The organism is Pseudomonas sp. IT-P218 (assembly GCF_949767605.1).
Classification (GTDB): Bacteria; Pseudomonadota; Gammaproteobacteria; order Pseudomonadales; family Pseudomonadaceae; genus Aquipseudomonas; species Aquipseudomonas putida_AE.
This window is the reverse complement of record NZ_CATKQQ010000005.1, coordinates 1-112373: the sequence shown is the minus strand read 5'-3', so window position 1 is coordinate 112373 and position 112373 is coordinate 1. Positions and strand designations below refer to the sequence as shown.

At 61.7% G+C, this 112373-nt stretch carries 106 protein-coding genes and 8 tRNA genes (1 of these 114 running past the window's edge); 71 read left to right on the top strand and 43 right to left on the bottom strand.

Going from position 1 to position 112373, the window contains the following annotated elements:
- The 5 genes from ACM6I6_RS04255 to ACM6I6_RS04235 all read left to right on the top strand — a co-directional run.
- A protein-coding gene (locus tag ACM6I6_RS04255; protein WP_323606862.1) for a response regulator crosses the window boundary here: on the top strand, positions 1–492 show its 3' portion. It extends 216 nt beyond the left edge of the window; the window shows 492 of its 708 coding nt (coding positions 217–708); its start codon lies off the left edge, out of view; its stop codon occupies positions 490–492.
- Positions 489–1835, top strand: a complete 1347-nt coding sequence (locus ACM6I6_RS04250; protein WP_414919464.1) for an ATP-binding protein — start codon at positions 489–491, stop codon at positions 1833–1835. The genes ACM6I6_RS04255 and ACM6I6_RS04250 overlap by 4 nt, the downstream gene beginning before the upstream one ends.
- 96 nt (positions 1836–1931) lie before the next feature.
- Positions 1932–2432 (top strand): sigma-70 family RNA polymerase sigma factor, encoded by a 501-nt coding sequence (locus tag ACM6I6_RS04245; protein ID WP_323627179.1) that lies wholly within the window; start codon positions 1932–1934, stop codon positions 2430–2432.
- Positions 2433–2589: 157 nt separating this feature from the next.
- Positions 2590–3573, top strand: a complete 984-nt coding sequence (locus tag ACM6I6_RS04240; protein WP_414919463.1) for a FecR family protein — start codon at positions 2590–2592, stop codon at positions 3571–3573.
- Between the two features lie 98 nt (positions 3574–3671).
- A complete protein-coding gene (locus ACM6I6_RS04235; RefSeq protein ID WP_274075461.1) occupies positions 3672–6101 on the top strand; it encodes a TonB-dependent siderophore receptor in 2430 nt (809 codons plus the stop codon).
- A gap of 86 nt (positions 6102–6187) precedes the next feature.
- On the opposite strand, the gene ACM6I6_RS04230 is transcribed toward ACM6I6_RS04235, so the two are convergent.
- The gene (locus ACM6I6_RS04230) at positions 6188–7339 is read right to left on the bottom strand and encodes an MFS transporter (RefSeq protein ID WP_414919462.1); all 1152 of its coding nucleotides are present in this window, start codon (positions 7337–7339) and stop codon (positions 6188–6190) included.
- Between the two features lie 169 nt (positions 7340–7508).
- Here ACM6I6_RS04230 and ACM6I6_RS04225 point away from each other — a divergent pair, with 169 nt between their 5' ends.
- Positions 7509–8501, top strand: coding sequence for a diaminopimelate epimerase (locus ACM6I6_RS04225; RefSeq protein WP_414919461.1), 993 nt, complete (start codon positions 7509–7511; stop codon positions 8499–8501).
- Between the two features lie 109 nt (positions 8502–8610).
- Here the strand turns inward: ACM6I6_RS04225 and codA are convergent, their stop codons facing one another.
- The 5 genes from codA to ACM6I6_RS04200 all read right to left on the bottom strand — a co-directional run bounded on the left by codA (position 8611) and on the right by ACM6I6_RS04200 (position 13609).
- Positions 8611–9858: a cytosine deaminase gene (codA, locus tag ACM6I6_RS04220; protein WP_274075458.1), complete on the bottom strand. Its 1248-nt coding sequence runs from the start codon at positions 9856–9858 to the stop codon at positions 8611–8613.
- A 522-nt stretch (positions 9859–10380) separates the two neighbouring features.
- Positions 10381–11211: an alpha/beta fold hydrolase gene (locus ACM6I6_RS04215; protein WP_274075457.1), complete on the bottom strand. Its 831-nt coding sequence runs from the start codon at positions 11209–11211 to the stop codon at positions 10381–10383.
- A gap of 84 nt (positions 11212–11295) precedes the next feature.
- Positions 11296–11652 carry a 6-carboxytetrahydropterin synthase QueD gene (queD, locus tag ACM6I6_RS04210; protein WP_008056290.1) on the bottom strand — a complete coding sequence of 119 codons (357 nt, stop codon included), beginning with the start codon at positions 11650–11652 and terminating at the stop codon, positions 11296–11298.
- A 75-nt stretch (positions 11653–11727) separates the two neighbouring features.
- Positions 11728–12807: a patatin-like phospholipase family protein gene (locus tag ACM6I6_RS04205; RefSeq protein ID WP_414919460.1), complete on the bottom strand. Its 1080-nt coding sequence runs from the start codon at positions 12805–12807 to the stop codon at positions 11728–11730.
- A 103-nt stretch (positions 12808–12910) separates the two neighbouring features.
- Positions 12911–13609 (bottom strand): murein L,D-transpeptidase catalytic domain family protein, encoded by a 699-nt coding sequence (locus ACM6I6_RS04200; protein WP_274075455.1) that lies wholly within the window; start codon positions 13607–13609, stop codon positions 12911–12913.
- An 82-nt stretch (positions 13610–13691) separates the two neighbouring features.
- On the opposite strand from ACM6I6_RS04200, the gene ACM6I6_RS04195 reads away from it, so the two are divergent.
- From ACM6I6_RS04195 to ACM6I6_RS04185, 3 genes are all read left to right on the top strand, one after another.
- Positions 13692–15446 carry a murein L,D-transpeptidase gene (locus ACM6I6_RS04195; protein ID WP_408597790.1) on the top strand — a complete coding sequence of 585 codons (1755 nt, stop codon included), beginning with the start codon at positions 13692–13694 and terminating at the stop codon, positions 15444–15446.
- Between the two features lie 105 nt (positions 15447–15551).
- Positions 15552–16340: a lipopolysaccharide biosynthesis protein gene (locus ACM6I6_RS04190; RefSeq protein ID WP_274075453.1), complete on the top strand. Its 789-nt coding sequence runs from the start codon at positions 15552–15554 to the stop codon at positions 16338–16340.
- 122 nt (positions 16341–16462) lie between these two features.
- The gene (locus tag ACM6I6_RS04185) at positions 16463–17122 is read left to right on the top strand and encodes a ribonuclease T2 family protein (protein ID WP_414919459.1); all 660 of its coding nucleotides are present in this window, start codon (positions 16463–16465) and stop codon (positions 17120–17122) included.
- Here the strand turns inward: ACM6I6_RS04185 and ACM6I6_RS04180 are convergent, their stop codons facing one another.
- Complete coding sequence (locus ACM6I6_RS04180; RefSeq protein WP_414919458.1) at positions 17123–17590, bottom strand: hypothetical protein; 468 nt, start codon at positions 17588–17590, stop codon at positions 17123–17125.
- Between the two features lie 212 nt (positions 17591–17802).
- Here ACM6I6_RS04180 and ACM6I6_RS04175 point away from each other — a divergent pair, with 212 nt between their 5' ends.
- Positions 17803–19374, top strand: a complete 1572-nt coding sequence (locus tag ACM6I6_RS04175) for a GGDEF domain-containing protein (protein ID WP_274075450.1) — start codon at positions 17803–17805, stop codon at positions 19372–19374.
- A 116-nt stretch (positions 19375–19490) separates the two neighbouring features.
- Positions 19491–20897, top strand: a complete 1407-nt coding sequence (locus tag ACM6I6_RS04170) for a DUF1254 domain-containing protein (RefSeq protein ID WP_414919457.1) — start codon at positions 19491–19493, stop codon at positions 20895–20897.
- Positions 20898–20951: 54 nt separating this feature from the next.
- Here the strand turns inward: ACM6I6_RS04170 and ACM6I6_RS04165 are convergent, their stop codons facing one another.
- The gene (locus tag ACM6I6_RS04165; protein ID WP_274075448.1) at positions 20952–21251 is read right to left on the bottom strand and encodes a hypothetical protein; all 300 of its coding nucleotides are present in this window, start codon (positions 21249–21251) and stop codon (positions 20952–20954) included.
- A gap of 157 nt (positions 21252–21408) precedes the next feature.
- Between ACM6I6_RS04165 and ACM6I6_RS04160 the strand changes: the two genes are divergently transcribed.
- Complete coding sequence (locus ACM6I6_RS04160; RefSeq protein ID WP_274075447.1) at positions 21409–22203, top strand: exodeoxyribonuclease III; 795 nt, start codon at positions 21409–21411, stop codon at positions 22201–22203.
- A gap of 111 nt (positions 22204–22314) precedes the next feature.
- Positions 22315–23142 carry an arylamine N-acetyltransferase gene (locus tag ACM6I6_RS04155; RefSeq protein ID WP_406592452.1) on the top strand — a complete coding sequence of 276 codons (828 nt, stop codon included), beginning with the start codon at positions 22315–22317 and terminating at the stop codon, positions 23140–23142.
- A 59-nt stretch (positions 23143–23201) separates the two neighbouring features.
- Here ACM6I6_RS04155 and ACM6I6_RS04150 read toward each other — a convergent pair whose 3' ends face one another.
- Both ACM6I6_RS04150 and ACM6I6_RS04145 read right to left on the bottom strand, forming a co-directional pair.
- Positions 23202–23525, bottom strand: coding sequence for a BrnA antitoxin family protein (locus tag ACM6I6_RS04150; RefSeq protein ID WP_414919456.1), 324 nt, complete (start codon positions 23523–23525; stop codon positions 23202–23204).
- Positions 23526–23528: 3 nt separating this feature from the next.
- Positions 23529–23810 (bottom strand): BrnT family toxin, encoded by a 282-nt coding sequence (locus tag ACM6I6_RS04145; RefSeq protein ID WP_274075444.1) that lies wholly within the window; start codon positions 23808–23810, stop codon positions 23529–23531.
- Between the two features lie 255 nt (positions 23811–24065).
- Here ACM6I6_RS04145 and ACM6I6_RS04140 point away from each other — a divergent pair, with 255 nt between their 5' ends.
- Positions 24066–25583 carry a nucleobase:cation symporter-2 family protein gene (locus ACM6I6_RS04140; protein WP_274075443.1) on the top strand — a complete coding sequence of 506 codons (1518 nt, stop codon included), beginning with the start codon at positions 24066–24068 and terminating at the stop codon, positions 25581–25583.
- A 138-nt stretch (positions 25584–25721) separates the two neighbouring features.
- Here the strand turns inward: ACM6I6_RS04140 and ACM6I6_RS04135 are convergent.
- A tRNA-Asn gene (locus tag ACM6I6_RS04135) sits at positions 25722–25797 on the bottom strand.
- A 230-nt stretch (positions 25798–26027) separates the two neighbouring features.
- Here ACM6I6_RS04135 and ACM6I6_RS04130 point away from each other — a divergent pair.
- Positions 26028–26258, top strand: a complete 231-nt coding sequence (locus ACM6I6_RS04130) for a hypothetical protein (RefSeq protein WP_274075442.1) — start codon at positions 26028–26030, stop codon at positions 26256–26258.
- Here ACM6I6_RS04130 and ACM6I6_RS04125 read toward each other — a convergent pair.
- Complete coding sequence (locus tag ACM6I6_RS04125) at positions 26255–26458, bottom strand: hypothetical protein (RefSeq protein WP_111282164.1); 204 nt, start codon at positions 26456–26458, stop codon at positions 26255–26257. The two genes, ACM6I6_RS04130 and ACM6I6_RS04125, sit on opposite strands and share 4 nt — an antisense overlap.
- Before the next feature lie 235 nt (positions 26459–26693).
- The gene (locus tag ACM6I6_RS04120) at positions 26694–27890 is read right to left on the bottom strand and encodes an amino acid aminotransferase (protein ID WP_274075441.1); all 1197 of its coding nucleotides are present in this window, start codon (positions 27888–27890) and stop codon (positions 26694–26696) included.
- Positions 27891–28226: 336 nt separating this feature from the next.
- On the opposite strand from ACM6I6_RS04120, the gene uvrB reads away from it, so the two are divergent.
- On the top strand, positions 28227–30242 hold the full coding sequence (gene uvrB / locus ACM6I6_RS04115; RefSeq protein WP_414919455.1) for an excinuclease ABC subunit UvrB: 2016 nt from the start codon (positions 28227–28229) through the stop codon (positions 30240–30242).
- 108 nt (positions 30243–30350) lie between these two features.
- Here uvrB and ACM6I6_RS04110 read toward each other — a convergent pair whose 3' ends face one another.
- Positions 30351–31841 carry an MDR family MFS transporter gene (locus ACM6I6_RS04110; protein WP_414919473.1) on the bottom strand — a complete coding sequence of 497 codons (1491 nt, stop codon included), beginning with the start codon at positions 31839–31841 and terminating at the stop codon, positions 30351–30353.
- A 49-nt stretch (positions 31842–31890) separates the two neighbouring features.
- Positions 31891–32979 (bottom strand): HlyD family secretion protein, encoded by a 1089-nt coding sequence (locus ACM6I6_RS04105; RefSeq protein WP_323606849.1) that lies wholly within the window; start codon positions 32977–32979, stop codon positions 31891–31893.
- A gap of 221 nt (positions 32980–33200) precedes the next feature.
- On the opposite strand from ACM6I6_RS04105, the gene gltX reads away from it, so the two are divergent.
- The 10 genes from gltX to ACM6I6_RS04055 all read left to right on the top strand — a co-directional run bounded on the left by gltX (position 33201) and on the right by ACM6I6_RS04055 (position 39209).
- On the top strand, positions 33201–34682 hold the full coding sequence (gltX, locus tag ACM6I6_RS04100; RefSeq protein ID WP_323627166.1) for a glutamate--tRNA ligase: 1482 nt from the start codon (positions 33201–33203) through the stop codon (positions 34680–34682).
- Between the two features lie 263 nt (positions 34683–34945).
- Positions 34946–35021, top strand: a tRNA-Ala gene (locus tag ACM6I6_RS04095).
- A 79-nt stretch (positions 35022–35100) separates the two neighbouring features.
- Positions 35101–35176 (top strand) — tRNA-Glu (locus tag ACM6I6_RS04090).
- A 53-nt stretch (positions 35177–35229) separates the two neighbouring features.
- A tRNA-Ala gene (locus tag ACM6I6_RS04085) sits at positions 35230–35305 on the top strand.
- Positions 35306–35386: 81 nt separating this feature from the next.
- Positions 35387–35462, top strand: a tRNA-Glu gene (locus ACM6I6_RS04080).
- Positions 35463–35646: 184 nt separating this feature from the next.
- Positions 35647–36186, top strand: coding sequence for a TetR/AcrR family transcriptional regulator (locus ACM6I6_RS04075; RefSeq protein ID WP_274075437.1), 540 nt, complete (start codon positions 35647–35649; stop codon positions 36184–36186).
- Positions 36187–36215: 29 nt separating this feature from the next.
- Positions 36216–37049: an alpha/beta fold hydrolase gene (locus ACM6I6_RS04070; RefSeq protein WP_274075436.1), complete on the top strand. Its 834-nt coding sequence runs from the start codon at positions 36216–36218 to the stop codon at positions 37047–37049.
- A gap of 49 nt (positions 37050–37098) precedes the next feature.
- The gene (locus ACM6I6_RS04065) at positions 37099–37536 is read left to right on the top strand and encodes an acyl-CoA thioesterase (RefSeq protein ID WP_414919454.1); all 438 of its coding nucleotides are present in this window, start codon (positions 37099–37101) and stop codon (positions 37534–37536) included.
- A gap of 145 nt (positions 37537–37681) precedes the next feature.
- Positions 37682–38641: a tRNA dihydrouridine synthase gene (locus tag ACM6I6_RS04060; protein WP_274075434.1), complete on the top strand. Its 960-nt coding sequence runs from the start codon at positions 37682–37684 to the stop codon at positions 38639–38641.
- Between the two features lie 121 nt (positions 38642–38762).
- Positions 38763–39209, top strand: coding sequence for an Hsp20 family protein (locus tag ACM6I6_RS04055; RefSeq protein WP_046817890.1), 447 nt, complete (start codon positions 38763–38765; stop codon positions 39207–39209).
- Positions 39210–39268: 59 nt separating this feature from the next.
- On the opposite strand, the gene ACM6I6_RS04050 is transcribed toward ACM6I6_RS04055, so the two are convergent.
- From ACM6I6_RS04050 to ACM6I6_RS04005, 10 genes are all read right to left on the bottom strand, one after another.
- The gene (locus ACM6I6_RS04050; RefSeq protein ID WP_414919453.1) at positions 39269–40201 is read right to left on the bottom strand and encodes a phosphatidate cytidylyltransferase; all 933 of its coding nucleotides are present in this window, start codon (positions 40199–40201) and stop codon (positions 39269–39271) included.
- Position 40202: 1 nt separating this feature from the next.
- The gene (locus ACM6I6_RS04045) at positions 40203–40823 is read right to left on the bottom strand and encodes a lysophospholipid acyltransferase family protein (RefSeq protein WP_414919452.1); all 621 of its coding nucleotides are present in this window, start codon (positions 40821–40823) and stop codon (positions 40203–40205) included.
- A gap of 9 nt (positions 40824–40832) precedes the next feature.
- The gene (locus ACM6I6_RS04040; RefSeq protein ID WP_414919451.1) at positions 40833–41288 is read right to left on the bottom strand and encodes a hypothetical protein; all 456 of its coding nucleotides are present in this window, start codon (positions 41286–41288) and stop codon (positions 40833–40835) included.
- Positions 41278–42621 (bottom strand): phosphatase PAP2/dual specificity phosphatase family protein, encoded by a 1344-nt coding sequence (locus ACM6I6_RS04035; RefSeq protein WP_414919450.1) that lies wholly within the window; start codon positions 42619–42621, stop codon positions 41278–41280. Before ACM6I6_RS04035 ends, ACM6I6_RS04040 begins: the two co-directional genes overlap by 11 nt.
- Positions 42621–44375, bottom strand: a complete 1755-nt coding sequence (locus ACM6I6_RS04030; RefSeq protein ID WP_406592852.1) for a bifunctional alpha/beta hydrolase/class I SAM-dependent methyltransferase — start codon at positions 44373–44375, stop codon at positions 42621–42623. Before ACM6I6_RS04030 ends, ACM6I6_RS04035 begins: the two co-directional genes overlap by 1 nt.
- A gap of 10 nt (positions 44376–44385) precedes the next feature.
- On the bottom strand, positions 44386–45009 hold the full coding sequence (locus ACM6I6_RS04025) for a CDP-alcohol phosphatidyltransferase family protein (protein WP_323606841.1): 624 nt from the start codon (positions 45007–45009) through the stop codon (positions 44386–44388).
- A 127-nt stretch (positions 45010–45136) separates the two neighbouring features.
- Positions 45137–45754 (bottom strand): hypothetical protein, encoded by a 618-nt coding sequence (locus ACM6I6_RS04020; RefSeq protein ID WP_323606840.1) that lies wholly within the window; start codon positions 45752–45754, stop codon positions 45137–45139.
- A 202-nt stretch (positions 45755–45956) separates the two neighbouring features.
- Positions 45957–46694: a DUF2515 family protein gene (locus tag ACM6I6_RS04015; protein ID WP_414919449.1), complete on the bottom strand. Its 738-nt coding sequence runs from the start codon at positions 46692–46694 to the stop codon at positions 45957–45959.
- A 216-nt stretch (positions 46695–46910) separates the two neighbouring features.
- Positions 46911–50186: a PAS domain S-box protein gene (locus ACM6I6_RS04010; protein WP_274075425.1), complete on the bottom strand. Its 3276-nt coding sequence runs from the start codon at positions 50184–50186 to the stop codon at positions 46911–46913.
- Between the two features lie 66 nt (positions 50187–50252).
- Positions 50253–51143: a LysR family transcriptional regulator gene (locus ACM6I6_RS04005; RefSeq protein WP_414919448.1), complete on the bottom strand. Its 891-nt coding sequence runs from the start codon at positions 51141–51143 to the stop codon at positions 50253–50255.
- A 148-nt stretch (positions 51144–51291) separates the two neighbouring features.
- Here ACM6I6_RS04005 and leuC point away from each other — a divergent pair, with 148 nt between their 5' ends.
- From leuC to ACM6I6_RS03895, 22 genes are all read left to right on the top strand, one after another.
- Entirely contained in the window at positions 51292–52710 is a 1419-nt protein-coding gene (leuC, locus tag ACM6I6_RS04000; protein ID WP_274075423.1) for a 3-isopropylmalate dehydratase large subunit, read from the top strand.
- Between the two features lie 11 nt (positions 52711–52721).
- Positions 52722–53366, top strand: coding sequence for a 3-isopropylmalate dehydratase small subunit (gene leuD / locus ACM6I6_RS03995; protein WP_077185516.1), 645 nt, complete (start codon positions 52722–52724; stop codon positions 53364–53366).
- Between the two features lie 154 nt (positions 53367–53520).
- Entirely contained in the window at positions 53521–54288 is a 768-nt protein-coding gene (locus ACM6I6_RS03990) for a class I SAM-dependent methyltransferase (RefSeq protein ID WP_274075422.1), read from the top strand.
- A gap of 52 nt (positions 54289–54340) precedes the next feature.
- Positions 54341–55423: a 3-isopropylmalate dehydrogenase gene (gene leuB, locus ACM6I6_RS03985; protein WP_414919447.1), complete on the top strand. Its 1083-nt coding sequence runs from the start codon at positions 54341–54343 to the stop codon at positions 55421–55423.
- Between the two features lie 68 nt (positions 55424–55491).
- Positions 55492–56604, top strand: a complete 1113-nt coding sequence (gene asd / locus ACM6I6_RS03980) for an aspartate-semialdehyde dehydrogenase (protein ID WP_007975660.1) — start codon at positions 55492–55494, stop codon at positions 56602–56604.
- Positions 56605–56848: 244 nt separating this feature from the next.
- Entirely contained in the window at positions 56849–57859 is a 1011-nt protein-coding gene (locus ACM6I6_RS03975) for an aspartate-semialdehyde dehydrogenase (RefSeq protein ID WP_274075420.1), read from the top strand.
- Positions 57860–58036: 177 nt separating this feature from the next.
- Positions 58037–60715 carry a FimV/HubP family polar landmark protein gene (locus ACM6I6_RS03970; RefSeq protein ID WP_414919446.1) on the top strand — a complete coding sequence of 893 codons (2679 nt, stop codon included), beginning with the start codon at positions 58037–58039 and terminating at the stop codon, positions 60713–60715.
- A gap of 270 nt (positions 60716–60985) precedes the next feature.
- Positions 60986–61810: a tRNA pseudouridine(38-40) synthase TruA gene (gene truA, locus ACM6I6_RS03965; RefSeq protein WP_274075521.1), complete on the top strand. Its 825-nt coding sequence runs from the start codon at positions 60986–60988 to the stop codon at positions 61808–61810.
- Between the two features lie 63 nt (positions 61811–61873).
- On the top strand, positions 61874–62500 hold the full coding sequence (locus ACM6I6_RS03960) for a phosphoribosylanthranilate isomerase (protein WP_274075418.1): 627 nt from the start codon (positions 61874–61876) through the stop codon (positions 62498–62500).
- A gap of 185 nt (positions 62501–62685) precedes the next feature.
- Positions 62686–63606, top strand: a complete 921-nt coding sequence (gene accD / locus ACM6I6_RS03955; RefSeq protein ID WP_323606836.1) for an acetyl-CoA carboxylase, carboxyltransferase subunit beta — start codon at positions 62686–62688, stop codon at positions 63604–63606.
- Positions 63603–64910: a bifunctional tetrahydrofolate synthase/dihydrofolate synthase gene (folC, locus tag ACM6I6_RS03950; RefSeq protein WP_414919445.1), complete on the top strand. Its 1308-nt coding sequence runs from the start codon at positions 63603–63605 to the stop codon at positions 64908–64910. Before accD ends, folC begins: the two co-directional genes overlap by 4 nt.
- Entirely contained in the window at positions 64894–65562 is a 669-nt protein-coding gene (locus ACM6I6_RS03945; RefSeq protein WP_414919444.1) for an SPOR domain-containing protein, read from the top strand. The genes folC and ACM6I6_RS03945 overlap by 17 nt, the downstream gene beginning before the upstream one ends.
- A 98-nt stretch (positions 65563–65660) precedes the next feature.
- Complete coding sequence (locus ACM6I6_RS03940) at positions 65661–66221, top strand: CvpA family protein (RefSeq protein ID WP_274075414.1); 561 nt, start codon at positions 65661–65663, stop codon at positions 66219–66221.
- Positions 66222–66262: 41 nt separating this feature from the next.
- On the top strand, positions 66263–67768 hold the full coding sequence (gene purF / locus ACM6I6_RS03935) for an amidophosphoribosyltransferase (RefSeq protein ID WP_274075413.1): 1506 nt from the start codon (positions 66263–66265) through the stop codon (positions 67766–67768).
- Positions 67769–67899: 131 nt separating this feature from the next.
- Positions 67900–69111, top strand: coding sequence for an O-succinylhomoserine sulfhydrylase (locus tag ACM6I6_RS03930; RefSeq protein WP_323627237.1), 1212 nt, complete (start codon positions 67900–67902; stop codon positions 69109–69111).
- Positions 69108–69881, top strand: coding sequence for an SDR family oxidoreductase (locus ACM6I6_RS03925; RefSeq protein ID WP_323627238.1), 774 nt, complete (start codon positions 69108–69110; stop codon positions 69879–69881). The genes ACM6I6_RS03930 and ACM6I6_RS03925 overlap by 4 nt, the downstream gene beginning before the upstream one ends.
- A 252-nt stretch (positions 69882–70133) precedes the next feature.
- Positions 70134–70209: transfer RNA gene (locus tag ACM6I6_RS03920), tRNA-Val, on the top strand.
- Positions 70210–70262: 53 nt separating this feature from the next.
- Positions 70263–70339, top strand: a tRNA-Asp gene (locus tag ACM6I6_RS03915).
- Positions 70340–70431: 92 nt separating this feature from the next.
- Positions 70432–70508: transfer RNA gene (locus tag ACM6I6_RS03910), tRNA-Asp, on the top strand.
- Between the two features lie 247 nt (positions 70509–70755).
- The gene (locus ACM6I6_RS03905; RefSeq protein WP_274075410.1) at positions 70756–71265 is read left to right on the top strand and encodes a sigma-70 family RNA polymerase sigma factor; all 510 of its coding nucleotides are present in this window, start codon (positions 70756–70758) and stop codon (positions 71263–71265) included.
- On the top strand, positions 71262–72206 hold the full coding sequence (locus ACM6I6_RS03900; RefSeq protein WP_414919443.1) for a FecR domain-containing protein: 945 nt from the start codon (positions 71262–71264) through the stop codon (positions 72204–72206). Before ACM6I6_RS03905 ends, ACM6I6_RS03900 begins: the two co-directional genes overlap by 4 nt.
- Positions 72207–72272: 66 nt before the next feature.
- Positions 72273–74696 carry a TonB-dependent siderophore receptor gene (locus tag ACM6I6_RS03895; RefSeq protein WP_414919442.1) on the top strand — a complete coding sequence of 808 codons (2424 nt, stop codon included), beginning with the start codon at positions 72273–72275 and terminating at the stop codon, positions 74694–74696.
- Between the two features lie 130 nt (positions 74697–74826).
- Here the strand turns inward: ACM6I6_RS03895 and aldA are convergent, their stop codons facing one another.
- From aldA to ACM6I6_RS03875, 4 genes are read right to left on the bottom strand one after another with little or no spacing between them, the layout of a single operon-like run.
- Positions 74827–76260, bottom strand: a complete 1434-nt coding sequence (gene aldA / locus ACM6I6_RS03890) for an aldehyde dehydrogenase (RefSeq protein WP_414919441.1) — start codon at positions 76258–76260, stop codon at positions 74827–74829.
- 19 nt (positions 76261–76279) lie between these two features.
- Entirely contained in the window at positions 76280–77080 is an 801-nt protein-coding gene (locus ACM6I6_RS03885; protein ID WP_323627242.1) for an HpcH/HpaI aldolase/citrate lyase family protein, read from the bottom strand.
- Positions 77081–77094: 14 nt separating this feature from the next.
- A complete protein-coding gene (rhmD, locus tag ACM6I6_RS03880) occupies positions 77095–78279 on the bottom strand; it encodes an L-rhamnonate dehydratase (protein ID WP_414919440.1) in 1185 nt (394 codons plus the stop codon).
- Between the two features lie 32 nt (positions 78280–78311).
- A complete protein-coding gene (locus tag ACM6I6_RS03875) occupies positions 78312–79607 on the bottom strand; it encodes an MFS transporter (RefSeq protein ID WP_414919439.1) in 1296 nt (431 codons plus the stop codon).
- A 124-nt stretch (positions 79608–79731) separates the two neighbouring features.
- On the opposite strand from ACM6I6_RS03875, the gene ACM6I6_RS03870 reads away from it, so the two are divergent.
- From ACM6I6_RS03870 to ACM6I6_RS03845, 6 genes are all read left to right on the top strand, one after another.
- Positions 79732–80673, top strand: a complete 942-nt coding sequence (locus ACM6I6_RS03870; RefSeq protein WP_274075403.1) for a LysR family transcriptional regulator — start codon at positions 79732–79734, stop codon at positions 80671–80673.
- A gap of 175 nt (positions 80674–80848) precedes the next feature.
- Positions 80849–83680 (top strand): xanthine dehydrogenase family protein molybdopterin-binding subunit, encoded by a 2832-nt coding sequence (locus ACM6I6_RS03865; RefSeq protein ID WP_323627245.1) that lies wholly within the window; start codon positions 80849–80851, stop codon positions 83678–83680.
- Positions 83673–84212: a (2Fe-2S)-binding protein gene (locus ACM6I6_RS03860; RefSeq protein ID WP_046817930.1), complete on the top strand. Its 540-nt coding sequence runs from the start codon at positions 83673–83675 to the stop codon at positions 84210–84212. Before ACM6I6_RS03865 ends, ACM6I6_RS03860 begins: the two co-directional genes overlap by 8 nt.
- A 2-nt stretch (positions 84213–84214) precedes the next feature.
- On the top strand, positions 84215–85450 hold the full coding sequence (locus ACM6I6_RS03855; RefSeq protein WP_414919438.1) for a c-type cytochrome: 1236 nt from the start codon (positions 84215–84217) through the stop codon (positions 85448–85450).
- A gap of 1 nt (position 85451) precedes the next feature.
- The gene (locus ACM6I6_RS03850) at positions 85452–86423 is read left to right on the top strand and encodes an XdhC family protein (protein ID WP_323606822.1); all 972 of its coding nucleotides are present in this window, start codon (positions 85452–85454) and stop codon (positions 86421–86423) included.
- A 273-nt stretch (positions 86424–86696) separates the two neighbouring features.
- Positions 86697–87005 (top strand): class I SAM-dependent methyltransferase, encoded by a 309-nt coding sequence (locus ACM6I6_RS03845; RefSeq protein WP_274075399.1) that lies wholly within the window; start codon positions 86697–86699, stop codon positions 87003–87005.
- A 32-nt stretch (positions 87006–87037) separates the two neighbouring features.
- On the opposite strand, the gene greB is transcribed toward ACM6I6_RS03845, so the two are convergent.
- From greB to ACM6I6_RS03830, 3 genes are read right to left on the bottom strand one after another with little or no spacing between them, the layout of a single operon-like run.
- Positions 87038–87535 (bottom strand): transcription elongation factor GreB, encoded by a 498-nt coding sequence (greB, locus tag ACM6I6_RS03840; protein ID WP_274075398.1) that lies wholly within the window; start codon positions 87533–87535, stop codon positions 87038–87040.
- Positions 87536–87571: 36 nt separating this feature from the next.
- The gene (locus tag ACM6I6_RS03835) at positions 87572–90076 is read right to left on the bottom strand and encodes an ABC transporter permease (RefSeq protein WP_414919437.1); all 2505 of its coding nucleotides are present in this window, start codon (positions 90074–90076) and stop codon (positions 87572–87574) included.
- Positions 90076–90759 (bottom strand): ABC transporter ATP-binding protein, encoded by a 684-nt coding sequence (locus ACM6I6_RS03830; protein ID WP_274075396.1) that lies wholly within the window; start codon positions 90757–90759, stop codon positions 90076–90078. Before ACM6I6_RS03830 ends, ACM6I6_RS03835 begins: the two co-directional genes overlap by 1 nt.
- A gap of 10 nt (positions 90760–90769) precedes the next feature.
- Here ACM6I6_RS03830 and ACM6I6_RS03825 point away from each other — a divergent pair, with 10 nt between their 5' ends.
- From ACM6I6_RS03825 to ACM6I6_RS03815, 3 genes are all read left to right on the top strand, one after another.
- Positions 90770–91375, top strand: coding sequence for an arylesterase (locus ACM6I6_RS03825; protein ID WP_406592570.1), 606 nt, complete (start codon positions 90770–90772; stop codon positions 91373–91375).
- Positions 91376–91431: 56 nt separating this feature from the next.
- Positions 91432–91725, top strand: a complete 294-nt coding sequence (locus tag ACM6I6_RS03820; protein ID WP_008055299.1) for a hypothetical protein — start codon at positions 91432–91434, stop codon at positions 91723–91725.
- Between the two features lie 482 nt (positions 91726–92207).
- A complete protein-coding gene (locus tag ACM6I6_RS03815) occupies positions 92208–93179 on the top strand; it encodes a L,D-transpeptidase family protein (protein ID WP_274075394.1) in 972 nt (323 codons plus the stop codon).
- A 124-nt stretch (positions 93180–93303) separates the two neighbouring features.
- On the opposite strand, the gene oprI is transcribed toward ACM6I6_RS03815, so the two are convergent.
- Positions 93304–93555 (bottom strand): outer membrane lipoprotei OprI, encoded by a 252-nt coding sequence (gene oprI, locus ACM6I6_RS03810; protein WP_003183784.1) that lies wholly within the window; start codon positions 93553–93555, stop codon positions 93304–93306.
- A gap of 224 nt (positions 93556–93779) precedes the next feature.
- Between oprI and ACM6I6_RS03805 the strand changes: the two genes are divergently transcribed.
- Both ACM6I6_RS03805 and ACM6I6_RS03800 read left to right on the top strand, forming a co-directional pair.
- The gene (locus ACM6I6_RS03805; protein ID WP_274075393.1) at positions 93780–94091 is read left to right on the top strand and encodes a hypothetical protein; all 312 of its coding nucleotides are present in this window, start codon (positions 93780–93782) and stop codon (positions 94089–94091) included.
- Positions 94092–94194: 103 nt separating this feature from the next.
- Positions 94195–94482: a GNAT family N-acetyltransferase gene (locus ACM6I6_RS03800; protein ID WP_020800382.1), complete on the top strand. Its 288-nt coding sequence runs from the start codon at positions 94195–94197 to the stop codon at positions 94480–94482.
- Between the two features lie 72 nt (positions 94483–94554).
- On the opposite strand, the gene ACM6I6_RS03795 is transcribed toward ACM6I6_RS03800, so the two are convergent.
- Together ACM6I6_RS03795 and ACM6I6_RS03790 are read right to left on the bottom strand one after the other, a co-directional pair.
- Positions 94555–95631, bottom strand: a complete 1077-nt coding sequence (locus ACM6I6_RS03795; RefSeq protein ID WP_274075392.1) for a 3-deoxy-7-phosphoheptulonate synthase — start codon at positions 95629–95631, stop codon at positions 94555–94557.
- Positions 95632–95758: 127 nt separating this feature from the next.
- The gene (locus tag ACM6I6_RS03790) at positions 95759–96202 is read right to left on the bottom strand and encodes a PilZ domain-containing protein (RefSeq protein WP_274075391.1); all 444 of its coding nucleotides are present in this window, start codon (positions 96200–96202) and stop codon (positions 95759–95761) included.
- Here ACM6I6_RS03790 and ACM6I6_RS03785 point away from each other — a divergent pair.
- The 5 genes from ACM6I6_RS03785 to cysB all read left to right on the top strand — a co-directional run bounded on the left by ACM6I6_RS03785 (position 96201) and on the right by cysB (position 100156).
- Entirely contained in the window at positions 96201–96587 is a 387-nt protein-coding gene (locus ACM6I6_RS03785) for a thioredoxin family protein (RefSeq protein WP_323606808.1), read from the top strand. The two genes, ACM6I6_RS03790 and ACM6I6_RS03785, sit on opposite strands and share 2 nt — an antisense overlap.
- Positions 96584–97540, top strand: a complete 957-nt coding sequence (locus ACM6I6_RS03780; RefSeq protein ID WP_414919436.1) for a putative 2-dehydropantoate 2-reductase — start codon at positions 96584–96586, stop codon at positions 97538–97540. Before ACM6I6_RS03785 ends, ACM6I6_RS03780 begins: the two co-directional genes overlap by 4 nt.
- Before the next feature lie 25 nt (positions 97541–97565).
- The gene (locus ACM6I6_RS03775; protein ID WP_274075388.1) at positions 97566–98471 is read left to right on the top strand and encodes a 5'-nucleotidase; all 906 of its coding nucleotides are present in this window, start codon (positions 97566–97568) and stop codon (positions 98469–98471) included.
- A 94-nt stretch (positions 98472–98565) separates the two neighbouring features.
- Entirely contained in the window at positions 98566–99069 is a 504-nt protein-coding gene (locus ACM6I6_RS03770; protein WP_274075387.1) for a universal stress protein, read from the top strand.
- A gap of 112 nt (positions 99070–99181) precedes the next feature.
- Complete coding sequence (gene cysB / locus ACM6I6_RS03765) at positions 99182–100156, top strand: HTH-type transcriptional regulator CysB (protein WP_008049066.1); 975 nt, start codon at positions 99182–99184, stop codon at positions 100154–100156.
- A 33-nt stretch (positions 100157–100189) separates the two neighbouring features.
- On the opposite strand, the gene ACM6I6_RS03760 is transcribed toward cysB, so the two are convergent.
- Both ACM6I6_RS03760 and ACM6I6_RS03755 read right to left on the bottom strand, forming a co-directional pair.
- Entirely contained in the window at positions 100190–100672 is a 483-nt protein-coding gene (locus tag ACM6I6_RS03760) for a transcription elongation factor GreAB (protein ID WP_323606805.1), read from the bottom strand.
- A gap of 2 nt (positions 100673–100674) precedes the next feature.
- Entirely contained in the window at positions 100675–101085 is a 411-nt protein-coding gene (locus ACM6I6_RS03755; protein WP_274075385.1) for a hypothetical protein, read from the bottom strand.
- A gap of 123 nt (positions 101086–101208) precedes the next feature.
- On the opposite strand from ACM6I6_RS03755, the gene earP reads away from it, so the two are divergent.
- Entirely contained in the window at positions 101209–102351 is a 1143-nt protein-coding gene (gene earP / locus ACM6I6_RS03750) for an elongation factor P maturation arginine rhamnosyltransferase EarP (RefSeq protein ID WP_274075384.1), read from the top strand.
- A gap of 48 nt (positions 102352–102399) precedes the next feature.
- Complete coding sequence (locus tag ACM6I6_RS03745; protein WP_017125860.1) at positions 102400–102969, top strand: elongation factor P; 570 nt, start codon at positions 102400–102402, stop codon at positions 102967–102969.
- Between the two features lie 136 nt (positions 102970–103105).
- On the opposite strand, the gene ACM6I6_RS03740 is transcribed toward ACM6I6_RS03745, so the two are convergent.
- The 4 genes from ACM6I6_RS03740 to ACM6I6_RS03725 all read right to left on the bottom strand — a co-directional run bounded on the left by ACM6I6_RS03740 (position 103106) and on the right by ACM6I6_RS03725 (position 106235).
- Entirely contained in the window at positions 103106–104116 is a 1011-nt protein-coding gene (locus tag ACM6I6_RS03740) for an alpha/beta hydrolase (protein WP_406592990.1), read from the bottom strand.
- 34 nt (positions 104117–104150) lie between these two features.
- Positions 104151–104570 (bottom strand): organic hydroperoxide resistance protein, encoded by a 420-nt coding sequence (locus ACM6I6_RS03735; RefSeq protein ID WP_150772566.1) that lies wholly within the window; start codon positions 104568–104570, stop codon positions 104151–104153.
- 178 nt (positions 104571–104748) lie between these two features.
- The gene (locus ACM6I6_RS03730) at positions 104749–105210 is read right to left on the bottom strand and encodes a MarR family winged helix-turn-helix transcriptional regulator (protein WP_274075382.1); all 462 of its coding nucleotides are present in this window, start codon (positions 105208–105210) and stop codon (positions 104749–104751) included.
- Between the two features lie 68 nt (positions 105211–105278).
- Positions 105279–106235: a LysR family transcriptional regulator gene (locus ACM6I6_RS03725; protein ID WP_274075381.1), complete on the bottom strand. Its 957-nt coding sequence runs from the start codon at positions 106233–106235 to the stop codon at positions 105279–105281.
- A 111-nt stretch (positions 106236–106346) separates the two neighbouring features.
- Between ACM6I6_RS03725 and ACM6I6_RS03720 the strand changes: the two genes are divergently transcribed.
- Positions 106347–107096: a sulfite exporter TauE/SafE family protein gene (locus ACM6I6_RS03720; protein ID WP_414919435.1), complete on the top strand. Its 750-nt coding sequence runs from the start codon at positions 106347–106349 to the stop codon at positions 107094–107096.
- Here the strand turns inward: ACM6I6_RS03720 and ACM6I6_RS03715 are convergent.
- Complete coding sequence (locus ACM6I6_RS03715) at positions 107086–107940, bottom strand: LysR substrate-binding domain-containing protein (RefSeq protein ID WP_274075380.1); 855 nt, start codon at positions 107938–107940, stop codon at positions 107086–107088. The two genes, ACM6I6_RS03720 and ACM6I6_RS03715, sit on opposite strands and share 11 nt — an antisense overlap.
- A 95-nt stretch (positions 107941–108035) precedes the next feature.
- Here ACM6I6_RS03715 and ACM6I6_RS03710 point away from each other — a divergent pair, with 95 nt between their 5' ends.
- From ACM6I6_RS03710 to ACM6I6_RS03700, 3 genes are all read left to right on the top strand, one after another.
- Positions 108036–108257 carry a DUF1127 domain-containing protein gene (locus tag ACM6I6_RS03710; protein WP_274075379.1) on the top strand — a complete coding sequence of 74 codons (222 nt, stop codon included), beginning with the start codon at positions 108036–108038 and terminating at the stop codon, positions 108255–108257.
- Between the two features lie 161 nt (positions 108258–108418).
- The gene (locus ACM6I6_RS03705; protein WP_408597690.1) at positions 108419–108658 is read left to right on the top strand and encodes a DUF1127 domain-containing protein; all 240 of its coding nucleotides are present in this window, start codon (positions 108419–108421) and stop codon (positions 108656–108658) included.
- A gap of 67 nt (positions 108659–108725) precedes the next feature.
- Positions 108726–109952: a winged helix-turn-helix domain-containing protein gene (locus ACM6I6_RS03700; RefSeq protein ID WP_414919434.1), complete on the top strand. Its 1227-nt coding sequence runs from the start codon at positions 108726–108728 to the stop codon at positions 109950–109952.
- Positions 109953–110064: 112 nt separating this feature from the next.
- Here ACM6I6_RS03700 and ACM6I6_RS03695 read toward each other — a convergent pair whose 3' ends face one another.
- Entirely contained in the window at positions 110065–111411 is a 1347-nt protein-coding gene (locus ACM6I6_RS03695; RefSeq protein WP_414919433.1) for a class II 3-deoxy-7-phosphoheptulonate synthase, read from the bottom strand.
- A 160-nt stretch (positions 111412–111571) separates the two neighbouring features.
- On the opposite strand from ACM6I6_RS03695, the gene ACM6I6_RS03690 reads away from it, so the two are divergent.
- On the top strand, positions 111572–112327 hold the full coding sequence (locus ACM6I6_RS03690) for a spermidine synthase (protein WP_414919432.1): 756 nt from the start codon (positions 111572–111574) through the stop codon (positions 112325–112327).
- Positions 112328–112373 lie beyond the last annotated feature (46 nt).

The window sequence follows — 112373 nt, the reverse complement described above, 5'->3', positions numbered from 1 at the left end:
ATTGCAATCGTCATGCTGACCGCGATGGGTGAACTGAGCGACCGCATCGTCGGCCTGGAACTGGGCGCCGACGATTACCTGACCAAACCTTTCGACCCGCGGGAATTGCTCGCCCGACTGCGCGCCGTGCAGCGTCGCGCTGGCGAGAAAAGCCAGGGGCGCGAGCCGTCGCGGCCGATCATCACCTTTGCTGATTGGCACCTGGATATCACCTGCCGCGAATTGCGCTCGCCCGAGGGCGTGATGATTCCGTTGTCCGCTGGCGAGTTCGATCTGCTGTTGGTGTTTCTCGAGCATCCGCAGCGCATTCTCACCCGGGAACAGCTGATCGACCTGGCTCGCGGCCAGAACCACGAGGCCTATGACCGCAGCATCGATGTGCAGGTCAGTCGACTGCGCCGCAAGATCGAGCCCGACAGCAAGCGCCCGGACCTCATTCGCACGGTGCGTAATGGGGGCTATATGTTCTGCGCCAAGGTGACCCGCTCGTGATTCGGCGCCTCGATACCCTCAGGTCGCGGATTGCACTGACAATCGTCGCCGCCATGCTCGCTTCGCTGGCCCTCAATGGCCTGTTCGTGCAGCTGGCGGGCACCTGGGGGCGCCCGCCGATCGACCGCACCGGCCTGCTGGAGCAGATCGCCGCGAACGTCCGGGTGATCGAGGCGGCGCCCGTCCCGTTGCGCTCGTCATTGGCTACCGCCGCGAGCCATCCGACGCTTGAGGTGGTCTGGCACGAACGGCGGGGCGATTTCCATCTGCCCTCGAACGGTACGCAGGTGGGGACTGAACATTCGCCGCTGCAAGAGTTGCTCGGTGATGTCCCCCGGGACATCCAGGTCTTCAACCCCGGCGACTGGCCGGACCACAGCCCCCAGGCGCACTACGTGGCCCTGGTTCAGCTACGCGATGGCAGCTGGCTGTCGTTCACACCCCCGGAACGCAGCTGGGGGCTCGATTCCAATGTACGGATCCCGATCATCATCGCCTTGGGGCTGGTGGCAACCCTGCTGGTCGCCTGGATTGCCACGCGACAACTGGCCAACCCGCTGCAACGTTTTTCCAGCGCGGCACGGCGCTTTGGAGGTGACCTGCGCGCGCCGCCGATCAAGATCGAAGGCCCCCATGAGATACGCCAGGCAATCATTGCCTTCAACACCATGCAGGCACAGATCCGCCACTTTCTCGGCGAGCGCACACAGATGCTCGCGGCGATCTCCCACGACTTGCGCGCGCCCCTGACGCGGATGCGCCTGCGCAGCGAATTCATGGAAGACCTGGAACAGCAGCGCAAAATGGTCCGCGACATCGAAGAGATGCAGACGATGATCAACGCGGCGCTGGGTTTTTTCCGGGATGAAAGCCACGGGGAGCAGAGCACCGCATTCGACCTTTCGGAACTGCTGCAGACGATCGTCGACGACTTTCGCGACCAGGACATCGTCGTCGACTTCAGCGGTCCAGCCCATCTGGTGTACGAAGGCCGTCCGCTCGGGATCAAGCGGGTGATCGTCAACCTGCTGGAAAACGCCGTGAAATATGGCCAGAAACCGGCCATCGGGCTGACGGGGGATGGGCGCAGGGTCTGCATCGAAGTCAGCGACGAGGGCCCCGGTATCCCGGAGTCCGCCCTCGAACAGGTGTTCGATCCCTTTTACCGACTGGAGACTTCACGCAACCGGGATACCGGTGGCGTGGGGCTGGGACTGTCCGCCGCGCGGGCGATCGTGCGCGAGCAGGCGGGGGAGCTGACGCTGCGCAATCGCAGCGGCGCGGGGTTGGTGGCGCGTGTTGAACTGCCGGGCGCTCGCGGCGCAAAGGCTATCGAGCGTTAGTCGTTGATCGACCGTTAGTCCGCCCGGCCGCAAACCGTTGCCTTGGCTTAATAGGAAGCATTACTATTCACGCCCTCGCACCCACAGCACACTGCAATGACCCCCAAGCTGCCCCGCAGACACGGCTTTTTCGAGCACTACGAAGAGTTGGTTGGCACCTGGACCCGTCGCCTGAGAAACCGTCAACAGGCCGAGGACCTGGCCCACGATACCTTCGTGCGGGTGCTCGAGTCGGATTCGGCGGCGGTGCAGCAACCCCGGGCCTATCTGCACCAGACGGCGCGCAACATCGCGGTGGACGGTTATCGGCGTGAGGATCGGCGGGGCGCCATGGAGTCGGAGGCGATCGATCTCAGTGTGTCGTCATCCGGCGACCCGGAGCATTTCATGCAAGCGATCCAGTTGGCGGATTCCATCGAACGGGCGCTCACCGAGCTGCCGGTCAACTGCCGCAAGGTGTTTGTCTGGCAGAAAATCGAAGGCCTGACCCAGGCTGAAATCGCCGAACGCCTGGGACTGTCCAAGAACATGGTGGAAAAGTATATGATCCGCACGCTGCGGCATCTGCGTGACCGCCTGGATGAGTTGCAGTCATGATGTGCGGTGGCCTTGAAAATACCCGTAGGAGCTGCCGCAGGCTGCGATCTTTTGGCGGTCTTGAAGTGGCCGAAGATCAAAAGATCGCAGCCTTCGGCAGCTCCTACACCAACCGCATACCGCGTGATTTCTCATCCCCGGCCAAACAGGAACTTCCATGATGGATACTCGTGATTGTGCGTGCGGGCAAACAGCGGTTCGCGATGAAGCGGCGCGGTGGTTTGTGCGTTTTCAGGAACCCGCGGTCGATGTCGAGGCGTATCGCCAATTCGACAGCTGGCTGAACCAGCATCCTCAACACCGCAACGAATTCGAAGTGCTCCAGGGCCTGTGGAGCGCCGCCGACCTGCTGCCGACGGCGCGTCTGCAGGCGTTGTGCGAGGAAGCGCCGAATCGCAGCAAACGACGCCCGTTGCTGCGCTACGCGGTTGCGGCCAGTGTGTTGGCGGTGGCCGTCGGCTTGGGGCTATTCAACGTTTTGCAGCAACCTTCGCCCTACACCGCCGAGTTTTCCACGGCGCTGGGCGAGCGTCGCCAGGTCGCCTTGCCCGACGGCTCGACAGTCGATCTGGATAGCCGCAGCCGCATTCAGGTGCGTTTTGAAAAGGATCGTCGCGCCATTGAACTGAGCGATGGCGAAGCGCTGTTCAGCGTCGAACACGACAGCAACCGGCCCTTTGTGGTCGAGGCGGGTAGCGGCAAGGTCATCGTCACCGGCACGCGCTTCGATGTGCGCCGGGGCAGCAGCGACACTCGGGTGGTGGTGGAGCAGGGCACGGTCAAGGTGCAGGGACGCGACGCCGCCGCCGACGACTTCATCAGCCTGACTGCCGGCCTGGGCAGCCATGTCGATGCCGCGGGCAAGGTCGCGCCGGCCTACGCGGTCAATCCCGCCGAACTGACGGCCTGGCGCAGCGGCAAACTGGTGTTCAACAACGCCAGCCTGGCCGACGTTGCCGAGCAGGTCTCGCGCTATCGGGAAAAGCCGCTCAAGGTCGGCAATGCCGCCGTGGGCAATCTGCGCCTGACCAGCGTGTTCAAGTCCGACAATACCGACGCCTTGCTCAAGGCCTTGCCGAACATCCTGCCGGTGGCCGTGCGCACCCTCGACGACGGCAGCCAGGAAATAATTTCAAAATAAAATTCAGGTTTTTTTCGAGTTCATCGTCTTCCTGTTCAACTGCAACTGGTTTGCATTAACAAGCGCACACTCTTGCGATCTTCAGGATTACGTTCGACGTGAAAAAGACCACCGCTAAAAACAACAAATCCACTTGGTTGCCGCTGGCCCTTGCACTGGCGGTCAACCTGGCGCTGCCTCAGGCATTCGCTGCCGACGCTATCCACATTCCGGCGCAACCCCTGGGTCAGGCCCTGAGTCAGCTGGGTCAGCAAACCTCGCTGCAGGTATTTTTCAGTCCGGAATTGGTGGCCGGCAAACAGGCCCCGGCGGTGGAAGGCAATATCGCGCCGGAAGAAGCGCTGCGCCAGTTGCTGCAAGGCAGCGGCCTGCAGTACCAGATCGATGAAGGCTCGGTGACGCTGCTGCCAGCCGCGGCAGCGACCTCTGCGGCGAACGGCCCGCTGGAGCTCGGCGTGACCGACATCAAGGTGGTGGGCGACTGGCTCGGTGATGCCGATGCCGCGGTGGTACAGAACCACCCCGGTGCCCGTACCGTGATTCGCCGCGAGGCTATGGTCGAGCAGGGCGCAATGAATGTCGGCGACGTCTTGAAGCGTGTGCCGGGTGTGCAGGTGCAGGAGGCCAACGGCACCGGTGGTAGCGATATTTCGCTGAACGTCGGCGTGCGCGGATTGACCTCGCGCCTGTCGCCACGCTCGACTGTGTTGATCGATGGCGTACCGGCAGCCTTCGCCCCCTATGGCCAGCCGCAATTGTCCATGGCGCCGATTTCCTCCGGGAACCTCGACAGCATCGACGTGGTACGTGGCGCAGGCTCCGTGCGTTACGGGCCACAGAACGTCGGCGGGGTGATCAACTTCGTGACGCGAGCAATCCCTGAAACAGCCTCGGCGGAAATCGGCAGCACCCTGGAAACCTCCCAGCATGGTGGCTGGAAGCACATCGATACAGTTTTCGCCGGCGGCACCGCCGACAACGGCATGGGCGTGGCGCTGTTGTATTCCGCGGTGAACGGCAACGGTTACCGCAAAAGCAACAACGGCAATGACATCGACGACGTGATCCTCAAAACGCACTGGGCGCCGACCGATGTGGATGACTTCAGTCTCAATTTCCACTACTACGACGCCAGCGCCGACATGCCCGGCGGCCTGACCCAGGCCCAATATGACGCCGATCCGTTCCAGTCCGACCGCGACCACGACAACTTCAGCGGCCGGCGCAAGGATGTGTCGTTCAAGTGGATTCGGCAACTTGACGACCGCACCCAGGCCGAGGTGCTGACCTACTACACCGACAGTTTTCGTGGCAGCAACATCGCCGCTCGCGATCAGAAAACCCTCGGCTCGTTCCCGCGCACCTACTACACCTTCGGCATCGAACCACGGGTCTCCCATGTGTTCGATGTCGGCCCGAGCACCCAGGAAGTCAGCGTCGGTTATCGCTACCTGAAAGAAGCCATGCACGAAGAAGCCAGCCGCCTGGCGCTGGTCAACAACGAGCCGGTGGTGCGTCCGGGTTCGGACGGCCACGTCTATCAGGACCGTACCGGTGGCACTGAAGCCAACTCGGTGTACATCGACAACAAGATCGACGTCGGCAACTGGACCGTCACCCCGGGTATCCGTTTCGAACACATCAGCACCGATTGGCATGACCGCCCAGTGCTCGACACCGCTGGCAGGCCGGTGCCGGAGAAGAACCGCAGTATCGAAAGCAACGAGCCGCTGCCGGCCCTGAGCGTGATGTATCACATCTCCGATGCCTGGAAACTGTTCGCCAACTACGAGACTTCGTTCGGCAGCCTGCAGTACTTCCAGCTGGGCCAGGGCGGCACGGGTGACGAGACCGCCAATGGCCTTGAGCCGGAAAAAGCCAAGACCTACGAGCTCGGTACGCGCTACAACGATGAAGTGTGGGGCGGTGAAGTGACGCTGTTCTACATCGACTTCGATAAAGAGCTGCAATACATCAGCAACGATGCCGGCTGGACCAACCTCGGCGCCACCACGCACCAGGGGATCGAGGCTTCGGTGCACTATGACATGGCGGCCCTCGACCCGCGCCTGGCCGGCCTGACCGCCAACGCCGGCTACACCTACACCCGCGCTGTCTATGAAGGCGAGATTCCGGACTTCAAGGGCCGCGACCTGCCGTTCTACTCGCGCCAGGTGGCGACCGCCGGGCTGCGCTACGACATCAATCGCTGGACCTACAACCTGGATGCCTTTGCCCAGTCCAAACAGCGCTCGCCGGGCGTGGCGGTGAACGCTGACGGCAGCTTCAGCAACAACTACATCACCGAAGGCACGGCGGATGGGCAGTACGGCGACATTCCGGGCTACGTCACCTGGAACGCGCGTGCGGGCTACGATTTCGGTCCGCAGGTGTCGAACCTGAAGCTGGGGGCCGGGGTGAAGAACATCTTCGACAAGCAGTACTTCACTCGCTCCAGCGACAACAATGCGGGCATGTATGTGGGTACGCCGCGCACGTTCTTTGTGCAGGCCAGCGTCGGGTTCTGACAGACCGAGGTGCCTGCATTCGCTGGCAAGCCAGCTCCTACAAGGGTCGCGCAAACCCTGTAGGAGCTGGCTTGCCAGCGAAGCTTTTAAACCTTCAACACCTTCCCGCCAATCGCTACCGCCAGCAACAACAGCGCCATCAAGCCGAAGGCAAAACTCAAGCTGGCGGCATGGGCGACAAATCCGATCACCGCGGGCCCGGCGAGTATGCCCGCGTAACCCAGGGTGGTAATGGCCGGCACGGCGATGCTTTCCGGCATCACGGTTTGCTTGCCTACTGCGGTATACAGCACCGGCACGATGTTGGAACAGCCGGCGCCCAGCAATGCATAACCCACCAGCGCCGCTTCCCAACTGGGGGCGAACGTGGCCAGGCACAGCCCGGCCGCCGCCGTCACCCCGCCGAAGACAATGACCCGGGTCGCACCCAGGCGCCGCACTATCGAATCGCCGGTCAGGCGACCCACCGTCATGGTCAGGGCAAATGCTGCGTAGCCCAAACCGGCATAGGCCTTGTCGATGCCGCGTTCCTGCGTCAGGAATACCGCGCTCCAGTCCAGGGCGGCGCCTTCGGCGAGGAACACGATGAAACACATCCCGCCGATAAACAGCACGATGCCGTGGGGAACCGCGAACGCCGGCCCCGAACTTTCGCTGCCATAGGGCAGCATGTGCGGCGCAGCCTTCAACAGCGCAACCAGCAGCAGGACAATGACCACCAGCATCGCGCCCAGCGGCGCGAGCCCCAGGCCGAGCAGCGCACTGACGCCCGCCGCGCCGACGATTCCGCCCAGGCTGAACAAGCCGTGAAACCCCGACATCATGTTTTTGCCGCTGGCCCGTTCGACGATCACCGCTTGCAGGTTCACCGTCGAATCCACAGTGCCCAGGCCCGCGCCGAACATGAACAGTGCGCCAATCAGGGCTGGAATCGACGTTACCGTAGCCAGCAGCGGCAGCGCCGCACAGATCAACAGGGTGCCGCCGGTCGCCACCTTGCGGCAACCGAAGCGCGAGGCCAGGAGGCCGGCCACGGGCATAGCCAGTATCGAGCCGACACCCAGGCACAGCAGCAGCAAACCCAGGGTGCCTTCATCCAGCCCGGCCCGCGCCTTGGCATAGGGCACCAGCGGCGCCCACGCGGCGATACCGAAGCCGGCGATGAAAAAGGCGATGCGCGTGGACATCTGTTCCTGGCGTCCTGGCACGAATGAGGTCCGGGTGTTGAGGTTGGTCATATCAATCCTTGGCAAAAAACGTCGCGTCTGCAAGGGACAATGACTTGCCCCGTGGGTTCGTTCAGCGGTCGTGGCGTCCTGCACGCCGACAGGCTGACATCCTTGCACAGCCGGACCCTGTTTCGCGATATGTTGTGCCAAAGCCAAATATCCAGCAGGGAGGGGCGCCATGGCGCGGATGTACGATGCACGGGGCAATATCTACGGGGTGGTGGCGCCAGAGACGCTGCGCCGGCAGGGCATCGATGTGCCCGATCAGGCCGACCATGCCGCACAGACCCGTGAGGCCTGGACGCTGGCGGCCATCAAAGCGTGCTGTGCCTGGGCACCCGGCACGCAACCGCCGGGCAGCAAGGATCATCGCAGCGACGGCTTGCTGGTCGGCCCCTTTCAGTCAGCGCCGCCCTTTGATCTGTTGATCGTCAATACCGACGGCACCTTGGCCGAGCGCAGCGGTAACGGGCTGACGATTTTTTCCCAGGCGTTGAGCGACCAGGGGCTTTTTCCCGGCGACGAAGCCTGCGTGCTCAGGGTGCATCACGACAAATCCGACACGCCTTCACCGGGGCAGACCGCAGTGAAAGCTGCGCAAGTCGAGGGCGTGCAGGGTTTCTGGCTCGACCTGGGCCAGCCTGGATTCGGGCCGTCGGCGGTCAGTGCCGTTGGCGTTGAAGCTGCGCAATTGAACGGGTGTGAGCTCAGTCACGTGCGGCAATTGTCGGCGCGCAATGGCGCCTGGTCGCGCAGTCAGTTCGTACGGGTCGGCAATCCCCATTGCGTGACGCTGGTGGACAGCGCCGAGGCCTTGCCGAGCAATGAGCAGATGCGCGAGCCGGCGATGGGCGAAGGGCTGACGCGTATCGCGTTCGCCATGCCGACCGGGGCCGGGCAGCCTTGTGCGGCGGGGATCAATTTGCAATGGGCGATGCATGAATCCGGGCAGTGCGTGGTTGCGCGAGTGTTCGAGCGGGGCGAAGGGCCGACGGCGTCCTCGGGGACGAGTGCGACGGCGGTGGCGTGTGCGGCGTGGCGGGTCGGTTGGGTCCGCGCTGGCGAGGTGAAGGTGACGATGCCTGGTGGCACGGCGCCGATTTTGCTGGAAGAAGAGCTGGGAGAGCTGAGTCGGGTCAGCCTGTTTGGTACGGCTCGATTGATCGGTTGAATTTGAAGTCGCCTTCGCGAGCAAGCCCGCTCCCACAGTGGGTCAGTGTTCGCAATCCACTGTAGGAGCGGGCTTGCCCGCGAAGGGGCCAGCCCAGTCACCGCAACCTTCAGATCTGCTCGCCGGAGAACTCCACCACCGGCATCGTCCGCTTCATCAACACCTTGCCGCCACGCACCGAATACAGCGGCAAGCCCTGGCTGCGAATGACCTCGTAATCGTTCTCCGCGGACAGGATCAGCAAGTTCGCCGGCCGTCCGGGTTCAAGCCCGTAGCGCTCATCCAATGCCATGGCCCTGGCGCTGTTGACGGTGACCAGGTCCAGGGCGTTTTGCAGGTTGCGATAACCGAGCATGTGACAGATGTGCAGGCCGGCTTCGAGCACCCGCAGGATGTTGCCATTGCCCAGGGGGTACCAGGGGTCGACGATCGAATCCTGGCCGAAACACACGTTCATGCCGGCTTCCAGCAGCTCGTTGACCCGGGTCACGCCCCGGCGTTTCGGGAAATTGTCGAAACGCCCTTGCAGGTGGATGCTTTCGGTGGGGCAAGAGACGAAGCTGATCCCCGCGTGCCCGAGCAGGCGAAACAGCTTGGCGCAGTAGGCGTTGTCATACGAGCCCATCGCCGTGGTATGGCTGGCGGTGACCCGCGAGCCCATGTCGCGGCTGCGGGCTTCTTCGGCCAGCACTTCGAGGAAGCGTGACTGCGGGTCATCGGTTTCATCGCAATGCACGTCCACCAGGCAACCGGTGCGCTCGGCCAGGTCCATGAGGAATTTTATCGAGCTGACGCCCTGGTCGCGGGTGTACTCGAAATGCGGAATGCCGCCCACCACATCGGCACCCATGCGGATGGCTTCTTCCATCAGCTCGCGGCCATTGCGGTACGACTCGATGCCCTCCTGGGGGAATGCGACGATCTGCATGTCGACCAGATGCCGGCTTTCTTCGCGCACCTCGAGCATGGCCTTGAGCGCGGTGAGCTGCGGGTCGGTGACATCGACGTGGGTGCGCACATGCTGGATGCCGTGGGCGGCAAGGGCCTGGAGGGTTTTCCTGGCGCGCACCTTGGTGTCTTCCTCGGTGATGGTGACCTTGCGCTCGCCCCAGCATTCGATGCCTTCGAACAGCGTGCCGCTCATGTTCCAGCGCGGTTCGCCAGCGGTGAGGGTGGCGTCGAGGTGGATGTGCGGTTCGACGAAGGGCGGCACCACCAGGTTGCCACCGGCGTCCAGATCGTCGGGACCCAGGGTCGGCGCTTCGGTCTGCCGGGCGATGTTGCTGATCAGGCCGTTTTCCAGGTGCAGTTCATGCAGGCCTTCCTGGTTGCGCAGCCGGGCGTTGATGATGTGCATCGGGCAGATCCTTTCAGAGAACCGTTTGGACGATATCTCTACGTTAGCTCGGCAGCGGCAAATGCCGCCAGCGGTCTTTTTTAGCGCCGCCATATGTTTTGTTGACCGCGTACATATCCATTCCTGCGGTAACGGCCACTTATGGTTTCGCTCTTACAGCGAGTTACTTGGAAAAACGGAACGCCGCCCGGCCCCAAGTAACCAAGGGCTCTTGCCCCTGGCGTTCGGTGCCTCGCTGTGGCTCGGCATACCCTCGCTCCGGTCCTGCTCCGTGGGCCCGCCGCGATGGGCCATCCATGGCCCAACGCGGCTAAACCGGCATCCATGCCGGTTTGCCCACTGCGCAGAACCTCCACTCGGCCTCTCGATGGGGCAAGAAAATCAAAAGCAAAAGCAGAGCAAAAGCCAAAGCGAGGCGAGCTAACGCTCGACCTCGTTGTCAGGTGGTGCGCGTTCCCCTGTAGGAGCTGGCTTGCCAGCGATGGCGGCCTCAAGACCAACCCAATGTTCAAGGCGGCCGCGTCAAACCGTCATGTTCAACGGCAAAAAACGCATCAATGCAGCGACAACGGCTTCCGGTGCATCTTCCTGAACCAGATGCCCGGCTTTGGCCACCGCATGAAACTGCGCCCCCGGAATCATGGCCTGCAGGGCCCGCCCGCGATCGATGGGAATCCACTGGTCGTCCTCGCCCCAGAGAATCTGCACCGGGCAGCGAATCGTCGGGTACAGCCCCTCGGCCTCGCGGGTGTAGCGCTCGTCCATCTGCGCGATCTGGCGATAGAACGCCGCCTGCCCCGGATCGCCCAGCCACGGTTGCACATAGGGTGCGAGTTCGTCATCCGGGATGTCGCGCTTGATCGCCCCGCGGATATAAGCCGGGACAATGGCCCGCTGAATGTAGTCCGGCACACCGCTGAACGCAGCTTGGTGCTGACGCACATGTTGCACGAACGGCGAACCCCAGGGCGTCAGTGCCACCGGGTCGATCAGCGTGAGGCTGCGGTAATCCTTGCCGTTGAGCAAATGGCAGCGCAGGGCGGTTGCCCCGCCAAAGTCGTGGGCCACTACGTCCGGGTGATCCAGGCCCCAGTGTTCCAGCAACTGCGCCATTAACTGGTTTTGCACACCCAGGGAGACGTCGCCATCGACCTTTTCCGATTGACCGTAGCCCAGCAAGTCGAAGTAGTGCACCCGATGCGTGGTGATGAAGTGCGGCGCAATCCGGTGCCAGACATGGGAAGAGAAGGGCGTGCCATGCACGAACACCAGCGGCGGGCCATCGCCGCGCACGGCATAGCGAACGGAATGCCCATTGAAGCGATAGCTTTGAGCCAGCGGCCAGTCAGTCATGTGCGTGTCCTCTTGGCGGATGCGAGCCAAAAAGCATAGGCATAAAAAAACCACCGGTCTCGGTGGTTTTTTTGATCGATTGGCTCACTCGCCGCGATAGATGCACCCGCTGGTGCAGGTCTCGTGAATCCGGATGGCGCTCAATTCCGGCAGCAGCGGCTTGAGTTCCGCCCAGATGAATTTGGCCAGCACTTCACTGGTCGGATTCTCCAGGCCAGGAATATCGTTCAGGTAGTTGTGGTCCAGACGCTCATACAGCGGCTTGAAGATCGCCTTGATTTCCGAAAAGTCACGAATCCAGCCGGTGTGCGGATCGAGGTCGCCACTGAGGTGAATCGCCACTTTGAACGAGTGACCGTGCAGGCGGCCGCACTTGTGGCCGTCCGGGACGTGGGGCAGGCGGTGGGCGGATTCGAAGGTAAATTCTTTGAAGATTTCCACAGTGGTTTCAGCTCTGTTCAGGTGGCGATCGCCGCGGCGATGTGGGCAGGTGGCGAGTTTAACAGCTTGTCCTGACTAAAGGGTCAGCAAGCGTTCGGCGAGACGACCGTTGGCCGCCAATTCGAGAAACTCGTCGCCCAGGCGGCGGCTTTCATCCATGGTCGTGCGCCAGTATTTCTGGCGGCTCGGGGCGTCGCCCATGAAGCGCTTGAAGTCATTGCGGTCTGGCAATTTGCCATAGGGCAGGCGCGCCAGGTACTCCTTCGAAGGCGCCAGCAGCAGCACATCCTGCAAGCGCTTGGGGCAGGCGCGACGCCATGGCAGGGTCTTGTCGAACCAGCCGGGAATCACCCGGTCGGTGAAGTGCGGATAAAGCACGATGTCGTTGCCGCTGTAGGGCAAGTCCAGGTGATAGTCCAGCAGACCGCCATCGCGGAATGTACCCGTACCTGCGCCAGGAAGATGACGCACGCCTTCCATCACCATCGGGATAGAACCCGAGGCGAGCAGGGCTTGGCGCAGATTGGCGCTGTCCAGGGCGACGAAGCGCGACGGAAAGTCGTTCAGCGCGTTGACCGGCGGTGCCAGGCGCGGATCGTGGATGATCAGCCGCTCGAAGTGCCGGGACAGCCGCGCACGACCGCGCAGGTTGTCGGCGATCACTGACGACAGGCCCAGGCCCAGTCGGCCCCGGTGGTCGTCCGCGAGCAGTCCGTGGCTTTTGACCACCATGATATTCAAGCGGTAATGGGGGTTGTCGAGCACAGCCGCGTCACGCCCGTCGAGCAGATCATCGAGCATGCGCCGGGAGCTTTCGCTGATCTGCGCCATGGTCACGCCTTTGGCAAAGTTCTGCTCGGTATACAGCTGGCCGAGGCGCCGCAGGCCTTCGGCGGCATCCGGCAGGCAGGCACTGGCGAAACGCCAGGAGCCCACCGATGCACCGATCAACGAGCGCTCGCGCGGCACCGCCGGCAACCATTCGCCAAACAAGGCCAGGTCCAGTCCCTGAATGCCCAAGGCCTTGGGACCGCCGGCGGCACCGGGCAGCGTGCCGACATCGGCGGCGCTCAAGCCGTTCTGGCGAATGCGTGCCAGTGCCCGGGTGCCGGCCTTGAGCGTCAGGGAGGGGAACTTGATATGGATAGCGGTCATACCGGTCTCGAATGCGGGCGAACCGGCGGATTATAAGCGTGCTTACACGCAATTTCCCTGACGTGGTTCCCGTCTTTGGCCGATGACCGCTTGCGTGGGCCGTTTACTGGCGTGAAGTGACTTTGTCCGACGAGGCTACAGTACCGCCGCCGCAATTGATGTAAGAAGACGATTTCAGCCAACGCTGGTCCGGATAGTAGGAAAACAGCAGCTGTCCATCCTTCATCGAGTCAATCAGGCGATGAGCGATGGCGGGCCTGACCGCCGGGCAACCCAGGCTCCTGCCGATCCGGCCGTTGGCGCGAGCCAGCACCGGGCTGACATAGGGCGCGCCGTGAATGACGATGGCCCGGTCAAAGGCGTTATCGTTGAAGCCAGGCTCCAGGCCTTCCATGCGCAAGGAATAGCCGTTCTTGCCGACGTAACTCTGTTGGGTGCGGTACAGGCCAAGGCTGGTGGCGAAGCTTTCATTCTGGTTGGAAAACTGGGTGGTCATGTTTTCGCCGCTGTTGCGGCCATGGGCGACAAGTTCGTGGAACAGCAGCTTGCGTTTTTTCAGATCGAACACCCACAGGCGTTGTTCGGTCGAAGGTAGGGAATAATCGATCACTGCTAGTCTCTGTGCCGGAACAGAGCCTTGGGCGCGGGTACACTGTGTGGCGCGAACCGCCAGGGCAATGACCTTGGCATTGGCGTTTGGAGCCGCTTTGGCCAGCGCGACTTCGAGCGAATCGGCGTAGGCTGACGGGAGGATAGCCGACGTCAGCAACAGGGCTGTCAGGCCAAAGCGATGTAGCGCCATAAAAATGTCTCTTCAGGAATATTTCGAGTCTAGCAGTGAGTTGGACGCTAGCCCTTTGATTACAGGCGATTAAGGATTATCCATGGGTCAATTAACAAGGTCATTCGTCATAAGCCGTGTATTTTTTATGGTCTTTCTGATCAGCGGCGCTGCGATGGGTGAAACTTCGCCGATCGTGCCGGTATCTCCGGCTCCAGTGAGTGTGCTCGGTGCTGCGCCCGATGACGTCGTTGGTCAGGCCATCCAGGCGGAGCTCGAACCGCTGCAATCTTCATTCCCGCCTCTGTTGACCTCGCGCAAACATCAACGGGTGGATGTCGCCCGGGTAGTCCTGGATTTCTATTCGCATCGCAATTTCCGCGCCGCCTGGACCAACGGGCGAGATGTCAGCCAGTTGCTCCAAGGACTTGATGGTACCCAGGCCGATGGCCTGATCCCCGAGGATTACCGGGCTGGCGAACTGGCCCAGGCGCAACTGGCGCTGCAGGCCACGGCGCCGACGCCGGCGCAATGGGCGGCTTTCGACATCGCGGCAACTCGTACGTACATCACGGCGCTGCTGCAGTTGCGCCGTGGCAAGGTAGATCCGGCCCGGTTGGATTTTCACTGGAACTTCGAGCCCGAGGGCATTGACCCGCGCGAGGATATGAACAGCTTCTTTACTGCCCTGGATGATCACGACGTCGCTCGTGCGTTCGTTCTGGCGCCACCTCAGGAGGCGGTTTATCGCAGCCTGCGCGAGAGCCTTGCGCAGTTGCGCCAGATTCGTGACGCCGGTGGCTGGCCAAAAGTCGCCGAAGGGCAGTCGCTCAAGCCCGGCATGGACAATGCCGCGGTCCGGCAATTGCGCGCACGCCTGGTGGCAGCCGGTTATCTGGACCCGCACAAATCGAAGCGTACCGATTACGACGACAGTGTCATCGCCGCGGTGAAGAAGTATCAGCTCGAACAGTACCTCGGCGCCGATGGCGTGGCGGGGGCGACGACGCTGGCGGCACTGAATGTGCCGGTCGAGGCGCGAATCGATCAGGTTCGGGTGAACATGGAACGGGCGCGCTGGTTGCTCTATAAGCTGCAAGGCACTTTTGTCATCGTCGATATCGCCGGCTACAAGGTCGCCTTGTACCGCGACGGCCAGCCGGTCTGGCGTTCCCGGGTGCAGGTCGGCAAACCGTTTCGCAGCACGCCGGTGTTCCAGTCGGAAATCACCTACGTCACCTTCAACCCCACCTGGACCGTTCCGCCGACGATTCTGGTCAAGGATATGTTGCCCAAGATCCAGCAGAATCCGGGCTACCTCGCGGCCAACCGGATTCGCGCCCTGGACCGCGAAGGCAACACGCTCGATCCGTCGACCGTCGACTGGTCCAACGCGCGCGGCATCACGCTGCGCCAGGACGCCGGTCCGGAAAACTCACTGGGGCAGGTGGTCATCCGCTTCCCCAACGACTATGCGATCTACCTCCACGACACCCCCCATCGCGAACTGTTTGCCAAATCCATGCGGGCCACCAGCTCCGGCTGCATCCGGGTGGAGAATCCGTTGCAGTTGGTCGAACTGCTGTTCAACGACCCTGTGCGCTGGAATTCGGCGGGTATTCAAAAGCAACTGGCCAACGGTAGAACCGAAAACATCAAGCTTCCCGTCAAGGTGCCCGTGCTGCTGGCCTATTGGACGGTGGACCTGAATACCGACGGACGGGTGACGTTCAAACCCGACGTTTACGGTTACGATTCCCCGGTGCTGCGACTCTTGAACCAGCCGTCGAAGTTGCCCGCTCTGGAGTTGCAACGTGCAGAACCGCCAATGGTGGTCACAGGCCAGGACAAATCGTAACCCCAGGCGTCTTTTCGAGCTGCCGAGCCGAAGGTTTACCCGCTGAAAACTATCGACATGGAAGTGGGTCACAGTTGATCAATAACAGGGATAGAGACATTGACGATGGATGTTGCCGATAAAAAAATGACACACATCACAGATTCGTTTCGGGTGCATGATCTGGATGAGTGCCGCAACACTCAAACGGGTCCCGTGTTCATCGTGGCGTCGGGTGCGTCGGCAAAAGATTTCCCGTTACACAAGTATGCCGGCGTTCCAATGATCACCATGAACGGTGCCATTTCGAAATTCACCGGGACGGGGATCAAGCCGTACTTCTATGTCTGTACGGATCAGGGTTTTTCCGAGCAGCAACCGGAACTGTTTACCGAAGCCATGCGCCTCAGCGAGCGGGTTGCGCTGTGGGAAAAACATATCTGGCACACCTCGGTAAAGCCTCAGGGCAAGCTGTACTTGCTGAGCCGGGCACCCAGGCTTTCGTGGAGCGAGTTTTTCAGGACAGACAAGGATTTGGTCAGGGTCCGCAGGCTAGGCAGTGGCCGCAACAAAACCCTGGGTTTCAGCAAGAATCTCAAACGTGGTTTTTTTGACGCCCGTACCGTCGCCTACCTGGCTTTGCAGCTGGCCTACCACCTGGGATTTACCCGGGTATTCCTGGTGGGCGTCGACCTGGACCCGACGGCGGGGCGCTTCTATGAGAGGTCGGGCAGTTTCGCTTCTCCCTGTGTGCTCGATGAGCATTTTCATACGCGAATCCTGCCGTCGTTCAAGATCCTGTCGCAGCAGGTGGTGAACAAGGATTTTCAGGTTTACAACCTGTCCGATATCTCGAAAATTCCACCGCGGGTGATCCCCCGGATGACGCTGCAAGAGCTCGACAGGTTGCTCTGACGGATCACACGACATTAATTATTTCGACTCACTCTCGTGGTGCGAAAGCGCTGGCGGCTATGCCAAAGTAGCGGCTTTTGATCGACCCATCGTCGGTCAAGCCACCCTGCGGGAGCGTGCCGATGAACAGACTTTACGCCGTGCTCGCGCTGATCCTGTTGACGTTCGCCAGCGTCGGCACGAGCAGCGCCCGGGACTCGCGAAATGGCGGGCCGGCATCCGTGGCAGGGGTGTTTGATTACTACGTGTTGGCGCTGTCCTGGTCACCCACTTACTGCCTGACCCATGCTGACGACGCGCAATGTTCCGGCAAAGGCTATGGCTTTGTACTTCACGGCCTCTGGCCGCAATACACCGGGGGCGGTTGGCCGAAGTCCTGCGCGCCGAGGGAGAAGCTCTCGGCAGAGGAGCGGGCCAAGGGCTTGATGTTATACCCGTCGAGGAAACTATTCGAGCACGAATGGGCCAAGCACGGCACGTGCAGCGGCCTCGGCGCCGACGGGTACCTGGAGGCCTCCGACAAGGCCTTGGGCGCGGTCAGCATTCCCGAGCAACTGCAACCCTTGAGCACCACGCATTATTTTACTGCGGCGGACATAACGCGGATGTTCCGCCAGAGCAATCCGCAGATTCCGGCGGATGGCATTGTGGTGATCTGCAGGGGGCCGGAATTGTCGGAGGTTCGGGTCTGCATGGACAAGGACCTGGCGTTTGCCTCTTGCGGCAAAGGCGTGAAGACCCAATGCCGCGCCGGGGATATCCGGGTTCCACCTTTGCGCTGATCAGAGCGCCAGTCCTGCCTGTACCACCGACAGCAGGCTGTTTTCAGTCAACGCCACCGCATCCGGTCGCGTGGCAGCCTGCTCGATCCCTTGCAGCCACCAATGTGTTGCACCGTGTTCGTCCACGGTGCGCAACAGGGCAAGTTCGTTGCCCTGGCAGTGAATTTCGACTCGCCCTTCGCCATCCGCCGTAAAGCGCGCAACAGGGTCGAACGTGATGCTCAGGCGATTGGCGCTGATCACCAGTTGGTCGATGGCATAGTCGAACGTGTCACCCAGCGGGTGACTCTCGAAGACGTGAGTGGGGTTGCGCCGCAGGACCAGACCGGCCTCGGTCAAAGGCTGCAGCCAGGCCTCGATCTGGTGATACAGCTCGTAGACCTGGCCCGGCCAGCTGTCGATCGCCTGATCAATGCCGGTAGATCGGGTCTGTTTCAATTTTATCGCGAGCTCGTCTGCCTTGCTCATGTTCAATTCCCTGACGTGGTGTAAGACACATCCTAGCTGCTTGAGGGCGATCAGGTTGTTGTCCTGCGTCAGGCCCTCTGACGGTTTCCAGGTGGGCGGGGCAACCATTTGGCGTCTGGTGCCCTTTTCCCGTTTGGAACACCGTAGACTTGGCGCCCGAAACCAGGGGCATGGGGTATCGCTCATGCCTTGCCCTTTCAGGGAGCGCATTTTTGCCAACACGCCTTGATGACCTGTACCACGCCCCCGGCGTCGCCCTGAAGCGCATCCCGCTGCGCAAGGCGGCAGTGTGGTTTATCGGCACGGTGTGCCTGTGCCTGTGCGCCTTGCTTTATCTGCAACTGGAACAATCCCGGCGCCACGACCTGAGCCAGGCCCAGGTCGCTTCGTCGAACCTGACGCGGGCCATGGCACAGCAGGCCGAAGACACCTTTATGCAAGCCGACCTGGTGCTGACCAGCCTGGTGGACTGGATCCAGGCCGACGGGTTCGGCGCGGCCCAGCGTCCGCGCTTGCAGAAGACCTTCACCCGACGGGTGCAGGCGCTCAGCCAATTGCACGGCATCCTGCTGTTCGACCAAAAGGGCCAGTGGGTCGTCACCTCATTTGCGGCACTGCCTCGCGGCAGCGGCGTGGCAGATCGCGAGTACTTCAAGTTTCACCAACAGAACGTCTCGACCGTGGCGCACATCGGCCCGGCCATCCGCAGTCGGGAAAATGGCGAATGGATCATTCCGATCTCCCGGCGGGTCAACGACCGCAATGGCCAGTTCCAGGGGGTGCTGTTGGCCGGGATCAAGATGTCGTACTTCGAGCAGTTCTTCAAAAGCTTCAGTATCGACGACAACGGCGCGATGTTTCTGGCGCTGACCGATGGCACGCTGCTGGCCCGTCGACCCTATGTGCAGGCGCAGATCGGTACCTCATTGGCCAAGGGGGAAATCTTTCAGAACCTGTTGCCCCAGGCGACTTCCGGCAACGCGATGTTCGCTTCCCAAGTGGATGGCATTGTCCGCCTGTATGGCTATCGGCAGCTGGAGGCATACCCCCTCGTGGTCTCGGCGGCCTCGTCCCGGGACTCGATCCTGGCGGACTGGTACGACACGGCGTTTCGTTCCAGTGCGATCGTCGTGCTGGTGATGCTGGGCGTTGGCCTGATCGGTTGGGTGTTCATTCGCCAGGTGCGTGTCGGTGAACAGGTCGAGGCGGATCTGCGCATGGCTCAGCAGGCGCTGGAGCTGATTGCCACCCACGACAGCCTGACCGGCCTGGCCAATCGGAGGCTGTTCGAGCGAGCCCTGGATATCGAATTCGGCCGCGGCGCCCGGCAAAACAGCCCGTTGAGCCTGATCATGCTCGATATCGATTTCTTCAAGCGCTACAACGACACCTACGGTCATGTGGTGGGCGATCACTGCCTGGCCGAAGTGGCCCGGGCCGTGAAAAGCTGCTGCCATCGCAAGGCCGACCTGGCGGTGCGTTACGGTGGAGAAGAGTTTGCGGTGTTGCTGCCTGACACCGATCTCCATGGTGCCATGACCCTCGCCGAACAGATTCGCCGCAGCGTCATGGGCAAGAACATCGTCCATACGGGCTCGCCTACCGGATACGTGACCGTAAGCCTCGGTTGTTATTCGTTCGTGCCGACGGGGCGTGACAGCATGGAGGTGTTCATCCAGCGCGCGGATGCTGCCCTGTATCAGGCCAAACATTCGGGTAGAAACCGTTCGGCGGTGTTGTCGATGGAGGGCGGGGTCGAGGCGCTGATGCGATCGGATCGTTGAGGCGAGGTTCGATTGCCCGATTGTCCGCCTGTCAGAACTTGGGCAATTGATCGTCTAGAGTTGCGGTAGCTCTGCCGCTCCCGGCAGATCTCCCCATCGCACGGACGATCGCCACCATGTCGATAACCCAAGCATTGACCGCCATTGCCCTTACCCTTGTGTCCAGCGCTGTCTTGCCGCTGGTCAGTCATGCGCAAGCGAAAATGACCGCAGAAGAAGCCCACGCCATCGGCGTGGATGCCTACGTTTATTTTTATCCGCTGTTGACCATGGACATCACCCGCAAGCAATTCACCAACATCGAACCGGGCAAGGAGTTCGGCAAGGGCCCGATGAACATGTTCGTGAGTGTGCCCGAGTACCCGCCGGCGAATTTCAAAGGGGTGGTGCGCTCGAACTTCGACACCTTGTATTCCATTGCATGGCTCGACCTGACCAAGGAGCCGCTGGTCATCGCTGCCCCGGACACCGCCGGACGTTTTTACTTGCTGCCGATGCTCGACATGTGGAGTGACGTATTCGCATCGCCCGGATGGCGCACCACGGGTACCGACGCCGCGCAATTCCTGGTAACGCCACCGGGCTGGACCGGCACTGTGCCGGCTGGACTCAACCACCTGCCGGCGCCGACGCCCTTTGTCTGGGTCATCGGGCGAACCAAGACCGATGGCGCGGCGGACTACGCGGCGGTGCACAAGATCCAGGCCGGCTACACCGTGACGCCGTTGTCGCGGCTGGGCAAGGGCGCAGAGCCGGTCAGTGTCAAGATCGACCCGGCCGTGGACATGACGACCCCACCGAAAATCCAGGTCGACACCCTGTCGGCGGCCGACTACTTCGCCTATGCCGCCGAGCTGCTCAAGGTGCATCCCGCCCACAGCACCGATCAGCCGCTACTGGCGCAGCTCAAGCGTATCGGCATCGAGCCGGGCAAGTCGTTCGACATGAATGCACTGGACCCGGAAATAAAAGCCGCCCTGGAGACTGCACCCAAGGACGCACAAGCGCTGATGGCGTGGAAGGTGCCGACCCTGGCGCGAGTAGTCAACGGGTGGTCGATGAACACCGACACCATGGGCGTCTACGGCAACTACTACCTCAAGCGCGCGATCGTGGCGCAGATGGGGCTCGGCGCCAACTTGCCCGAAGACGCGATTTATCCGTTGAATATGGGCGATGAAAACGGCAAGACCCTCGATGGAGCGCACAAGTACGTACTGCATTTCCCCAAGGACGAGGCGCCTCCGGTGAACGCCTTCTGGTCGATCACGCTGTACGACCCCGAAGGTTTCCAGGTGGGCAACGGGCTCAACCGCTTCGCGGTCAGCAGCTGGATGCCGTTCAAGAGCAACGCCGACGGTTCGCTGGATATCTATTTCCAGAACGAAAGCCCCGGCAAGGAGCTGGAAGCCAATTGGCTGCCGGCGCCCAAGGGGCCGTTCAACCTGACCATGCGCTTGTACGGTCCGAAGGCCGAGGCGTTGAATGGCAAGTGGAATCCTCCGGCGGTCAAGCAGATGTAGGCGCATCCTATAAAGGCAGCCGACGCTGAATCACCATCGGCTGCCTTTACGCGTTCAGCTACCCGTCCCGCCGCCAGCCCCACCAGTCCCGCCACCGGCCCCGGTACCCCCTCCGGCACCCGAACTACTGCTGCCACCCGCACTCCCACTCGAAGAGCCGGTTGCGCCACCGTCACCGGCGTTGCCGCCCGAGGGCGAGCTTGGCGTGTTGTCGGGCGGCATGACCGGGCCGCTGGTAGCACCGGATTTGGTGCCCGTCGCGTCAGCGCCATCGCCGGATTCTGCGAAAGTGGCCAAGGGCGCCGCGCAGAGCAATCCAGCGAGAAACAGCGAAGTGATTTTGGTGTTGATCATGGTCCGTCTCCAAAAGATGAGTCGTTACCTGAAGTTGGTGTGAAGGGCAGGGTGGTTGGTGCCGGCTGGATGACGAGTGGCACAGGCCGTGACCGACCGAACACCTTGCAGGCGGCGCGGTCACACCCAAAAGGCCCAGCCAAACGGGACGGTGGTCATGAAAAAGTTGCGAATCGCGACGTTCAACGTCAACGGCATGCGCGCCCGCCTGCCGAATCTGTTGGCCTGGCTGGAGCGTGAGCAGCCGGACATCGCCTGTCTGCAGGAGCTCAAGTCGGTCGACAGCGCATTTCCCGCCGCGCAGCTTGAGGCCATCGGCTACGGGGCGATCTGGCAGGGGCAAGCGTCGTGGAACGGGGTGGCGATACTGGCCCGGGATGCGCAGCCGCTGGAAAGCCGCCGAGGTCTGCCGGGCGATGACGACGATAATCACAGTCGGTATCTGGAAGCGGCCGTCCACGGGGTGCTGGTGGGTTGCCTGTATTTGCCCAATGGCAATCCGCAACCCGGGCCGAAGTTCGATTACAAGCTGGCCTGGTTCGAGCGCCTGATACGCTACGCGCAATCGCTGCAGGGCAGCGAGCATCCGGTGGTGCTGGCGGGTGACTACAATGTGGTGCCCACCGATCTCGACATCTATAACCCGCGTTCCTGGCTCAAGGATGCCTTGCTGCAACCCGAGAGCCGTGAGTGTTATCAGCGTCTGCTGGACCAGGGCTGGACCGATGCCGTACGTCATCTGTATCCGCAGGAGAGGGTCTACACCTTCTGGGACTATTTTCGCCAGCACTGGCAAAAGAACTCCGGCTTGCGCATCGATCACCTGTTGCTCAACCCGGCCTTGAGTCCTTACCTCGAAGAAGCCGGGGTCGATGCCTGGGTGCGCAACGAGCCCCATGCCAGCGACCATGCGCCCACCTGGATTCAATTGGGCTCGCGCAAGCGCCGGTGAATTGTCTTGCCGGCCGATTGGCTAAATCAATTGTCGGCCGTGGCCCTTCATCCTTTATACATAGCCCCCCTGGCGGAGCGATCCGCAGCTTGCGTGCATAAGGATCTAGCGATGAGCGAGCCACGTCTGACAAACCTTGCGTCATACCTGCAACGTCTGGGCTTCGATGCTCCCCCGGCACCGACCCTTGACACCCTGCGCCTGCTTCAATTGCGCCACACCGGCGCCTTTGTGTTTGAAAACCTCACTACGCTGGCGGGCGAACCGGTGCGCATCGACCTGTCGTCGATCGAGCAAAAGATCCTGCAGGATGGACGCGGCGGTTACTGCTACGAACTCAACTATCTCTTTCTGGCTTTGCTGCAGGCGCTTGGCTACGAAGCGCGGGGCATCAGCGGGCGTGTGGTGATGGGCCAGCCAGAAGGCGCCTGGACCGCTCGAACGCACCGCTTGAGCCTGGTGACGCTCGATGGCATGCGCTACATCACTGACGTCGGCTTCGGCGGCATGGTGCCCACCGCACCGCTGTTGCTCGACAGCCGTGATGAACAGTCGACGCCTCACGAGCCGTATCGGATCGAGCAGCATGCCGACGGCTACACCCTTCGCGCGAAGGTCGGGGAGGAGTGGCGCGCGATGTACATCTTCGACCTGCAACGCCAGGAGGACATCGATTACGCCGTCGGCAACTGGTATGTCTCGACCCACCCCGAATCGTCCTTCGCCAGGCAACTGATGGTGGCGCGGACGGGGGAGGGCTGGCGTCGTACCCTCAATAACGGCAGCTTTGCGATCCATCGCATGGGGCATGACAGCGAACGCCGGGAAGTGGCCAATGTGCAGGAGTTGATGGGTGTACTGGAAAGCGAGTTCGGGATTCGGGTGCCAAACAATGCGACATTGATGCGCACACTTGAGAGATTGATAGTGCCGCAATAGGCGGATCATCGTGCACACAAAAAAGGGGCAGATTGGATCAGCCTGCCCCTTTTTCGTGCCTACGGACGGGCTTCGGGCTCCATCAGCCGCTGAATTTCGCTAAGGGCTTGCGCGAGCTTTTTTTCCAGGCTTTTCAGATCAGAGCCGGTGATCCCCTTTTTCAGGTGTTTAACAGTTCCGGTCCCTGCCTTGTCGTGTTCGGTCAGCAACGCCCGGCGCAGCGTGTTGTTGATCGCGGTCTGGTAGCCATAACCCTCGCTTTGCGCGAGCGCTCGCGCTGCCTCGATGACGACGTCGTCGAGCATGATGGTGATGCGGGTCTTGCCTTTGCCGGGGGCAACCGCCCCGCGGCTGGCATGGCTGAAGTCGTACTCGTCTTTCATGGGTCAAGCCTCCAGATACTGGCGGCGCTCGTTTTTGCTGGCGAGGCGCGCGGAAATGATTCGAACGAAATTCGGTTCACGGTAGGTGTACGCAACGACCAGCAAACGCCCCTTGCCATCCAGCCCCATGATGATCCAGCGCGGTTCATCATGGTGATCGTCCTGCAAGGTCAGGGCACGTTCGTCGTAGAACACCGGCTCTGTCTCTGCCAGGCTGATGCCCAGATGCTTGAGTTTGTTGGCCGCGTTCTTCGCCTTGTGATACTGAATTTCGAATGGCTTCATTATGCATACTTTATATGTATTTGGAAGACGGCGATTACTACCGATGGTCGCCATGAATTCAAAAGACTAGTGGGCGCAGGACAATGGGCCGGACGGATGTATTTCAAGGTTTTTTACGAGAAGGAGCGTGGTGGCACACAGTCTGCATGAACGACCGTTCATAATTTGACTGGCAAGTTGTATACAACTCTATGGACATTTGTCCTGAGTATTGAATACAGTGTGCGCATAACAAAAACCAGGGAACCCCCTAACATGAAAACGCCCCATGTTTCACACCAACGGCCTGAAGATGAAAATCTCGGGATCGGCGCGAATATGGCTTACGGCCTGCAACATGTTCTGACCATGTACGGTGGCATCGTCGCGGTGCCTTTGATCATTGGTCAGGCGGCCGGCCTCTCGCCGGCGGACATTGGATTGTTGATTGCTGCTTCATTGTTTGCGGGGGGGCTGGCCACGTTGCTGCAAACCCTGGGTCTACCGTTTTTCGGTTGTCAGTTGCCGCTGGTGCAGGGTGTGTCGTTTTCCGGCGTCGCGACCATGGTGGCGATCGTCAGCAGTGGAGGCGAGGGTGGATTTCAGTCAATCCTGGGGGCGGTGATAGCCGCGTCCCTGATCGGGTTGCTGATCACACCGGTGTTCTCGCGAATTACCAAGTTCTTCCCGCCGCTGGTCACGGGTATCGTGATCACCACCATCGGCCTGACGCTTATGCCGGTGGCGGCACGCTGGGCCATGGGTGGCAACAGTCATGCCCCTGACTTTGGCAGCATGGCCAACATCGGCCTGGCAGCGATGACGCTGGTGTTGGTGCTGTTGCTGAGCAAGATCGGCAGCGCCACCATCTCCCGGTTGTCGATCCTGTTGGCGATGGTCATCGGTACGGTCGTCGCGGTGTTCCTCGGCATGGCGGATTTCTCCTCCGTCGGCCAGGGCCCGATGTTCGGTTTCCCTACACCTTTCCACTTCGGCATGCCGACCTTCCACTTCGCGGCGATCCTGTCGATGTGCATCGTGGTCATGGTGACGCTGGTGGAGACGTCCGCCGATATCCTGGCCGTGGGTGAAATCATCGATACCAAGGTCGATTCCAAGCGCCTGGGCAATGGTCTGCGCGCGGACATGCTGTCGAGCATGATCGCACCGATCTTCGGCTCCTTCACCCAAAGCGCCTTCGCCCAGAACGTCGGGCTGGTGGCGGTGACCGGGATCAAGAGCCGCTATGTGGTGGCCACCGGCGGCCTGTTCCTGGTGATCCTCGGCCTGCTGCCGTTCATGGGGCGCGTCATCGCCGCCGTGCCGACTTCGGTCCTCGGCGGGGCCGGTATCGTGCTGTTCGGCACCGTCGCGGCCAGTGGCATTCGTACACTGTCCAAGGTCGACTACCGCAACAACGTCAACCTGATCATTGTCGCGACCTCCATCGGTTTCGGCATGATCCCGATTGCCGCGCCGAACTTCTACGATCACTTCCCAAGCTGGTTCGCGACGATCTTCCATTCGGGCATCAGCTCTTCGGCAATCATGGCCATCGTGCTCAACCTGACCTTCAACCACCTCACCGCCGGTAACTCCGACCAGCAGTCGGTGTTTGCGGCGGGTACCGAGCGGGTACTGCGCTACCAGGACCTGGCGGCATTGCGCGAAGGGGATTACTTCAGCGACGGCAAGTTGCATGACTGTGATGGCAAGGAAATCCCGGTGGTTGAAGTGGATCACGGGCATGGCGAGCCACGGGCGGTGCATGCCAAAAGCAGTGAGCATGTCTGACGGTTTAAACGCTTAAGATCAAAAGATCGCAGCCTGCGGCAGCTCCTACATGCCGCAGGCTGTGGTTTTTTTACTTTTACATCGGCCACAAAAAAGCCCCTGGATCTTTCGATTCAGGGGCTTTTCGATTTTGCTGTCTGGCTCCACGACCTGGACTCGAACCAGGGACCCAGTGATTAACAGTCACTTGCTCTACCAACTGAGCTATCGCGGAATGGCGCCTATGTTACTGATTCAAAAAGAGAAGTCAAGCATTTGATAGCAGCGGGAGGGTTTTCTCGGGACGGACGGTGGTTTATCGGTGATTGGCGGTTACCGGAATTGCCTGTGGGGGCTAACATGGCGGCCCGGAAGTGGTTACACGCGCTGCCGGCCATTCGCCGATAAGGTACGCGCCATGACTTGCTTGACCGCCACACAACCTCGAAGCAACGGGGTGTTCCCATGAGCATCGCGCAAATCAGCCTGCCCAAGGGGGTCGGCCCGCACGCCGAAAAACTGTTCGATGCCATCACCCAGGCCAGCAACGCCGATGAGCTGAACCGTGCAGGGGGGAAGGCCGAGGGGTTTGTCCTGGGCCTGGAAAGCACCAAGGCGATCAAAAGCCAGGTTGCTGAATCGCTGTATGTCGCCTATGACGACGCTGCCAGCCAGCGCGCGAGCGAACTGGCCTAGCCGCCGAAGGTAATGGTGCCCAGCATCAGTTTGGCGTAGAGCGCGGTGGCGCCCAGTTGCACCAGCCACAGGGCCAGGCCGCCGAGAAACACGCCGGCAGCGACTTGCATCACAAGGTTGTTGCCGCGTTGTTTGGCCGGGGTGCGGGGGATGAAGTCATCCAGGTCATCGCGGTCGGCACGTAGGTCATCGTTTTTCATATCGGCTCTCATAAGTATCTCGGGTGTACACATAACTTGTGGGAGCGGGCTTGCTCGCGAAGACGACAGCACATTCAACATTAATGTGGCAGTCAGAACGCATTCGCGAGCAAGCCCGCTCCCACATTTTGATCTGTGTGCAGTTTAGAGGGGGAGGTCATGGCTTTGAGAATTATCTGCGACAAATAAAAAACGGGAAGCCCAAAGGCTTCCCGTTTTTCGTACCACGCGAAAGTCAGATCACCTGAACAATCGCATCCGTCACAACCTTGATGTTGCTCTGGTTCAACGCAGCCACGCAGATACGGCCGGTGTCCAGGGCGTAGATGCCGAATTCGTTGCGCAGGCGATGCACTTGTTCAACCGACAGACCGGAGTAGGAGAACATGCCGCGCTGACGACCGACGAAGCTGAAATCGCGCTGCGGCGCGTTTTTCGCCAGGGTGTCGACCATCTGCGTGCGCATGCCACGAATGCGCAGGCGCATTTCGGCCAGCTCGGCTTCCCACTGGGCGCGCAGTTCCGGGCTGTTGAGCACGGCAGCGACGATGCTTGCGCCGTGGGTCGGCGGGTTGGAGTAGTTGGTGCGGATCACACGTTTGACTTGCGACAGGACGCGTGCGCTTTCTTCTTTCGATTCGCTGACGATCGACAGGGCACCAACGCGCTCGCCGTACAACGAGAACGATTTGGAGAACGAGCTGGAGACGAAGAAGGTCAGGCCCGATTCGGCGAACAGGCGCACGGCAGCGGCGTCTTCGTCGATGCCATCGCCGAAACCCTGGTACGCCATGTCGAGGAACGGCACGTGACCTTTGGCTTTCACCACTTCCAGGACGTTGTTCCAGTCCGCGGGGCTCAGGTCCACGCCGGTCGGGTTGTGGCAGCAGGCGTGCAGGACAATGATCGAGCCGGACGGCAGGGCGTTCAGGTCTTCCAGCAGGCCGGCGCGGTTAACGTCGTGGGTCGCGGCATCGTAGTAGCGATAGTTCTGCACCGGGAAACCGGCGGTTTCGAACAGCGCGCGGTGGTTTTCCCAGCTCGGGTCGCTGATCGCCACGACGGCGTTTGGCAGCAGTTGCTTGAGGAAGTCGGCACCGATTTTCAGGGCGCCGGTACCGCCAACGGCCTGGGTGGTGATGACGCGGCCAGCGGCGATCAGCGGCGAATCATTGCCGAACAGCAGTTTTTGCACCGCCTGGTCGTAGGCGGCGATGCCGTCGATTGGCAGGTAGCCACGGGAAGCGTGTTGAGCGACGCGAATGGTTTCGGCTTCGACAACGGCGCGCAGGAGTGGAATTTTCCCCTCCTCGTTGCAGTAAACACCGACGCCCAAGTTGACCTTGTTGGTACGGGTATCGGCGTTGAATGCTTCGTTGAGGCCCAGGATTGGATCGCGTGGTGCCATTTCGACAGCGGAGAACAGGCTCATTTTTGCGGCGGCTCTGAATGGAGAGTGGAGGGACGTGTCGCGCTCCAGCCGAATGCACTAGAGCGGTGCACAAACGGGGAGCTAGTATAGAGGCCATCCGCGAGTGATGGCGACAGACGAATCCGCTTTTAAGGTAAGTTTTTCCGATTATTTTTCGACCGTTAGTCGATTGGCGTCGTCTAAGTCTTTACCCGTTGTAGGACGTTTGCCTTGAAAGCGCTGGCAATCGACTCCACATTGAGCGCAATCCAGTTTTTTCCTCGGGCGACATCGGTCGTTTGTGGTCTTTCTCGTTCGTGTCGGTTTCACCGGCAAGAGTGATCCCAGAGGTTCTACATGTCTGAATTCCAGCTAGTCACCCGTTTCGAGCCCGCCGGCGATCAACCGGAAGCCATCCGCCTGATGGTCGAAGGCATCGAAGCCGGGCTGGCGCACCAGACGTTGCTCGGTGTGACCGGTTCGGGCAAGACCTTCAGTATCGCCAACGTGATCGCCCAGGTGCAGCGCCCGACCCTGGTGCTGGCGCCGAACAAGACCCTGGCCGCGCAGTTGTACGGTGAGTTCAAGGCGTTCTTCCCGAACAACGCCGTGGAGTACTTCGTCTCCTACTACGACTACTACCAGCCCGAAGCCTACGTGCCGTCTTCGGACACCTTCATCGAGAAAGACGCCTCGATCAACGATCACATCGAGCAGATGCGGTTGTCCGCGACCAAGGCATTGCTGGAGCGCAAGGACGCGATCATCGTCACCACGGTGTCGTGCATCTATGGCCTGGGCAGCCCGGAAACCTACTTGAAGATGGTTCTGCACGTGGATCGCGGCGACAAGCTCGACCAGCGTGAACTGCTGCGGCGCCTGGCCGACCTGCAATACACCCGCAATGACATGGAGTTCGCCCGTGCGACTTTCCGTGTGCGCGGCGACGTGATCGATATCCACCCGGCGGAATCGGATTTCGAAGCGATCCGCATCGAACTCTTCGACGATGAAGTGGAAAGCCTGTCGGCCTTCGATCCGCTGACCGGAGAAGTCATCCGCAAGCTGCCGCGCTTCACCTTCTACCCGAAAAGCCACTACGTGACGCCCCGGGAAACCCTGATGGGCGCCGTCGAAGGCATCAAGGTCGAGTTGCAGGAGCGCCTGGAATACCTGCGTTCCAACAACAAGCTGGTGGAAGCCCAGCGCCTGGAACAGCGCACCCGGTTTGACCTGGAGATGATTCTCGAGCTGGGTTATTGCAACGGCATCGAGAACTACTCGCGTTACCTGTCCGGTCGTGAAGCCGGGGCGCCGCCGCCGACCCTTTACGATTACCTGCCGGCCGACGCCTTGCTGGTGATCGACGAATCCCACGTCAGCGTGCCGCAAGTTGGCGCGATGTACAAAGGCGACCGGTCACGCAAGGAGACGCTGGTGGAATATGGCTTCCGCCTGCCGTCGGCGCTGGACAACCGGCCGATGCGTTTCGACGAGTGGGAAAGTATCAGCCCGCAGACGATTTTCGTCTCGGCAACGCCGGGCAACTACGAAGCCGAACACGCCGGGCGTGTCATTGACATGGTGGTGCGCCCCACTGGCCTTGTGGACCCACAAATCGAGATCCGCCCGGCACTGACCCAGGTCGACGACTTGCTGTCGGAAATCACCAAGCGCGTCGCCCTGGAAGAGCGGGTGCTGGTGACGACGCTGACCAAGCGCATGGCCGAAGATTTGACCGATTACCTGGCCGATCACGGCGTGCGCGTGCGCTACCTGCACTCGGACATCGACACCGTGGAACGTGTGGAAATCATCCGCGATTTGCGCCTGGGCACCTTCGATGTGCTAGTGGGGATCAACCTGCTGCGCGAGGGCCTGGACATGCCGGAGGTGTCGCTGGTGGCGATCCTCGATGCCGACAAGGAAGGTTTCCTGCGTTCCGAGCGCTCGCTGATCCAGACCATCGGTCGGGCGGCACGTAACCTCAATGGCCGGGCTATCCTGTATGCCGACCGGATCACCGGCTCCATGGAGCGGGCGATTGGCGAAACCGAGCGTCGCCGCGACAAGCAGATCGCCTTCAACCTGGCCAATGGCATCACGCCCAAGGGCGTGTTCAAGGACGTGGCCGACATCATGGAAGGCGCCACCGTGCCGGGCTCGCGCAGCAAGAAGCGCAAGGGCATGGCCAAGGCCGCCGAGGAAAGCGCCAAGTACGAAGCCGAATTGCGCTCGCCGGGCGAGATCGCCAAGCGCATCAAGGCGCTGGAAGAGAAGATGTACCAGCTGGCGCGGGACCTGGAGTTCGAAGCGGCGGCGCAGATGCGTGATGAGATTGCCAAGTTGCGCGAGCGCTTGATCACAGTCTGAAAAAGCACGGACACCGTTGACCTGTAGGAGCTGGCTTGCCAGCGAAGGCGGCATCAGGGCCACCATCGATTCGCTGGCAAGCCAGCTCCTACAGAGGTTGCGGTGGCCTCAATGGGCTTCGCCAGCCTTGAGTCCAGCCGGCAACTTCCTGGTCAACAACACCGCCAGCATGCTGATCCCCAGCGCTATCCCGACAAAATGAAAGGCATCGTTATAGGCCATGATCGACGCCTGCTGGTGGGCGATCTCACTGAGCTTGCCCAAAGCTGCGGCTTCACTGCCAAACCGATCCGTCAGTGACGCCATCCGCTCCGCCACCTGCGGGTTGGTCGGCACGATCGCTTCGCGCAAATAATCGTAGTAAGTCTTGGTTCGCGCATCCAGCAGCGTGGCGAGCAGGGCGATGCCGATGGCGCCGCCGAGGTTGCGCAGGATGTTGAACAGGCTCGATGCCGACCCCGCATCCTGGGGCAGGATGTACGCGGTGGCGATCAGGGAAATGGTGACCATGATCAGCGGCTGGCCCAAGGCACGAATGATCTGGATCTGATTGAACTGCGGCCCGGCGAAGTCCGGATTCAGTACGCCCGAAGAAAAACTCGCCAACCCGAAGAGTCCGAAGCCCACCGTGCACAGCCATTTCGGCGAGACATACTTCATCAGCTTGGGCACAAGCGGAATCAGGAACAGCTGCGGCACGCCCATCCACATGATCACTTCGCCGATCTGCAGGGCGTTGTAGTTCTGGATCTGCGCCAGATACAGCGGCAACAGGTAGATCGAGCCGTACAGGCCAACCCCCATCCCGACGCTGGAAATGCTCGACAGGCCGAAGTTGCGATTGCCCAGGATGCCGAGGTTGATCAGCGGATTGGGTTTGGAAAACTGCACGATCACGAAGGTGATCAGGCTGATCAGGGCGATGCTGCCCAGGCTCACGATCAGGTCCGACTCCAGCCAGTCCTTGCGATGGCCTTCTTCGAGAAACACCTGCAAACAACCCAGGCCGACGCCCAGGGTGACAATGCCGGCGTAGTCGGTGCTTTTAAGCAGTTCCCAGTGCGCTTCCTTCTTCTCCAGGCCGTACAGCAGGCCGGCGATCATGATCAGGCCGGGCGGGATGTTGATGTAGAAGATGTATTCCCAGCCCCAGTTTTCGGTCAGCCAGCCGCCCAGCGTCGGGCCGATGGAGGGGGCGAAGGTGGCGGTCATGGCAAACATGGCCATGCCTTTGGCACGGTGATGTTCAGGGAGTTTGATCAGCGTCATGGTGAACGCCAGCGGAATCAGGGCGCCGCCGGTAAAACCCTGGAGGGCGCGGAAGACAATCATGCTTTCCAGGCTCCAGGCCATGGAACACAGCAAGGAGGCGACGAGGAAGCCGAGGGACACCCACACCGCCAGGCGCCGCGCCGACAATAGCTGCACGAGCCAGGCGGTGAGGGGAATCATGATGATTTCCGCCACCAGGTACGAGGTGGAAATCCACGAGCCTTCTTCCAGGGTTGCCGACAGCGCGCCCTGGATGTCCTTGAGCGAGGAGTTGGTGATCTGGATGTCGAGCACCGCCATGAAGGCGCCGAGCATCACGCTCATCACCGCGATCCAGTCCCGCCGGGTCGGCTCGCCGACCGGGCGGATCAGTTGATCACCGGCCATCGTCAGGGTTGTCTTGGCTGCTCAATTTGGCGCTGGCGTTGTCCGGTGCGTCCTTGATATTCACCTTGGCGGTGACCGACATGCCCGGGCGAATCTTGCCGCGCAGCGGGTTGTCGGCGGCGAAAGTCAGTTTGACCGGTATGCGTTGTACGACCTTGGTGAAGTTGCCGGTGGCATTGTCTGGCGGCAGCAGGCTGAACTGCGCACCCGAGGCGGCGAACAGGCTGTCGACCCGCGCCTCGATCGGCGTGTCGCCGTAGGCGTCGAAGGTCAGCTCAGCCTTCTGCCCGGGCTGCATGTGGCCGATCTGGGTTTCCTTGAAGTTGGCCTGGATCCAGATGTCTTCATCGGGCACCACCGACAGCAGGTAGGCGCCGGCCTGCACGTACTGGCCTTCACGGGCGGCACGCTGGCCGATCAGGCCGCTGATCGGCGCATGGATTTCACTGCGGGTGAGGTTCAGCTCGGCCTGGGCCAGGTCGGCCCTGGCATTGGCGATCTGCGCGTCGAGGCGTTTGATTTCAGCGGTCAATGCGTTGACCTGCTGGCGTTGTCCTTGGGCATCCGCCTGGGCTTTGGTCAGTTGCGAGCGTGCGATGTGGTTGTCGGCGGAGAGGGTGGTCACGCGCTCTTCGGAGACATAACCGGGCTTGCGCAAGGTCTCGGCGCGGGTCAGGTCGATCTGGGAGCGGCCCAGGCTTGCCTGGCTGGATGCCACTTGCGCATCGCTGGCGGCAATCAGGCTGGCCTGCTGGGTCAGTTTGCTCTGGGCTTGCAGGCGTTCGGCCTGGCGGGTGGCGAGGGTCGAATTGGCGCGGTCGACGGCGAGGCGGAAATCGTCGCCTTCGAGCCTGATCAGCAACTGGCCTTTCTCGACGTGCTGGTTGTCCTGCACCAGCACCTGATCGATTCGTGCACCCAACTGGCTCGACACGCGGGTGATCTCGCCCTGGACATAGGCGTTGTCAGTGCTTTCATAAAAGCGCCCGTTGAAAAACCAATGGGCAAAAAAGCCCCCGGCGATCAGCAGGACAATCAACAGGAAGATGGACAGGCGACGCTTGAGTTGGGCAGGCATGGGGCAAACTGTAGTCGAGAATATGTAAGGAAAGTTATCAGCAGGTGAATCTGGCATACAGCCGATAAACGGTAAATGCCATCGGCTGATATTCGGCCATTCACCACGCTATACGCGCGTTGTAGACGCAACCTTGGCTTAAATGCCCTGTTCACTGGAGCGGGGCGGGTGTCGCCTGTTACCATTCGCCCTTTGTTTGACCTTCTTTTTCGAGACTTGCCATGACCACCGTCCGCACGCGCATCGCGCCATCGCCTACCGGGGACCCCCACGTAGGTACCGCTTACATCGCATTGTTCAACTACTGCTTTGCCAAGCAGCACGGCGGTGAGTTCATCCTGCGGATCGAGGACACCGACCAGCTGCGCTCGACCCGCGAATCGGAACAGCAGATTTTCGACGCCCTGCGCTGGCTGGGCATCGACTGGAGCGAAGGCCCGGACGTCGGCGGCCCGCACGGTCCGTACCGGCAGAGTGAGCGCGGCGATATTTACCAGAAGTATTGCCAGCAGTTGGTCGAAATGGGCCATGCCTTCCCGTGCTTCTGCACCGCCGAAGAGCTGGACCAGATGCGCGCCGAACAAATGGCCCGTGGCGAAACCCCGCGTTACGACGGCCGCGCGCTGTTGCTGTCCAAGGAAGAAGTGGCGCGCCGCCTGGCCGCTGGCGAACCCCACGTGATCCGCATGAAGGTGCCGAGCGAAGGCGTCTGCGTGGTGCCGGACATGCTGCGTGGCGACGTGGAAATCCCGTGGGACCGCATGGACATGCAAGTCCTGATGAAGACCGACGGCCTGCCGACGTACTTCCTGGCCAACGTGGTCGATGACCACCTGATGGGCATCACCCACGTACTGCGCGGCGAAGAGTGGCTGCCATCGGCACCGAAACTGATCCTGCTTTACGAGTACTTCGGCTGGGAACAACCAGAGCTGTGCTACATGCCGCTGCTGCGTAACCCGGACAAGAGCAAGCTGTCCAAGCGCAAGAACCCGACGTCGGTGACTTTCTACGAGCGCATGGGCTTCATGCCTGAAGCCATGCTCAACTACCTGGGCCGCATGGGCTGGTCGATGCCGGACGAGCGCGAGAAGTTCTCGCTGCAGGAAATGGTCGACAATTTCGACCTCAAGCGTGTCTCCCTTGGCGGGCCGATTTTCGACATCGAGAAGCTGTCGTGGCTCAACGGCCAGTGGCTGCGTGACCTGCCGGTGGAAGAATTCGCCGCGCGCGTGCAGAAGTGGGCGTTCAATTCCGAATACATGATGAAGATCGCGCCGCACGTTCAGGGCCGCGTCGAGACCTTCAGCCAGGTGGCACCACTGGCCGGGTTCTTCTTTGCCGGTGGCGTGAACCCCGATGCCAAGCTGTTCGAATCGAAGAAGCTGTCGGGTGACCAGGTTCGCCAGTTGATGCAGTTGATCCTGTGGAAACTCGAAAGCCTGCGCCAGTGGGAAAAAGACAACATCACCGCGACCATCCAGGCGGTGGTCGAATCCCTGGAGCTGAAGCTGCGTGATGCCATGCCGCTGATGTTCGCCGCGATCACAGGGCAAGCCAGTTCGGTGTCGGTGCTTGATGCAATGGAAATCCTCGGGCCGGACCTGACCCGTTTCCGTCTGCGCCAGGCGATCGACCTGCTGGGCGGCGTGTCGAAGAAAGAAAACAAGGAGTGGGAAAAGCTGTTGGGCGCGATCGCCTGATTTCCCCCTGTAGGAGCTGCCGCAGGCTGCGATCTTTTGATCTTGCTTCTATAAAGCCAACGTCAAAAGATCGCAGCCTGCGGCAGCTCCTACAGGTCCGTGTTCTGTGTAAACCTCCCGGATTTCTTGGGCGAGGGCGGTAAGTGGTTGTTATGTCGGCAAAAAATTTTAAATTTTTTGAAAAATAAGTTTGACAGGCTTTCGATACGCCCTTAAGATTCGCCCCGTCCTCAGCGATGACATCGAAGATGCATCAACGATGAGGGGCTATAGCTCAGCTGGGAGAGCGCTTGCATGGCATGCAAGAGGTCGACGGTTCGATCCCGTCTAGCTCCACCAATTTACACTTCAAGGTCTGGCCACACCGGCCTTGAAGCGATCAGCACTCAGCGTTGATCTGTTGTGTAGAAGGGTTTGCGTCCCCTTCGTCTAGTGGCCTAGGACACCGCCCTTTCACGGCGGTAACAGGGGTTCGAGTCCCCTAGGGGACGCCAGTTTTACAGAAACGATGTTGCAAGATGTCGTTCCGCCGCGAGGCGAAAAATCCGGGGCTATAGCTCAGCTGGGAGAGCGCCTGCATGGCATGCAGGAGGTCAGCGGTTCGATCCCGCTTAGCTCCACCAATTTTACAAGTTCAAGGTCTGGCCACACCGGCCTTGAATCGATCAGCTCTCAGCACTGATCAGTTGTATAGAAGGGTTTGTGTCCCCTTCGTCTAGTGGCCTAGGACACCGCCCTTTCACGGCGGTAACAGGGGTTCGAGTCCCCTAGGGGACGCCACGATTACCCGCTCTGCGGGATTTTATAAGGGTCATTCAATTATTGAATGACCCTTTTGTTTGTCTGGCGTTTGGCCAAATCTCCCTCTTTCTCTCAAACTGTTCTTCAGACCAGCGGTCACATCCATGACTTGTAGAATATTATTATGAGAATAATATTCTAGTCGTAATATTCGGAGGCAACGATGAACGATAAAAAAGCTCAAACCCGCGAACGCATCCTCAAGGCTGCCAGCGCCGCGCTGATCCAGCGTGGTCCGGCCGAGCCGAGCGTTGGCGAAGTGATGGGCGCAGCCGGCCTGACGGTCGGCGGCTTTTATGCGCACTTCGAAAGCAAGGACGCCATGATGCTGGAGGCGTTCAAGCAGTTGCTGGGTCACCGCCGTGACCTGATTGCCGACATGGATGCCCAATTGACCGGTGAAGAGCGCCGCACCCTGGTCGCAGCCTTTTATCTGTCACGCAAGCACCGCGACTCCAGCGAGTCGGCGTGCCCGATCCCGGCCTCGATCGGTGAGCTCGGTCGCCTGCCCGAGGCGTTTCGAATCGCGCTGAATGAACATATGGAGCTGATGGTCGCGCAGTTGGCGGCCAGTCCTGAAGACACCGACAAAGCCCTGGCCGACCTGGCCTTGATGGTGGGCGGCCTGGCGCTGGCACGGGCGCTGGGCCCCGGTGATTTATCCGATCGATTGCTGCGCGCGGCCAAGTCGGCGGTGCGTTGACCTGAAGGCTGCGGCCTGGGGAGAATGCGATGAGCACGTTGAAGTGGGTTCGTGGCGTTAATGGCACCTTGGGCTGGTTCGCCCCGAAGCTGGTGGCGAGCAAGATGCGCCTGGCGTTCATGACGCCGCGCGACTTCCCGCCCCGTGACTGGGAGCTGCCGCTGCTGGCAAAGTCGGAGCGCATCACCCTGCGTTTCGGTCTGTCGGCACTGCGTTGGGGGCAGGGCCCGGCAGTATTGCTGATGCACGGCTGGGAAGGGCGGCCCACGCAGTTCGCCAGCCTGATAACGGCGCTGGTCGATGCCGGTTATTCGGTGGTCGCCCTGGACGGCCCGGCCCATGGTCGCTCTCCCGGGCGCGAGGCGAACGTGGTGCTGTTCGCCCGTGCCATGCTCGAAGCCGCCGCCGAGTTACCGCCGCTGCAAGCGGTCATCGGCCACTCCATGGGCGGCGCCAGTGCGATGCTCGCCGTGCAGTTGGGCCTGCGCACCGAAACCCTGGTCAGCATTGCTGCCCCGGCGCGGATCCTCGGAGTATTGCGCGGTTTCGCCCGCTATGTAGGGCTGCCGCCGAAAGCCCGTTCGGCGTTCATCCGCCAGGTCGAGACCGATGTCGGCATGCGCGCTGCGATGCTGGATGTCGCGCACTACCAGCTCGACATGCCAGGCCTGATCGTGCATGCCGAAGACGACACCCACGTTCCGGTCAAGGAATCGCAACTGATCCACGAATCCTGGTTCGACAGTCGTCTGCTGCGCCTGCAGGAAGGCGGCCATCAGCGGGTACTGGCCGACCCACGGGTCATTGATGGCGTGTTATCACTGCTGGCTGGTCGCAGCCTGCAATCGCGCCAATCGGCCTGAGCATCCGTTACACTGCCCCGGTCGAATCAATCTGACCGGGGAGTGGGGCATGGGCTGGGATCGGGCAACGCCGTTTATCATTGATCTGCAAGTGGGTGCCGAGGACATCGATGGGCTGGGGCACGCCAATAACGCGGTGTACGTGACCTGGCTCGAACGCTGTGCGTGGCGCCACTCCCAGCGCCTGGGCCTGGATCTGGTCGAGTATCGGCGCCTGGACCGGGCGATGGCGGTGGCGCGCCACGAGATCGATTACCTGGCGGCTGCCTATGAAGGCGACGAGTTGCAATTGGCGACCTGGATCGTCGATTGGGACCAGCGCCTGAAAATGACCCGGCATTTCCAGTTGAAGCGTCCCAGCGACAACACCACCCTGCTGCGCGCCCAGACCACTTTCGTCTGCATTGAACTATCCAGCGGCAAGCCCAAGCGCATGCCGGCCGAATTCATCGAAGGCTATGGCCCCGCCATCCAAACCCCTGCCTGACACAATCCCCCTGTAGGAGCTGCCGCAGGCTGCGATCTTTTGATCTTAAAATCAAAGTCAAGAGATCGCAGCCTGCGGCAGCTCCTACAGGGGGGTGAAACCCGGTAAACTACCGCACGTTTTTTCCTTGAGTAGTGTTTTCCCCATGCAAATTGCCCTGGCGCCCATGGAGGGGCTGGTCGACGACATCCTGCGCGACGTACTGACCCGAGTGGGTGGCATCGACTGGTGCGTGACCGAGTTCATTCGGGTCAACGACCAGTTGCTCACGCCGGCCTACTTCCACAAATTCGGCCCCGAGTTGCTCAACGGTGCCCGTACGGCCTCCGGCGTGCCGTTGCGTGTGCAGCTGTTGGGTTCGGATCCTGTGTGCCTGGCGGAAAACGCCGCGCTGGCCTGTGAACTGGGCTCTGAAGTGATCGACCTGAACTTCGGCTGCCCGGCCAAGACCGTGAACAAGTCCCGTGGCGGCGCGGTGTTGCTCAAGGAGCCCGAACTGCTCAACCAGATCGTCGAGCACGTGCGACGCGCCGTGCCCGCGCACATTCCGGTGACCGCCAAGATGCGCCTGGGCTTCGACAGCCCGGACGGTTCGCTGGTCTGCGCCACCGCGCTGGCCGAGGGCGGCGCCGAGCATATCGTGGTGCATGCCCGGACCAAGGTCGATGGCTACAAGCCGCCGGCGCATTGGGAGTGGATCCCGCGCGTACAGGAAGTGGTCAAGGTGCCGGTGTTCGCCAACGGCGATATCTGGAGCGTCGAAGACTGGCGCCGTTGCCGGGAAATCAGTGGTGTGGAAGACATCATGCTCGGTCGCGGCCTGGTCTCGCGTCCCGACCTGGCCCGGCAGATTGTCGCGGCCAAGGCCGGTGAAGAGGTCGTCGAGATGACCTGGGCCGAGCTGTTGCCATTGATCCAGGATTTCTGGCTGCAAGCCAAGGCGCAGATGACCGCGCGTCAATCGCCCGGTCGCCTGAAGCAATGGCTGGCCATGCTGACGCGCAACTATCCCGAGGCGGTCGAGCTGTTCAGTGTGCTGCGCCGTGAGACGGAACTGGACCAGGTGTCGCGTTTGCTGGGGCTCCAGGTGGCTGAAGCGGCCTGAAAAAAATCTCCAAAAAATCTCTTGAAATGCACTCAGCGGTCCCTATCTAAGGGTTACGCGATGCCGAATTCGGGTCGCGGAGACAAAAAACCTTGCTGATTGTTTTCAGGAGATTTGAATCATGAGTACTGCATTTTCCCTGGCTCCACTGTTCCGTTCCTCTGTCGGTTTCGACCGTTTCAACGACCTGTTCGAAACTGCGCTGCGCAACGAGCCGGGCAGCACCTACCCACCCTACAACGTTGAAAAACACGGCGACGATCAATACCGCATCGTCGTGGCGGCGGCCGGTTTCCAGGAAGAAGACCTGGACCTGCAAGTCGAGAAGGGTGTGCTGACCATCAGCGGTGGCAAACGCGACGCCAATGAGGGCGTGACCTTCCTGCACCAGGGCATTGCCCAGCGTGCGTTCAAGCTGTCGTTCCGCCTGGCCGATCACATCGAGATCAAGGCCGCGGACCTGCGCAACGGTCTGTTGAGCATCGACCTGTTGCGGGTGGTTCCGGAAGAGGCGAAAGCCAAGCGCATCCCGATCAACGGGACGCAAAAACCGGCTCTGCAACACTAAGCCAGAGCAGAAAAAGGGCGCCATCAGGCGCCCTTTTTTGTGGGCGTGATTCGGTGGGGTCAAGTCCAGCCATAGCGCACCAGATGGAAGAAGATCGGCGCCGCAAAGCACACCGAGTCCAGTCGATCGAGCATGCCGCCATGGCCTTCGATCATGTGCCCCCAGTCCTTGACGCCACGGTCGCGCTTGATCGCCGACATGACGATGCCGCCGGCGAACCCCAGCAAGTTGATCAGCAGGGCGATGACCAGTGACTGCCAGGGGGTGAACGGCGTGATCCACCACAAGGCACAGCCGATCAGCGAGGCCAGGACAATGCCGCCGACAAACCCTTCCAGGGTCTTGGAGGGCGACAGGTTCGGGGCGATCTTGCGTTTGCCGAACAATTTGCCGCACACGTACTGCAGTACATCCGACATCTGCACCACGATCACCAGATAGGCGATCAACAGCAGGTTTCGTCCCTCATACCCGACGATGTCCAACGTCAGCAGGGCGGGCACATGGGAGACGCAGAACACCGCGATCATCAGGCCCCACTGGACTTTCGAGGCGCGCTCGAGGAAGTGCGTGCTGTCGCCGCCCAGGGAAGCGAGGATCGGCAGGAGCAAGAACACGTAGACCGGAATGAAGATCGAAAACAGCCCGTACCAGTCGTAGTAGATCAATAGGTACTGCAGCGGCAGCGCCAGGTAGAAGGCCGCGACCAATGCCGGGTAGTCGCTGCGGCGGGTGGGCGTGAGGGTGAGGAATTCGCGCAGGGCGTAGAACGAGACGGTGTAGAACAGCAGGATCACCGCGCCGGTGCCGAGCCAGAAGGCGATCCCGATCACCAGCACCATCACCCACCAGGCGTTGATCCGCGCGTTGAGGTTGTCGATCACCGGGTTGTCGGTACCGCGGGTGCGGCGCTTGAGCACCAGGCCGATGATCGAGGCCAGCAGCAGGAACGCGCCAATCCCGGCGAACAACATCAAGGTCTGTCTGTCCATGTCAGGCATGCTCCCCGGCCAGGCTCAGCAGCGCTTCGCGACTGCGTTCGAGGAACTGCGCCTTGCTTTCGTCTTCGTCGATGGCCAGCGCGGCACCAAAGCTGATGGTGCATAACAGCGGCAGCGGCAGCACGCGACCCTTGGGCATGACGCGGTTGAGGTTGGCGATCCACACCGGGATTACCTGCGCCTGGGGGTACTGTTTCGCCAAGTGATACAGCCCGCTCTTGAAGGGCAGCAGGCCGTCTTCGGGATTGCGGGTTCCTTCCGGGAAGAGGATCAGCGAATCGCCGCGCTCCAGGGCGTCGAGCATCGGCTGCAAGGGATTGTCGGTACTGTCCTTGGGCTCGCGGTCAATCAGCACGCCGTTGAACACCCGGTTGATGATGTACCGGCGCAGGGGGCTCTTGAGCCAGTAATCCGCACCGGCGACCGGTCGCGTGATGCGGCGCAAGGTCGGCGGCAGGGAGGCCCACAGCAGGACGAAATCGCCATGACTGCTGTGGTTGGCGAAATAGATGCGCTGTACCGGTTGCGGCGCACAACCGAGCCAAAGGCTGCGCGCTCCGGTGAGCAGGCGCGCGGTCGAGGTGATGAGGGTGGCAACCACGGGTTCCAGCATGAGAGCTCCTTATCCGGCATAGGCCAGCCAGGGGCCGGCCAGGATGAACACCAGGGTCAACAACAGTTGGGCCGCCACCAGCAATGCCTGGCGGCGTAACAGTTTCAAGGCGCCGGCGATGCGTTCGCTCCAGGGGCGGCCGCCGCGCTCGGCAGGTTGCAGGCCCAGGGTCGTCAGCGCCTGGTCCAGGTCTTGGGTGCGCTGGGGCAGGTCTTCGGCACGGTCGGCCAGATGGCGGAACAGATCGGCGTCGAAGGCTACCCGCAGTGCCCAGTATTTTTGCCACAGGCCGAGCACCAGTAGTCCGCCGCTGCAGGCCAGGCTCCACAACCCCGGGCCGGGCATCAGGTACTGGCCCAGGCCGAGCAAGGCGCCGAGCAGGGTGAGGCCGCTGGACAATCGATCCAGGGAGTCGCCACGGCGCAACAGACTGACTGTCACCTGCAGTTGCATATCAATGGACACCTTTCTTCTCCATGCGGGTCGCCAGCGGCTCCAGCGCCTCTCGGTGCAGGAGACCCAGAACAATCCCCGGGCGTGCGCGCTGGATCACCAAAAAGGCTTCGGCGACACTGCTGGCCCGCCCGGTGTGCAGCAGCCAGGCGGCGACTGCGGTGGCGCTGCGCGAATAGCCCAAGGCGCAGCAGACCAGTAGCGGCCCGTGCTGGCGCAGGCTTTCGATGGCCAACGCGGCTTCCTGGCATTGCAAGGGGGTGGGGGTGGTCAAGTCCAGCACCGGTAGCGTGCGATAGGCGACGCTGCCAGGATCGAGCGACAGTTCGGCACACAGGTCGAACACGGCACTGAAGGGGCTGCCCTTGAGTTCCCGGCCAGTCGGTATGCGCCCCAGCCAGACGTCATCGAGCACCTGGTCAGGCTGCGGATTGTTGCGCGTCCACAGGCGCGAGTTGAGCCAGGCGGCAGCCAGGTAGGGCGCCATCAACCAGCGTGCGGCAGGGGACAGGCGTCCATCGGCGCCTTTCTGAAAACCTTCTGCACCCAGCACGGCGTAATTGAGCACCACCAGCAGCAAGGCCGATGCAGGCCAGGTCAGCCACAGCCAGATGCCCCCGAAGCTGAAGGCCGGGACGGCAAAAGCAGCAGCCCCCACCAGGTAATACAGCGCCAATTGCCAGCGTTTTTTCCCGGTTGCCAGTCGGGCGCGCTGCAAAGGGCCAGGTCGCTCCAGCGGCCACAGCCAGACACACAGCCAGCCAAGCAGCACGCCGGTCGGCAGATCGATGAAGTGGTGCTGGTAAGTGGTCAGCACCGAGATCCCGATGAGGATGAACCAGGCATGCATCAATCCGCGCCAGAGGCCCTGCAAGTGCCGGTGGTAGCAAGTCCACAGGATCACCAGCAAGGCGATGTGCAGGGATGGCGCCTGATTGAATGGCTTGTCAAAGCCTGCCAGGACATCGAACAGCCAGCCGAATACGCCGTCCAGTTCCGGCCGGGCGAAGGTGAAGCGCAACGGCCAGATCAGGAAACAGCTGACCGCAATGAGTTGCGCGGTCAGCAGGCGCAAGGCGTGGCGCTTGAGTTCCTGGCGACTGTCGGGCAGCAGCAGGGACAAACCGTACAGCAAGTCGATGGACCAGTAGGGAACAATGGTCCAGGCCCAGAACGGCATGTGGTTTTCCCAGCCGAACACCAGGCTGCCGACATCGTCGCGCTGGGTGGTGTACCAAGTGGCGAAGCCGTAGGTGCCGAAGAACAATGGCGCCAGGAGCAGCAACCAGAGCAGCGCAGGTTTGAGCAAACCGGGTTCGCGTGTTGTCGTCGTGTTGCCCAGCATCAAGACACCCGTTGCGCGAGAGCCACGCTGAAAATGCCCCACTCGTCGACGCGCATGCTGACCTTGCGAAAGCCGGCGGCCTCCACCCGTTGGTCCATTTCCACCTGGGTGCGCCGGCGCATGACCCAGGCCTGGCCTTCACGGTGGCTGGTCAAGGCGCGGGCGATCAGTTCCAGTTGCGGATGCCAGGGTTGACCGGTATAGACCAGGTATCCGCCCGGCTCCACGGCTTCGGCCAGGCCAGCTAGGGAAGCCGCGACCATCTGGTTGTCTGCGAACAGCTCGTACAGACCGGAGACCACCGCCAGGGTCGGCTTGGGTTGCAGCGCAGCCAAGTCGGCACGGTCGAAGGCGTCGCCCTTGACGAATTGTGCGATCCCTTCCAGGCCTTTCTCGCGGATCAGCGCGCTGCCGTCGCGCACGTTGATGTCGCTGTAGTCGCGCAACAGGATCGACTCGGGTAACGGGCTGACGCCCTGAAGGGCTTCGAGAATGTAGCGTCCGTGGCCGGCGGCGATGTCGACGATGCGCACTTCGCGGCCCTGGTCGCGCAATTGCTGCATCGCCAGGCGCAGCAGTTCTTCGACGTGCAGCTTGCGTTGGCGAATGCCGCGCCAGCCGATGGAATCGAGGTAATTGCGGTCGATCAGGCGGCCGACGCCTGACTTGCCCGTGGCTGTGTTGCGGTAGACGTAGTCCAGGGTGCTGCCGGAGTCGAAGCCGGTGTCGAACCCCAGCTTGATCCCGGACGACAGTTGGCTGCCCAGGCGCATGCTGGCGCGGGTCATGCGCCAATACAGGTCGCGCAGTGAGTTGTGCGGCAGCGGCGCGGCCAGTGATTCGGATTCGGCGCAGGTCAGGCCCAGGCGATCGGCATTCAGCAGGCTGGGGCGTTCGCTCGGCTGTGCGAAGTTCTGCTGGATGAAGCGACGTGCGCTGGCGACGGCGTGCCCGCGGTTCTTTTCGCCCAGGGTGTCGTGGAAGAACCCCGGCAGGATGTGTTTTTCCTTGCGCAGGCTGCCCAGGCGCTCGAAGAACTGCTCCTGGGGTTGGCGATGCACGACGAAGTCGGCACCGGAGATCAACAGCTGGGTGGGTATTGTTATGGCCTGGGCATCGGCCACGACCCGTTCGGCGGCCTCGTAGAGACCGAGCAGGACATTGACTGAAATGGCCTTGGTGATCAGCGGATCGCTGTCATAACTGGCGACGCGCTGCGGGTCGTGGCTGAGAAAGCGCGCCTTGACGTAGCTGTTGACGAAAAAATTGCCGCGCCATCGACGCATCAGTGCCAATCCCTGGCGGGCGAAGGGCACATAGAGCTTGACCTTGAACGCCGGGGACGCCAGCACCAGCGCTCGGATGCGTGGCGCGTAATCGTGGGCCCAGGTGGCGACGATCACCGCGCCGACGCTTTGCGCGATCACCGCAATATTTTCTTCGTCGATCTGATAGGTCGCGCTCAGGTGCTCACAGAAAGTCTGCACGTCCCGCACGCTGGTGGCAAAGCCGGGGCTGTCGCCCCGGGCGCCCGGCGAGAGGCCATGGCCCCGGGCATCCCAGGCAAAGAAGTCAAAACCGGGCAGGTCCAGTTCATCCACCAGATGGGCAATGCGCCCGGAGTGTTCGTGGCCGCGGTGAAACAGCAGCACGGCCTTGCGCGGCTCCCCAGGTTCCGGGGTGCCGGGCCAGTGTCGGTAGAACAGTTGCACGTCATCGTGGGTGGTGAATGTCTGTTGTTGTGCTTCGCGCATTGCCATTTCCTTAGGCTGAAGAGCTGTCAATTTGTGCTTCCCTGAGGCCCTGGCGGACCCGGTTGATCAAGGTATAAACCAGCAGCATCGCGATGATCGCGAACACCGTGTTGATCCAGAACGCGCCGATCCAGCCCGGTACGATGCCAGCGGCCACCACCCCCAGGACAAAAGCCCGGTCACTTTTGCCCATGGGCCCGTCATAGCGCCGCGAAGCCCCGACCATCGGCCCCAGCACGCCGCTGTACTCGCTGAACAAGGCGAGCAGCGCCACCAGCAACACCAGCCACAGGCTGACGCCGGGCAGCAGGGCGAACGGCAGGATCAGGGCGCAGTCGGCAGTGATGTCGCACAGCTCATTCAAATACGCCCCCAAACGCGACTGCTGGTTGAATTCCCGAGCCAGCATGCCGTCGATGGCGTTGAGCGCCATGCGCACGATCATCCAGATGGGTACCAGTGCAAAGATCCAGGGGTGATGCACGAAACTTGCGATCACCAAGCCCACCAGGATCGAGCCGATGCCGGCGATCAGGGTGATCTGGTTGGCGGTGGTGCCCTTGTCGAACAGGCGCCGGACCAGGGGGCGCAGGAGGTTTTGGAACGCGGGTTTGATCTGGTAGATGCTGGGCACGTTGGAGAGGTCTCGGGGGAGGCGATATGGTTACTGAGTGTAGATGGCATCTTGGGATGGATTTGGCGACAGCTTCCGATGCATGGGGTTAATGCTGAAAGCTTGATCTTGTCGCGATGAGTAAAAGTCAGGGATTCGTCCATGGCTTGGCCAGTGCCAGCGTGATGAGGTAGCGCTCCTCTGTGGGACGCTTCTCGTCCCTGAAACGACCAACCACCAGCATCACCTGGTACTTGTCGTCTGCATGCCAATAGGATGTTCCGCCCTTGTTCACGTCGCGCAATCGGGCTCGCCACTCTGGCGTGTCGGCGAACGGTGGATCTTCCTTGATGCGGATGGGTGTCCAGCCGGCCTTGCATAATTGGTCTTGCAGATCCAGTACGACCTTGAGGGTATCGTCGAGCAGCAGTGGCTCGACTTGTGGGGACATACGGACACCGTCTATCCGTTCATCACGTCCAAAACCCACCGTGAAGAACCGGGCCAGTGGGGTTACAAAGCCAAACTCAGGATCTGCGAAACGCAGGCGGGCATCAGACTTGGGAGCATTGAACCAGGAGTGCCCAGATATGACTGGATCGATTCTTGCGCTGGAACGCTGGCGCATGGCTTCGTACGGCTCACCAATTACCAGCGAAATTTCCGGTTCATTCGATAGGGCCTCAATCGCGGCCAGTGTCACGAGGACCGCGACCGGCAGTGCCAATATGCCGTGTCGCCAACCCATGCGTTGCATCAGGTTCATCGCACGCCTCCACCCCAGGCAATATCCCGAATCGATTGCTCAATCTGCTCGCGCTGGTCGCCCTGCAGCAGATCATCAAATTGCTGCGCCGCCCTCAGCACGAAAGCCATGCGCTAGTCGATGTTGGCCAGGTTGGCAACGGGGTTGTTGCCAAAACCAATAGTGCGCCTGTCATCGACGGGGCTGCATTGGCTAGCCAGCGTCAGTTCAATGGCTTGGGCAGCACCGGAGGGCAAGTTAGTGACGCTTCAAAGGCTTGCAGGATTTCCTTATGGTCAGTCCCGAATCTCAGCTTTTCCTGTCCGACCGGCCACAGCACCGGATACTGCCCACTCCCATAGATGTTTTTCCGTGAAGGCAGGCAATCCTTCAGCGCCTCCAGCCCACGTTCCCTGTAGAACACATGCAGCGGATACACATCCAAAAACAGCGTGGTATTGCCCATCGCCAGCATCTCGTACACAAACCGGTACATCCGTTGCGAGTACGACAAGGGCATGTCGGCACCCCAGTGGGTGAAGCCCCACACCGGGTTGTCACGGTTGGCCTGTTCGTACTCGTGCTGGCGCTGCTCGAACTCGCGAATTTTCGCGCGCTTTTCCCACTCGCTGCGGCTGAACAAGCCTCCGAATCCTTGTCTGGCACTGTCCCTCAGTTGCTGTATCGCCTGCTCTTCCGCTTGCATCTTCTCGATCGTCTCGGCGGCGTGCAGCAATCCACAGCCCACCTGTTTCGAGGCGAAGGCCGCCAGCCCTGCCCACTGAAATCGTGGATCGAGGCGCCACAATTGCGCGTAGGCGGCATTGATCGCCTTGTTGCGCGTCTTCGGATCGGCGATCAGTTTGCCGCCCGGCGCCACGACGTTTTCGACCCTTTGCTGATACCCCTCGCGAGCATGGGCGAAGCCGAACATCATGATGCGGGTATCGGTTTCCAGCACCTCGCCACCGCAACTGGTCTTGTCGCCCTTGCGAATGAAATATCCCTTGGCCATCGCTTGAACTCCTTGTCTGATGACGATCAAATTGCGTCTGCCTCCGAAGGAATGAAGGCAGGGCAAAGTGCAGCGCAAGGGTTCTATGCGAGGCAGTCAGGCGTAAATCGGACGCTTCCGGCACGCGTGTAGGAAAGGGATATTCAGCCAGTGAGGTCGTTCCTACAGGAGCTTCTGCAGATCCTCCACCGGTAGCGGCCGGCTATGCAGGTACCCCTGGTAGAGATGGCAGCCCAAGCCTTGCAGGAACTCTAGCTGTTCCACGGTCTCCACCCCTTCGGCGATGATCTTCAGTTCCAGGCTGCGGGCCATGGCGACGATGGCGCGGATGATCTCGGCGTCGTTGGGGTCGGTGGTGGCGTCGCGGATGAACGACTGGTCGATTTTCAGGGTGTCGACCGGCAGGCGCTTGAGGTATGTGAGCGAGGAGTAACCGGTGCCGAAATCGTCCATGGCAAAGCTCACGCCGAGTTTTTTCAGGCGCAGCATCTTGTTGATGGTGTCTTCCAGGTTCTGGATGACGATGCCTTCGGTGATTTCCAGTTTCAGCAGCGAGCAGGGCAGGCCGTAGGTGGCGAGGCTGCTTTCGATGCGCTCGACGAAATCGTTCTGGCGGAACTGGCGCGGGCTGATGTTGACGCACAGGCTGAATTGCAGCGGGTCCACCAAGCCATCGGCGATCAGTTTCTTGAAGGCCTGGCAGGCTTCATCGACGATCCAGGTGCCGACCTCGAGGATCAGTCCGCTGTCTTCCAGGACCTTGATGAACTCGGTGGGCGACTGCGCGCCGAGCTCTGGATGATTCCAGCGCACCAGCGCTTCGGCACCGACGATGCGGTTGTCCCGGGCGTCCACCTGGGGTTGGTAATGCACGCGAAACTCACCACGCGACAGTGCCAGGCGCAGGTCGGTTTCCATGCGCAGGCGTTCGCTCGCGGCCTTCTGCATGGTGTTGTGGTACATCTGCGCGGTATTGCGCCCCGAATCCTTGGCCCGATAAAGAGCAATGTCGGCGCGCTTGAGCAAGTCGGTCGGCGTCGAGCCGTGGTCGGGAATCAAGGCAATGCCGATGCTCGGCGTCACCTGCAGGCGCTGGCCGTCGAGGAACATCGGTTCGGACAGCAGTTCACGAATGGTATCGGCCAGCTCGCGGACCTGATCGCTGACCTGGTTGCGCGTGCCTTCGAGGCCACTGAGCAACACCACGAACTCATCACCGCCCAGGCGCGCGACGGTGTCTTCCATGCGCACGCTGGCTTCCAGGCGCGCGGTGATGATTTTCAGCACCGTGTCGCCCACCGGATGGCCGAGGGAATCGTTGATGTGCTTGAAGTGGTCGAGGTCGAGAAACATCAATGCTCCGCGCAGGTTATGGCGCTTGAGCAGGGCGATCTGCTGGCTCAGGCGATCCATCAGCAGGGCGCGGTTGGGCAGGTTGGTCAGGGGGTCGTGGTAGGCCAGGTGGCGGATCTGCGCCTCGGCATTTTTCAGCAGGCTGACGTCCCGGGCGGTCAGCAGCAGGCACGCGGTTTCGTTGAGGGTGATCGGTTCTACCGAGACCTCGACCGTCAGCAGCTCGCCGCGCTTGTTGCGCCCGAGCATCTCCAGGTGATGTACCCGGCCCTTGATCTGCAGTTCGGCGAGTAAGGTCGAGCGCTGTTTCTCTTCGGCCCAGATCCCCACCTGGTACACGGTGCGGCCGATCACTTCGTCGGCGCGGTAGCCGGTCAGGCGGCAGAAACCGTCGTTGACCTCCAGATAACGTCCGGTATCGCGTTCAGTGATGGTGATGGCGTCGGGGCTGGAGTGGAAGGCCTTGGCGAACTTCTCTTCGCTGGCCTTGAGCGCCGCTTCCGAGCGTTGCTGCTGGGTGATGTCGCGTAAGGTGGTGACGACGCACGGCTGTTCGCTGACATTGATCTGGCGGCTGGAGATCACGCAGGTCAGCGACTGCCCGTCCTTGTGCTGGACGAGGATCGCCACATTGTTCAGGCCTTGCTCGCGGATCACCTGTTCGATCCGTTGCAGGCTTTTCGCCGAGGCGTCCCACAAACCGATTTCGTCGGCGCTGCGGCCGATCACATCGGCGGCGCTCCAGCCGAAGGTCTGGGTGAAGCTGGAATTGATTTCGATGAACTGCCCGGTGTCCTGGCGGGTCACGCAGATCGGGTCGGGGCTGACCTGGAACAGGGTGGCGAATTTCTCTTCGGAGGCCACCAGGCGTTGTTCGCGCTCGACCTGGTCGGTGATGTCGAGCAGGGTGCCGGCCATGCGCAAGGGCACGCCGTTTTCATCGCGGTAGAGGCGGGCGCGGCTCTCCAGATAGCGTGAGCTGCCATCCGGCATTTGCACCCGATAGGTCAGCTGATAGTTGCCGGCCGGGCCTTCGCGCAGGCTGCGGTAGGCATCGCGCATGGTGTCGCGTTCTTCGCCGGGCACGCCTTCGAAAAACTCGTCGAAGGATTCATGGAACGGCTTGGCCTCCATGCCGTGCAACTGTGCGGCGCGGGCCGAGCCATACAACATGCCGCTGGGAATGTGCCAGTCCCAGGTGCCCAGTTGCGCCGAGTCCAGGGCCAGGTCGAGGCGCTCCTGGCTGTCTTTGAGGGCGTGTTCGGCGGCTTTGCGTTCGGTGGTGTCAAGGAAGGTGCTGAGCAGATAGGGCTGACCTTCGAGTTCGACCTTTTGCGCACTGAGGATGCCATCGTGGATCTGCCCGTTGCTGGCGCGAAACTGCACCTCCATGCTGGTCAGCTCACCTTTGGCCTTGGTGGCCTTGACCAGTTGTGCGCGTTGTTCGGGGTTCACCCAGAGGCCCAGTTCCAGGGTGGTACGGCCGATCGCGTCCTGGACCGGCCAGCCGAACAGGCTTTCGAAATACTGGTTGGCTTCGGTGATCAGGCCGTCTTCCTGGCGCGTCAGCAGGACCATGTTCGGGCACAGGTGGAACAGCGTGGCGAAGCGTTTCTCCGAACTGCTCAGCGCCTGTTCGCGCTGGCGTTGGTGGGTGATTTCGCGGATCACGCCAATCATCCGTGGACGGCCGTGCTTGTCCGGCAGCAGGCTGCCGCTGATCTCCAGCCAGTGCAGGCTGCCGTCGGGCCAGCGAACGCGATGGTGCATTGCCTGCTCCAGCGGCGCGCCGCCGATCACGGCATGGAAGGCGCGAAGGGTCTTGGCCCGGTCTTCCACAGGCAACAAGTCAAGGTATTCCAGGTCGGCCGGCAACGGTTGCCGGGGATCGAAGCCAAACAGCGCCTGGGTGCCCCGGGACCAGCTGATCTGCCCGCGCTCGATGTCCCAATACCAGGCGCCCAGGCGCGCGCCGTTGAGCGCGGCCAGCAGTTGCGAGGCACTTTCCCAGCTCTGTTCGGAGCTTTTCGGGTCAAGCGCCTGGATGCGCGGCATTGGCGGAATACGGTCAACAGATTTCGGCATTGGCAAGCCTTGGGCTGAATTGTGTATCGGGTACAGGAATTCGCGGCTCTATAGGAGTAGCACAAGTTAGCCTTGAGTCCCTGGCAGATCGATCTGGCCATCCAGCAAGGCCATGAAGGCCCGTGCTGCATTCGATAGCGTCCTTTCAGTGTGCAGGATATAGCCTAGCTGGCGAGTCAGTTGTATGCCCGGCAAAGGTATCCGCGCAACCTGGTCATCGAGCATGGTCCGTGGCAGGACGCTCCAGGCCAGGCCGATCGACACCATCATCTTGATCGTTTCCAGGTAATTGGTGCTCATGGCGATGTTCGGCGTCAGGCCCTGTGCTTCGAACAGGCGCTGGACGATGTGGTGGGTAAAGGTGTTGCCGCCGGGAAACACTGCCGGGTGGCGGGCGATGTCCGCGAGGCTGACCTTGCCATTGTTGAGCAGCGAATGCTCGGGGGCGACCACGAAGTCCAGCGGGTCGTCCCACACCGGCGTGGCCTTGACCAGGGCGTGGGGTTCCGGCGCCAGGGTGATCACCGCCAGTTCGGCCCTTCCGTGGAGGATTTCTTCGTAGGCCACTTCCGAATCGAGAAACTGGATATCCAGCGCCACCTCGGGATAGCGCCGGGTGAACTCCCTTAATAAGGGTGGCAAACGGTGCAGGCCGATGTGGTGACTGGTGGCCAGGGTCAGACGACCGCTCACCTCCCCGGTGAGGTTGGTCAGGGCGCGGCGCGTATCATCGAGGACATTGAGAATCTGGTAGGCCCGGGGCAGCAGGGCGCGGCCGGCTTCGGTCAGGCCGACTTCGCGGCCCAGCCGATCGAATAGCCGCACCTTCAGTTGCTGCTCCAGCCCGGCGATGCGCTTGCTGATCGCCGGCTGAGTCAGGTGCAAGCGTTCGCCGGCTCCGGAGAAGCTTCCGGTCTCGGCGATGGCAATAAAGGCATTAAGGTTGGCCAGGTCCACGCTCGTATTCCAGTTGGTTATCCAAAGCATAAAAAATATGAATTTGAGTTATTTAATGTAACCCCATAGGATCAGCCTCACAAGCCAAGGGGTTATTGAATCGCTCAAGACCCAGGGCATAGAAAGAAGCTGATGAGGAAACCGTCTGATGGCCGGCAAAACGCTCTACGACAAGCTCTGGGATTCGCATTTGGTCAAGCAGCGCGACGATGGCTCCGCGCTGATCTACATCGATCGTCACATCATCCATGAAGTGACCTCGCCACAAGCCTTCGAAGGCCTGCGGCTGGCCGGGCGCAAGCCATGGCGCATCGATGCCAACATCGCGACCCCGGACCACAACGTACCGACCACCCCTGAGCGCAAGGGCGGCATCGCGGCCATTGCCGACGAGGTTTCGCGTTTGCAGGTCCAGACCCTCGACGACAACTGCGATGAATACGGCATCGTCGAATTCAAGATGAACGACGTCCGCCAAGGCATCGTCCACGTCATCGGCCCGGAGCAGGGTGCCACCTTGCCGGGCATGACCGTGGTCTGCGGCGACTCCCATACCTCGACCCACGGCGCGTTTGGTGCCCTGGCTCACGGTATCGGCACCTCCGAGGTCGAGCACGTGCTCGCTACCCAGTGCCTGGTCGCTAAAAAGATGAAGAACATGCTGGTTTCCGTCGAAGGCAAGTTGCCGTTCGGCGTGACCGCCAAGGACATCGTCCTCGCCGTGATCGGCAAGATCGGCACCGCCGGCGGTAACGGCCACGCCATCGAGTTCGCCGGCAGCGCGATTCGTGACCTGTCCGTCGAAGGCCGCATGACCATCTGCAACATGTCCATCGAGGCCGGTGCCCGCGTTGGCCTGGTCGCTGCGGACGAAAAAACCGTGGCTTACGTGAAGGGCCGTCCATTCGCCCCGAAAGGCGCGGAATGGGACCTGGCCGTGGAAGCCTGGAAAGACCTGGTTTCTGATAAAGACGCCAAGTTCGACACTATCGTTGAACTCGACGCGACCCAGATCAAGCCGCAAGTCAGCTGGGGCACCTCGCCTGAGATGGTCCTGGCGGTGGATCAGAACGTGCCGGACCCTGCGAAGGAAATGGACCTGGTCAAACGCGATTCGATCGTGCGCGCCTTGAAATACATGGGTTTGACCGCCAATCAGGCGATCACCGACATTCAGCTGGACCGCGTATTCATCGGCTCCTGCACCAACTCGCGGATCGAAGATTTGCGCGCCGCAGCCGTCATCGCCAAGGGCCGCAAAGTGGCCTCGACCATCAAGCAGGCGATCGTGGTGCCGGGCTCGGGCCTGGTGAAGGCGCAGGCCGAAGCCGAAGGTCTGGACAAGATCTTCCTTGAAGCCGGTTTTGAGTGGCGTGAGCCGGGTTGCTCGATGTGCCTGGCGATGAACCCGGACCGTTTGGAGTCCGGCGAGCATTGCGCTTCCACGTCGAACCGAAACTTCGAAGGCCGTCAGGGCGCCGGTGGCCGTACCCACCTCGTCAGCCCGGCCATGGCCGCGGCCGCCGCTGTGAACGGTCGTTTCGTCGACGTCCGTGAATTGATCTAAAGGAGCGCAGCATGAAAGCTTTTACCCAGCACACTGGACTTGTCGCGCCTCTGGATCGTGCCAACGTCGACACCGACCAGATCATCCCGAAGCAGTTCCTGAAGTCGATCAAGCGCACCGGTTTCGGTCCGAACCTGTTCGACGAGTGGCGCTACCTGGATGTGGGGCAGCCGTATCAGGACAACTCCAAGCGTCCGTTGAACCAGGACTTCGTCCTCAACGCCGAGCGTTACCAGGGCGCCAGCGTACTGCTTGCCCGCGAGAACTTCGGTTGCGGCTCCAGCCGCGAGCACGCGCCATGGGCTTTGGAAGAATACGGTTTCCGCAGCATCATCGCGCCGAGCTATGCCGACATCTTCTTCAACAACAGCTTCAAGAACGGCTTGCTGCCGATTATCTTGAGCGATGCCGAAGTCGATGAGCTGTTCCAGCAGGTCGAGGCCAACCCCGGCTATCAGTTGCAGATCGATCTGCAGGCCCAGACCGTGACCCGTCCGGACGGCAAGGTGTTGAACTTTGAGATCGATGCCTTCCGCAAGCACTGCCTGCTCAACGGCCTGGACGATATCGGCCTGACCTTGCAGGACGGCGATGCGATTGCGGCGTTTGAAGCCAAGCATCGTGCGAGCCAGCCGTGGTTGTTTCGCGACGCTTGATTGATCCGATATTGATGTAGGCAGGGCCGGCCCCATCGCCGGCAGGCCAGCTCCCACAGGTTTTGTGAGCACCGCAAATCCCTGTAGGAGCTGGCTTGCCAGCGATGAGGCCCGGACAGACGACACAAGGCTAAATCCCAAAAAGGAAGTTCCCATGACCAGCACCGCCCAGCACAGCCAGGTAGTCCAAAAGCAATTCGGTGAACAGGCCGCGGCCTACCTGAGCAGCGCCGTACACGCTCAAGGCACCGAATTCGCGCTGCTACAGGCCGAACTGGCAGGGCAGGGCGAAGCTCGGGTCCTGGACCTGGGCTGTGGCGCTGGTCATGTGAGTTTCCAGGTGGCATCGCTGGTCAAGGAAGTGGTCGCCTACGACCTGTCGCAACAGATGCTTGACGTGGTGGCCGCTGCCGCCGTCGATCGTGGCTTGAGCAACGTCACCACAGTCAACGGCGCCGCCGAGCGCCTGCCGTTCGCCGATGGCGAGTTCGACTTCGTGTTCAGCCGTTATTCGGCACACCACTGGAGCGATCTCGGCCTGGCCCTGCGGGAAGTGCGGCGGGTATTGAAGCCGGGCGGTGTCGCGGCATTCGTCGACGTGTTGTCGCCGGGCAGTCCATTGTTCGACACTTACCTGCAAAGCGTCGAAGTGCTGCGCGACACCAGCCATGTGCGCGACTATAGCGCCGGTGAGTGGTTGCGCCAGGTCAGTGAGGCCGGGCTGCATACCCGCAGCACCACCCGTCAGCGGCTGCGTCTGGAATACAGCTCCTGGGTCGAGCGCATGCGTACCCCGCAGGTGATGCGCGCGGCGATCCGCGAATTGCAGCAGTCGATGGGCAACGAAGTACGCGAATATTTCGAGATTGAGGCCGATGGTTCGTTCAGCACGGATGTGCTGGTATTGATGGCCGAGCGATAGAATTTTTCCGGGCGCGCCCCCAGGGCGCACCGACTGATGACATGAGGAAAGCATGAGCAAGCAGATTCTGATTCTCCCAGGTGACGGTATTGGCCCGGAAATCATGGCCGAAGCGGTCAAGGTGCTGGAATTGGCCAGCGACAAGTTCGCCCTGGGCTTCGAGCTGAGCCACGACGTAATCGGCGGCGCGGCCATCGACAAGCACGGCGTGCCACTGGCTGACGAAACCCTGGAGCGTGCCCGCGCCGCCGACGCGGTATTGCTGGGCGCCGTGGGAGGCCCGAAATGGGACACCATCGAGCGTGACATCCGCCCTGAGCGCGGCCTGCTGAAAATCCGTGCGCAACTGGGCCTGTTCGGCAACCTGCGCCCGGCGATCCTCTACCCGCAACTGGCCGAGGCCTCCAGCCTGAAGCCGGAAATCGTTGCCGGCCTGGACATCCTGATCGTTCGCGAGCTGACCGGCGGTATCTACTTCGGCGCGCCACGTGGCACCCGCACCCTGGAAAACGGCGAGCGTCAGTCCTACGACACCCTGCCGTACAGCGAAAGCGAAATCCGCCGCATCGCCCGAGTCGGTTTCGACATGGCCATGGTCCGCGGCAAGAAGCTCTGCTCTGTGGACAAGGCCAACGTATTGGCCTCCAGCCAGCTGTGGCGTGAAATCGTCGAGGAAGTGGCCAAGGACTACCCGCAGGTCGAACTGAGCCACATGTACGTCGACAACGCCGCCATGCAACTGGTGCGCACGCCGAAGCAGTTCGACGTGATCGTCACCGACAACATGTTTGGCGATATCCTGTCCGACCAGGCGTCGATGCTCACCGGTTCCATCGGCATGCTGCCGTCGGCGTCCCTGGACACCAACAACAAGGGCATGTACGAGCCGTGCCACGGTTCGGCGCCGGATATCGCAGGCCAAGGCATCGCCAACCCGTTGGCGACCATTTTGTCTGTCTCGATGATGCTGCGCTACAGCTTCAACCAGCAGGCCGCGGCCGATGCCATCGAGAAAGCCGTCAGCCTGGTCCTGGACCAGGGCTTGCGCACCGGTGACATCTGGTCGGCCGGTTGCACTAAAGTCGGTACGCAGGAAATGGGCGACGCAGTAGTCGCCGCGCTGCGGAATCTGTAATCTCTCGGGCCCGCTGCCGCTTTTACCCCCGGAAGCAGCGGCCCACTTTTCAAGAAGGTGTAGTTGCGATGAAACGTGTAGGTCTGATCGGTTGGCGCGGTATGGTCGGTTCCGTGCTCATGCAGCGGATGCTGGAAGAGCAGGATTTCGATCTTATCGAGCCGGTGTTTTTCACCACTTCCAATGTCGGTGGCCAAGGCCCGTCCGTGGGCAAGGACATTGCTCCGCTCAAGGACGCTTACAGCATTGAAGAGCTGAAAACCCTCGACGTGATCCTGACCTGCCAGGGTGGCGACTACACCAGCGAAGTGTTCCCGAAGCTGCGCGAAGCGGGCTGGCAGGGTTACTGGATCGACGCCGCTTCCAGCCTGCGCATGCAGGATGACGCGGTCATCGTGCTGGACCCGGTGAACCGCAAGGTCATCGACCAGCAGCTGGACGCGGGCACCAAGAACTACATCGGCGGCAACTGCACCGTCAGCCTGATGCTGATGGGCCTGGGTGGCCTGTTCGAGGCTGGCCTGGTGGAGTGGATGAGCGCCATGACCTATCAGGCGGCTTCCGGTGCCGGCGCGCAGAACATGCGTGAACTGATCAAGCAGATGGGTGCGACCCACGCCGCTGTCGCCGATCAACTGGCCGATCCGGCCAGCGCGATCCTCGACATCGACCGTCGTGTGGCCGAAGCCATGCGCAGCGACGCATACCCGACCGAAAACTTCGGCGTACCGCTGGCCGGCAGCCTGATCCCGTGGATCGACAAGGAACTGCCGAATGGTCAGAGCCGTGAAGAGTGGAAGGCCCAGGCCGAAACCAACAAGATCCTCGGTCGCTTCAAGAGCCCGATCCCGGTGGATGGCATCTGCGTGCGCATCGGCGCCATGCGCTGCCACAGCCAGGCGCTGACCATCAAGCTGAACAAAGACGTGCCGATCGCCGATATCGAAGGGCTGATCAGCCAGCACAACCCTTGGGTCAAGCTGGTGCCGAACAGCCGCGAAACCAGCATTCAGGAGCTGAGCCCGAACAAGGTCACCGGCACCCTGAACATCCCGGTAGGCCGTCTGCGCAAGCTGAACATGGGCTCGCAGTTCGTCGGCGCGTTCACCGTCGGCGACCAGCTGCTGTGGGGCGCGGCCGAACCGCTGCGTCGCATGCTGCGGATCCTGCTCGAGCGTTGATCGGTTGATGCAATGAAAAACCCGCGCCTTGCGAGAGGCGCGGGTTTTTTTATTCCGGGTTTCTCGGTTGTCTGGTCTGGCCCCTTCGCTGGCAAGCCAGCTCCTACAAGGACAGCGCAATCCCTGTAGGAGCTGGCTTGCCAGCGAAGGGGCCATAACGGGCGCCGAAGGGCTCGCCCGAATTGCCTGTACATCCACCACCCGGTAAAGTGCCGCTCCCCCCGTTTCGCCAGAGGTAAAACCCATGAGCCAGACCATTGATATTGCCGTGATCGGCGCCACCGGTACTGTCGGCGAAACGCTGGTGCAGATTCTCGAAGAGCGCGATTTCCCGATCGGCACCCTGCATTTACTGGCCAGCAGCGAATCCGCCGGCAGTTCGGTGCCGTATCGCGGCAAGAACGTGCGGGTGCGCGAAGTCGATGAGTTCGACTTCAGCAAGGTTCAACTGGTGTTTTTTGCCGCCGGTCCCGCCGTGACATTGAGTTATGCCGCCCGTGCCACCGCCGCCGGTTGCTCGCTGATCGACCTCTCCGGCGCCTTGCCGGCCGACCAGGCGCCACAGGTGGTCCCGGAAGCGAATGCGCAGGTGCTGGCCGGCCTGAAAAAGCCATTTCAGGTCAGTAGCCCGAGCCCGTCGGCCACCACCCTGGCAGTCGTGCTCGCCCCCTTGCTGGGTTTGCTCGATTTGCAGCGCATCAACCTGACCGCCAGCCTGGCAGTGTCGGCCCAGGGCCGCGAAGCCGTGACCGAACTGGCCCGGCAAACCGCCGAACTGCTCAATGTGCGCCCACTGGAGCCAACCTTCTTTGACCGGCAGATGGCATTCAACCTGCTGGCCCAGGTCGGCAAGCCGGATGAGCAGGGCCATACCGTGCTGGAAAAGCGCCTGGTGCGCGAGCTGCGCCAGGTCATGGCGCTGCCTTCTTTGAAGATTTCCGTGACTTGCATTCAAGCCCCGGTGTTTTTTGGCGATAGCTATAGCGTGACTCTGCAATCCGCGAGCGACATCGATCTGGTCAAGGTCAATGCCGCACTCGAAGACGCGCCCGGCATCGAGCTGGTGGAAGCCGGCGACTACCCGACAGCGGTCGGTGATGCCGTGGGGCAGGATGTGGTCTACGTTGGTCGGGTGCGCCTGGGGATCGACGAACCGTCGGAACTTAATCTGTGGCTGACGTCAGATAACGTACGCAAAGGCGCGGCCCTCAATGCTGTGCAGCTGGCCGAGTTGTTGATAAAAGACCTGCTGTAAAAGATACTTCCAAACGAGCGCCATGCCTGGCCGTAATGCCGAAGGCGAGCCACCCTGCAGGGCGTTGCAGGGCATGCATGAAACGATCGCGCGCGGCGACCTTCGCCCGCGCGCAATGCCTTACGGCAGCGGCTACCTACCTCGCTGGCCGAGGAATGTAAAAACTAAGGATAAGCTATGGTTCAAGTTCGCAAACTGGTGTTAGCAATAGCGGCCGCCTCGGCGCTGTCCTCCGGTATGGCGCATGCCCTCGGGCTTGGGGAACTGACCCTGAAATCGACGCTGAACCAGCCGCTGGTGGCGGAAATCGAGTTGCTCGACGTCAAGGAACTCACCGCCGCCGAAGTGGTGCCGAGCCTGGCTTCACCAGAAGATTTCGCCAAGGCCGGTGTCGACCGCCAGGCGTTTCTCAACGACCTGACCTTTACCCCGGTGCTCAACGCCAGCGGTAAAAGCATCCTGCGCGTGACCTCCAGCAAGCCCCTGAGCGAGCCGATGGTGAAATTCCTGGTTCAGGTGATGTGGCCCAACGGTCGTCTGCTGCGCGATTACAGCGTATTGCTCGATCCGTCCAAATTCTCGCCGCAGACCGCTGACGCGGCTGCGCAGCCTGCACCTGTTCAAACCGGTACAACGCCCGTCACCGGTGCGACCCCACCGGCTGAATACACCACCACAAAGCGCGATACCCTGTGGGAAATCGCCGCGAAGGCGCGCAATGGCGGTTCGATCCAGCAAACCATGCTCGCCATCCAGGCGCTGAACCCGGATGCCTTCATCGATGGCAACATCAACCGGCTCAAGACCGGCCAGGTGCTGCGTCTGCCGGATCAGGCCCAAACCACGAGCCTGCCGCAAGCCAAGGCCATCGCCGAAGTGGCTGCACAAAACACCGCCTGGCGTCAGGGGCGTCGTTATGTCGCCAAGCCGGGTACTGGCCAGCAGCAGCTCGATGCGACCAATCGCGGTCGCGGTGAAGCACCTTCGGCACAAGCCGCCCAGGACAAGCTGAGCCTGGTGTCCGCCGAATCCGGCAAGGCCGGTGCCAAGGGCGCCGCGGGCGATGCCAAGGCCTTGAACAACCAGCTGGCGGTGACCCAGGAAAGCCTCGATACCAAGCGCCGTGACAGCGCTGAACTGAAAAGCCGCATGACCGATCTGCAAAGCCAGATGGACAAGCTGCAACGTCTCATCGAGCTGAAGAACAACCAACTGGCCAAATTGCAGGCCGACGGTGCGGCCGGGGCGCCTGCGGAGACTGCAACCGTTGCGGCGATCCCGGCTGAGCCGGCGACCGATCCTGCGGCAACGCCTGCCGAAGCGCCGGCGCCAGCCGAAGCGACAGCGCCCACGGCAGACCCGGCTGCAGCGACGCCTGAAGCCCCTGCTGCTCCAACTGCGGCTCCGGCCGACACTCCGATCGAACCGAAGCCTGCTGCCTCCAACGATCAGAAATTCAACGAGCTGCTGACCAATCCGTTGCTCTTGGGCCTGGCGGGTGGCGGGGCAATCGTGGTGCTGCTGTTGCTGCTGTTGCTGGCCCGTCGCCGCAAAGCCCAGCAGGAAGCCGAAAAACACCTGCGCATGGCCCGCGCCCTGGCAGAAGAGCAGGAGTTCTCCAGCGAGCTTGACCTGTCCAAAGGCATCTTCGAGGACCTGGACGTCGAGCCGCCGACCCCGAAACTGGCCACGGCACCCGCTCCAGCGCCAGCTCCAGCCCCGGTGATTGCCCCGGTTGTAGTCACGCCGCCGATTGCTGCACCCTTGGTATCGCCCGCCGCCGAGCATTCCGACGACGTGCTGGGCCGGGCGCAGTCGCACATCGACGGTGGTCGCCTGAATCAGGCCGCCGCGCTGCTGGAAGAGGGCGTCAAGCAGGAGCCGCAACGCAGCGAGTTGCGCCTTAAGCTGATGGAAGTCTACGGCTTGCAGGGTGACCGCGACGCGTTTGTGGTCCAGGAGCGGCAGTTGGTGGCCAACGGCGACAACTATGCCCAGGTCGAAAAACTCAAGAGCCGTTTCCCGGCCATGGCACTGGTCGCTGCCGGCGGTATTGCCGCTGCCGCCGCTGCTGCGGAACTGGACGCGCAGTACGTCAAGGATCTGTTGCTCGACGAGCCGCAATCGCCGGCTGCGGCCGATGACGATTTCGACAGCGCTTTCGACCTGAGCCTGGATGACCTGGAAAATGTCACGCCGGTCACGGTTGCGCCAGAGCCAGCGCCGGAGCCATTGCCAGAGCCAGCACCGGAAGCAACCCTGGCCGACCTGGAAGACTTCCCCCAGGACGATGACCTGAGTTTCGAGTCGGTCTTGCAGCAACAGACTGAAATCAAGGAAAACCTCGATGACCTGTCGGAGTTCGACCTGGACATGGACCTCGGTGGCGAGCCTTCGCCGGCGATCCTGGCCGAGGACGATTTCCTGCTGAGCCTGGACGAAGACATCAAGGACCTGCCGGCCGCGCCAGTACCAGACGTGCCACAAGTGACCCTCGACGATCTGGACCTACCGGCCGATTTCGACTTGTCGCTGGCCGATGAAATGGACGAAACGCCGCCTGCGCAGGCGTTCAGCACTGAGCTGGATGACGTCAGCGCCGAACTGGACGACCTGTCCCGGAGCATCAGCGAGCCGAGCTTCACGGTAGATGACGCCCTGGCCACCGTGGATGACGAGCCGGAGTTCGATTTCCTGTCCGGCACAGACGAAGTCGCCACCAAGCTCGACCTGGCCCAGGCCTATATCGACATGGGCGACAACGATGGTGCCCGCGACATCCTCAACGAGGTGGTGACCGAAGGCGACGACGGCCAGAAGAGCGAAGCCAGGGAGATGCTGGCGCGTCTGGCTTGAGTCATTTGTTGCAAGCAGAACGGCAGCCCATCGAGGCTGCCGTTTTTGTTTGCGGGTGATGTGATGGTGTCTGTGGTGCCGCTATCGCCAGCAGGCTAGCTCCCACACAAAACCCTTGTGGGAGCCAGCCTGCTGGCGATGGGGCCCTCCCATTCGCCGCAGTACCGCCTGTTGTACTGGCGTCCTCGTCTGGCCGCCTTATAATGCCCTCCTTTGCGCACATCAGCAGGCTGTCCCTCCTTGGCAAACATAGATAACCCGGCCGCCGAAATGGCGGCCGACGGCTTTTTCCGGATCGCGTTGGGCGTTGAATACAAGGGCTCGCGTTATCGTGGCTGGCAGCGCCAGGCCTCGGGCGTGCTCACGGTGCAGGAAACCCTCGAAAACGCCTTGTCCAAGGTGGCCGACTCCCCCGTTTCGCTGCTCTGCGCCGGGCGCACCGATGCCGGCGTGCACGCCTGTGGACAGGTCGTGCACTTCGACACGCAGGTCGAGCGTTCGATGAAGGCCTGGGTCATGGGTGCCAATATCAATCTGCCCCACGATGTCAGCGTCAGTTGGGCCAAGGTCATGCCGGCGCATTTCCATGCCAGGTTCAAGGCCATTGCCCGGCGCTATCGCTATGTGATCTACAACGACCAGATCCGTCCGGCGCACCTGAACGAAGAAATCACCTGGAACCACCGCCCGCTGGATGTCGAGCGCATGGCCGAAGCGGCCCGCTACCTGGTGGGCACCCACGATTTCAGCGCCTTCCGTGCCGGCCAGTGCCAGGCCAAGTCGCCGATCAAGGAGCTTCATCACCTGCGCGTCACGCGTCACGGCAAGATGATCGTGCTGGATATCCGTGCCAGCGCCTTCCTGCACCACATGGTGCGCAACATTGCCGGCGTACTGATGACCATCGGTTCCGGCGAGCGTCCGGTGGAGTGGATGAAGGAAGTGCTGGAGAGCCGTATTCGCCGTTCCGGCGGGGTGACAGCGCATCCGTTCGGCCTGTATCTGGTGCAGGTCGAGTATCGTGACGAGTTCCAGCTGCCGGAGCGTTTCATTGGCCCACATTTCCTCACCGGTTTCAGCGAACTTGACGGCTGACGCCTTCGAACGCTTTTGTTACCATCCGGGACTTTCTCGGATTTGCCGTGGGGATTAATCGACATGTCAGCCGTTCGCAGCAAGATTTGCGGGATTACCCGCATAGAGGATGCGTTGGCGGCGGTCGAGGCCGGGGCCGATGCCATCGGCTTCGTGTTCTACGCCAAGAGCCCGCGGAACGTGACGTTCCAGCAGGCGCGCGCGATCATCAAGGCGTTGCCGCCGTTCGTCACCACCGTGGGCCTGTTCGTCAACGCCAGCCGTTGCGAGCTGGGAGAAATCCTCGACGCGGTGCCGCTGGACCTGTTGCAGTTCCATGGCGATGAAAGTTCTGAGGACTGCGAAGGCTGGCATCGTCCGTACATCAAGGCCCTGCGGGTCAAGGCCGGGGACGATATCGCGGCAGCTTGCGACGCTTATCCGGGTGCCAGCGGTATTTTGCTCGACGCCTATGTCGAAGGTGTTCCCGGTGGAACCGGTCAGGCGTTCGACTGGTCATTGATACCGCAAGGCTTGAGCAAGCCGATCATCCTGGCGGGCGGCCTGACCCCGGAAAACGTCGCCGAGGCGGTGGCGCGGGTTCGACCGTATGCGGTGGATGTCAGTGGCGGGGTAGAGGCGAGCAAGGGCATCAAGGATCACGCAAAGATTCAGGCATTCATCAAGGCAGTCCGTGGCACCTTGATGTGACGGCTGGCAGACTGCCGCCGTCCACTGCACTGTACAAAACGGCTGAGGATTGATGGGCTGTACGCAGGTCACGCTTCACTGACCCGGCACCCATCGAACATCGCCGCACACATGAATTTAGCTCAAGGGCATACGCGGGGCTGCGAACCAGAGCGTTCGGGCCGCCGGTACTGGAGAAAGAAAGCATGAGCAACTGGTTAGTAGACAAACTGATCCCTTCGATCATGCGTTCCGAGGTCAAGAAGAGCTCGGTGCCTGAAGGTCTTTGGCACAAATGCCCGTCTTGCGAGGCTGTGCTGTATCGTCCGGAGCTGGAAAAGACCCTGGACGTTTGCCCCAAGTGCAATCACCACATGCGTATCGGTGCACGCGCGCGCATCGACATCTTCCTCGATGCCGAAGGTCGTACCGAACTGGGCGCCGACCTGGAGCCGGTTGACCGCCTGAAATTCCGCGACGGCAAGAAGTACAAGGATCGCCTGACCGCGGCGCAGAAGCAGACCGGCGAAAAAGACGCGCTGATCTCGATGAGCGGTACCCTGCTGGGCATGCCGGTGGTGGTGTCGGCGTTCGAATTCTCCTTCATGGGTGGTTCGATGGGCGCCATCGTCGGTGAGCGCTTCGTGCGCGCCGCCAACTACGCCCTGGAAAATCGCTGCCCGATGATCTGCTTCTCCGCCTCCGGTGGCGCGCGGATGCAGGAAGCCCTGATCTCCCTGATGCAAATGGCCAAGACCTCGGCGGTCCTGGCGCGTCTGCGTGAAGAAGGCATTCCGTTCATCTCCGTGCTGACCGACCCGGTCTACGGTGGTGTTTCCGCCAGCCTGGCGATGCTGGGCGACGTGATCGTCGGCGAGCCGAAAGCCCTGATCGGCTTTGCCGGCCCGCGCGTGATCGAGCAGACCGTGCGCGAAAAACTGCCGGAAGGCTTCCAGCGCAGCGAGTTCCTGCTGGAGCACGGCGCGATCGACATGATCATTCACCGTCAGGAACTGCGGCCGCGCCTGGGTAACCTGCTGGCGCAAATGATGGGCCTGCCGACGCCGAAATTCGTCGCTGCACCCATCGAGCCAATCGTCGTTCCACCGGTACCTGCCAACATATGACCGAACGTACCCTTGGCGAGTGGCTCGCCTACCTTGAGCAGTTGCACCCTTCGGCCATCGACATGGGCCTTGAGCGCTCGCAGCAGGTAGCGTCCCGTATGGGACTGGGCAAGCCGGCGCCTCGGGTGATCACGGTCACCGGCACCAATGGCAAGGGCTCGACCTGTGCGTTCGTGGCGTCATTGCTGCGGGCGCAGGGCCTGAACGTCGGTGTCTACAGTTCTCCGCACCTGCTGCGTTACAACGAGCGGGTGCAGGTCAATGGCGTCGAAGCTACTGACGCCGAGCTGTGCCGGGCTTTCACGGCGGTCGAGGCCGGCCGCGGCGACACATCCCTGACCTATTTCGAGATGGGTACCCTGGCAGCGTTCTGGCTGTTTCAACAGTCCAGGCTCGACGCCGTGGTGCTGGAAGTCGGCTTGGGCGGGCGTCTGGACACGGTCAACGTGGTGGACGCCGACATGGCGCTGGTCACCAGCATTGGCGTCGACCATGCGGATTACCTGGGCGATACCCGTGAGTCCGTGGCTTTCGAGAAGGCCGGGATCTTCCGTCAGGGCGCGCCCGCGCTCTGCGGTGACCTGAATCCCCCGCAACCCCTGCTGGACAAGGCGCGCGAGCTCAACTGCCCGTTTTTCCTGCGTGGGCGCGATTTCGACCTGGGTGTGACTGACCACAGCTGGCAGTGGCGTGGTGTTGACGCGCAAGGGCGTGCAGTCGAGCTGCGCGACCTGCCGTTGCTCGACCTGCCGATGGAAAACGCCGCCTTGGCGTTGCAGGCCTATCTGCTGCTCGGTTTACCTTGGGTGCAGGCGCAGATTGTCCAGGCGCTGCAAGCGACGCGGATGATCGGTCGTCTTGATCGTCGGCAAGTCGACTGGCAGGGCAAGCGCCTTAACTTGTTGCTGGATGTGGGGCATAACCCCCATGCCGCCGAGTATCTGGCCCGTCGCCTGGCCAGCCGACCACCGGCTGGCAAGCGCCTGGCGGTCTTCGGATTGCTGGCGGACAAGGATCTGGATGGTGTTGTGGGCGAATTGAGTGCTAGTGTCGAGCACTGGGCCGTTGCGCCGCTGGATTCGCCGCGGGCGCGACCGGTGGCCGACTTGCGCGAGGCGCTGGACAAGCGCGGTGCTGCGGTGACGTCCTATGACAGCGTGGCCGCCGCCCTGGAAGGGCAGTGTGCGCAGGCGACGAGCGACGACGAGATTCTGTTGTTCGGATCATTCTATTGTGTTGCCGAGGCCCTCGAGTGGCTGGCCCGGCGCTCCACGGAGGAAGCGGCAAATGGCATTGCTGGATAAGGCTTACAAGCAGCGCATGGTCGGCGCCCTGGTTCTGGTGGCGCTGGCGGTGATTTTCCTGCCGATGCTGTTTTCCCGCCAGGACGAGCAGCGCCAGGTGACGGTCCAGGCCCCGGCGGCGCCGCAAGCGCCGGTGATACCGCAAGTGCAGGTGGAGCCGGTGGTGGTGCCTGAACCCCAGGCCCTGCCGCAGGAGCCCGTGCCGAGCGACGAGGAAATCGCCCAGCAGGAAGCGCCGGTTGCCCCGGTTGCGCCTGCCGCTCCGGCGCCCACCGTCAAGCCGGTCACGCCGCCCCCGGCACCTGCGCCCGTCCCGGCGCTGGCTGCCAAGCCTGCCACGGCGCCGTCGCAACCGATCAGCGCCGCACCGGGCAAGCCGGATACCACGCAAAGCCGTGTCGACGCCAATGGCCTGTCGGTCAGCTGGTCGGTGCAACTGGCCAGCCTGGCCAACCGTGAGAGTGCGGAAAAGCTGCAGAAAACCCTGCGCAGCCAGGGTTACAATGCCTACATCCGCACTGCCGATGGCAAGAATCGGGTGTTCGTCGGGCCGCTGATCGAGCGTGCAGAAGCCGATCGCCTGCGCGACTTGCTGAACCGCCAGCAGAACCTAAAGGGGTTTGTCGTGCGCTTTCAGCCAGAGCGTGGCTAAATCTATCGACACGATTTGAAATGCACTGACAATCGCAGCTTACCGATAAGCATGGGCTCTGCTAAAATGCGCCGCCTTATCCGTCTGTAGGCTGCACTGTGCCATTTACCTGGGTTGACTGGGCGATCGTTGCAATCGTCGCCATCTCCGCATTGATCAGTCTGAGCCGCGGCTTCGTCAAGGAAGCACTGTCGCTCGTGACCTGGATCATCGCAGGAGCCGTTGCCTGGATGTTTGGTGGCTCATTGTCCGAGTACCTCGCCGGATACATCCAGACCCCATCGGCTCGTATAATCACGGGCTGTGCCATCATGTTTGTCGCCACGCTGATCGTAGGCGCAATGATCAATTATCTTATCGGCGAGTTGGTTCGCGTCACCGGGTTGTCCGGGACCGATCGATTCCTCGGCATGGCCTTCGGCGCGGCGCGTGGCGTGTTGCTGGTGGTCGTGGCGGTCGGGCTGTTGAGCCTGGGGCCGGTACAGCAGGACGGGTGGTGGAAAGAGTCCCAGCTCGTGCCAAGATTTTTATTGGTCGCCGACTGGTCCAAGAACCTGATTCTCGGGTGGAGCAGTCAGTGGCTTGCCAGCGGTATCAGCGTACCCGCTGATATACCGTTCAAGGAGCAGCTCTTGCCGATGGCCAAAACGCCTCAGTGAGTGTTGTTCAGTTCAGATCCATTAAGTAGGGGTTGCGTCGCATGTGTGGCATCGTCGGTATCGTCGGTAAGTCGAACGTCAATCAGGCGCTGTATGACGCGCTAACCGTCCTCCAGCACCGCGGCCAGGACGCTGCCGGTATCGTGACCAGCCATGATGGCCGGTTATTCCTGCGCAAGGACAACGGCCTGGTGCGTGACGTGTTCCAGCAGCGTCACATGCAGCGCCTGGTCGGCCACATGGGCATTGGCCATGTGCGCTATCCGACCGCGGGCAGCTCGACTTCGGCCGAAGCTCAACCGTTTTACGTCAACTCGCCTTACGGCATCACCCTGGCGCACAACGGTAACCTGACCAACGTTGAACAGCTGGCCAAGGAGATTTACGAATCTGACCTGCGCCACGTCAACACCAGCTCCGATTCGGAAGTGCTGCTGAACGTGTTCGCACACGAGCTGGCCCAGCGCGGCAAGCTGCAGCCGACCGAAGAAGACGTGTTCGCTGCCGTTACCGACGTGCACAACCGCTGCGTCGGTGGCTACGCGGTAGTGGCCATGGTGACCGGCTACGGCATCGTCGGTTTCCGCGACCCGCACGGCATCCGCCCGATCGTGTTCGGCCAGCGTCACACCGACGAAGGCGTCGAGTACATGATCGCCTCCGAGAGCGTGTCCCTGGACGTGCTCGGTTTCACCCTGATCCGCGACCTGGCACCGGGCGAAGCGGTCTACATCACCGAAGACGGCAAGCTGCACACCCGTCAGTGCGCGACCAACCCGTCCCTGACCCCGTGCATCTTCGAACACGTCTACCTGGCGCGTCCGGACTCGATCATCGACGGCGTGTCGGTGTACAAGGCCCGCCTGCGCATGGGCGAGAAGCTCGCCGAGAAGATCCTGCGCGAACGTCCTGATCACGACATCGACGTGGTCATCCCGATCCCGGACACCAGCCGCACCGCGGCCCTGGAGCTGGCGAACCACCTGGGCGTGAAATTCCGCGAAGGTTTCGTGAAGAACCGCTACATCGGCCGGACCTTCATCATGCCGGGCCAGGCTGCGCGGAAAAAATCCGTACGCCAGAAGCTCAACGCCATCGAACTGGAATTCCGCGGCAAGAACGTGATGCTGGTGGACGACTCGATCGTGCGCGGCACCACCTGCAAGCAGATCATCCAGATGGCACGCGAAGCGGGCGCCAAGAACGTCTACTTCTGCTCCGCAGCCCCGGCCGTGCGTTTCCCGAACGTCTATGGCATCGACATGCCGAGCGCCCACGAGCTGATCGCCCACAACCGTTCGACCCAGGACGTTGCGGACCTGATCGGCGCCGACTGGCTGATCTATCAGGACCTGCCTGACTTGATCGAAGCGGTCGGTGGCGGCAAGATCAAGATCGAGAACTTCGATTGCGCGGTGTTCGACGGCAAGTATGTGACCGGCGACGTCGACGAGGCTTACCTGAACAAGATCGAACAGGCACGTAACGATGCCTCCAAGGTCAAGACCCAGGCGGTCAGCGCGATCATCGATCTGTACAACAACTGAGTAAAGCCGGCCTTGTAGGAGCGAGGCTTGCCGCGAAGCTTTTGGCGTATCCAAAGGATCCTTCGCGGGCAAGCCACGCTCCTACAGGGCCGGTTTCGTATCTACTACCGAATAAGGCAAGGAGTGACAGCATGAGTCAGGATTGGGATGCCGGTCGGTTGGACAGCGACCTCGAAGGCGTAGCGTTCGATACCCTGGCCGTACGTGCCGGTCAGCACCGTACGCCGGAAGGCGAACACGGTGATCCGATGTTCTTCACTTCCAGCTATGTATTCCGCACCGCTGGCGACGCCGCCGCACGTTTTGCCGGCGAAGTGCCGGGTAACGTCTACTCGCGCTACACCAACCCGACCGTACGTGCCTTCGAAGAGCGCATTGCCGCCCTGGAAAGCGCCGAGCAAGCCGTGGCCACCGCCACCGGCATGGCCGCGATCATGGCGGTGGTGATGAGCCTGTGCAGTGCCGGCGACCACGTGCTGGTGTCGCGCAGCGTATTCGGCTCGACCATCAGCCTGTTCGAGAAGTACTTCAAGCGCTTCGGTGTCGAAGTCGACTACGTGCCCCTGGCGGACCTGTCCGGCTGGGACGCGGCGATCAAGACCAACACCAAGTTGCTGTTCGTCGAATCGCCGTCCAATCCGCTGGCTGAACTGGTCGATATCGCCGAACTGGCGAAAATCGCGCACGCCAAGGGCGCGATGCTGGTGGTCGACAACTGCTTCTGCACCCCGGCGCTGCAACAGCCGCTGAAACTGGGTGCGGACATCGTCGTGCACTCGGCGACCAAGTTCATCGACGGCCAGGGCCGTTGCATGGGCGGGGTCGTGGCCGGGCGCAGCGAGCAGATGAAAGAAGTGGTTGGCTTCCTGCGTACCGCCGGGCCGACCCTGAGCCCGTTCAACGCCTGGATCTTCCTCAAGGGCCTGGAAACCCTCAACCTGCGGATGAAGGCTCATTGTGCCAACGCCCAGGAGCTGGCCGAGTGGCTGGAGCAGCAGGACGGCATCGAGAAAGTCCATTACGCCGGTCTCAAGAGCCATCCGCAGCACGAGCTGGCCCTGCGTCAGCAGAAGGGCTTCGGCGCGGTAGTGAGTTTCGAGGTCAAGGGCGGCAAAGAGGGCGCCTGGCGCTTCATCGATGCGACCCGCCTGATTTCGATCACGGCGAACCTGGGCGACAGCAAGACCACCATCACCCACCCGAGCACCACCTCCCACGGCCGCCTGGCGCCCCAGGAGCGTGAAGCTGCGGGCATCCGTGACAGCCTGATCCGCATTGCGGTCGGCCTGGAAGACGTGGCAGACCTGCAAGCCGACCTGGCGCGCGGGTTGGCTGCCTTGTGATCGAGTTGTCCACGCCACCGGGTTCCAATGGTCGCGTCGCGCTGGTGACCGGCGCGGCGCGGGGCATTGGCCTGGGTATTGCGGCCTGGTTGATCAGCGAAGGCTGGCAAGTGGTGCTCACGGACCTGGATCGCGATCGTGGCTCGAAGGTGGCGAAGGTGCTGGGCGACAACGCCTGGTTCATCGCCATGGACGTCTCCAACGAAGGGCAGGTGGCCCTGGGCGTTGCCGAGGTGCTGGGGCAGTTCGGGCGCCTGGATGCGCTGGTGTGCAATGCAGCGGTGGCCGATCCGCATAACATCACCCTGGAAAGCCTCGACCTGGCGTACTGGAACCGGGTGCTGGCGGTGAACCTCAGTGGGCCGATGCTGTTGGCCAAGCACTGTGCGCCGTACCTGCGGGCCCATAGCGGGGCGATCGTCAACCTGGCCTCGACCCGCGCCGGGCAGTCGGAACCGGACACCGAGGCCTATGCCGCGAGCAAGGGCGGTTTGTTGGCCCTGACTCACGCACTGGCGATCAGTCTTGGTCCGGAGATTCGGGTCAATGCCGTGAGCCCCGGCTGGATCGATGCGCGGGACCCTTCGCTGCGTCGTGCCGAGCCGCTAACCGATGCCGACCATGCCCAGCATCCGGCGGGCAGGGTAGGGACGGTTGAGGATGTGGCGGCGATGGTGGCCTGGCTGCTGTCGAAGAATGCTGGTTTTGTCACTGGTCAGGAGTTTGTGGTCGATGGCGGCATGACCAAGAAGATGATTTACAGCGAATAGATCGAGTTTTTACTCAGGCTTCGGCGTTGAATGTGCCGCCGTCTTCGCGAGCAAGCCCGCTCCCACAGTGGACTGCGTTTTGCCTGAAGAAACGCGGTTCACTGTGGGAGCGGGCTTGCTCGCGAAAGCGGTCTGAAGGTTTGCAACCCTTGTAAGTGATGCCACGATTTTGTCTTTTTCAGAAAAACTTCAATCCTGCTATTGACTTAGGTTCGCTACCTGCGTAAATTTCGCGGCCTCGGAGATGCAAACGGGTGATTAGCTCAGCTGGGAGAGCGTCTGCCTTACAAGCAGAATGTCGGCGGTTCGATCCCGTCATCACCCACCACTCCCGAGAAACTTGCGAAAGCAAGCCGTAGGCTGAAATGCCTGCACCGACGCGCAGCGGTAGTTCAGTCGGTTAGAATACCGGCCTGTCACGCCGGGGGTCGCGGGTTCGAGTCCCGTCCGCTGCGCCATATTTTCCGAGTCAGGCCTGCCTGGCTCGAGATTGAAAAGCTACTGAGTTTTCAATCAGACGAGTTACTTGAGCATCTGCTCAAAGCGATACGCAGCGGTAGTTCAGTCGGTTAGAATACCGGCCTGTCACGCCGGGGGTCGCGGGTTCGAGTCCCGTCCGCTGCGCCATATCTGCTCCAAGGCCCACTGAACGCCTTGGAGCTACGAAGAAAGCCACTGGCTACTTCGAGTCGATAGCAAAGACCCTGGTCGAAAGGCCGGGGTTTTTTGTGTCTGGAATTTGGCTTTTTCTCCTCTGTAACGCCTCCCTTCGAATCTTTCTGCGCATCCGCTGCATAAAGCACTTGGTGCTGCCTCGCGACATTAATTAGAATCACTCTCATTTACGATAACGCCTGGCACAGGGTTTCTTCAGATGAGTGATGCAGCGATGGCGAAGGAGCAAACCCTTCACGACCTGTACCGCGATCACCGTAGCTGGCTTGAGAGCTGGCTGAGGCGACGCATGGGCAACGCTTGTGATGCGGCGGACCTGAGCCAGGATACCTTCTTGCGTTTGCTCGCCAGCTCCCAGCGCATTGCCGACCTGCAAGAGCCCCGTGCCTATCTGCTGACGGTGGGCAAACGCCTGCTGAGCAATTTCTACCAGCGGCGCAGTCTGGAACAGGCTTACCTGAGTGCGTTGGCGTCCCTGCCCGAAGAATGTGCGCCGTCCCCGGAACAGCGTTGGCTGCTGCTGGAAACCCTGCAAGCGCTGGACGAATTGCTCGATGGTTTGCCCAGGGCAGTGCGCCGGGCGTTTCTCTGGAGTCAGCTCGAGGGCTTGACCTACCAGCAGATCGCCGAGCGCCTGTCGGTGTCGGAACGCACGATCAAACGCTACATGGCCCAAGCCTATGAGCATTGCCTGTTGGTGGACCTGTGAACAGCCCGGCGGCCGACGTTCGCCAGGCCGTGCGCGCCGCCGCGCAGTGGCTGGCGTTGCTCGAGTCCGGAGGTGCCACCGATCAGGACCGGGCGAACCTGCAACGCTGGCGCGACAGCTGCCGCAGTCATGAACACGCCTGGCAAAAGGCCCAGGCCTTGCGCCAGCGCTTTGCCGACCTGCCTCCCGCGCTGGCCATGAGCAGCCTCGATCGCCCCGATCCTGCGCGACGCGTAGTGCTCAAACGCGCATTGGGCGCGGTGGCGCTGGTGCCGGCAGCCTGGCTGATCAGCCGGCAATTGCCCCTGGACGTCTGGCGCGCCGACCTGCACACCGCCACGGGCGAGCGCAAGCAGGTACCCCTGGCCGATGGCAGTGTCCTGCAGCTCAATACCGCCAGCGCCGTCGATGTGGATTTGCCGAATCGTCGGGTGAAACTGGTGGAGGGCGAAATGTCGCTGAAGGTGCCGGGTGCATCGCCCTTGATGATCCAGACCCGATTCGGTCAGGTGACCGTCAGTCAAGGCGAAGCCTGCGTGCGCCAGGGCAGCCGCGGCTGCCGGGTATCGGTGTTCAGCGGTGCCGTGCAGTTGCAACCCTTGCAGGGCGCGGCGCTCACTTTGCATGCGGGTCAGCAGGTCAACCTGCAAGCGGCAGGTGCCGCCGCGATACAGGCTTTTGATGTGCTGCAGCCCGGCTGGCGCGAAGGCGTGCTGATGGCCAGCAACCAGCCACTGGGAGAATTCCTGCGCGAACTCGACAGCTATCGACCGGGTGTCCTGCGTTGGGCGCCGGAACTCGAAGCGCTGCGGGTCACTGGCAGTTTCCGCCTGGACGACACCGATCGCATCCTCGCGCTGCTCGCGGCCAGCCTGCCGCTGGAGGTGCAAATGCGTACTCGCTATTGGGTAACGCTGACGCCGCGCAAAAAAGTTGCGTGAAGCCTGTCCCCTTTTTTCGACTCGCTTGTCATTCAAGGCAACTGAACGCACAAGAGAGCCTTTTCAATGCCCGCCGTAAAGTCTTGCCGTCCACGCCCGGCGTCGTCCGGTCTGCGCCCGTTGTTGCGCCTGAGCCTGTTGTTGAGCCTGAGTGCCAGCCCGATCTTCATCACCCATGCCTGGGCCGAAGACGCCACTCGTCGCAGTTATCAGGTGCCGGCCGGCAGCCTGAGCGATGCGCTCACCCGGTTCGCCGGCCTGGCCGGGGTCAACCTGTCGGTGGATCCGGCGCTGGTCAGGGGTCGCAGCAGTGCGGGACTTTCCGGTACCTATGGGGTGGAGGAGGGCTTCGTGCGCCTGTTGCAGAATTCCGGCCTGCAACTGCAACCGGTGGGCGAGCAGGCGTACATCCTGATTCCCGAACCATCGGGCAGCAGCCTGCAACTGGGCGCCACTTCCATTTACGCGACAGCGGGTGACGCCGTCGACCCGGTGTACGCCGGTGGCCAGGTTGCACGCCGTGGCTCGCAAGGCTTGCTCGGCTCGCAAGACTTCATGGAAACGCCGTTCAGCATGACCACCTACACCAGCGAGGCGGTGAAAAACCTGCAGGCGCGTACCCTGGGCGACCTGGTGGCCAGCGATCCCTCGGTTCGCGCGACCAATCCGGCGGGAGGGCGTTATGAGCAGTTCACCATTCGCGGACTCAGCCTGTTCAACAGCGATGTTTCCTACAACGGCCTGTACGGTGTCCTGCCGACCTATACCATCGACATGGAGATGGCCGACCGCGTCGACATCCTCAAGGGCCCCAGCCAGCTGGTCAACGGCATCTCGCCACGGGGCAGCGTGGGCGGCGGAATCAACGTGGTGCCAAAGCGAGCGACCGACCAGCCGATCACCTCGTTCACCGGCAGTTACGCCTCCAACAACCAGCTTGGCGGTGCCGTGGATGTAGGCCGGCGCTTTGGTGAGGAGGACATGTTCGGCATTCGTTTCAACGGCGTGAAGCAGTCTGGCGACACCGACTGGGATCACCAGAGCGTCGACCGCGAGATGGCGGTGCTGGGCCTGGATTTTCGCGGTGACCGCCTGCGCCTCTCGACCGACATCGGCCACACCGAACGTGATACCGATGCCCCCCAGGAGCGCGTGCAGATTGGCGTCAACGCGAAGGTGCCGAATGCCAACGATGTCCGCGACAACTATGCGCAACCCTGGAGCCAGGCGCGCACCACGGACACTTTCGGCACGCTGAACGGTGAATTCGATGTCAGCGATTCAGTGCTGTTGTACGGCGGTGTGGGCGCGCGCAAAAGCAACCATGACTTTCTCAGGCATGCCGTAGCGGTCACCAACGATGCGGGTGATTTCAGTGTGCTGCCGCGGGACTTCACCCGCGACGAAAACGTGCGCACGGCCACCGCCGGCGTACGCAACTGGTTTCATACCGGCCCGGTCAGCCATCAGGTCAACCTGGCCGCCAGCTATTTCTACATGGACTTCGAGAATGGCGGCGCCCGTTACGCTGCGGCCCCCAGCAACCTTTACGACCCCGTGGAAACCCCGACACCCGAACGGCCCACGCGCTTCGACCCAGAGGTCTATACCGAGAACCGCTTCAGCAGCGTGGCCTTGTCCGATACCCTGGGCTTCTTCGATGACCGGCTGCTGCTGACCCTCGGCGGCCGCTGGCAGCGGGTGCAGGTGGACGACTGGTCGGATGACGTCAAGGGCGACACCGCCTATGACGAGGAAAAATTCTCGCCATCGGGTGGCATCCTGTTCAAGGCCACCGACAAATTATCTGTGTACGCCAACTACATGGAAGGCCTGAGCCAGGGCAAGATCGCCCCGTCCACCTCGGTCAACGAGGATGAGATCTTCCCGCCGTTCATCAGCCGCCAGGTAGAAGTCGGCGCCAAGTACGACGCCGGTGCGTTCGCGGTCACCGCTGCGGTGTTCCGGATCAAGCAACCGGCCTACGAGACCAACACCACGACCCGGGTCTTCGGCCCCAACGGCAAGCGGCAGAACGATGGTGTGGAGCTGAGCGTGTTCGGCGAACCGCTCGACGGATTCCGGCTGCTCGGTGGGGTGATGTACATCGACAGCGAGTTGAACGACACCACCAATGGCACCTTCGACGGCAACCGCGCGCCGGCCACGCCGAAGTACAACGTCAACCTGGGCGCCGAGTGGGACGTGCCGAACGTCCAGGGCCTGACCCTGACCAGTCGCGGCATCTACTCCAGCTCGCAGTACCTGGACCAGTCCAACAACAAGGAAATCGATTCGTGGGAGCGTTTCGACGTGGGCGCGCGTTATGCGTTCAGGGTTGATGAAAAGACCATCACCGTGCGGGGCAATATCGAGAACGTGGCGGACAAGCGCTACTGGAGTTCGGCGGGGGCTTCGGATGACAGCGAGCCGGGGTTGACGCTGTCGACGCCACGGACCTATTTGCTGTCGGCGACTGTGGACTTCTGATGGTCTTGTGTTGACTGATCTGACGTCTTCGCGAGCAAGCCCGCTCCCACATTTGATTGTGTGTTCGACACAGAAACCAATGTGGGAGCGGGCTTGCTCGCGAAGGCGGCATCAGCAACACCGCAGATATTCAGCCCTGCAGATACACCGCATGAGTATGGGTGTACTCATACAACCCATGCTTGCCATCCGCCCCGCCAATCCCCGATTTACGCACCCCGGCATGAAACCCCTGCATCGCTTCGAAGTTCTCGCGATTGACGTAGGTTTCGCCAAAATCCAGCTCGCGCATGGCGTGCATGGTCATGCTCAAGTCGCGGGTGTAGATCGACGAGGTCAGGCCATAGTCGCAGTCGTTGGCCAGGGCGATGGCTTCATCCAGGTCATCGACGATCTGGATCGGCAGCACCGGACCGAAGATTTCCTCGCGCATGATCTCCATGTCGGCGCGGCAGCCCGCCAGGACCGTGGGCTGGAAGTGAAAGCCGTTCGGCAGGTCGGCAACCTGCCCGCCGCTGATCAGGCTGGCGCCCTGGCTCAGTGCTGTACGGACTTTACGGTTGACGCTGTCCAGGCCCTGGCGATTGATCAGCGGGCCCATCTCCACATCGGGTTGCGCAATCGGGTCGCCATAGCGGGTCGCGCTCATGGCGGCGGCGATACGCTCTATGAATTGATCCGCCACCTTGCGTTCGACATACACCCGCTCGGCGCAATTGCACACCTGGCCGCTGTTTATGATCCGCGAATCGCGAATGGCCTTCACCGCCAGGTCCAGGTCGGCATCCGCCAGCACGATGGCCGGGGCCTTGCCACCCAGTTCCAGATTGAGCTTGGTGATGTTCGGTGCGGCGGCGGCCATGATCCGTGAACCGGTGGCGACGCTGCCGGTGAAACTGATCATGTCCACGCCTTTGTGCCCACTGAGCGCCGCGCCAACCTGGCCGTCACCGCAAACCACGTTGAATACACCGGGCGGCAGGTCGGTTTCTGCCACCAGTCGGGCGAACTCGAAACAGTTGTTCGGCGTTTCTTCACTCGGTTTGATGACGATGGTGTTGCCGGTCAGCAGGGCGGGGGCCATCTTGCGGGCAATCAGGAAGAACGGGAAATTCCACGGCAGGATCCCCGCCACCACCCCCAGGGGTTTGCGGAACAGGAAGATGTTTTCGTTCTGGCGGTCGCTGGTGATGATTTCACCTTCGATGCGCCGCGCCCACTCGGCCATGTAGTCGAGGTAGTCGGCGGTGAAGTTGACTTCGACTTCGGCCAGGCCGCTGATCTTGCCTTGTTCCAGGGTGATGGTGCGCGCCAGGTGCGCAACGTTTTCCCGCAGTTTGGCGGCGATGCGCCGTAGGTAACCGGCGCGCTCATTCGCCGGCTTGCGCGCCCAGTCCTTTTGCGCGGAGCGCGCCGCAGCGAGGGCGCGATCGACGTCTTCGGCATTCGACGCCGGCACCTTCGACAACAAGGCACCGGTGGCCGGGTTGATCACGTCAATGTGGGCAGCGCTGGCCACGAACTGGCCGTTGATGAAGTTTTCGTAAACAGGCACGGATGACATGGAACGACTCCTTGGCTGATCAGTAGGTACGCGACGGCGCGTGTTCGGTGGCCGGTGTGCGGTAGCGGGCGAGGGTGGCCATGGCGCTCTGGCGCAGCAGGCTGATGTCGATGGCCACGGCGATGAACTGGCAGCCCCAGCCCTGATAGCGCCGCGCGTCTTCTTCATTGGGTGCGAGGATGCCGCAGGCCTTGCCGGCCGCCAGCGTCGCGTTGACCGCGTGTTGAATGCGTTCCTGAACTTCCGGGTGACCGGGATTGCCGGCATGTCCCAGACCAATGGACAGATCCGCCGGGCCGATGAACACCGCGTCGACGCCTTCGACGGCGGCAATGGCTGCGACGTTTTCCACGCCGAGCCGCGATTCCACCTGCACGATCAGGCACAGCTGTTCATGGGCGGTGTTCAGGTAATCCGGCACGCCGTCCCAGCGAGTGGCGCGGGTCAGGCCGCCGCCGACGCCACGGATGCCGTGGGGTGGGTACCGCATGGCGCGGACCAGGGCCTGGGCCTGTTCGGCGGTTTCGACCATCGGGATCATCAGCGTCTGCGCACCGATATCCAGCAACTGCTTGATCAGGTTGGCGTCGCCATTCACGGCGCGCACGATGGGTGCCGTGGGGTAGGGCGCCACGGCCTGCAATTGGGCGAGTACGCCGGGCACGGTATTGGGTGCGTGTTCACCGTCGATCAGCATCCAGTCATAACCGGTGGTGGCGACGATCTCGGCGCCGTAGCCGGTGGCGAACCCGGCCCAGATGCCATATTGCGGCGCAGGTTTGTTCAGGGCGGCCTTGAAAGCGTTGTGCGGCATGTTCATCACGAACTCCTGGCTCAGCGGCTATACGGCCGATGCAGTTGGCATTCCGGGTTGAGGGTCACGCCGAATCCCGGCTGGTCGAGTGCCGACAGGCGCATGCGACCGTTCACCGGTACCGGTTCGCCGAGCAATTGCGGATGGAACATCGGCACCACTTCGTCGGCTTTGGGCGCCATCATCAGGAATTCGGCGAACGGGCTGTTATGCCGGGTGGCCACGAAGTGATAGCTGTACACCGACGAGCCGTGGGGAATGACCAGGGTGTTGTGGGCGTCGGCCAGGGCCGAGATCTTCACCAGTTCGGTGAGGCCGCCGCACCAGCCGACATCCGGCTGGATGATGTCGCAGCAGCCCATCTCCAGCAGCATGCGGAAGCCCCAGCGGGTGGCTTCATGTTCGCCGGTGGTCACCAGCATGCCTTTGGGCACGTTGTTGCGCAGGGCCGCGTAGCCCCAGTAATCGTCCGGCGGCAGGGCTTCTTCGATCCACTTCAAGCCATGTTCGTGGGCGCCGACCGCCAGTCTGGTGGCGTAGTTGAGGTCCAGGCTCATCCAGCAATCGAGCATCAGCCAGAAGTCCGGCCCGACCCGTTCGCGCATGGTCGCCAGTTCTTCGAGGTTCTTGCGCAGGCCTTCCTCGCCTTCGGCCGGGCCATGGTGCAGCGGCATCTTGCCGCCGATAAAACCCATTTTCTGCGCCAGGTCCGGGCGGGCGCCGGTGGCGTAGAACTGCAATTCATCGCGCACCGCGCCGCCGAGCAACTGGTGCACCGGCTCCTGGCGGATCTTGCCGAGCAAGTCCCACAGCGCCAGGTCGACCCCGGAAATCGTGTTGATCACGATGCCTTTGCGCCCGTAATACAGGGTCGATTGGTACATCTGGTCCCAGATCTTTTCGATGTCGGTGACTTTCGCCCCTTCGAGGAAGCGCGCCAGGTGTTTCTCGACGATGTAGGCGGCCGGCTCGCCGCCCGTGGTCACCGCAAAACCGACCGTGCCGTCGCTGGCTTCGATCTCCACCACCAGGGTGCCGAGCACGTTGATGCCGAAGGTGCGGCGGCTCTGGCGGTACTCCGGGTATTTGCTCATCGGCGTGGCAATGTGATCGTCGATCCAGTGGCCATCGGCCTGATCGTGGTAATCCGCGCCGCCGCCTCGCAGAGTGAAAGCGCGGACGTGCTTGATGGTTGGAATGCCCATGGTGTGATTCCTTTTTTTAACGGCGGTCAGGTTTAAACGGTGGCCGGTTTGTTCGAAGCTTCATGCCCGGGCGAACGCACGCCCAGGACCAGCAACGCGGCGATGACGGTGGTGGCGGACAGCAGGTACAGGCCGGCTGCCGGAGAATGGAAGGCGCCTTCGGCCCAGTTCTTCAGCACCGGGGCGATGAAGCCGCCGAGGGCACCGAACGAGTTGATCAGGGCGATGCCGGCCGCCGCGGCGCTGCCGGCGAGGTAGCTGGAAGGGAAGGTCCAGAACACCGGTTGCACGGCGATGAAACCGGACGCGGCGAAGCACAGGGCGACGATGCCCAGGAACGGACTGCTGAAGGTCACCGAGCAGGCGATACCGGCGGCGGCCATCAGCAGGGTCAGGCTGGCGGTGCGGCGGCGTTCGCCGGTGCGGTCGCTGTAGCCGGGAATCAGGTAAGCCGCCACCAGCGCGCAAATCCATGGGATCGCCGTGACCAGCCCGACCATCAGCCCGACCTTGGTGCCCAGCAATCCGCCGACCTGGGTCGGCAGGTAGAACACCACGCCGTAGACGCTGGCCTGGATCAAGAGGTAGATCAGGCACAGGTACAGCACCGACGGCTGGCAGATCACGTTGAGCAGGCTGCGACCGTGATTCTGTTTGTGGCTGTCTTCCTGATCGAGCAGGTTCTGCACCTGCTGGCGTTCTTCGACCGTCAGCCACTTGGCGTCCGCCGGGCGGTTGTCCAGGTAAAAGTACGCCCAGATGCCTACCGCCGTGGCCATCAAGCCTTCAACGGCGAACAGCCACTGCCAGCCGTGGAAGCCGACAAAGCCGTCCAGCTCCAGCAGCAGGCCGGACAACGGGCTGCCGAAGATGAACGCCAGCGGCGCGCCGAAGTAGAAGAAACCCATGGCCTTGCCGCGCACGGCGTTGGGGAACCAGTAGGTGAGGTAGAGGATCACGCCGGGGAAGAACCCGGCTTCAGCCACGCCCAGCAGGAAGCGCAGGATGTAGAAGCTGGTTTCGGTGTGGGCGAAGACCATGGCCGCGGAAACCAGGCCCCAGGTGACCATGATCCGGCACATCCACAAACGGGCGCCGACGCGGTGCAGGATCAGGTTGCTCGGCACTTCGAGCAGGGCATAACCGACGAAGAACACCCCGGCGCCGAAGGCGAAGGCGGCGTCACTGATATTGGTATCGGCCTGGAAGGCTTGCTTGGCGAACCCGACGTTGGCGCGGTCGAGGAAGGCCATGATGTACATCAGCAGGAGAAACGGGAGCAGCCGCCAGGAAATCTTGGCGAGCAGAGGCGCGGGTAGAGTCTTCATCGCGGTTTTCCTTTGGTAGGGCATTTGTTCTTATGGGGAAGACTGTACGGCCGCTGATCGATGCGTTACAAATCGAATCTAGCTAACAACTGATACCCTAAGGGTATCGATAACAAGGCCCGCCATGACCACGCCCATCATCTCCCGCAGCCTGCTCAACCGCCTGCGCTACAAGCATTTGCACATGCTGGTGACGCTCAATTCCAGCCAGAACCTGCACCGCGCTTCGCAAAGCCTGAACATGTCGCAACCGGCCGCCACCCGCATGCTCCATGAAATTGAAGACATGTTTGGTTGCGACCTGTTCGAGCGTTTACCCCGGGGCATGCGACCGACGGCGCTGGGTCAGGAATTGATTCGCTTTGCCGAGTCGGCCATCAGTGGCCTCGACCGTTGCGCCGAGGATCTGATCGCGCGGCAACAGGGCGGTTACGGCTATCTGTCGATCGGCACCATCATGGGCGCGGCGCCGGACCTGGTGATGGATTCGATTGCCGAGATCAAGGCGCTCAACCCGCAGCTGCGGATTCGCATCATGGGCGACACCAGCGACCAGGTGATCCAGTTGCTGGAACAGGGCCGCATCGACCTGGCCATCGCCCGGCGCAATGCCGCCACCGACAGCGAGCACTATGCATTCGAACAACTGGGCAACGAACGCCTGCTGGTGGTGGTGCATGCCGGCCACCCGCTGGCCCGGCGCGAGACACTGGAGATGGCCGAACTGGTCAATGGCTGGCCGTGGATCCTGCAACCGGAAACCAGCCCGGCGCGCATCGGCCTGGACCAGGCCTTGCAGCGCCTGGCCTTGCCACTGCCGGCGGACATCATCGAATGCAGTTCGGTGTACTCCATGCAGCAGCTGATTCAACTGACCGATGCGATCATGGTCCTGTCGGAAACCGCATTGCGCGACTACCTTAAAATGGGCTTGGTGGTGGCGTTGCCGGTTGAGCTGGATGTGCAATTGGCGCCGTTCGGGTTGTTGTTGCGCAAGGGCGAACACATCAGTCGGGAGCTGGGCCTGTTCATCGATCTGCTGCGTCGAAAAGCCGCGGTTTTTTGATTCCTTGGTCAGTTTTTTGTTTTCCGCGAGCGCATAAACCTTTAAAGTTAACCTTTCGGTCAGCTTTGCACTGTCATCACAGCCCTTTGCATCGTCAAGAAGGGCTTCTGCAAGACTCGAGATTTCCAGAACATAACCAGAAGGGCGGCCCCCATGACCGCCCATAGGATGATCCATGTCCAACCGTGAAATATCCCGGCGCTCGTTCCTCCAGGGCGGGCTGGTGGCGGGTGTGAGCGTGACGCTTGCACCGCTCGGCAGTCAGGCGCTGGCCGCCTTGATGGAAAACAGCGTGACCGTGCCGTCCGAGCAGTGGCTCGGCAACAACGGCCAGGCGCGCGCCCGTAACGATGCCTTGTCCAAGGTCTGCGGCAGCAAGGTCTTTGCCCGCGACATCCGTGCCAAGGACATGCCGGGCTGGCCGCAACAGCAAGGCCACGCCATGCTGCTGAAAACCATCAAGGCCGACCGCATCTACGCAGGTTATGACCTGTCGTGGCTCGGCGCCGACCTGCAGCCTGACCGCATCGTCACCGCCGACGACCTGGTCAAGGACGGCATCGTCTTCCCGGAAGAGCACGCGCCGGATCCATTGCTGCCTGAAGGCAAGGTGCCGATGTTCATCGGTCACCCGGTGGCGATCCTGATCTGGAACGATTTCGAACGTTTCCGCCAAGCCAAGGCCCAGCTCAAGTTCAATGACAAAGCAATTCGTTACGGCGCCCAGGTGCCATATTACGAAGGCGATCCCTACGGCAGCTTCCGCTACGTGCGCGTGGGTGGCCCGACCTCGGCCGACGAAGACGAATTCGCCAGCCTCAAGGACTCGATCCTGTTCCCGATGCTGAAGAACCGTCGCCCGGTGTGGAATTCCCAGCCGAACCTGCACGGCAACCTGACCGAGCGCGGCCTGTTCTACGCCGACCGCATGAAGCAGCAGATCGATACGCCGCCGGACAACTGGCTGGTGTTCGACGAACGCTACAAGACCCCGTCGATCGAGCCGGCCGCCATGGAGCCGGACAACGGCAACGGCTGGTACGACCCGGCGACCAGGACACTGCACTTTGTGGTTGCGACGCAGTGCCCACTGGAGACTGCGACCGAGACCGCGAAGATGATCGCGCCGTCGCGTTTCGGCCTGGCCAACCTGAACATGCACCCTGGCTACACCGTCGGCTACGGCTCGAAAGACCATAACATCTTCGTCTACTACGCAGCCTTGGCGGCGTTGTACGGCGCCGGTGTGCCGGTGCGCCTGGCCAACGACCGCTACGAGCAGTTCCAGAGTGGCATCAAGCGTCACCCGTTCGACATCCGCTACCAGCTGGCGGTGGACAAGACCGATCACAGCTTCAAGATCTTCCGCGCCGAAATGAGCGTCGACGGCGGCGGCCGGGTCAACTACAGCCCGTCCGTGGCAGCAGTCGGCGCCACGGCGGCGCAGTCGATCTACTACATGCCGCAGAACGACCTGCAGGTCACCGCCTATCACTCGCGCGCGGTGGAAGCCGGGTCGATGCGCGGCTACGGCACGCTGCAGAGCATGGCGTCGACCGAGATGATGGTCGACGAAATCGCCGATCGCCTCGGTGTCGATGCCATCGAATTGCGCCGCAAGAACGCCTTGCGCTCGGGCATGAAGAACACCCAGGGTGCGGTGCCGGCCGGTGCCTTGCGCCTGCACGAAATTCTCGACAAGGCCGCCGTCAACGAAGTCTGGAAAAACCGCAACGCGATCAAGCAACAGCGCGAAGCCGCCGACCCGGATAACTGGTATGGCGTCGGTTTCGCCATTTGCCAGAAAGACTTCGGCACCGGTTCCGAAGCGCCGATGGCCAGCATCGAATACACCGTTGACGGTCGCATCACCCTGCGCCACATCGGTATCGAAATCGGTACCGGCATGTCCACCTCCCAGGCGATGGTAGTGGCCGATTTCCTCGGCAACCCGGCGCACGAAGTGAAGACCGGCGAAACCGAATGGAAAGAGTTGCAGCTGATCAGCGGCGGCAACCCGTACATCATGAGCCAGGCCGAGCAGGATAACTTCCTGCGTAACCCGCGCTGGGTCGGCAAGGTCGCGTCGGCCTCGTCGGCGACCAACTCCGCCTACTACTTCAGCCACGCCACCCGTGAAGCGGCGCGCGTGCTGTTCAACCACGGTTTGTGGCCGGCGGCGCTGGAGATCTGGCGACAAGGCCCGTTCGGCGGCCAGGCCAACCCTTACGTGGTGCGCCGCGAAGACGCCCATTGGGTCGATGGCAAACTCACCGCCAACGGCATGGAACCGCTGCCGTTCGACGTGCTGGCCAAACGTGCCCACGAGCGCGGGCTGGTCACCGGTGCCACGGTGCACGGCTTCAACCGCTGGAGCTGGGCCGAGGCCGAGTTCAGCATCGATGGCGTGCGTGAGCGTCTGCCGCTCGATGGCCTGGCGGTCAAGTACGGCGACGGTGCACCGAAGGCGAAGAAGGCGCAAATGAGCAGCGCCGGTTTCCATCTGCTGGACCGGCAGAACATCGCCTACCCGGCGACCCAGTTGAACAACGCGGCGGTGACTTACTACAGCCCGGTGGCGACGCTGGTGGAAGTGAAGGTCAACAAGGGTTCCAACGAAGTGTCGGTGCTCAATCACCACTCGTGGGTCGAGTGCGGCCGGGTGCTGGTGCCGGAACTGGTCAAGGGCCAGCTCGAAGGTGGCATCGCCATGGGCATCGGGCATGCCTTGATGGAAGAAATGCCGCTGTACGAAGGCGGGCCGGGGGAGGGCGACTGGAACTTCAACCGTTACCGCCTGCCGATGGCGCGGCACGTGGCGGTGTGGAAACAGACCGCGGAAATCCTCCCGCCATTGTCGCCAAGCGACCCGTCCAAGGGCATTGCCGAGGTGGTGATGATCCCGGTGGTCGGCGCCATCGGCAACGCCGTGGCCCACGCCATCGGCAAGCGCGTTCGCGACCTGCCTATCACTTCTGCACGCATCAAGGAGGCCCTCAATGGCTAACCGTCCGCTTCAACTGACCCTCAACGGTCAATCCGTCGGCCCGGTGGACATCCCTGATGACCTGCCGATGATCGACTACCTGCACGAATACAAGAACCTCACCGGCTCGCGCCTGGGCTGCGGCCAGGGTATCTGCCATGCCTGCGTGGTGATCGTCGACAACCCCGATGGCACCAGCGAGGAAGTGCGCACCTGCATCACCGGCGCGCACTATTTCGAAGGCAAGAAAGTGCGCACCATCGAAGGCCATGCGAGCCGTGACGAGCAGGGCAAGGTCACCGAGCTGAACCCGATCCAGCAGCGCTTCGTCGACGAATTCGCCTTCCAGTGCAGCTACTGCGCGCCAGGTTTCGTGAATGCCGCGACGGTGCTGGTGGAAAAGCTGCAGCGCCAGCCGATCGTCAAGAGCCAGCTGGAAAAAGTCATCGAGGACAGCCTCGGTCATCACATCTGCCGTTGCACCGGGTACGTGCGCTACTACAGCGCCACCCGCAACGTGCTGACCGATCTCGGCCTGGTCAAGGAGGGTTGAGCATGAAGCATCTAATCACCCGCCTGACCCTGGCGGTCGGCCTGGCTGCGTCTGTGTTGCTGGCGCAGGCGGACGATCAGGTCGCTCGTGGGGCTTACCTGGCCCGCGCCGCCGACTGCATGGCCTGCCACACCGCGCCGGGTGGCGCGCCGTACGCAGGTGGCCTGGCGATCGTTTCGCCGTTCGGCACGATCTACGGCACCAACATCACCCCGAGCAAAGAGCACGGCATCGGCCTGTACAACGATGACGAATTCTTCGCTGCGCTCACCGAAGGCAAGCGTCGTGATGGCGCCAACCTGTACCCGGCGATGCCGTACACCTCGTATCACCTGATGCCGCGTGAAGATTCCGACGCGATTCACGCCTACCTGAAAACCGTCGCGCCGATCGAACGTGCCGCGCCGGTCACCAGCCTGAGCTTTCCGTTCAACGTGCGCCTGGGCCTGATGGGCTGGAACATGATGTACGGCAAGGACGTCAAGCTGGAGCCGGCCGACGGCAAGAGCGAAGCCTGGAAGCGCGGCCAGTACATGGTCGACGTGCTCGGTCACTGCGGCGAATGCCACACCCCACGCGGCTTGCCCGGCGCGATGCAGCAGGACAAACGCATGACCGGCGGCATTCTCAACGGCTATCTGGCCCCGAGCCTGCTGGCCACGGACCTGGCCGCGCGCGGTTGGAATCACCAGGACCTGAGCTCGTTCCTCAAGCACGGCATGAGCGCCCAGGGCACCATGTTCAACGAGATGTTCCCGGTGTTCCACAACAGCACCCAGGGCCTCAGCGATGCGGACCTGGCGGCGATGGCGACCTTCCTGCTCGGTGATCAACCACCAGCGGCGAAAGTCCTGACCGACGTGCCGCTGGACCAGCTCAGCGCCAGTGCCCAGCGCGGCCGTCAGGACTACCTGAACGTCTGTGCCGGTTGCCACGCGCCAGGTGGCGAGGGCAAGCCGCACATCGCCGTGGCCATGCGTGGCAATACCACCTTGCGCCTGGAAGACCCGCGCAACCTGGTGCGGGTGATCGACGATGGCATTGGCGAGCAGAAATTCTCCGGCTTCGAACACATGCAGCCGATGCCGGGTTTCGCGCAGAAGCTGAGTGATGAGCAGCTGACCGATCTGTTGAATTACCTGCGCCAGGGCTGGGGCGGTCAACCGGGTGACCTGGCCTTGGGCGATGTGCAGAAGCTGCGGGCCGACGCGCCGCCGCTCGAGCACAAGGCGCACTGACATGCAGCATCTGGATCTGCAGGTGGTGCGGCGGGCGCTGGCGTGGTCGATAGGCGGGCAGCGTGTCTGGCTGTGCACTGTGCTTGCCACCTACGGCTCGGCGCCCCGGGCGCCGGGTTCGTTGCTGGCGGTGAATGCCGGCGGGCAGTGGATCGGATCTTTGTCCGGCGGCTGTGTCGAGGAAGACTTCCTCGCGCGCGTCGGCGAAGGTGCATTCGAGCAACCGGTCAGCGTCGTGCGCTACGGCGAAGGCGATGACCCGCGCTCGCGGGTCAGCCTGCCCTGCGGCGGTGTGCTCGATGTGCTGGTGGAGAAGCTTGAGCCGGTCTGTGAGGTGCAGGCGCATCTGCGGGAGCTGGAGTCGGCGCTGTTGGGCCGGCGTCGGCTGATCCGTGAAGTCGACCTGGCCAGCGGCGCGCGCAGTCTGTTGGATGATCGCGAGCAGGGCGTACGCGTCGAACGCGAGATCGATCGCGTCAGGCTGCGCATCGGCGCGGCGCAGCGCCTGTTGCTGGCCGGTTATTCCAGTGTGGCGCAGGCCTGCGCGGAGTTTGCCGTGGGCCTGGGTTTCGAGGTGATCCTGTGCGATCCGCGGGACGAAGTGCTGGAAGGCGTGGTGCTGGACAACGTGGAAATTCGTCGTCAACTGCCGTCGGTGTTCATCGCCGACGGCGGCTGCCACAGCGACACGGCGGTGGTGGCGCTGACCCACGATCCGCGCATCGATGACCTGGCGATGATGGAAGCGGTGCGCACCGACGCGTTCTACATCGGCGTGATGGGCTCCCTGCAGACTTCGCAAAAGCGTTTCGAACGGCTGCGGCGCATTGGTGGGCTGGAGGAGGCGCAACTGGCGCGGATCCATGCGCCCATCGGGCTGAACCTGGGCAGCAAGACCCCGGCGGAAATCGCCCTGGCGGTGCTCGCCGATATCCTGCGCATTCGCAGCGGGATCGCTCGCGATCGCCTCTGATGCAGGCCCTGTCAGGGGCAAGGCTGGTTTAGAACAAGGCTCGTCGCTGGATTGGACGAGCCTTTTTTGTTGGGCGTCATTCTTGACACTGTCCGGTCAGCTTCTCTAGGATGCTGCCCATGCGCCGATTTAAACAGCTACTTGCGGGGCGCCAGGTGACTTCATTCAGTTGCCGACAGAAGCTTGAAGCAGGCTTCGAAATACCGCTAAAGCGCTGGTTCGGTGTTGCCTCTCACCTGCCATGCAGACTTTTTGAGGCAGAGACACGACACGATGAATGCACTAAACCCCGTTGTACGTCCTGCGCCGATCACGGCACATCTCACCCAGCGCAATCCAAAAATCCTGCTTGGCGGCAAACATCAGCCGACGCTCCTGCGTTACCTCGATGGCTGGCCACGGCGTACCGGTGGGCCCGCCGCCTTCCTGATCCAGTTTGTCGAAGACGGTGAATCCCTGGCGCGCTTTGCCACGGACAGTTTCGACCTGGCGGTGATTCAGTCGCCCAGCGTCGAAGACGCCCCTGAAATGATCCGGCAACTGACCCGCGTCGCCCGGCAAGGGCTGATTACCCGTCGCTGATTACCCGTCGCTGAGGCTCATGGCGCTGCGGCTCATAGATACTCGATCGCCACGATATACACACACTGCTCACCCGTAGGTGTCTGGACCCGTACTTCGGCGTCCAGTGCCTTGCCGATCAGCGCGCGGGCCAATGGCGAGTCAATGCTGATCAGGCCCTGTTTCAAATCCAGCTCATCCGGCCCGACGATGCGATAGCGCGACTCCTTGCCGTCCTCGTCCTCGATCGTGACCCAGGCGCCGAAATACACCTTGTTCGGGTCGCTGGGTTTTTCACTGACGACCTTGAGTGCTTCCAGGCGTTTGGTCAGGAAGCGCACGCGGCTGTCGATCTCGCGCAACATCTTTTTGCCGTAGGTGTACTCGGCGTTTTCCGAGCGATCGCCCTGGGCTGCCGCTTCGCTGACCGCTTGCGTCACCTGGGGGCGGCGGACGTGCCACAGTTCATGAAACTCGGCGCGCATCCGCGCTTCACCTTCGGGGGTGATCAGCGCGGTGCCGGCGGAACGGGGAGGGCGATAACGGCTCATGGCAACTTTTCTTCGAATCAGGAGCGCCTGAGTCTATCAACCCTCGCGCAGGACTGTCAGGGGGCTGGCGTTCAAGGCGCGCCGGGTGCCGAACACGCCGGCGCCACCGATCAGCACGGCGCCGATCAACGGCAGCACCAGCAGCCACGGATGCGGATGCCAGGGCAGGTCAAAGGCGTATCGGTAGAGCACCAGGCTGACGACTTCCGAGCCCAGCGCCGCCAGCAAGCCGCTGACCGCACCCAGCAAGCCGAACTCGATACGTCGCGCCTTCACCAGCAGTTGCCGTTCGGCCCCCAGCGCTCGCAGCAGCGCGCCCTGGCGGATGCGTTCATCCAGCGTCGCCTGCAAACCTGAGAACAGCACCGCCATGCCCGCCGCCAGCACGAACAACAACACGTACTCCACCGCCAGGGTGACCTGGGCGAGGATGCTGCGCAGTTGCGCCAGCAACGCCTCGACCTGCAGGATCGTCACCGCCGGAAAACTGCGCGACAGGTCGACGATCTGCTGGTCATGCCCCGCCGCCAGATAGAAGCTGGTCAGGTAGGTGGCCGGCAGATCCTTCAAGGTGCCGGGCTGGAAGATCATGAAGAAGTTCGGCTGGAAGTTGTCCCAGTTGATCTCCCGCAGGCTGGTGACTTTGGCCTCGCGATTGGCCCCGCCCACGGTAAAGACCAGATGATCGCCGAGCTTGAGCTTCAGGCTTTCGGCGACCTTGCCCTCCACCGACACGCCGGGGATTTCATCCGGCGGCGGCTGCGGCCACCAGTTGCCGGCGGTGATCGTGTTGCCCTCAGGCAGGTCGGCCGCCCAGGTCAGGCTCAGGTCACGCTGGATGGCCCGGTCACCGGCCGATTCCTTGGTGACGATTTGCTGCACCGGTTCGCCGTTGATGCTGATCAGCCGCCCCGGGACTACCGGATACAGTGGCGCCGATTTCGCCGACAACGCGATCAGGCGATCGGTGAACGCCTGCTTGTCCGCCGGCAGGATGTTCAGGGCAAAATAGTTCGGTGCGTTCTTCGGTAGCTGGTTCTGCCAGGTGTCCAGCAACTCGCCGCGCAGTAGGGCGATCAACGCCATCGACAGCAGGATCAGGCCGAATGCCAGGGCCTGCCCAGCGGCTGCCAATGGGTGGCGCAGCAACTGGCCCAGCCCCAGGCGCCACGGCAGGGAGGCGCGGGCCAGCAGGCGGCGCAGGCTTTTCAACAGCAGCAACAGCAGGCCGCCCAGTACCAGTGCCGCGACCACGCCGCCACCGAGCAGGGCGAAGGTCAGTACCAGGTCCAGGCTCAGGCGCCACATGATCAGCCCGAGGGCGCCCAATGCGGCGCCGTAGACCATCCAGGTGCTGGAGGGAATCGGCAGCAGGTCCCGGCGCAATACACGCAAGGGCGGAACCCGACCCAATGCCGCCAGCGGCGGCAGGGCAAAACCGGCCAGGGCTACCAGCCCGGTACCAATCCCGGCGATGGCGGGGAACAGGCCGCCCGGTGGCACGTCGGTCGGCAGCAAGTCATGCAGCAGGGCAAACAGTCCCAGCTGCGCCAGCCAGCCGATGACGGCGCCACTGAGGCTGGCGAGCAGGCCGAGCACGGTCAGTTGCAAGCTGAACAACACCATGGTTTCCCGACGGGACAGGCCAAGGCAACGCAACAGCGCGCTGGCATCGAAGCGGCGAGTGGCGAAGCGAGTCGCCGACAACGCCACGGCCACCCCGGCCAGCAGCACCGCCACCAGGCTGGCCATGTTCAGGTAGCGCTCGGCCTTGCCCAGGGCGCCGCCAATCTGCCGGTTGCCATCGCGGGCATCCTGGATCCGCTGGTTGGCCGCCAGGCCGGGCTTGATCAGTTGACGATAGGTTTCCAGCGCCGCTGCATCGCCGCGCCAGAGCTCGCGGTAGCTGACCCGACTGCCGGGTTGCACCACGCCAGTCGCCTGCAGGTCACCGAGGTTGATCAACACCCGCGGCGTCAGGCTGTAGAAATTGCCGGCGCGATCGGGCTCGTAGGTCAGCACTCGTGCCAGCTTCAGGGTTTTCATGCCGACGTCGATGCTGTCGCCGATCTTCAGGTCCAGCGCCGTCAGCAATCGTGCCTCGACCCAGGCCTCACCGGGTTTCGGCCCGCCGCCGGGTTCTTCCGGGGCGAAAGGCTCAGGGGCGCTTTTCAGTACGCCGCGCAGTGGGTAGACGTCGTCGGCGGCTTTGATACTGGAGAGCTGGATGCCGTTGTCGGTGGCGATGACGCTGGAGAACTCCACCACTTGCGCATGCTGCAGGCCCAGCTCGGTGCCGCTCCTGGTCTGTTCGGGGCGTGCTGGCGAACTGCCTTCGAGCAGCAGGTCGGCGCCGAGAAACTCGGTGGCGCGCAGCATCATCGCGCCATTGAGGCGGGCGCCGAAGTAACCGATGGCGGTACTTGCCGCCACGGCCACGACCAGGGCGAAGAACAACACGCGCAATTCACCGGCGCGGGCGTCGCGCAGCAACTGGCGGACGGCGAGACTGAACAGGCGCAACAGCGGCAGACGTGCCATCAAGGCTCCAGGGGGGCGACCAGCAGGCCGGCTTCAAGACGGATCAGGCGCCGGCAGCGGTGTGCCAGGCGTTCATCGTGGGTCACCAGCACCAGGGTCGTGCCGCGCTCCTGGTTGAGTTCGAACAGCAGGTCGCTGATGCGCTCGCCGGTGTGACTGTCGAGGTTGCCGGTGGGCTCGTCGGCGAACAGCACATCGGGTTCGGCGGCAAACGCGCGGGCAATCGCCACGCGCTGCTGTTCACCACCGGAGAGCTGGCGTGGCGAGTGGGTCAGGCGTTGCCCCAAGCCAACCCGCTGCAACAGCTCGGTGGCGCGGCCGCGGGCATCCTGGCGGCCATCGAGCTCCAGCGGCAGCATGACGTTTTCCAGGGCGTTGAGACTGTCGAGCAGTTGGAACGACTGGAAGACGAAGCCCACATGCTCGGCACGGATGCGTGCGCGCTGGTCTTCGTCGAGGTTGCTCAGGCCCTGGCCGGCGAGGGTGACTTCGCCGCTGCTTGGCAAGTCGAGGCCGGCGAGCAGGCCGAGGAGGGTGGATTTGCCGGAACCGGAGGCGCCGACGATGGCCAGGCTGTCGCCCTTGTTCAGTTCCAGGCTGAGTTCGTGCAGGATAGTCAGTTCACCTTCCGCGCTAGGGACCACTTTGCTGAGGTTCTTCGCGGTGAGAATGCTTGCGCCCATGGAGAATCCGATGCGTGTGTGGTTTTTGAGTGCTGGCCTGGCCTTGATGTGCATGGCCCAGAACGCAGCGGCGGGTACAGTCCTGATCGTTGGCGATAGTATCAGCGCCGGTTTCGGGCTGGATACCCGCTTGGGGTGGGTGTCGTTGCTCGAGCAGCGGCTCAAGCGCGAAGGTTTCGACGATAAGGTGGTCAATGCGTCCATCAGCGGCGACACCAGCGCCGGAGGCCAGGCACGCCTGCCGGCGCTGCTTGCAGAGCATAAGCCGGATCTGGTGATCCTGGAGTTGGGGGGCAATGACGGCCTGCGCGGACTGCTGCCATCGCAATTGCAACAAAATCTTGCGTCGATGATTCAGCAGTCCCAGCAGGCGGGCGCCAAGGTGCTGCTGCTCGGCATGCAATTGCCGCCCAATTACGGCGCTCGCTACACCAAGGCCTTCACTGAGGTTTACAGCAACCTGGCCGATGAGAAAAAAATCCCGCTGGTACCGTTTTTCCTCGACGGCGTGGGCGGTCATCCGGACCTGATGCAGGCCGATGGCATACACCCGGCAGCCGGGGCCCAGGACAAGTTGCTGGAAAATGTCTGGCCTACGCTAAAACCGCTGTTATGACACTTTTCTAGGAGCAGGCTTTCGGCTAAGGTGGCGCCCCCGATTTGGAGCCCCCGATGCCGCGTTCTGCCTGGTCACTTTATGCCTATCAACTGATCGAGCCTGACGAACAGCTGGATCTGTTCGCCTGCCAGGAAGTGCGGGTACACCTGGTGACCCGACAACTGGAGCTGGGCGGCTCGGCGGACCGGACCCTGTGCGGCAGTCTGCTGCCGGCTCAGCCGCGCTGGTCGAACGTCGACCGCCGGGTGTTCCAGGACCAGCGCCTGTGCTCGTTGTGCCGGGCCATTCTTGAATCGCAGAAGCGCGGCACGTCGCCAATCTGGCCGGAGTTGCGGTTCGAGCTTTGATCCTTTCTGCGGTGACGGCGGCTTCGTTGGCGGGTGAAAACCCTGTAGGAGCTGGCTTGCCAGCGAAGGCGGCCTCATGGCCGACCCATCTCCTGTAGATGTACTCCGCTCAACTGTAGGAGCCGGCTTGCTGGCGATGGCGGCCTCATAGCCGACCCATCTCCTGTAGATGTACTCCGATCAAACTGTAGGAGCGAGCTTGCTCGCGAAAAACGTCTGGACACCGCATTCATTCAGACAGCGCACGTCATCGTTGACGACCATCGCTGCGATGCGGCGACCCGACAAGCCAGCTCCTACAGGTAAGAGGCAAGCCATAGACGGCCGTTACCGCAGTAATGGATATGTACTCCATCAACAAACAACAGGCCGCCAGGAAATGCCTTGCATCGCCTGCACTACCGCGACCTCCCCGAAATAACGGCCGGCGGTGTACAATCGCGTTCTTATACCCTCTGTCGATCATGCAAAGGATTTTCCGGATGTTGCCGCGCTTTCCCGCCGTCACCCGCTGCCTGACACTTGCCGCCCTCTGTGTAGCGGGTCCCGTCGCAGCATTGGAGCTACCCCTGCCACCGCCTGGTGAAGACATCGTCGGTCAGGTGCAAGTTATCCAGGCCAAGTACGAAGACACCTTCGCCGACCTGGGCACGACCTACGACCTGGGTTATTCGGAAATGGTCGCGGCCAACCCTGGCGTCGATCCATGGCTGCCTGGCGCCGGCACTGAAATCGTGCTGCCGACCCGCTTCATCCTGCCGCCGGGCCCGCGTGAAGGCATTGTCATCAACCTGGCCGAGTACCGCCTCTACTACTTCCCGAAAGGCAAGAACGTGGTCTACACCTTCCCGCTGGGGATCGGCCGTGAAGGCTGGGGCTCGCCGATTGCCCACACCAGCATCATCGCCAAGACGCCGAACCCGACCTGGACGCCTCCGGCGTCGATCAAGGCCGAGCACGCCGCTGATGGTGATCCGCTGCCAAATGTGGTGCCGGCCGGCCCGGACAACCCCCTGGGGCCGTTCAAGTTCACCCTGGGGACTCCAGGCTACCTGATCCACGGTTCGAACAAGAAGTTCGGCATCGGCATGCGCACCAGCCACGGCTGCTTCCGCATGTTCAACAACAACGTGCTGGAGATGGCGGGCATGGTGCCGGTCGGGACGTCCGTGCGGATCATCAACGATTCCTACAAGTTCGGCGTGAGTGGCGGCAAGGTTTACCTGGAAGCGCACACACCGCTGGACGACAAGGGCAACCCGTCGGTGGTCGACAAGCACACTGCCGTGATCAACGCGATGCTCAAGCGTGAAGACATCACCAACAACCTGCGCATGAACTGGGATGTGGTACGTGATGTTGTCGCGGCCGAAGATGGCCTGCCGGTGGAAATCGGCGTGCCGAACACGACCGCGCCGATGGTGACGAGTGCACCGATCGATCCGCTGCAGTAATGCCTGAAACAAACCCGCCGACGCAGGCCGCGTCGGCGGGTTTTTTATTGGCTGCAGGAAACAGCAGGCAATAAAAAAGCCGACCCAAAAAATGGGTCGGCTTGATAATAATCCCGAAGGACTATTACTTGCGGCTAGCTTTTTCCAGCATGCGCAGAGCACGCTCGTTAGCTTCGTCAGCAGTCTGTTGTGCTTTTTGAGCAGCAGCCAGAGCTTCATCAGCTTTACGGTAAGCTTCGTCTGCACGAGCCTGGGAGCGAGCTGCTGCGTCTTCAGTAGCGGTCAGACGTGCTTCGGTTTCTTTCGATGCGCTGCTGCAACCGGTAGCCAGAACTGCGGCCAGAGCCAGAGCAGAGAATTTCAGAACGTTGTTCATCGTGTTCCCCTTCAAGGACTTTCTAGTAAGTGGCTGTCTCCTCCGAGTGAGGAAATAGCCGGCGTACATACTACCCATTACTTGTCGTAAGTAAACTGACGTGAAGCAAGAAGCAAAAAAAATTGTAGGCGTTGATTCTTTTTCGAGCAACTTTTAACTGCGTTGTATAAAAAATATCCAGCTAGAAGGCCCGAGATGAGCGAGCCGCCAAGGAAAAGTTCCCCATGCCCAAAGCTCTTTTTGCGGTCTTGGCTAAAGTCCATCTAGATGCATTCGTCTACACTTTTGTTCGGAATTTGCGTGGCGTCTCTCATATCTTTCTCCATGTTACAGGTGACTTTAACGAGGGGCGCTCGTCTTATGTCTCAACATCCGGCAATGTTCAGGCTACCGACCGCTGCAAGACCCTCGGTCGAGCTGTTCCTGCGTTATCCACAGCAGCACCCGCCAACCAGCATGATGACGAGCGAACCTTGAGCATTTCTGCCAATGGCGCCTACTATTTGTACGTGCTCGGTTGCGCGAGATCGGTGTAGCTTTTCTCGGTGTCGATTCAGGCACGGGGTGGCGTAGTTGTTCCTTCGCCGGAAAAACATCGGTAAGGTAGGGGTCAGAAATCCAGACCCGCGAGGAGTAGTGATGAGCGAGGCGTTGTCCATCCACCATGACCAGGCTGGTCATCAATTCGAGACCAATGTGGACGGTCATCGTGCCTACCTGACCTATATGGATCTGGGGAAACAGACCCTGGATATCTATCGCACGTTTGTGCCCAACGCATTGCGCGGTCGCGGCATCGCCGCGGCCCTGACCGAACAGGCGCTGCAGTACGCCGAGGAAATGGGCTATACCGTCATTCCCTCGTGCTCCTACGTCGAGCGCTACATGGAGCGTCACCAGCGTCATGCTGCCAAGCTGAGCCAGTGACCTGCAACGAATCGGATGCATAAAAAAACGCCGGGCTCAGCCCGGCGTTTTTTTGTCTGCGACAAGCGTCGGTCAGGTGCGCTCGCGTTTTGGCAGCACTTCCTTGAGCTTGGCATGCATGCTGCGCAAGGTGTTCTCGGTGGCCGTCCAGTCAATGCAGGCATCGGTGATCGACACGCCGTATTGCAGGTCGGCGAGGTCTTTCGGAATGGCCTGGCAGCCCCAGTTCAGGTGGCTTTCGACCATCAGGCCGATGATCGACTGGTTGCCTTCGAGGATCTGGTTGGCGACGTTTTCCATCACCAGCGGTTGCAGGGCCGGGTCCTTGTTGGAGTTGGCGTGGCTGCAATCGACCATGATGTTGGGCTTGATCTTCGCCTTGTTCAGTGCCTGCTCGCAGAGGGCGACGCTGACCGAATCGTAGTTTGGCTTGCCGTTGCCGCCGCGCAGTACCACGTGACCGTAGGCATTGCCCTTGGTGGTGACGATCGACACGCCACCTTCCTGGTTGATGCCCAGGAAGCGGTGCGGGCTGGAAACCGATTGCAGGGCGTTGATCGCTACGGTCAGGCCGCCATCGGTGCCGTTCTTGAAGCCGACGGCCGAGGACAGGCCGGAGGCCATTTCCCGGTGAGTCTGGGATTCGGTGGTGCGCGCGCCGATGGCCGACCAGCTGATCAGGTCCTGCAGGTATTGCGGGGAGATCGGGTCGAGCGCCTCGGTGGCGGTCGGCAGGCCCATTTCGGCCAGGTCCAGCAACAGTTGGCGACCGATATGCAGACCATCCTGGATCTTGAACGAGTCGTCGAGGTACGGGTCGTTGATCAAGCCTTTCCAGCCAACGGTGGTGCGTGGCTTCTCGAAATACACGCGCATGACCAGATACAGGGTATCGGACACTTCCGCCGCAAGAACCTTCAGGCGCTCGGCGTACTCGTGGGCCGCCTTGATGTCGTGGATCGAGCAGGGCCCGATGACCACGAACAGGCGATGGTCGGTGCCATCCAGAATATTGCGAATGACTTCGCGGCCCTTGGTGACGGTGCGCAGGGCGGCATCGCTCAGGGGGATATCACGCTTGAGCTGGTCGGGAGTGATCAGCGTCTCGTTGGAAGCGACGTTTAGGTCGTTGATCGGTAAATCAGCCATCGTTTACTCGTCAGGTCACGGGTGCCGGCCGCCAGCGAACCCGCGCGGCGGAGCACAGCAAATTAAGCGCGTCGGGGAACGGAACCTTAGCGCGTTACACCGTGGCTCGACAATGGGCTGGCCCGGTTTAATCCAGCACAGCCTGTGCAAAAGCCTTGCGAACCGTGTCGTGGGAGAACTCGTCGGCATGCTGCTGGACCCACTCGAGGGCCAGGGCCTGGATATCCTGCAGATCGTTGTGGGCATCATGTTGACGGCAGTAGCGCTCGATCTGGCACACCTGCTCGCCCATGCGGGCACTGAAAAGCGTCTGTTCGTCGACGAAGGCGATGCCGACCAGGTAGCCGCGCTTGCGCCGCAGGCACCAGGCCACGTAGCCCAGGAAACACAGGTCCGGGTTCAGGCTTGGCATGCGTACCTGCAGCGCCGTACCGTGGCGCCAGGCGCGGTGATAATTGCAAGCCATGCCCCCGAGGCTGATAGTGTGCAGCTGTTGGCGGGAGATGCACTCAGGTTTGAGCAACGTCAACTCGACAGGTATATCGTCAGGATGAGGAAGAAAACGTCCCATGAGCACGGACTCCATGTGTCGGCCATCTGACATTGTTTCCCCCAGTATAGTGGTCGAATTGGAACTGACCGATTTCGACGCCGACCAACGGCTGCTGGCAATGAACGGCGTATCGCTGGTGATTTTCACCAGTGTCGGCTGCGCCAGTTGCCGTTTTGCCCGCGAGCAGCTGCCTGCGCTCGATCTGGATGTCGATCGATTGTGCTGGATCGACGCTGGCAACAATGGCGGGGTGGTCGAGCGTTATCAGGTCTTTCACTTGCCGGCACTGTTTGTCGTACGCGACGGCGAATTCTTCGGGGCACTAAAGTCGCGCTTGACCCGCACCGAGCTGAACACGGCCTTGGGGCAGGCGCTCAGTAGAACAGCAGAGGAGTTGCCATGACGGGAGCAGTTGCCAAGCCGAGAATCGGCATAATCGGGACCGGTGCCATCGGCGGGTTCTACGGGGTGATGCTGGCGCAGGCCGGGTTCGATGTGCATTTTCTGTTGCGCAGTGAGTTTGCCGCGGTGGCCGAGCGCGGGTTGCAGCTGCACAGCGCGGTACATGGCGCGCTGACGCTGAATCCGGTGCAGGCCTATTCGGCGGCCGAAGACATGCCACCCTGCGACTGGTTGCTGGTTGGCGCAAAAACCACCAGTAACCGCGACCTCGCGCCGGCCATCGTGCAGGCCGCCGCGCCGAATGCCAGGGTGCTGCTGTTGCAAAATGGCCTGGATGTCGAAGACGACCTGCGTGAACAGCTGCCCGACGCTCTGCATGTGCTGGGCGGGCTCTGCTATATCTGCGTGCATCGCCAGGGGCCGGGGGTCATTACCCATCAGGCGCTGGGGGCGGTGCATGTCGGCTATCACAGCGGGCCGGCGCCGGGTCAGCCTGAACGTGCGGCCATTGTCGAGGAGGGGGTTGGGCTGTTCCGTGCGGCCGGCATTGACGCCCAGGCCATGGCGAACCTGCACCAGGCGCGCTGGCAGAAACTGGTCTGGAATATCCCGTACAACGGCCTGTCCGTGCTGCTCGGGGCGAGCACTACGCCGCTGATGGCCGATGCCGACAGCCATGAGTTGATCCGGTCGCTGATGGCCGAAGTGATCCAGGGCGCAAACGCCTGCGGTCACGAAGTGCCAGCCAGTTATGCCGAGCAGCTTTTGCAGGTGACGCAGCGAATGCCCGACTACTGGCCCAGCATGTACCACGACTTTCTGCACAAGCGGCCGCTGGAACTGGAGGCCATATATGCCCGGCCACTGGCAGCGGCGAAGGCCGTCGGCTGTGACATGCCGCGCATCGAGGCGATGTATCGCAGCTTGAGTTTCATCGATCGACGTAATACCTGAGTCGATCAATCGGAGGGGGAAGGGGATGCCAAAGACCATAGACGACAAGCTGGTGCTGGCGATTTCGTCGCGAGCGTTGTTCGACCTGAGTGAAAGCCACAAGGTCTATCTGTCGAGTGGCGTCGAGGCCTACCGGCAATATCAGATCGAGCACGAAGACGAAATCCTCGAGCCCGGTGACGCCTTCCCGCTGGTGCAGAAACTCCTCGCCCTCAATGCCCACCTGGGCCGCGCCCGGGTCGAGGTGATCCTGGTGTCGCGCAACAGCGCCGACACCGGCCTGCGTGTGTTCAACTCGATCCACCACTATGGCCTGGCGATTTCCCGTGCGGCATTTGTCGGCGGGCGCAGTCCATATCCCTACCTCAAGGCCTTTGGCTGCGACCTGTTTCTCTCAACCCACGCCGAAGACGTGCGCAGTGCGCTGGACGCCGGGTTCGCCGCGGCGACCATTCTGTCCGGTGGCGCCAGCCGTGCGGCCAGCGATGAACTGCGCATTGCTTTTGACGGTGATGCCGTACTGTTTTCCGACGAGTCCGAACGCGTCTATCAAGCCGGGGGCCTGGAAGCGTTCCAGGCCAGCGAACGCGAAGCGGCCCGCGAGCCCTTGCGCGGGGGGCCGTTCAAGGGCTTCCTCGCCGCCCTTAATCTGTTGCAGCGCGAATTCCCGGATGACGCCTGTCCGATTCGCACGGCACTGGTCACGGCGCGCTCGGCGCCGGCCCATGAACGGGTGATCCGCACGTTGCGCGAGTGGGATATTCGCCTGGATGAATCGCTGTTCCTCGGTGGACTGACCAAGTCGGCCTTCCTTGAAGCCTTCGCCGCGGACGTGTTTTTCGACGATCAGGCCGGCCATTGCGAGTTGGCCCGCGAAGTGGTCGCCACCGGCCATGTGCCACATGGCATAAGCAACGAGCAAAAGGTTTAAGCCCGCCGTTCAACGTGTTACGCCGGACGTCGTACTCGCCAAGGCACTGCTAAGCTGAATCAATCTCCGCCATGTTGGCACGCGAGGAGGTCATATGATTCGTTCGATGCTGTATGCCACTGACCTCGGGCTGTATGCACCTGTGGTGATGCAGCATGCCCTGGAATTGGCGCGAACATTCAATGCCGACCTGTATGTGGTGCACGCCGTCGAACCCATGGGCTTGTTCGCCGAATCGGTGCTGCAGAGTTATCTCGACGAGCAGGCGTTGAACGAATTCCATAGCCAGGGTCTTAACACCGTGATCGCCAGCATCGAGCAGCGGGTGCTCGACAATTTTCGCGAAGAGCTGGGCGACGAGGGCGAGCAGGACCTTGAGCGGATCAAGGCGGTGCGGGTGCTGCAGGGTGATCCGTCGCAGGTGATCCTCGACCAGGCGCACAAACTCTCGGTGGATTTGCTGATCGTCGGTAGTCACAGCCATGGTGCGGGGGCGGAAACGCCTTTGGGCCGGACCGCCGCTCGGGTGTTGCAACTGTCCACGGTGCCGGTCTACCTGGTGCCGCTGGTGCAACGTCGTCGCCAAGGGGATCGCTAGAACACGAATAATGGCCTTTTGATAAAAAGTTCTAGATTTATTCTTCAAACCATTAATATAGTTATATACCGTCGCTGATGCCCGTGGCGTCTACCTGCTTTGAGGGATTCATATGAAGCTCCAACAACTGCGCTACATCTGGGAAGTGGCGCACCACGACCTCAACGTTTCCGCTACAGCCCAAAGTCTCTACACCTCTCAGCCGGGCATCAGTAAACAGATCCGCTTGCTGGAAGACGAACTGGGTGTCGAAGTGTTCGCCCGCAGCGGCAAGCACCTGACCCGCGTCACTCCGGCCGGTGAGCGCATCATCACCACCGCTGGCGAAATCCTGCGCAAGGTCGAAAGCATCAAGCAGATCGCCCAGGAATTCTCCAACGAGAAGAAAGGCACCCTGTCGATCGCGACCACCCACACCCAGGCGCGCTACGCCTTGCCGCCGGTGATCAGCAACTTCATCAAGCAGTACCCGGATGTCGCCCTGCACATGCATCAGGGCTCGCCCATGCAGATCGCCGAGATGGCCGCTGATGGCACCGTGGATTTCGCCATTGCCACCGAAGCCCTCGAGCTGTTCGGCGACTTGGTGATGATGCCTTGCTATCGCTGGAACCGCTGCGTGGTCGTGCCCCAGGGACACCCGCTGACCAAGCTGTCGAAACTGACCCTCGAGGCCCTGGCCGAATACCCGATCGTCACCTACGTGTTCGGTTTCACCGGCCGTTCCAAGCTCGACGAAGCCTTCAGCCACCGCGGCCTGACGCCCAAGGTGGTGTTCACCGCCGCTGACGCCGACGTGATCAAGACCTACGTTCGCCTGGGCCTGGGTGTGGGCATCGTGGCGAAAATGGCCGTCGATACCAAACTCGACAGCGACCTGGTGGTACTCGATGCCAGCGAACTGTTCGAGTCCAGCGTGACCAAGATCGGTTTCCGTCGCGGCACCTTCCTGCGGGGTTTCATGTGCGACTTCATCGAGAAGTTCGCTCCGCACCTGACCCGCGAAGTCATGGCCAAGGCCATCCAGTGCCACAACAAGCAGGAGCTGGAAGAGCTGTTCGACGGCGTCGAACTGCCTGTTCACTGATAGCCCGTCCTGCTGCGCCGGCAGGACAGCCGGTCAAACCACCTCGGTGACAGCGAACTGTTGCCGAGCGCCCGCCACCAGAATCTCCACCTCGTCGCCTTCGAACTTGCCCAGCAGGCTTTTGCCCAGCGGCGAGCGCGGGGTGATGACGGTAATCAGTTGCCCCACCAGGTCAACCTTCAGCCCCGCCGCATCCGGCGCCAGGAACAGCCACTGCTCGCGGCCCTTGTCGTCTTCCAGGCCGAGCAGGGCACCGATCTCGATACCCCGTTGATCGTCATAGGGACGCAGTGCCAGGTTCTGGCAAAGCGCCAGTGACAGGCGAATCTCTTCGACCCGCCTGGCCTGCCCGGCGGCCAGGTAAGACGCTTCCAGGCCCAGTGTGTCGTACTTGTTTTCGGCGATGTTTTCTTCGTGGGTCGCGGTTTCGTAGGCGGTTTGCGCGGCGCGCTCGGCAATGTCGAGATCGACTCGCAGCTTGTCGAGAATCAGTTGGTGCACGGTATGCTTATTCATGATCAATCGCAGAATTGCAGGACGTTGGCGCGGCTTTTTTCGCTGGGTGCCGTCTGGTCCTGTTGCAACCAGAACTGGCATTTGGGGTTCGCCAGGTTGCGGTTGCTGGCGCGTGCCTGGTCGAGTCGTTGCGCCTGCTCGTTCCTGCGCAGGTTTTCTTCATACTGCTCGAACAATGGGCTCTGTGCCGGGATATCCGGCACCGGTCGAGTCACCACCGGCGGTTTGGCCAGTTGCTCCACCGCGGCTGCGACCGGTGCCAGTTGTTCGCTGAAAAACAGCCGGGACACCAGCCAGACGGTCAACACAATGGCGATAAAGCCCAGCCACATGCCAAGGGCGATACTGCCAGTCAGTTGCAGGGCATTGAGTTGAATCGAAAAGGATCGGCGCGGAGTAGGGCGGTAGGGCATGGTTGCCTCCTGGCGAGGGTCGCGGGCGTGTGACGATTGTCGCACGAAGATAAATCGTCGTCGGCTCTTCTGCACGGGCTGATTTATGCGGACAATCGCTGCCTTTGCCAACGGGAGCCTGGAATGCCTGATATGAAAACCCGCTGGGATATTTTTTGCACCGTGGTCGACAACTATGGCGACATCGGCGTGACCTGGCGGCTGTCGCGGCAACTGGTGGCCGAACATGGGCTGGCGGTGCGTTTGTGGGTCGACGACCTGCGTGCCTTCGAACGCTTGTGCCCGGAAATCGACATTCACGCAGGCCAACAATGGCAGGAAGGTGTCGAAGTGTGCCAATGGTCGGCGGACTGGCAACCGGTCGAGGCGGCCGATGTGGTGATCGCCGCGTTTGCTTGCCAGTTGCCCGGCGCCTACATGGACGCCATGGCCCAGCGGGAAAAAACACCGCTGTGGATGAACCTCGACTACTTGAGCGCCGAGGACTGGGTGATCGGCTGCCACGGCTTGCCGTCGGTCAAATACAAACACGTACAGAAGCACTTTTTCTTCCCGGGGTTCCACAAAGATACGGGTGGCCTGCTGCGTGAAAGCGGATTGCTCGAACGGCGTCGACAGTTTCAGCAGAGTGCCGAGGCTCAGCGGGCCTTCCTGCAAGACCTGGGGGTCGACCGCTCACCGGGTGCGCTACTGATTTCGCTGTTTGCCTATGAAAATGCCGGTTTGGCCAGTTGGCTGGACACATTGGCCAGCGATTCGACGCCCACTCATCTGCTGGTGCCGCAAGGGCGCATCCTGGGGGATGTCGAGCGTTGGCTGAATGTGCAGGACCTGCAGGTCGGGTCGCTGCATGTGCGCGATGCCTTGACCGTGCAGGTACTGCCGTTCGTCCGACAGGACCAGTACGACCCGTTGCTCTGGTGCTGTGATTTCAACGCCGTACGCGGCGAAGATTCCTTTGTCCGCGCGCAATGGGCAGGGCGGCCAATGCTGTGGCACATCTATCAGCAGGAGGAAGATGTCCATCTGGACAAGCTCGAAGCCTTCCTCGCGCTATACGTCAAGGACCTGCCGCCTGCGGCCGGCGAGGCGATCAGCGGTCTCTGGCGGGCCTGGAATGCCGGTGAGACAATGACCGACCACTGGCAATCGACCCGCAAACACTGGCCACAGCTGCAAAAACACGCCGAGACCTGGTGTCTGGAACAGGCCTTGCAGACCGATCTTGCCGCGGCGCTGGTACAGTTTTATGTAAATTGGATATGATACGCGGCCTAGATTTTTGTAAATCCCATCCAAATTCGGATATTCGCAATGAAAACTGGTAAAGAACTCAAACCCGGTACCGTGATCCGTATCGACAACGATCCTTGGCTGGTTCAGAAAGCTGAATTCACCAAGTCGGGCCGTAACAGCGCGATCATGAAGACCAAGCTGAAAAACCTGCTGACCGGTTACAAGACCGAGACCGTCTACAGCGCCGACGACAAGCTGGACGACGTGATCCTTGACCGCAAAGAAGCGACCCTGTCCTTCATCAGCGGCGACAGCTACACGTTCATGGACACCACCGACTACACCATGTACGAACTGAACGCTGAAGACATCGAAGCCGTTCTGCCTTTCGTTGAAGAAGGCATGACCGATGTTTGCGAAGCCGTGTTCTTCGAAGATCGTCTGGTTTCCGTAGAGCTGCCGACCACCATCGTGCGTCAGGTTGACTACACCGAAGGTTCCGCTCGCGGCGACACTTCCGGCAAGGTGATGAAGCCTGCCAAACTGAAGAACGGTACCGAGCTGTCGGTTGCTGACTTCATCGAAATCGGCGACATGATCGAGATCGATACCCGCGAAGGCGGTTCCTACAAAGGCCGTGCCAAATAAGCACTGCTTGAGGAATGAAAAAGCCCGACCATTGAGTCGGGCTTTTTTGTGCCTGTTTGTAGGAGCCCGGCTTGCCGGCGAAGGCGTATTCGAGATCGCTTTCGCCGGCAAGCCGGGCTCCTACAGAAAAAGCGTGTTATTTCAGATGTTGCTTGAGCTCTTCAGAGGCCTGCAACATCGCCGATCGCACCGCCGGCACCTGGCTCACCACGTTGAGCAAACCGTAGTCGTGGATCATGCCGTTGTAGCGAACCGATGTCACCGCCACGCCAGCCTCGTCGAGTTTGCGGGCGTAGGCTTCACCTTCGTCGCGCAACACGTCGGCACCGGCGGTCTGCACCAATGCTGGCGGCAACCCTTTCAACTGGGCAGTGGTTGCGCGCAGAGGTGAGGCGTAGATTTCGTTACGCTGGTTGGCGTCGGTGGTGTAGTTATCCCAGAACCACTTCATCGCATTTTTGGTGAGGAAGTGCCCTTCGGCATACTGGTTGTAGGAAGCGGTTTCGAAGTTGGCATCCGTGACCGGCCACAGCAACACCTGGAACTTGATTGCCGGAGTGCCCTTGTCCTTGGCCATCAGCGCAACCACCGCCGCCATGTTGCCGCCGACACTGTTGCCGGCTACTGCCAGGCGCTTGCCATCGACGTTGATCTCCTTGCCGTGCTCGGACACCCATTTCGTCGCGGCGTAAGCCTGGTTGATCGCCACCGGGTAATGGGCTTCCGGAGATGGCGTGTAGTTCACGAACACGGCCGCGGCACCCGAACCCGTCACCAGATCACGCACCAGCCGCTCGTGGGTCGGGAAATCCCCCAGCACCCAGCCACCGCCGTGGAAGAACATGAACACGGGCAGCTCACCCTTGACCCCGGCCGGCTTGACGATGGTCAGGTTCAGCGGTTGGCCGTCGACTTGAATGGTCTTCTGGCTGACATCGACTTTTGGCAGCGTCAGTTTCACCCCGGCCTGTGCACCCGTCAGCACGGCGCGGGCGTCTTTCGGGCTGAGTTGTTCAAGCGGCTTGCCGGTACCTGCATTCAGCACATCGAGGAATGCCTGGGTGTTGCGTTCAACGTCGCCGGCGAATGCACTGTGCACGGACAGGGCGAGAAGGGTACCGGTCAAGACTTTGCTGAAAGCGTTCATGTTCGTTTCCTGTTCGGGCCTGGGTGATCAGCGGTTAGACGGTGACGTGCAGACGTACTTCGACGTTGCCGCGGGTGGCGTTGGAGTACGGGCAGACCTGGTGGGCCGCATCGACCAGGGTTTGTGCGTCGGCTTGTTCAAGCCCTGGCAGGCTGATGTGCAGGTCGATGTCCAGGCCGAAACCGCCAGGGATCTGGCCGATGCCGACGTGGGCGGTGATCGAGGCGTCGTCGGGGATCTTGCGTTTGGTCTGGCTGGCGACGAATTTCAGTGCGCCGATGAAGCAGGCGGAGTAGCCGGCGGCGAACAGTTGCTCCGGGTTGGTCGCCGCGCCGCCAGCACCGCCGAGTTCTTTCGGGGTGGCGAGCTTGACGTCGAGAATGTTGTCGCTGGAGATCGCACGACCGTCACGGCCACCGGTGGAGGTTGCGATTGCGGTGTAGAGAGTTTGCATGGTGAAAGCCTCGTTCGGGTCTGGTTAGTTGCGCTAAATGTTTGCGCGCTAAGTAAGTGCGAAATAAATGTATCGCGCTAATGTTTAGTGCGCAAGATAAATTTTGAAAAAAATGCAGATCAGCTGATTTTCCAGCACAAGCGCAAAACAAACTGTGGGATTTTCGGTGGTTTGAAAGTCAGAGGTTTTCTTGCAGATGCCGACGCAGTTCCTGCAGTTCCGCTTGAAGCTTTTGCAGTCGCTCCAGGGTCATCCCACTGGCGCCGAGGATGCACTGGGGAATGCCCCGGGCCTTGTCGCGCAAGGCACGGCCCTGTTCGGTGAGTTCGACGATCACCACGCGCTCGTCCTCACGGCTGCGGGTGCGGCTGAGCACGCCTTCGGCTTCCAGGCGCTTGAGCAGCGGGGTCAGCGAGCCGGGATCGGTCAATAGGCGCGCGCTGATTTCACCTACGGTCAAGCCGTCCTGTTCCCACAGCACCATCATCGCCAGGTATTGCGGATAAGTCAGGCCCAACGCCTGCAGCAAGGGTTTGTAGACCTTGGTCAGCATCAGCGAAGTGGAATGCAGGGCGAAGCAGGCCTGATTGTCCAGCAGCAGGTCGTCGCAGTTATCCGGGGTGTCGCGCTTGGTGGTCATTTGGAAGCCTTGATCAGTGATCCTGATAAAACTAGCGGTCAAATCTTTAACGCGCCAGCAATTTTCGACTAATGCCGGCCCAGGTTGGTTTGCAACGCCAGGTCCCAGGGCGGAATGGGGCTGAAGCGGGTTTTCAGATACTCCAGCAACAGGCGGCTGCGAGAGTTAGGCTGCTGCTGCAGTCGCAAGGCGTAGATCCCGGAGCTTTCCGGTTTCGGCAGGCCGTTTTCGCAGAACAACGGCAGCAGTTCGCCACGCAACAGGTATTCGCTGACGAGCCAGGTCGGCAGGTGGGCGATGCCCAGGCCGGCCAGTGCGCTGTAGATCAGCGCTTCGGCATTGTTGGCGCTCATGCGCACGCGCGACGGCCGATGCAGTTGCATCTGGCCATCCCGTTCGAAGCGCCAGGCGAAGGGCGGGGCCAGGCCGGCCCAGTCGAGGCCGTCATGTTCGACCAGCTGCGCCGGATCTTTCGGCACGCCGCGGCGCTGCAAGTAGTCGGGGCTGGCGCAGGCGACACGCACCATGCTCGCCAGCGGCGTGGCCACCAACCGCGTATCGGCCAATTGCCCGGCGCGCAACACCAGGTCGACCTTGCCCAGGTTCAAGCCCTGCATGTCGACAAAACTGTCGATCAGCTGCAATTGCACGTCGAGGCCGGGATAAAGCAGCAGGAAATCGGCAATCACCGGTGCCAGATGTCGCCGCCCGAACGCAGCCGGTGCGTCGATACGAATCAGGCCTTCCGGAGCACTGCTCAGGGACACCGCTTCGGCCCGGGCCAAGCGCAGTTCGGCGACTATCCGCCGTGCCCGTTCGGCAAACGCCAGCCCCGCCGGCGTCGCGCGCACCGCGTGGGTACTGCGAATGAACAACTGGCTGCCGACGGCGCTTTCCAGGCTGTCGATGCGCCGCGCCACTGCCGAGGGCGTCAGGGGATGACGGCGGGACGCTGCGGAAAAGCTGCCGGTTTCCAGCACATCCAGAAACAGACCCAGTTGTTCGGTCAGTTGATTGGGATTCATGTTTGGCTCGATGCTTGTGCGAGTTTGGCATAGCCATTGTGCGTTGCTGTGCGTTTCCCCGCTAGAACCAGTTGCGTAGGATGAATCGCCTGACGTGTGGAGAAATGCGCTGTGATTGAATTTGTGTTGTATCTGGTATTCGGCGCGGCCCTGGGAACCCTCGGCGGCCTGTTTGGCATTGGCGGGGGATTGATCGCGATTCCGTTGCTGGGCGTGTTGTGCGGTCTCGATCAGCAGATTGCCCAAGGGACGGCGCTGGTGATGGTGGTGCCGAACGTGATGTTGGCGCTATGGCGCTACCACCAGCGCAACAGGATCGAGTTGCGCCACGCACTGCCGCTTGCGTTGATGGGATTCTGCTTCGCCTGGCTTGGATCGATCTGGGCGGTGGGAGTCGATGCGCAAACCATGCGTATCGGATTTGTCGCATTCCTGGTCGCACTTTGCGCCTACAACCTCGCGCGGATGTTCATGGCCAGCACGCCGCCTTCGGCGCAGATGAACCATTCATGGCCCTGGCTGGGCGTACTCGGTGCGGCATCCGGCACCATGGGCGGTTTGTTTGGCGTGGGCGGGGCCGTGGTGGCAACACCGGTGTTGACCAGTGTGTTCGGCACCACCCAGGTGGTTGCCCAGGGCCTGTCCCTGGCACTGGCGCTACCGAGCACCAGCGTCACCCTGATTACCTATGGGGTGCATCACCAGGTGAACTGGATGATTGGTGTGCCACTGGCGATCGGTGGGTTGATGAGCATCAGTTGGGGCGTGAAGATCGCCCACAGCCTGCCGGAGCGCCTGCTGCGCACCTTGTTTTGCGGCTTTCTGCTGTTATGTGCGGTCATGCTTGTTTTTAAAGCTTGAAGCCTTCGACGATGTGCTCGGCCAGGCACTCGGTGATCGGTGACGGATTATGCAGGTTGCGCACCAGCATGATGCTGGCCTCGGGCAGCACCGGCAGATCCTCGGCTTCACCGAGGATGCGCATGTCCGCGGTGATCAGGCTTTCCAGTTGCGCGGTGACCGCCAGGCCGGCGCTGACCACCGCCATGATGGCCGACAGGCTGTCGCTGTTATACGCCACGCGATAATCGCGCCCTTGGGCATCGAGGGCGTTGCAGGCCCACATCCGGCAGAAGCAATCACTGTTGAACATCGCCAGGGGCAAGGGCGTCTGTTCGTGGGCGCTGTAGCACTGCGCCTCAGCCCAGACAAAACGTTCCTTGCGCAACAACTGGCCGATTTCGCTGCCCGGCTCGCGAGTGACGATGGACAAGTCCAGGTCCTGGCGCATCAGCAGTTGTTTTGATGATTCACAGTGCACTTCGATCTGCACCAGCGGGTAGGACTGGGCAAACTGGCGCAATATCCCTGGCAGAAAACGCATCACGTAGTCGTCCGGGGTACCGATGCGCACCGTGCCGACCATGTGTGGCTCACGCAGGGTGTTGAACACCTCGCTGTGCAGCTTGAGGATTCGCCGCGCATAACCCAGCAACACCTGGCCTTCGGCTGTGAGCCGCACCTGGCGTCCGTCGCGCTGGAACAACTGGCGCTGCAGCACATCTTCTTCCAGCCGCTTCATCTGCATGCTGACAGCTGACTGGGTGCGATGGACCAATTCACCGGCGCGGGTGAAACCACCCTGGTCGGCGATGGCGACAAAGGTGCGCAGCACTTCGGTATCGATACTCGGGTAGGCCGACATGCATCAATCTCCGAGATGGTTACCATCAGAAACATTCGTTGGATTGATCTTAGTCCCGGGCAGAGACTTGAGCCATCCAAACGGAGGGCAACAAGATGAAAGGTCAACATGAAATCCATGGCGCTGAAAAACATTCGGTTCACCTGATTTCCGATCTGTTGCACAAGGTCGGCCGCTGGTACGAGCTGCACCGTGAGCGCGAAATGCTGGCGAGCATGAGTGATGAAGCGTTGAAGGACATCGGCTTGAGTCGTGCCGACGTCGCTCACGAAGCAGAACTGCACTTCTGGCAAGACCCGATGGGCAATGGAAAGTAGGCTCGACACCCCATGAAATGTCCCGACACTACCCCGTCATCCCGGCAAAGGCCCGGGCTGACGGGGTTGTCGCGAGCCCGAAACAGATGGTCATAGAGCTTTGCTGGAGCCTGTTTTTACACTGGCCGAAGATCCTCTCCCCAACATCGAGGAGTGGTGTCATGGAACGACGAAGCATTGAAGGAATACGCGCGAGGCATGGCGTGCGAACTGCACTCCACAGACTTCGAGAGCCAGTCTGGGCAGCGATCACACGACTGCAGCGCTGGCGCCAACTGAGCAGGGATCGCAGCGAGCTGGCGCAATTGAGCGATGACTGCCTGCGCGATATTGGCTTGAGTCGAGCCGATGTCCGCCGGGAGGCGACTCGCCCGTTCTGGGATGATCCACTCAAGCGATGAGACGTGGCCATTGGCGTTTTTCCCGCCTGCCGCTAAGGTGGGGAGAGCCTTGCCGATGAGCCTTCAGATGCCTGCTTCCCTGTCTTTTTCCTTGAAACAAGCCAGACGCCTGGCGCTGGCCGCCCAGGGTTTTGCCGGGCGCCAGTCACCAGCGTCGGTCAAGCCTGCCGCGATCAACCGCTTGATCGAGCGCCTGGGCATTTTGCAGATCGACTCGGTCAATGCACTGGTGCGCTCGCACTACCTGCCGCTGTTTTCCCGGCTTGGGCATTATTCAGCCGACTTGCTCGACCGGGCGGCCTGGAGCCAGGGGCGACACCGTACCTTGTTCGAGTACTGGGGGCATGAAGCGTCCCTGCTGCCCTTGTCGCTGTACCCGCTGATGCGCTGGCGCATGGGGCGGGCCAGCCGTGGCGAAGACATTTATCAACAACTGGCGCGTTTCGGCCGCGAACAGCAGGACACGGTGCGCCGGGTGCTGGCCTGCGTTGAAGAGCGCGGTGCGTTGGGTGCCGGCAGCCTGTCGACCCGCCAGGAACGGGCAGGGCCCTGGTGGGACTGGAGCGCGGAAAAGCATGCGCTGGAATGGTTGTTCGCCGCCGGCGAGGTGACAGTGGCTGGCAGGCGTGGCTTCGAACGGCTTTATGACCTGCCGGAGCGGGTCATTCCTTCGCAGGTTCTGGCACAGCCGCTGCTCAATGAAGCCGAGGCCCAGTGCGGTTTGCTGCTGCATGCCGCGACAGCCTTGGGCGTGGGTACCGAAAAGGACTTGCGCGACTACTTCCGTCTGAATCCTGCCGACAGTCGTCCGCGTCTGGCGGAGTTGGTCGAGGATGGCGAGTTGCTCATCTGCGAAGTCCAGGGCTGGAAGCAACCGGCCTATTGCCTGCCCGGGCCCAAGGTGCCGCGCAAGGTCGAGGCCAGCGCGTTGCTGTCACCTTTTGATTCGCTGATCTGGGAGCGCAGCCGTACCGAGCGCCTGTTCGATTTTCGCTACCGGCTGGAGATCTACACGCCGCCGGACAAGCGGGTCTATGGCTATTACGTGCTGCCGTTTCTTCACAATGAGCGGATTGCCGCGCGGATCGACCTGCGTGCCGAGCGGGTTGCCGGGCGGTTGGCGGTGCATGCAGTGCATGAGGAGGAGGCGGGGTTGGATGACGAGGGGATGCTTGCGTTGGCTATTAATCTGCGACGTATGGCGGATTGGTTGGGGCTGGAGCGAGTTCAGTTGAATTGCCCTAGGGCGAGCGCGTACAGGTTGCGGGTGGCATTGGCACAGATAGAGGGATGAATGATCTGGCCCAATCGCCAGCAGGCTGGCTCCCACATTGGACCTGTGTCGTACACAAAACCCATGTGGGAGCCAGCCTGCTGGCGATAGCGGTACATCAGGTGATCAAAAACTACCGCCGAACTTGCTTCAAAGTTTCAGCAATCAAAAACGCCAGCTCCAGCGACTGATCGGCATTCATCCGCGGGTCGCAATGGGTGTGGTAGCGATCCGACAAGCCGTCCTCGGTGATCGGCCGCGCACCACCGATGCACTCGGTGACGTTCTGCCCGGTCATCTCGATGTGGATGCCGCCGGCGTAACTGCCTTCGGCTTCGTGGACCTGGAAGAACTGCTTCACTTCGCCAAGGATCTGCGCGAAGTCGCGGGTCTTGTAGCCGCTGCTGGCCTTGATGGTGTTGCCGTGCATCGGGTCGGAACTCCACAGCACCTGTCGGCCTTCACGCTGCACGGCGCGGATCAGCTGTGGCAAATGATCGCCGACCTTGTTCGCGCCCATCCGTGCGATCAGGTTCAGGCGACCGGGATCGTTGTCGGGGTTGAGCACGTCGATCAGGCTGATCAGGTCTTCGGGGTTCATGCTCGGGCCGACCTTGACCCCGATCGGATTGTTCACCCCGCGCAGGAATTCGACATGCGCGCCGTCGAGCTGGCGGGTGCGGTCGCCGATCCACAGCATGTGCGCCGAACAGTCGTAATAATCGTTGGTCAGGCTGTCGCGACGAACGAAGGCTTCCTCATAATTGAGCAGCAGCGCTTCGTGGGCGGTAAAGAAACTGGTTTCGCGCAGTTGTGGCGAGCTGTCCATGCCACAGGCGCGCATGAACGCCAGGGTTTCATCGATGCGGTCGGCCAGGTGGCTGTACTTTTCCGCCAGGGCCGAGTTGGCAATGAAATCGAGGTTCCACTTGTGTACCTGGTGCAGGTCGGCAAACCCGCCCTGGGCGAAAGCGCGCAGCAGGTTCAGGGTGGCGGTGGACTGGTGGTAGGACTGCAGCAGGCGTTCCGGGTCCGGCACGCGGCTCTTTTCATCGAAACCGATGCCGTTGACGATATCGCCACGGTAGGCCGGCAGTGTCACGCCGTCGATGGTCTCGTCATTGGCCGAACGAGGCTTGGCGAACTGTCCGGCCATGCGTCCAACCTTGACCACCGGGCAACCGGCAGCGAACGTCATGACAATGGCCATTTGCAAGAGCACCTTGAAGGTGTCGCGGATCTTCGCGGCGGAAAACTCGGCGAAACTTTCGGCGCAGTCGCCGCCCTGCAGCAAGAACGCGCGCCCCTGGGTCACTTCGGCAAACTGACGGCGCAATTCCCGGGCTTCCCCGGCAAACACCAGCGGCGGGTAGCTGGCCAGGGTCTGCTCGACGTGCTGCAGATGCGCCGCGTCGGGGTATTGGGGTTGTTGCTGGATCGGCAGGGCGCGCCAGCTGTCAGGGCTCCAGGGTTGGCTCATCATGGTCTCTAGTGTTTTCCGCTCGGACGTCCATGTTATCAGCAAATTAGTGCGTGACCTGTTCCCGTCGCTTCGCCGACAATCGCGCCTTTGCCGCTTCCGCTGCGGTTTATCGCGTTGCTGTTTGCCCAAGAAGGCCCGGTGACGATCAGGAGACGAAATGACTGAGGAGCGCGTCGAGCATCTGCTCGCCGAGGTGCAGGACGAATTTGGCGTGATCCGCGTGCTGGAAGTGGCCGATTACCGTTTTCTCGAATTCGGTGATGCCATCGAGCAAAGTTGCGTGTTCACCGCTGATCCGAGCTGGCTCGAGTACGACTATACCCGGGCGATGCTGATTGGCGCGCTGTGCCATGAACAGCCGGAAAGCGCGCTGTTCCTGGGGCTCGGTGCCGGTACGCTGACCCAGGCCTGCCTCAAGTTCCTGCCGTTGGAAGATGTCGAAGCCATCGAGCTGCGCCCGGATGTGCCGCGCCTGGCGATCGAATACCTGGGGCTGGACGATGATCCGCGCCTGTATATCCGCGTGGGCGATGCCCTGGAGCTGCTCGACACCGCTGAACCTGCCGACCTGATTTTCGTCGACCTGTATACCGACGTCGGTCCGGGTGTCGGGCACCTGGCCTGGTCGTTCCTGGAAAACTGCCAGAAACGCCTGAATCCGGGAGGCTGGCTGGTGATCAACCAATGGGCCACCGACGATGGCAAGCCACTGGGCGCTGCGTTGCTGCGCGGGCTTTATCACCGACATTACTGGGAGCTGCCGGTGAAGGAGGGCAACGTGATCCTGATCGTGCCATCGGAGCTGGACCAGGTGGTGGATATGCAGGCCCTGACCGCCCGGGCCGAAGCGCTGGCGCCGCGGTTGGGGTATTCGTTACAGTCGTTGATCAAGGCGATTCGCCCGGCGACATGAAGATCACCTGTAGGAGCTGCCGCAGGCTGCGATCATTTGATTTTAA

What these genes read in the sequence shown, in the direction of transcription:
- ACM6I6_RS04245 (WP_323627179.1), top strand. Translation starts at nt 1,932, where the DNA reads ATGACCCCCAAGCTGCCCCGCAGACACGGCTTTTTCGAGCACTACGAA.
- ACM6I6_RS04240 (WP_414919463.1), top strand. Translation starts at nt 2,590, where the DNA reads ATGATGGATACTCGTGATTGTGCGTGCGGGCAAACAGCGGTTCGCGAT.
- ACM6I6_RS04230 (WP_414919462.1), bottom strand. Translation starts at nt 7,339, where the DNA reads ATGACCAACCTCAACACCCGGACCTCATTCGTGCCAGGACGCCAGGAA.
- ACM6I6_RS04225 (WP_414919461.1), top strand. Translation starts at nt 7,509, where the DNA reads ATGGCGCGGATGTACGATGCACGGGGCAATATCTACGGGGTGGTGGCG.
- codA (WP_274075458.1), bottom strand. Translation starts at nt 9,858, where the DNA reads ATGCACATCATCAACGCCCGGCTGCGCAACCAGGAAGGCCTGCATGAA.
- ACM6I6_RS04215 (WP_274075457.1), bottom strand. Translation starts at nt 11,211, where the DNA reads ATGACTGACTGGCCGCTGGCTCAAAGCTATCGCTTCAATGGGCATTCC.
- ACM6I6_RS04205 (WP_414919460.1), bottom strand. Translation starts at nt 12,807, where the DNA reads ATGACCGCTATCCATATCAAGTTCCCCTCCCTGACGCTCAAGGCCGGC.
- ACM6I6_RS04200 (WP_274075455.1), bottom strand. Translation starts at nt 13,609, where the DNA reads ATGGCGCTACATCGCTTTGGCCTGACAGCCCTGTTGCTGACGTCGGCT.
- ACM6I6_RS04195 (WP_408597790.1), top strand. Translation starts at nt 13,692, where the DNA reads ATGGGTCAATTAACAAGGTCATTCGTCATAAGCCGTGTATTTTTTATG.
- ACM6I6_RS04190 (WP_274075453.1), top strand. Translation starts at nt 15,552, where the DNA reads ATGGATGTTGCCGATAAAAAAATGACACACATCACAGATTCGTTTCGG.
- ACM6I6_RS04185 (WP_414919459.1), top strand. Translation starts at nt 16,463, where the DNA reads ATGAACAGACTTTACGCCGTGCTCGCGCTGATCCTGTTGACGTTCGCC.
- ACM6I6_RS04180 (WP_414919458.1), bottom strand. Translation starts at nt 17,590, where the DNA reads ATGAGCAAGGCAGACGAGCTCGCGATAAAATTGAAACAGACCCGATCT.
- ACM6I6_RS04170 (WP_414919457.1), top strand. Translation starts at nt 19,491, where the DNA reads ATGTCGATAACCCAAGCATTGACCGCCATTGCCCTTACCCTTGTGTCC.
- ACM6I6_RS04165 (WP_274075448.1), bottom strand. Translation starts at nt 21,251, where the DNA reads ATGATCAACACCAAAATCACTTCGCTGTTTCTCGCTGGATTGCTCTGC.
- ACM6I6_RS04160 (WP_274075447.1), top strand. Translation starts at nt 21,409, where the DNA reads ATGAAAAAGTTGCGAATCGCGACGTTCAACGTCAACGGCATGCGCGCC.
- ACM6I6_RS04155 (WP_406592452.1), top strand. Translation starts at nt 22,315, where the DNA reads ATGAGCGAGCCACGTCTGACAAACCTTGCGTCATACCTGCAACGTCTG.
- ACM6I6_RS04150 (WP_414919456.1), bottom strand. Translation starts at nt 23,525, where the DNA reads ATGAAAGACGAGTACGACTTCAGCCATGCCAGCCGCGGGGCGGTTGCC.
- ACM6I6_RS04145 (WP_274075444.1), bottom strand. Translation starts at nt 23,810, where the DNA reads ATGAAGCCATTCGAAATTCAGTATCACAAGGCGAAGAACGCGGCCAAC.
- ACM6I6_RS04140 (WP_274075443.1), top strand. Translation starts at nt 24,066, where the DNA reads ATGAAAACGCCCCATGTTTCACACCAACGGCCTGAAGATGAAAATCTC.
- ACM6I6_RS04130 (WP_274075442.1), top strand. Translation starts at nt 26,028, where the DNA reads ATGAGCATCGCGCAAATCAGCCTGCCCAAGGGGGTCGGCCCGCACGCC.
- ACM6I6_RS04125 (WP_111282164.1), bottom strand. Translation starts at nt 26,458, where the DNA reads ATGAAAAACGATGACCTACGTGCCGACCGCGATGACCTGGATGACTTC.
- ACM6I6_RS04120 (WP_274075441.1), bottom strand. Translation starts at nt 27,890, where the DNA reads ATGAGCCTGTTCTCCGCTGTCGAAATGGCACCACGCGATCCAATCCTG.
- uvrB (WP_414919455.1), top strand. Translation starts at nt 28,227, where the DNA reads ATGTCTGAATTCCAGCTAGTCACCCGTTTCGAGCCCGCCGGCGATCAA.
- ACM6I6_RS04105 (WP_323606849.1), bottom strand. Translation starts at nt 32,979, where the DNA reads ATGCCTGCCCAACTCAAGCGTCGCCTGTCCATCTTCCTGTTGATTGTC.
- gltX (WP_323627166.1), top strand. Translation starts at nt 33,201, where the DNA reads ATGACCACCGTCCGCACGCGCATCGCGCCATCGCCTACCGGGGACCCC.
- ACM6I6_RS04075 (WP_274075437.1), top strand. Translation starts at nt 35,647, where the DNA reads ATGAACGATAAAAAAGCTCAAACCCGCGAACGCATCCTCAAGGCTGCC.
- ACM6I6_RS04070 (WP_274075436.1), top strand. Translation starts at nt 36,216, where the DNA reads ATGAGCACGTTGAAGTGGGTTCGTGGCGTTAATGGCACCTTGGGCTGG.
- ACM6I6_RS04065 (WP_414919454.1), top strand. Translation starts at nt 37,099, where the DNA reads ATGGGCTGGGATCGGGCAACGCCGTTTATCATTGATCTGCAAGTGGGT.
- ACM6I6_RS04060 (WP_274075434.1), top strand. Translation starts at nt 37,682, where the DNA reads ATGCAAATTGCCCTGGCGCCCATGGAGGGGCTGGTCGACGACATCCTG.
- ACM6I6_RS04055 (WP_046817890.1), top strand. Translation starts at nt 38,763, where the DNA reads ATGAGTACTGCATTTTCCCTGGCTCCACTGTTCCGTTCCTCTGTCGGT.
- ACM6I6_RS04050 (WP_414919453.1), bottom strand. Translation starts at nt 40,201, where the DNA reads ATGGACAGACAGACCTTGATGTTGTTCGCCGGGATTGGCGCGTTCCTG.
- ACM6I6_RS04045 (WP_414919452.1), bottom strand. Translation starts at nt 40,823, where the DNA reads ATGCTGGAACCCGTGGTTGCCACCCTCATCACCTCGACCGCGCGCCTG.
- ACM6I6_RS04035 (WP_414919450.1), bottom strand. Translation starts at nt 42,621, where the DNA reads ATGCTGGGCAACACGACGACAACACGCGAACCCGGTTTGCTCAAACCT.
- ACM6I6_RS04030 (WP_406592852.1), bottom strand. Translation starts at nt 44,375, where the DNA reads ATGCGCGAAGCACAACAACAGACATTCACCACCCACGATGACGTGCAA.
- ACM6I6_RS04020 (WP_323606840.1), bottom strand. Translation starts at nt 45,754, where the DNA reads ATGAACCTGATGCAACGCATGGGTTGGCGACACGGCATATTGGCACTG.
- ACM6I6_RS04010 (WP_274075425.1), bottom strand. Translation starts at nt 50,186, where the DNA reads ATGCCGAAATCTGTTGACCGTATTCCGCCAATGCCGCGCATCCAGGCG.
- leuC (WP_274075423.1), top strand. Translation starts at nt 51,292, where the DNA reads ATGGCCGGCAAAACGCTCTACGACAAGCTCTGGGATTCGCATTTGGTC.
- leuD (WP_077185516.1), top strand. Translation starts at nt 52,722, where the DNA reads ATGAAAGCTTTTACCCAGCACACTGGACTTGTCGCGCCTCTGGATCGT.
- ACM6I6_RS03990 (WP_274075422.1), top strand. Translation starts at nt 53,521, where the DNA reads ATGACCAGCACCGCCCAGCACAGCCAGGTAGTCCAAAAGCAATTCGGT.
- leuB (WP_414919447.1), top strand. Translation starts at nt 54,341, where the DNA reads ATGAGCAAGCAGATTCTGATTCTCCCAGGTGACGGTATTGGCCCGGAA.
- asd (WP_007975660.1), top strand. Translation starts at nt 55,492, where the DNA reads ATGAAACGTGTAGGTCTGATCGGTTGGCGCGGTATGGTCGGTTCCGTG.
- ACM6I6_RS03975 (WP_274075420.1), top strand. Translation starts at nt 56,849, where the DNA reads ATGAGCCAGACCATTGATATTGCCGTGATCGGCGCCACCGGTACTGTC.
- ACM6I6_RS03970 (WP_414919446.1), top strand. Translation starts at nt 58,037, where the DNA reads ATGGTTCAAGTTCGCAAACTGGTGTTAGCAATAGCGGCCGCCTCGGCG.
- truA (WP_274075521.1), top strand. Translation starts at nt 60,986, where the DNA reads ATGGCGGCCGACGGCTTTTTCCGGATCGCGTTGGGCGTTGAATACAAG.
- ACM6I6_RS03960 (WP_274075418.1), top strand. Translation starts at nt 61,874, where the DNA reads ATGTCAGCCGTTCGCAGCAAGATTTGCGGGATTACCCGCATAGAGGAT.
- accD (WP_323606836.1), top strand. Translation starts at nt 62,686, where the DNA reads ATGAGCAACTGGTTAGTAGACAAACTGATCCCTTCGATCATGCGTTCC.
- folC (WP_414919445.1), top strand. Translation starts at nt 63,603, where the DNA reads ATGACCGAACGTACCCTTGGCGAGTGGCTCGCCTACCTTGAGCAGTTG.
- ACM6I6_RS03945 (WP_414919444.1), top strand. Translation starts at nt 64,894, where the DNA reads ATGGCATTGCTGGATAAGGCTTACAAGCAGCGCATGGTCGGCGCCCTG.
- purF (WP_274075413.1), top strand. Translation starts at nt 66,263, where the DNA reads ATGTGTGGCATCGTCGGTATCGTCGGTAAGTCGAACGTCAATCAGGCG.
- ACM6I6_RS03930 (WP_323627237.1), top strand. Translation starts at nt 67,900, where the DNA reads ATGAGTCAGGATTGGGATGCCGGTCGGTTGGACAGCGACCTCGAAGGC.
- ACM6I6_RS03905 (WP_274075410.1), top strand. Translation starts at nt 70,756, where the DNA reads ATGAGTGATGCAGCGATGGCGAAGGAGCAAACCCTTCACGACCTGTAC.
- ACM6I6_RS03895 (WP_414919442.1), top strand. Translation starts at nt 72,273, where the DNA reads ATGCCCGCCGTAAAGTCTTGCCGTCCACGCCCGGCGTCGTCCGGTCTG.
- aldA (WP_414919441.1), bottom strand. Translation starts at nt 76,260, where the DNA reads ATGTCATCCGTGCCTGTTTACGAAAACTTCATCAACGGCCAGTTCGTG.
- ACM6I6_RS03885 (WP_323627242.1), bottom strand. Translation starts at nt 77,080, where the DNA reads ATGAACATGCCGCACAACGCTTTCAAGGCCGCCCTGAACAAACCTGCG.
- rhmD (WP_414919440.1), bottom strand. Translation starts at nt 78,279, where the DNA reads ATGGGCATTCCAACCATCAAGCACGTCCGCGCTTTCACTCTGCGAGGC.
- ACM6I6_RS03875 (WP_414919439.1), bottom strand. Translation starts at nt 79,607, where the DNA reads ATGAAGACTCTACCCGCGCCTCTGCTCGCCAAGATTTCCTGGCGGCTG.
- ACM6I6_RS03870 (WP_274075403.1), top strand. Translation starts at nt 79,732, where the DNA reads ATGACCACGCCCATCATCTCCCGCAGCCTGCTCAACCGCCTGCGCTAC.
- ACM6I6_RS03865 (WP_323627245.1), top strand. Translation starts at nt 80,849, where the DNA reads ATGTCCAACCGTGAAATATCCCGGCGCTCGTTCCTCCAGGGCGGGCTG.
- ACM6I6_RS03860 (WP_046817930.1), top strand. Translation starts at nt 83,673, where the DNA reads ATGGCTAACCGTCCGCTTCAACTGACCCTCAACGGTCAATCCGTCGGC.
- ACM6I6_RS03855 (WP_414919438.1), top strand. Translation starts at nt 84,215, where the DNA reads ATGAAGCATCTAATCACCCGCCTGACCCTGGCGGTCGGCCTGGCTGCG.
- ACM6I6_RS03850 (WP_323606822.1), top strand. Translation starts at nt 85,452, where the DNA reads ATGCAGCATCTGGATCTGCAGGTGGTGCGGCGGGCGCTGGCGTGGTCG.
- ACM6I6_RS03845 (WP_274075399.1), top strand. Translation starts at nt 86,697, where the DNA reads ATGAATGCACTAAACCCCGTTGTACGTCCTGCGCCGATCACGGCACAT.
- greB (WP_274075398.1), bottom strand. Translation starts at nt 87,535, where the DNA reads ATGAGCCGTTATCGCCCTCCCCGTTCCGCCGGCACCGCGCTGATCACC.
- ACM6I6_RS03835 (WP_414919437.1), bottom strand. Translation starts at nt 90,076, where the DNA reads ATGGCACGTCTGCCGCTGTTGCGCCTGTTCAGTCTCGCCGTCCGCCAG.
- ACM6I6_RS03830 (WP_274075396.1), bottom strand. Translation starts at nt 90,759, where the DNA reads ATGGGCGCAAGCATTCTCACCGCGAAGAACCTCAGCAAAGTGGTCCCT.
- ACM6I6_RS03825 (WP_406592570.1), top strand. Translation starts at nt 90,770, where the DNA reads ATGCGTGTGTGGTTTTTGAGTGCTGGCCTGGCCTTGATGTGCATGGCC.
- ACM6I6_RS03820 (WP_008055299.1), top strand. Translation starts at nt 91,432, where the DNA reads ATGCCGCGTTCTGCCTGGTCACTTTATGCCTATCAACTGATCGAGCCT.
- ACM6I6_RS03815 (WP_274075394.1), top strand. Translation starts at nt 92,208, where the DNA reads ATGTTGCCGCGCTTTCCCGCCGTCACCCGCTGCCTGACACTTGCCGCC.
- oprI (WP_003183784.1), bottom strand. Translation starts at nt 93,555, where the DNA reads ATGAACAACGTTCTGAAATTCTCTGCTCTGGCTCTGGCCGCAGTTCTG.
- ACM6I6_RS03805 (WP_274075393.1), top strand. Translation starts at nt 93,780, where the DNA reads ATGCCCAAAGCTCTTTTTGCGGTCTTGGCTAAAGTCCATCTAGATGCA.
- ACM6I6_RS03800 (WP_020800382.1), top strand. Translation starts at nt 94,195, where the DNA reads ATGAGCGAGGCGTTGTCCATCCACCATGACCAGGCTGGTCATCAATTC.
- ACM6I6_RS03795 (WP_274075392.1), bottom strand. Translation starts at nt 95,631, where the DNA reads ATGGCTGATTTACCGATCAACGACCTAAACGTCGCTTCCAACGAGACG.
- ACM6I6_RS03785 (WP_323606808.1), top strand. Translation starts at nt 96,201, where the DNA reads ATGAGCACGGACTCCATGTGTCGGCCATCTGACATTGTTTCCCCCAGT.
- ACM6I6_RS03790 (WP_274075391.1), bottom strand. Translation starts at nt 96,202, where the DNA reads ATGGGACGTTTTCTTCCTCATCCTGACGATATACCTGTCGAGTTGACG.
- ACM6I6_RS03780 (WP_414919436.1), top strand. Translation starts at nt 96,584, where the DNA reads ATGACGGGAGCAGTTGCCAAGCCGAGAATCGGCATAATCGGGACCGGT.
- ACM6I6_RS03775 (WP_274075388.1), top strand. Translation starts at nt 97,566, where the DNA reads ATGCCAAAGACCATAGACGACAAGCTGGTGCTGGCGATTTCGTCGCGA.
- ACM6I6_RS03770 (WP_274075387.1), top strand. Translation starts at nt 98,566, where the DNA reads ATGATTCGTTCGATGCTGTATGCCACTGACCTCGGGCTGTATGCACCT.
- cysB (WP_008049066.1), top strand. Translation starts at nt 99,182, where the DNA reads ATGAAGCTCCAACAACTGCGCTACATCTGGGAAGTGGCGCACCACGAC.
- ACM6I6_RS03760 (WP_323606805.1), bottom strand. Translation starts at nt 100,672, where the DNA reads ATGAATAAGCATACCGTGCACCAACTGATTCTCGACAAGCTGCGAGTC.
- ACM6I6_RS03755 (WP_274075385.1), bottom strand. Translation starts at nt 101,085, where the DNA reads ATGCCCTACCGCCCTACTCCGCGCCGATCCTTTTCGATTCAACTCAAT.
- earP (WP_274075384.1), top strand. Translation starts at nt 101,209, where the DNA reads ATGCCTGATATGAAAACCCGCTGGGATATTTTTTGCACCGTGGTCGAC.
- ACM6I6_RS03745 (WP_017125860.1), top strand. Translation starts at nt 102,400, where the DNA reads ATGAAAACTGGTAAAGAACTCAAACCCGGTACCGTGATCCGTATCGAC.
- ACM6I6_RS03740 (WP_406592990.1), bottom strand. Translation starts at nt 104,116, where the DNA reads ATGAACGCTTTCAGCAAAGTCTTGACCGGTACCCTTCTCGCCCTGTCC.
- ACM6I6_RS03735 (WP_150772566.1), bottom strand. Translation starts at nt 104,570, where the DNA reads ATGCAAACTCTCTACACCGCAATCGCAACCTCCACCGGTGGCCGTGAC.
- ACM6I6_RS03730 (WP_274075382.1), bottom strand. Translation starts at nt 105,210, where the DNA reads ATGACCACCAAGCGCGACACCCCGGATAACTGCGACGACCTGCTGCTG.
- ACM6I6_RS03725 (WP_274075381.1), bottom strand. Translation starts at nt 106,235, where the DNA reads ATGAATCCCAATCAACTGACCGAACAACTGGGTCTGTTTCTGGATGTG.
- ACM6I6_RS03715 (WP_274075380.1), bottom strand. Translation starts at nt 107,940, where the DNA reads ATGTCGGCCTACCCGAGTATCGATACCGAAGTGCTGCGCACCTTTGTC.
- ACM6I6_RS03710 (WP_274075379.1), top strand. Translation starts at nt 108,036, where the DNA reads ATGAAAGGTCAACATGAAATCCATGGCGCTGAAAAACATTCGGTTCAC.
- ACM6I6_RS03705 (WP_408597690.1), top strand. Translation starts at nt 108,419, where the DNA reads ATGGAACGACGAAGCATTGAAGGAATACGCGCGAGGCATGGCGTGCGA.
- ACM6I6_RS03700 (WP_414919434.1), top strand. Translation starts at nt 108,726, where the DNA reads ATGCCTGCTTCCCTGTCTTTTTCCTTGAAACAAGCCAGACGCCTGGCG.
- ACM6I6_RS03695 (WP_414919433.1), bottom strand. Translation starts at nt 111,411, where the DNA reads ATGAGCCAACCCTGGAGCCCTGACAGCTGGCGCGCCCTGCCGATCCAG.
- ACM6I6_RS03690 (WP_414919432.1), top strand. Translation starts at nt 111,572, where the DNA reads ATGACTGAGGAGCGCGTCGAGCATCTGCTCGCCGAGGTGCAGGACGAA.